Origin of the sequence: Enterobacter cloacae complex sp. P43RS, from assembly GCF_014930585.1 — a bacterium.
Classification (GTDB): Bacteria; Pseudomonadota; Gammaproteobacteria; order Enterobacterales; family Enterobacteriaceae; genus Enterobacter; species Enterobacter bugandensis.
In genome coordinates, this window is sequence record NZ_JADBRJ010000014.1 from 1 (window position 1) to 81,159 (window position 81,159).

Sequence of the window (81,159 nt, forward strand, 5' to 3'; positions counted from 1 at the left end):
TTCAGTCGGTTAGAATACCTGCCTGTCACGCAGGGGGTCGCGGGTTCGAGTCCCGTCCGTTCCGCCACTTATTAAGACATTAAGCCTGCCAGTAATGGCAGGCTTAATGGCAAAAAACTTTAGGGGCGTAGCTCAGTTGGTAGAGCACCGGTCTCCAAAACCGGGTGTCGCGAGTTCGAGTCTCTCCGCCCCTGCCATATAGAATCCTTTGCTTCGGCAAAGGATTTTTTTTTGCCTGAAACCCGGTAAAATTTCAGCATTCTTAAATGCAGCCAGCGTCCCTGCTGGCCTCAGCATCAATCCATTACATTGATTTTTAATAGATCTTTTATTTGCGATTGCTTGTCGCTATTTTGCAGCCAAATCGCATACAGCGGCCGCGAAAGGGTGGTGGAATCCACCACGGTATGCAGTCCAGGCTTGGTATCTGCCCAACGGACTGGTAACCAGGTGCAACCCTTCAGCAAGGGAAGTTGCTGACAGGCAATCTCGGCAGAACTGGTTGTTAACTGTGGAACATCATCAGGTGCGATCAATCCCGTCTCATGTTGCTGAAAATCAGGTCCCCACTCCAGCCGCAAATAGGTCAGGTCTGCTTTCATCTTTGAGGGTTCAGAAGCATAAAGAGCCAGACCGAACTGTCCAACAATCTGGCTGCTAAATTCGTCCATCTTGGGGGCTTCTGTAGTGATCAGCAGATCCAACTGACGCTCATGAAGTTGCTTAACCAGCGACTGACGTTGCGCAATTCTGGCTTCAAATTGTAAATGGCCATGGGAGTGATATAGCCGGGTAAGCCACTGACTGAGCATGCATTCCCACAGAGATGCGCTGGCCCCTATCGAGAACTCGTTGTGCCTCGACGTATGCGCAACCTCTTTGCGCGCTGCCTGCCAGGTATTCATCAATGTCTCCGCATACGGAAGCAGTTTTTCACCGGCAGGCGTGAGGCGGATATTGTTGCGATGGCGGGTAAAAAGATTCACACCCAGTTGATTTTCCAGCTGTCGAATACGAAAACTGACTGCTGACTGCGTCAGGTAAAGGGCTTCAGCGGCTCGCCCGAAGTGACGCGTTCTACTCACTTCAAGGAAAGTTTTTAGCAATTCCGTATCCACATCTTTCTCCGCAAAATAATTTGTCGTTATGATTTAAATGTTTTGTTTTACACTCTGTCAAGCGTAACTAATACTCCGCGCCATAAATAGCTCGGCCAAAGAATTAGGAGCGTGTAGGATGGCGGAAAGCTTTACGACGACTAATCGTTTTTTCGACAATAAACATTATCCGCGCGGGTTCTCTCGTCACGGCGATTTCACCATCAAAGAGGCGCAGCTGCTTGAGCGTCATGGTTATGCCTTTAACGAGCTGGATCTGGGTAAACGTGAGCCTGCAACTGAAGATGAAAAGCAGTTTGTCTCAGTGTGCCGTGGTGAGCGTGAGCCGCAGTCTGAAGCAGAACGTGTATGGATCAAGTACATGGCTCGCATTAAGCGTCCAAAACGTTTCCATACGCTGTCTGGCGGTAAACCGCAGATGGAAGGTGCAGAAGACTACACCGAGTCTGACGACTAATAAAAAAGGGGCTACGGCCCCTTTTTTTATGCCAGTAACTTTTGCAGATGCAAAAGCAAACGATCGATCGCCCGATAGCTCAGCGCTTCCTGCAAGTGTTTCCTCGCAATATCAGTACAGCCCTCCACGTCCGCAATGGTTCTGGCTACTTTTAACAAGCGCTGCCACGCACGTATGGAAAGCCCAAAGCGCGTCAACGTCTCCTCCAGCCAAGCCGCATCTTCAACGTTAAGAGAACAAAACTGTCGGATCCCTGCATTATCCAGTCGTGCATTCAGCCTGTTTTGACGGGCATACTGTCTCGCCTGTGCCGCGATAACCCGCTCGCGAACATGCGCGGAGCTTTCACCCAGTCTATCCGTCTGCCTGAGCAGGCCCGGCGGCGGAAGGGGGATTTCAAGTGATAAATCGAAACGGTCAAGAAACGGGCCAGACAGCTTTCCCAGATAGCGCAGCGTCTGCTCTGGCGTACAGCGGTTATGGTTGCCCTGATAATGCCCCGTCGGACTGGGGTTCATCGCCGCCACGAGCTGAAAACGGGCGGGATAGCTTAATTTGGCTCGCGTGCGTGAAATATGTATCTCACCGGATTCAATGGGCTCCCTCAGCGCATCCAGCACGCGGCGCTCAAACTCAGGCAACTCATCGAGAAACAGAATGCCATTGTGTGCCAGCGAGATCTCACCCGGCCCCGGAATAGACCCACCACCGACCATTGCCGTCAGTGACGCGCTATGATGCGGCGAACGAAAGGGACGTCGACGCCACTGTTTGTGCAACGACGTCGAACCGATCAGGCTATAGATGGCGGCGCTTTCCAGCGCTTCATGGTTATTAAGCGGCGGGAGCAATCCGCTTAGCCTGCTTGCCAGCATGGTTTTGCCCGTACCCGGCGGGCCAATCAGCAGGAGATTGTGACCACCCGCTGCCGTAATCTCCAGCGCCCGTTTCCCTTGTTCCTGTCCCATGATCTCGCTGAGGTCTTCTGGCGCATCCGCTATAGCCTCGTCGCACTCTTCCGGCTCGGACAGTTCGTGGCGGCCTTCCAGCCAGGCGCACACTTCCTGAAGATGCCCGGCGATGAGACATCCCTTTTCTGCAATAAGACTCACTTCTGATGCGTTTTCATTGGCAACAACGATTTGCCGCCCTGCACGTATGGCTTCCAGCGCTCCCGATATCGCACCGGGAACGCCTCTCAGTGCGCCTGTGAGCGCGAGTTCACCCACGAACTCATACGAGCCTAGCCTGGTCGTATTAAGCTGCTCAGAAGCCGCGAGAAGCGCAATTGCGATAGGTAAATCGTATCGCCCACCCTCTTTGGGCAGGTCGGCGGGAGCAAGGTTGATGGTGATCTTCTTTGCGGGGAAGGTATAACCGCTGTTTATTATTGCGCTACGAACGCGGTCCCTGGCCTCTTTAACCGTGGTTTCAGGTAACCCGACAAGCGTGAGTCCGGGCAGCCCATTACTCAAATGAACCTCTACGGAAATAAGCGGAGCCTTTACCCCGAGAGCCGCTCGCGTATAAACAACTGACAGTGACATTTGTACTACCTCCTGGTCTGACTATGCCAGTGCCTGTTTTCTCTGTTTAGCGTCTTTTTACGTATTTACGCCGCCTGTTCAGAGATTTTCAGGGAGCATTGAAACCATTGCATCACCGTGGAAGCACACTCGCAAAATGTAAAAAGGCGCGCTTTAACGGTTAGATCTGCAATAAAAAATGAAAAATATTCACTTCCAAATTTCCTCATATAAAACAATGCGTTCATGAAATTTGGTTCGCTTGCTAACCAAATCCTTCATAAATAAATCTTGTGTTTGATTTAAAAACTGTGATAACTCTTTAGGTATTCCTTCGAACAAGATGCAAAAAGAACTGAAAATGACAGCCCTTCTACGAGTGATTAGCCTGGTCGTGATTAGCGTGGTGGTGATTATTATCCCACCGTGCGGGGCTGCACTTGGACGAGGAAAGGCTTAGAAATCAAGCCTTAACGAACTAAGACCCCCGCACCGAAAGGTCCGGGGGTTTTTTTATGACTAAAAAACTTAAATGAGGAGCAGAGAATGACGACTAGCACAAAATTCTGTTTCTCCAGATTTATGACGGGGAACTAACTATGAATGGGGCACAATGGGTAGTACATGCGTTGCGCGCGCAGGGAGTCGAAACCGTATTCGGTTATCCGGGTGGCGCAATTATGCCGATTTACGATGCACTGTATGACGGCGGCGTGGAACACCTCTTGTGCCGGCACGAGCAGGGCGCAGCGATGGCAGCCATTGGTTATGCCCGCGCGACCGGTAAAACCGGTGTGTGCATGGCGACCTCAGGTCCGGGTGCAACGAACCTGATCACCGGCCTGGCTGACGCGCTGCTCGATTCTGTTCCTGTCGTGGCGATTACCGGTCAGGTGGCCTCTCCGTTCATCGGCACCGATGCCTTCCAGGAAGTAGACGTCCTCGGCTTATCGCTGGCCTGCACCAAGCACAGCTTCCTCGTTCAGTCCCTCGAAGAGCTGCCGCGCGTGATGGCCGAAGCGTTCGAGGTTGCCAGTTCTGGCCGTCCTGGCCCGGTTCTGGTGGATATCCCGAAAGATATCCAGGTTGCACTTGGCGATCTGGAGCCGCATTTCTCCACCGTGAAAAGCGACGATGCGTTTCCGCATGCAGAGGTTGAAGAGGCGCGTCAGATGATGGCGCAGGCGAAGCAGCCGATGCTGTACGTCGGCGGCGGGGTAGGTATGGCGCAGGCTGTTCCGGCGCTTCGCGCGTTCCTTGCAACCACGCAAATGCCCGCCACCTGCACCTTGAAAGGTCTGGGTGCGGTAGACGCGGACTACCCGTACTACCTCGGCATGCTGGGAATGCACGGCACTAAAGCGGCAAACCTGGCGGTGCAGGAGTGCGACTTGCTTATCGTCGCAGGCGCCCGTTTCGATGACCGCGTCACCGGCAAGCTGAATACCTTCGCGCCAAATGCCAAAGTGATCCATATGGATATCGACCCGGCGGAGATGAACAAACTGCGTCAGGCGCACGTGGCGTTGCAGGGCGATCTTAACGCGCTGTTACCGGCGCTGGAGCAGCCGCTGGATATCAACGCATGGCGTCAGCACACCGCAGACATGCGCGCTGAGCATGCCTGGCGTTACGATCACCCAGGCGATGCCATCTATGCGCCGCTGCTGTTGAAGCAGTTGTCCGACCGTAAACCCGCCGACAGCGTGGTGACGACGGATGTGGGCCAGCATCAGATGTGGTCAGCCCAGCATATGACCTACACCCGCCCGGAGAACTTCATCACCTCCAGCGGCTTAGGCACGATGGGCTTTGGCCTGCCGGCAGCCGTAGGCGCACAGGTGGCTCGCCCGAACGATACCGTGATCTGTATCTCCGGTGACGGCTCCTTCATGATGAACGTTCAGGAGCTCGGCACCGTGAAGCGCAAGCAGTTACCGCTGAAGATCGTGTTGCTCGATAACCAGCGTTTAGGGATGGTTCGCCAGTGGCAGCAGCTGTTCTTCCAGGAGCGTTACAGCGAGACAACCCTGACCGATAACCCCGATTTCCTCACCCTGGCCAGCGCCTTCGGCATTCCTGGCCAGCACATCACCCGTAAAGACCAGGTTGAAGCGGCACTCGACACCATGCTGTCAAGCGAAGGGCCATACCTGCTTCATGTCTCAATCGACGAGCTTGAGAACGTCTGGCCGTTGGTACCGCCAGGTGCCAGTAACTCACAAATGCTGGAGAAATTATCATGATGCAACATCAGGTCGCCGTGCAGGCTCGCTTCAACCCGGAAACGTTAGAACGCGTATTGCGCGTGGTTCGCCACCGTGGTTTTCAGATTTGCTCTATGAATATGGAAACGGCTACCGACGCCCAGAACATCAGTATCGAATTAACCGTTGCCAGCCCGCGGCCGGTCGACTTACTGTTTAGTCAGTTATCAAAGCTGGTAGACGTTGCCCATGTTGCCATCTGCCAGAGCACAACCACATCACAACAAATCCGCGCTTGAGCGTGACAGGACGAAAAAATGACGACAAAAAAAGCTGATTACATTTGGTTCAATGGTGAGATGGTTCGCTGGGAAGACGCGAAAGTTCACGTGATGTCCCACGCGCTGCACTACGGTACCTCCGTGTTTGAAGGCATCCGTTGCTACGATTCTCACAAAGGGCCAGTGGTGTTCCGCCATCGCGAACACATGCAGCGTCTGCATGACTCAGCCAAAATTTATCGTTTCCCGGTCTCTCAAAGCGTTGATGAGCTGATGGAAGCCTGCCGCGAAGTGATTCGCCAGAACAAACTGACCAGCGCCTATATTCGTCCGCTGGTCTTCGTGGGTGACGTGGGCATGGGCGTGAACCCGCCGGCCGGTTACAACACCGATGTGATCATTGCTGCGTTCCCGTGGGGCGCCTACCTGGGCGCAGAAGCACTGGATCAGGGGATCGACGCAATGGTTTCTTCCTGGAACCGCGTGGCGCCAAACACCATCCCGACCGCCGCTAAAGCGGGCGGTAACTACCTCTCCTCACTGCTGGTCGGCAGCGAAGCGCGCCGCCACGGCTATCAGGAAGGCATCGCCCTCGACGTGAACGGCTACATCTCAGAAGGCGCGGGCGAAAACCTGTTTGAAGTAAAAGACGGCATTCTGTTTACTCCGCCGTTCACCTCTTCCGCGCTGCCGGGCATCACCCGTGATGCGATCATCAAGCTGGCGAAAGATCTGGGTATCGAAGTGCGCGAGCAGGTGCTGTCCCGCGAATCCCTCTACCTGGCAGACGAAGTGTTCATGTCCGGTACCGCGGCTGAAATCACGCCGGTTCGCAGCGTCGACGGTATCCAGGTGGGCGAAGGCCGCTGTGGCCCGGTCACCAAGCGCATTCAGCAAGCGTTCTTTGGCCTCTTCACCGGCGAAACAGAAGACAAATACGGCTGGTTGGATCAGGTTAATCACTAAATATAAATGTGGGACGGCACGCACCGTCCCATTAAATAGTCAGACGGGAGTCAATAAAGCATGCCTAAGTATCGTTCAGCCACCACCACCCACGGCCGTAACATGGCGGGTGCCCGCGCATTGTGGCGCGCCACCGGAATGACCGACGCCGATTTCGGCAAGCCGATTATCGCCGTGGTGAACTCCTTCACCCAGTTTGTACCGGGCCACGTGCATCTGCGCGATCTCGGTAAGCTGGTTGCCGAGCAAATCGAAGCCTCCGGCGGCGTGGCGAAAGAGTTCAACACCATTGCGGTGGATGACGGTATCGCAATGGGCCACGGGGGAATGCTCTATTCACTGCCGTCGCGCGAGCTGATCGCCGACTCGGTGGAGTATATGGTCAACGCCCACTGCGCCGATGCGATGGTCTGTATCTCCAACTGCGACAAAATCACCCCGGGGATGCTGATGGCCTCCCTGCGCCTGAACATTCCGGTGATCTTCGTCTCCGGCGGTCCGATGGAGGCGGGTAAAACCAAGCTCTCCGACAAAATCATCAAGCTCGACCTGGTCGATGCGATGATCCAGGGCGCAGACCCGAAAGTCTCTGACGAGCAGAGCGATCAGGTGGAACGCTCCGCGTGCCCGACCTGCGGCTCTTGTTCCGGCATGTTCACGGCCAACTCCATGAACTGCCTGACCGAAGCGCTGGGCCTTTCCCAGCCGGGTAACGGCTCGCTGCTGGCGACCCACGCCGACCGTAAGCAGCTGTTCCTCAACGCCGGTAAACGTATCGTTGAGCTGACCAAACGCTACTACGAGCAGGACGATGCCAGCGCGCTGCCGCGCAATATCGCCAGTAAAGCGGCGTTCGAAAACGCCATGACGCTGGATATCGCCATGGGCGGCTCCACTAACACCGTTCTGCACCTGCTGGCCGCCGCGCAGGAAGCCGAAATCGACTTCACCATGAGCGACATCGACAAGCTCTCCCGCAAAGTGCCGCAGCTGTGTAAAGTCGCGCCGAGTACCCAGAAGTACCACATGGAAGACGTGCACCGTGCGGGTGGCGTCATCGGTATCCTGGGCGAGCTGGATCGCGCCGGGCTGCTGAACCGCGACGTCAAAAACGTCCTCGGCCTGACGCTGCCGGAATCGCTGGAACAGTACGACGTGATGCTGACCAAAGACGACGCGGTGAAAAAGATGTTCCGCGCCGGCCCTGCAGGTATTCGCACCACCCAGGCGTTCTCGCAGGATTGCCGCTGGGACACGCTGGATGACGACCGTGCTGAAGGCTGCATCCGCTCGCTGGAGCACGCCTACAGCAAAGACGGCGGTCTGGCGGTGCTGTACGGTAACTTTGCAGAAAACGGCTGCATCGTGAAAACCGCAGGCGTGGACGACAGTATCCTGAAATTCACCGGTCCGGCGAAAGTGTACGAAAGCCAGGACGAGGCGGTAGATGCCATTCTCGGCGGCAAAGTGGTGGAAGGCGACGTGGTTGTCATTCGCTACGAAGGGCCGAAAGGCGGTCCGGGCATGCAGGAGATGCTCTACCCGACCACCTTCCTGAAATCGATGGGCCTCGGTAAAGCCTGCGCGCTGATCACCGACGGGCGTTTCTCCGGCGGCACGTCTGGTCTCTCCATCGGCCACGTCTCCCCGGAAGCGGCAAGCGGCGGCAACATCGCGATCATCGAAGATGGCGATCTGATTGAAATCGACATTCCGAATCGCGGCATTCAGCTCAAGCTGAGCGACCAGGAGATTGCGGCCCGTCGTGAAGCGCAGGAAGCCCGCGGTGACAAAGCCTGGACGCCGAAAGATCGCCAGCGCGAAGTCTCCTTCGCCCTGCGCGCCTATGCGAGCCTTGCAACCAGTGCAGATAAAGGCGCGGTGCGCGATAAATCTAAACTTGGGGGCTAATGATGGCCGAGTCACAACCCTTATCCGCCGCCCCTGAGGGGGCGGAATACCTGAGAGCGGTGCTACGCGCGCCGGTCTATGAAGCCGTGCAGGTCACGCCCCTGCAAAAAATGGAAAAACTCTCCTCGCGCCTCGACAACGTCATTCTGGTGAAGCGCGAAGACCGCCAGCCGGTGCACAGCTTTAAGCTGCGCGGTGCCTACGCGATGATGGCCGGGCTGACGGATGAGCAGAAAGCGCGCGGCGTCATTACCGCGTCGGCGGGCAACCATGCGCAGGGCGTGGCGTTCTCGTCTGCTCGTTTGGGTCTGAAAGCGCTGATCGTGATGCCGGTTGCCACCGCGGATATCAAAGTCGACGCGGTGCGCGGTTTTGGCGGAGAAGTGCTGCTCCACGGCGCGAACTTTGACGAAGCCAAAGCCAAAGCGATCGAGCTGGCGCAGCAGCAGGGCTTCACCTGGGTGCCGCCGTTCGATCACCCGATGGTGATTGCCGGGCAGGGCACGCTGGCGCTTGAGCTGTTGCAGCAGGATGCCCATCTCGACCGCGTCTTCGTCCCAGTGGGGGGCGGCGGGCTGGCGGCAGGCGTGGCGGTGCTGATTAAACAGCTGATGCCGCAGATTAAAGTCATCGCCGTTGAGGCGGAAGACTCTGCCTGCCTGAAGGCGGCGCTGGACGCCGGTCATCCGGTAGACCTGCCGCGCGTTGGGCTGTTTGCCGAGGGCGTGGCGGTGAAGCGCATTGGCGATGAAACGTTCCGCCTGTGCCAGGAGTATCTGGACGATATCGTCACCGTCGACAGCGACGCCATCTGCGCGGCAATGAAAGATCTGTTCGAAGATGTACGTGCGGTGGCGGAGCCGTCCGGCGCGCTGGCGCTGGCGGGGATGAAAAAATACATCGCCCAGCACAACATTCGCGGCGAACGTCTGGCGCACGTGCTCTCTGGTGCGAACGTGAACTTCCACGGTCTGCGCTACGTTTCCGAGCGCTGCGAGCTGGGTGAGCAGCGTGAAGCGCTGCTGGCGGTGACCATCCCGGAAGAGAAGGGCAGCTTCCTCAAGTTCTGCCAGCTGCTGGGCGGTCGTTCGGTAACGGAGTTCAACTACCGCTTTGCCGATGCGAAAGATGCCTGCATTTTTGTCGGCGTGCGTCTGAGCCGTGGCGTAGAGGAGCGTAAAGAGATCCTCAGCCTGCTGCATGAAGGCGGCTACAGTGTGGTCGATCTGTCCGACGATGAAATGGCTAAGCTGCATGTGCGTTACATGGTTGGCGGTCGTCCCTCAAAGCCGCTCCAGGAACGCCTGTTCAGCTTCGAGTTTCCGGAATCACCGGGCGCGTTGCTCAAGTTCTTGCACACGCTGGGCACGCACTGGAACATCTCTCTGTTCCACTACCGTAGCCACGGCACCGACTACGGCCGCGTGCTGGCGGCGTTCGAACTGGGCGAGCACGAGCCGGATTTCGAAACGCGGCTGAACGAGCTGGGCTATGAGTGCCACGACGAAACCCATAACCCGGCGTTCAGGTTCTTTCTGGCTGGCTAGTGGTTCGGCAATATCGTCCAGAACGCATCAATAAGCGGCTCATGCAGCCGCTTTTTTTGTGCGCACACGCCTAGCTCAAACGGCGTCTTCTCGTCGCTGCGCTCCAGAATCATCACGCGATTACGCACCGGTTCCGGGCTGTTTTCCAGCACCACTTCCGGCAGCAGCGCCACGCCGCAGCCGAGCGCCACCATCGACACCATCGCCTCATGACCGCTAACGGTGGCGTAAATCGACGGATTGCTGATTTTCTGACGGCGGAACCACAGCTCGATGCGGCGGCGCACCGGCCCCTGATCGGCCATGATAAACGGTACCGTGGACCAGTCCGGTTTTTCTACCGATACCTGATTACGCACCGGGCAGGGCAGGGCCGGGGCAATCAGCACCACCGCCAGATTCTCCAGCATCGAGAACGCCACCGCGCCCGGCAGGGTTTCGGGTTTTCCGGCAATGGCCAGATCCGCTTCGCCGGTCACCACTTTTTCCATTGCGTCGGCGGCGTCGCCGGTGGTGAGCTTAATTTCAACCGACGGATGCGCTGCGCGGAAGCGGTCGAGAATGGGGGGCAGATGGCTGTAGGCGGCGGTCACGGAGCAAAAAATATGCAGCTCACCGGAGAGTGATGGCCCCTGCTGATCAATAGAGTGCCGCAGCTGCTGGTACTGTAACAGCGTCTGCTGGGCAAAAATGCGCAGCTCTTCGCCCGCTTCCGTGAGGGTGACGGTGCGGTTATCGCGCACGAAAAGCGGCTGGCCGAGGTCTTCCTCAAGGCGCTGGATCTGGCGCGAAAGCGTGGACGGGCTGACGTGCATCGCCCGGGCGCTGCGGCCAAAGTGACGGCTTTCCGCCAGGTGCAGGAACATTTTTAGATCGCGTAAATCCACCGATTCCACTCCCTCTTTTTACATTGCAAAAATTGCAATGTGACGTTGTGAATATATCAATTTCCGCAATAAATTTCCTGTTGTAATGTGGGTACATTCTCGCTGAAACGCGAACCGAACAATAAGACACACAACATCACGAGGTATCACCCATGGCTAACTACTTTAATACACTGAACTTGCGCCAGCAGCTGGCGCAGCTGGGCAAATGCCGCTTCATGGCGCGCGATGAATTTGCCGATGGCGCAAGCTACCTTCAGGGTAAAAAAGTGGTCATCGTCGGCTGTGGCGCACAGGGCCTGAACCAGGGCCTGAACATGCGTGACTCCGGTCTGGATATCTCTTACGCCCTGCGTAAAGAAGCGATTGCCGAGAAGCGCGCTTCATGGCGTAAAGCGACTGAAAACGGCTTCAAAGTGGGTACCTATGAAGAGCTGATCCCGCAGGCGGACCTGGTCGTTAACCTGACGCCGGACAAGCAGCACTCTGACGTGGTGCGTTCCGTACAGCCGCTGATGAAAGACGGCGCCGCGCTGGGTTACTCCCACGGCTTCAACATCGTTGAAGTGGGCGAGCAGATCCGTAAAGACATCACCGTAGTGATGGTGGCGCCGAAGTGCCCTGGTACCGAAGTGCGTGAAGAGTACAAGCGTGGCTTCGGCGTGCCGACGCTTATCGCAGTTCACCCGGAAAACGATCCGAAAGGCGAAGGCATGGCGATTGCCAAAGCCTGGGCTGCGGCGACCGGCGGTCACCGCGCTGGCGTGCTGGAATCTTCCTTCGTTGCGGAAGTGAAATCTGACCTGATGGGCGAGCAGACCATTCTGTGTGGCATGCTGCAGGCGGGTTCTCTGCTTTGCTTCGACAAGCTGGTGGAAGAAGGTACCGACCCGGCATACGCAGAAAAACTGATTCAGTTCGGCTGGGAAACCATCACCGAAGCGCTGAAGCAGGGCGGCATTACGCTGATGATGGACCGCCTGTCCAACCCGGCAAAACTGCGTGCTTACGCGTTGTCTGAACAGCTGAAAACCATTATGGCGCCGCTGTTCCAGAAACATATGGACGACATCATCTCCGGCGAATTCTCTTCCGGCATGATGGCGGACTGGGCCAACGACGACAAGAAACTGCTGACCTGGCGTGAAGAGACCGGTAAAACCGCGTTCGAAACCGCGCCGCAGTATGAAGGTAAAATCGGCGAGCAGGAGTACTTCGATAAAGGCGTACTGATGATTGCGATGGTGAAAGCAGGCGTTGAGCTGGCGTTCGAAACCATGGTGGATTCCGGCATCATTGAAGAGTCGGCGTACTACGAATCTCTGCACGAGCTGCCGCTGATCGCGAACACCATCGCCCGTAAGCGTCTGTACGAAATGAACGTGGTTATCTCTGATACCGCAGAATACGGTAACTATCTGTTCTCTTACGCCTGCGTACCGCTGCTGAAAGAGTTCATGACCACACTGCAGACGGGCGATCTGGGCAAAGCGATTGCGGAAGGTGCCGTGGATAACGCGCAGCTGCGCGACGTAAACGAAGCGATTCGCAGCCACCAGATCGAGAAAGTGGGCCACAAACTGCGTGGCTACATGACCGATATGAAACGTATTGCTGTAGCAGGTTAACAACCTTGTCGGGTGGCGCTTCGCTTACCCGACCTACAAAAACGTAAGATGTAGGCCGGGTAAGGCGCAGCCGCCACCCGGCTTTTTTATTTGCGATACAGCACTTTAATAATGTGATAACCGAACTGAGTATGCAGCGGACCGGTTGGCTCCAGCACCGGGCAGGAGAAGACCACTTTATCGAACGCCGGAACCATCTGGCCCTGACGGAATTCGCCTAAATCGCCGCCACGCTTGCCGGACGGGCAAATAGAGTGCTTCTTCGCCAGCTTGCCGAAGTCGGCGCCGTTTTTGATTTGCTCCAGAAGATCCAGAGCCAGTTTCTCTTCTTTAACAAGAATATGCAGTGCTGCTGCTGTTTTTGCCATGATCGTGCCTTGAGTGGTATGGATTAGGCTCGCTATACTACCACGCTGTTATTCTCCCCTCCTGACTTTCATTGAGCGATCATTTATGCGTTTAAATCCCGGACAACAACAAGCCGTCGAATTTGTAACCGGACCGTGTCTGGTGCTGGCGGGCGCAGGATCCGGTAAAACGCGCGTCATCACCAATAAGATTGCGCACCTGATCCGCGGCTGCGGCTATCAGGCCCGCCACATTGCGGCGGTTACCTTTACCAACAAAGCGGCGCGCGAGATGAAAGAGCGTGTTGGCCAGACGCTGGGGCGCAAAGAGGCGCGCGGGCTGATGATCTCTACCTTCCACACGCTGGGGCTGGATATCATTAAACGTGAATACGCCGCGCTGGGGATGAAATCCAACTTTTCGCTGTTCGATGACACCGACCAGGTGGCGTTGCTCAAAGAGCTCACCGAGGGGCTGATCGAGGATGATAAGGTGTTGTTGCAGCAGCTGATCTCAACGATCTCGAACTGGAAAAACGATCTGATGACCCCGGCCCAGGCCGCGGCGATCGCCAAAGGCGAACGGGATCGCATCTTTGCCCACTGCTACGGTCTGTACGATGCGCACATGAAAGCGTGCAACGTGCTGGACTTCGACGACCTCATCCTGCTGCCGACGCTGCTGCTGCAGCGGAACGAAGAGGTTCGCGAGCGCTGGCAGAACAAAATCCGTTACCTGCTGGTGGATGAGTATCAGGACACCAACACCAGCCAGTACGAGCTGGTGAAGCTGCTGGTGGGACAGCGCGCGCGTTTCACCGTGGTAGGCGATGATGACCAGTCAATTTACTCCTGGCGCGGCGCGCGTCCGCAAAACCTGGTGCTGCTGAGCAAAGATTTTCCGGCGCTGCAGGTGATTAAGCTGGAGCAGAACTACCGCTCCTCCGGGCGCATCCTGAAGGCGGCAAACATCCTGATTGCCAATAACCCGCACGTGTTTGAAAAGCGTCTTTTCTCCGAGCTGGGCTACGGAACGGAGCTGAAAGTGCTCAGCGCCAACAACGAAGAGCATGAGGCGGAGCGCGTGACGGGCGAACTGATCGCCCACCACTTCGTCAATAAAACCGAATACAAGGATTACGCGATCCTCTATCGCGGCAATCACCAGTCGCGCGTCTTTGAAAAGATGCTGATGCAGAATCGCATTCCGTACAAAATTTCCGGCGGCACTTCGTTCTTCTCGCGGCCAGAAATTAAAGATCTGCTGGCCTATCTGCGCGTGCTCACGAACCCGGATGACGACAGCGCGTTTCTGCGCATCGTGAATACACCAAAGCGCGAGATTGGTCCGGCGACGCTGCAAAAGCTGGGCGAATGGGCGATGACCCGCAATAAGAGCCTGTTTACCGCCAGCTTTGATATGGGGCTGAGCCAGACGCTGACGGGGCGCGGGTATGATAATTTAACCCGCTTCACCCACTGGCTGGGTGAAGTGCAGCGCCTGGCTGAGCGCGAGCCCGTGGCGGCGGTACGCGATCTGATCCACGGCATTGACTACGAATCCTGGCTGTACGAAACCTCTGCCAGCCCGAAAGCGGCAGAAATGCGTATGAAAAACGTTAACCAGCTTTTTAGCTGGATGACCGAAATGCTGGAAGGCTCTGAGATAGATGAGCCGATGACGTTAACGCAGGTGGTCACCCGCTTTACCCTGCGCGACATGATGGAGCGCGGCGAGAGCGAAGAAGAGGCCGACCAGGTTCAGCTGATGACGCTGCATGCGTCAAAAGGGCTGGAGTTCCCGTATGTGTATCTGGTCGGTATGGAAGAAGGTTTATTGCCGCACCAGAGCAGCATTGATGAAGATAATGTCGACGAGGAGCGCCGTCTGGCCTACGTGGGGATCACCCGCGCGCAAAAGGAGCTGACGTTCACGCTCTGTAAAGAGCGCCGTCAGTACGGTGAACTCGTGCGTCCGGAACCCAGCCGTTTCCTGCTGGAACTGCCGCAGGACGATCTGATCTGGGAACAGGAGCGCAAAGTGATTACCGCGGAAGAGCGGATGCACAAAGGGCAGGCTAACGTGGCGAACATTCGCGCCATGTTGGCAAAAGCCAAAGAGAAGGGATAATGATGAGTAGGCCGGGTAAGGCTAAGCCGCCACCCGGCTGTGTTCAGCGTATTACTTCACCTCAAGCACCCAGTGCACATAGCTCTGCCACTGGCACTCCTGCTCGATCATCTCTGCCCCAAGCGGGTGATTCTCAATCCAGTTTTCCGGCAGCGTCAGCGTCAGCTTCTCATCATCGGCTAGCAGATTAATGGCGGGTAACAAATCATCGCGGCGGCGGCTGGCAAACAGAATTGCCAGACGCAGCAGGCGACACAGATGCTCGGCCACGCGCGGCGGTACGGCATTTTGCTGATGCAAAGAGGAGAGATCGACGGCGTTGGTCTGGTTCAGCAGCAGCGTTGCCAGCAGCTTTTTCTGTGCGGGCGTGTAGCCCGGCAAATCCAGGTTGCGCACCAGATACGCTGCGTGAGCAGGTGCCTGCTTAAAATCTATGCTGAGCCCCACCTCGTGCAGCGCACAGGCGCTCAGCAATAAATCGCGGCTCAGATGATCAAGATCCCAGGCGTTAGCGACCTGGTCGGCAAAGCGTGATGCCAGCTGTGATACGCGGCCAGCCTGATCGATATCAACCAGAAAACGACGCTGCACGTTGCGCAGCGTACGGTTGCGGATGTCCTGATCCACCGACAGATGCAGCATCCCGTAGACCAGACCTTCGCGCAGCGCGCCGCCGGCCAGGGTCATACACTGGATATTTAGTTCGGTGAATATGGCGATCAGAATGGCCAGCCCGCTTGGGAAAACCAGGGCACGTTCCAGCGTCAGGCCTTCAATTTCCAGCTCTTCCAGACGTCCGCACTGAATGGCACGCTGTTTAAGCTGCTGAAGTTTGGCAAGCGTAATCCGCTCGTCCATGCCCTGCGCCATCATGATTTCCTGCAGGGCCTGCACGGTACCCGAAGCCCCGACGCAGACTTTCCAGCCGTGATAGCGCAGTTCGTCCATTACCGGGCGTAGCACTGCGCGCGCGGCGTTTTCCGCCTCGTCGAAGTTCTCTTTACCCAGATTCCGGTCAGTAAAGTAACGTTCAAGCCAGGTTACGCAGCCCATCGACAGGCTGAACAGCGACGTCGCCTGCGCGCCGGTGCCGGTTACCAGTTCGGTACTGGCACCGCCGATATCCACCACCAGACGGCGATCGTCACCCCCGGTGGTGTGGGCAACGCCCTGGTAGATCAGGCGTGCTTCTTCTTCACCGCTGATAACCTGAACCGGACACCCCAGAATTTCCTGCGCTTTGGCAATAAAATCTACGGCGTTAACCGCTAGTCTGAGCGTCGCTGTGGCGACAACGGTGATTTGAGCATGCGGGATATCCTGCAGACGCTCAGCAAAGAGCCGCAGGCACTGCCAGCCACGTTCCATGGCTTCAGGCGAGAGGTAATTATCGCTGCTCAGGCCCGCCGCGAGGCGGACCTTGCGCTTAATGCGCGTCAGCGTTTGTATGCTTCCCGCCACCTCACGCACAACCAGCATATGAAAACTATTCGAACCGAGATCAATTGCCGCATAGAGCGAGGTGGAGCTGAGCATAATGTATTAACCTGAACGACGACGATTACGCGGTGCGCCGCCTGAACGACGCGGACCATTGCCGGAGCGCGGGCGGGATAGACGCTTAGGCGGCGGCAGTTCGCTTAACAGCGCTTCCGGATTGTATTTACTCTGCGGAATAGAGTGACCGATGTAGGTCTCAATGGCTGGAAGATTCAGCGCATACTCTTCACACGCAAGGCTAATCGAGTGACCGCTTGCGCCCGCACGACCGGTACGACCGATACGGTGTACGTAGTCTTCGCAGTCGTCTGGCAGATCGTAGTTAAAGACGTGCGTCACGGCCGGAATGTGTAAACCACGTGCCGCCACATCGGTTGCGACCAGAATATCAAGATCGCCACGGGTGAACTCGTCGAGGATCCGAAGGCGTTTTTTCTGCGCCACGTCGCCGGTCAACAGGCCAACACGGTGACCGTCGGCAGCCAGATGGCCCCAGATGTCTTCACAGCGGTGTTTAGTGTTCGCGAAGATAATGGCGCGATCGGGCCACTCTTCTTCAATCAACGTTTGCAGCAGACGCATTTTCTCTTCATTGGAAGGATAGAAGAGCTCCTCTTTAATGCGGTGGCCCGTTTTCTGCTCCGGCTCCACTTCCACATACTCGGCGTTGTTCATCTGCTCGAACGCCAGCTCGCGTACGCGATAAGAAAGGGTGGCAGAGAACAGCATGTTCAGGCGCTGATTTGCCGGCGGCATGCGGCGGAAAAGCCAGCGGATATCTTTAATGAAGCCCAGATCGTACATGCGGTCAGCTTCATCAAGCACCACAACCTGGATGGCGCCGAGGTTGATATGGTTCTGTTTGGCGTAGTCGATAAGACGGCCGGTGGTCCCAATCAGGATATCCACGCCGCTTTCCAGCACTTTCAGCTGCTTATCGTAGCCGTCGCCGCCATAGGCCAGGCCAAGCTTCAGACCAGTAGCCTGTGCCAGGGGTTCAGCGTCTGCATGGATCTGTACCGCCAGTTCTCGCGTCGGGGCCATAATTAGCGCGCGCGGCTGGTTAACTTTGCGGTCTGCAATCGCTGGGTGAGAAAGTAAATAATGGAACGTTGACGTTAAAAACGCCATCGTTTTGCCGGTACCGGTTTGCGCCTGCCCTGCAACATCGCGACCGGCCAGCGTCAGCGGCAGGGCGAGAGCCTGAATGGGCGTGCAGTTATGAAACCCTTTTGTTTCAAGGGCTTCGATCACTTTTGGGTGCAGGGCGAAGTCGGAAAACTTCTGTTCTGTTAAATGTGTTTTGCTCATAGTGTGGTAGAATATCAGCTTACTATTGCTTTACGAAAGCGTATCCGGTGAAATAAAGTCAACCTTTAGTTGGTTAATGCGACATCAACACGTCGTTGGTGGAGACAAAACCAACGTACCAGGCTTATTCCTGTGGAGTTATATATGAGCGATAAAATTATTCACCTGACTGACGACAGTTTTGACACGGACGTACTTAAGGCTGACGGGCTGATCCTCGTCGATTTCTGGGCTGAATGGTGTGGTCCTTGCAAAATGATCGCCCCGATTCTGGATGAGATCGCTGACGAATATCAGGGCAAACTGACGGTTGCCAAGCTGAACATCGACCAGAACCCGGGCACTGCACCGAAATACGGTATCCGTGGCATCCCGACCCTTCTGCTGTTCAAAAACGGCGAAGTGGCGGCGACCAAAGTGGGCGCGCTGTCCAAAGGTCAGCTGAAAGAGTTCCTGGACGCTAACCTGGCGTAAGGTTTCTCCGCTGTGCGTCCAGAGCCCCCGGCTAAATGATGTGGAACTCTGGACGCCCGGCTGAAGTCGTGCTAAGTTAGCTATGACTTCGTTTTAAACATATCTATTGTTTGAATCTTGTTTTACCCGATACTTCCCTTTGTTGACATGAACAATGCGTGAAGTGGCTAAATTCCGGGCTTGTCACTCAATCCGTCTTGTCGTTTCAGTTCTGCGTTCTTTCCCTGTGACCAGACAGCGAACAGACATGAGGTGATGGCCGCTAAACAGGCATGGATGACCCTGCCATACCATTCACAACATTAAGTTCGAGAATCACTCCGAGTTTAAGAACCCACACCATTATGAATCTTACCGAATTAAAGAATACGCCGGTTTCTGAGCTGATCACTCTCGGCGAAAATATGGGACTGGAAAACCAGGCTCGTATGCGCAAGCAGGACATCATTTTCGCCATCCTGAAGCAGCACGCTAAGAGTGGCGAAGATATCTTTGGCGACGGTGTGCTGGAGATATTGCAAGACGGATTTGGTTTCCTCCGCTCTGCAGACAGCTCCTACCTCGCCGGCCCTGACGACATCTACGTATCCCCCAGCCAAATCCGCCGTTTCAACCTCCGCACTGGTGACACCATTTCAGGTAAGATTCGTCCTCCTAAAGAGGGTGAACGCTACTTTGCGCTGTTGAAAGTCAATGAAGTTAACTTCGATAAACCAGAAAACTCGCGTAACAAGATCCTCTTTGAGAACTTAACGCCTCTGCACGCGAACTCTCGCCTGCGCATGGAGCGTGGTAACGGTTCTACCGAAGACTTAACCGCGCGCGTCCTGGATCTGGCATCGCCAATCGGTCGCGGCCAGCGTGGTCTGATTGTGGCCCCGCCAAAAGCGGGTAAAACCATGCTGCTGCAGAACATCGCGCAGAGCATTGCCTACAACCACCCAGACTGCGTGCTGATGGTGCTGCTGATTGACGAACGTCCGGAAGAAGTGACCGAGATGCAGCGTCTGGTTAAAGGTGAAGTGGTTGCTTCTACCTTCGACGAGCCAGCATCTCGCCACGTTCAGGTTGCGGAAATGGTTATCGAGAAGGCGAAACGCCTGGTTGAGCACAAGAAAGACGTGATCATCCTGCTTGACTCCATCACCCGTCTGGCGCGTGCCTACAACACCGTGGTGCCAGCTTCCGGTAAAGTGTTGACCGGTGGTGTGGACGCTAACGCCCTGCACCGTCCAAAACGCTTCTTCGGTGCGGCACGTAACGTGGAAGAGGGCGGTAGCCTGACCATCATCGCAACGGCGCTGATCGATACCGGCTCCAAAATGGACGAGGTTATCTACGAAGAGTTTAAAGGTACAGGTAACATGGAACTGCACCTCTCTCGTAAAATCGCAGAAAAACGCGTCTTCCCGGCTATCGATTACAACCGTTCCGGTACCCGTAAGGAAGAGCTGCTCACCACGCAGGAAGAGCTGCAGAAAATGTGGATCCTGCGCAAAATCATCCATCCAATGGGTGAAATTGACGCGATGGAGTTCCTCATTAACAAACTGGCGATGACCAAAACCAACGACGATTTCTTCGACATGATGAAGCGCTCGTAACGTAAATAAAGCCAGCGAACGCCACGTTTTTACGTGGCGTTTTTCTTTTATGGACTATACGCTAGTATCGCCTACTCCCAATTTTGACCGGTCAGTGCGACAATAAGATAATTCGCACAGTAAAAACATTAATAGCTTGAATAATAAACAAATGGAATTGTAAGAGGTTTGCTTTATAACTTCAGGCGCGGCCCCTTGATGGTTATACTTCCTTGACTAACATTTGTTGAGAACATCCATTGTGAACCTACTTGATACGTTTACTGAACTAACCAGTATTTTCTTGTTTACCACCTGCTTTTTGTTTCTGGCACGTAAGGTTGCAAAATATCTGGGCTTAGTGGATAAACCCAACTTCCGTAAACGTCATCAAGGCATGATCCCTCTGGTCGGTGGCATCTCTGTTTTTGCAGGGATCTGCTTCACTTTTGCTATTGCAGATTACTATATTCCGCATGCCAGGCTTTATCTCATATGCTCAACAGTTCTTGTTGTGATTGGTGCGCTGGACGATAGATACGACATCAGCGTCAAAATCCGCGCTTTCGTTCAGGCAGCTGTCGCTATTGCAATGATGGTGTTTGCTAAGTTGCACCTGAGTAGCCTGGGCTATATTTTCGGGGCCTGGGAGATGGAACTCGGCCCATTCGGCTATTTCCTGACACTTTTTGCCGTGTGGGTGGCGATTAACGCGTTCAACATGGTTGACGGTATTGATGGTTTGCTTGGTGGCCTGTCCTGCGTCTCATTTGCCGCCATTGGTTTCATTTTATGGTTCGATGGGCAATACAGCCTTGCTATGTGGTGTTTCGCCATGATTGCTGCCATCCTGCCTTATATCCTGTTAAATCTCGGCGCATTGGGCCGACGCTATAAAGTCTTCATGGGCGATGCGGGTAGCACGCTTATCGGCTTTACTGTCATTTGGATCTTGCTGGAAACCACTCAGGGCGATGTACATCCCATCAGCCCGGTAACGGCGCTATGGATTATTGCCATCCCCTTAATGGATATGGTTGCGATTATGTATCGTCGCCTGCGTAAAGGAATGAGTCCATTCTCTGCTGACCGTCAACACATTCATCATTTGATCATGCGAGCCGGATTCACTTCCCGGCAGGCATTTGTGCTTATTACGCTGGCGGCTGCTATTCTAGCGGGGATTGGCGTGACGGCGGAATATACGCACTTTGTGCCTGAGTGGGCCATGTTGGTATTGTTCTTGCTAGCATTTTCTCTCTACGGCTACTGCATTAAGCGCGCATGGAAGGTGGCGCGATTCATTAAACGTATTAAGCGCAGGATGCGACGTAACAGTAGCAAAAACACAACATTAACTAAGTAAAACCGGGACTATGATGACTCAACCGTTGGCGGGAGCGAAATCAGTGGTAACAGAGAATGAACTGGACATTCGGGGTTTGTTTCGCGTGTTATGGGCAGGCAAACTTTGGATTGTGGGGATCGCGCTGGGGTTTGCACTGTTAGCGCTAGCCTACACGTTCTTTGCAAAACAGGAGTGGAGCGCCACGGCAATCACGGACAGACCCACGGTTAACATGCTCGGAGGGTACTACTCCCAGCAGCAGTTCCTGCGAAACCTGGATATTAAAGCCAGCCTTGCCACCCCGGATCAGGCTTCCGTTATGGATGAGGCCTACAAAGAGTTTGTGATGCAGCTGGCCTCGTGGGATACGCGCCGCGATTTCTGGTCCCAGACAGATTACTTCAAGCAGCGTCGGGTTGATAACACCAAAGCCGATGCCGCGCTGCTGGACGATCTGATTAACAATATTCAGTTCATGCCAGGCGACGTGCTGCGTAACGTCAACGACAGCGTCAAGCTGATTGCCGAAACCGCGCCGGATGCAAACAACCTGTTGCGCCAGTACGTCGCGTTTGCCAGCCAGCGTGCCGCAAGCCATCTGAATGAAGAGCTTAAAGGCGCCTGGGCAGCCCGCACTATCCAAATGAAGGCGCAGGTCAAACGTCAGGAAGAGGTGGCAAACGCCATTTTTGCGCGCCGCGTGCATAACATTCAGCAGGCGCTGAAAATTGCGGAACAGCACAACATTTCCCGCACTGAGACGGATGTTCCGGCTGATGAATTGCCTGATTCTGAAATGTTCCTTCTTGGTCGCCCAATGCTGCAGGCCCGTCTGGAAAACCTGCAGGCCGTTGGGCCTGATTTTGATCTCGACTACGATCAAAACCGCGCGATGCTTAACACGCTTAATGTCGGTCCCTCCCTGGACCCGCGTTTTCAGACCTATCGTTATTTGAGAACGCCTGAAGAACCTGTAAAACGCGACAGTCCGCGCCGCGCATTCCTGATGATCATGTGGGGGATTGTGGGTGCACTCGTTGGTGCTGGCGTGGCGTTAACGCGTCGTCGTACAAACTAAGAACGCCGTTTACGATGAAGGCTGCGGCCTTCATCGCCTAATCGAAGAGAATCGATGTGAAAGTACTTACCGTATTTGGCACCAGGCCGGAGGCCATTAAGATGGCGCCTCTGGTTCATGCGCTGGCCAGCGATCCTGATATTGAAGCGAAGGTCTGCGTCACGGCCCAGCACCGTGAGATGCTCGATCAGGTCCTAACCCTCTTTTCCATCGTCCCGGATTACGACCTTAATATTATGAAGCCGGGACAGGGATTGACGGAAATAACCTGCCGCATTCTGCAGGATCTCAAGCCGATCCTGGAGTCATTCAAGCCCGACGTCGTGCTGGTGCACGGGGATACCACGACGACGATGGCAACAAGCCTGGCCGCGTTTTACCAGCGTATTCCCGTCGGCCATGTTGAAGCGGGTCTGCGCACCGGCAATCTTTATTCTCCGTGGCCGGAAGAGGCCAACCGTACGCTTACCGGGCATCTGGCGATGTACCATTTTGCGCCAACCGAGAACTCTCGCCAGAACCTGCTGCGTGAAAATGTCGCCGATAACAAGATCTTTGTGACCGGCAATACGGTCATTGACGCGTTGATTTGGGTACGCGACCGCGTGCTGGCAAACAGCGATCTGCAGAAAGAACTCGCTGCCCGCTATCCTTTCCTGAATAACGGCAAAAAAACCATTCTGGTCACTGGCCACCGTCGCGAAAGCTTTGGTCGGGGCTTTGAGCAAATCTGTCACGCGCTGGCTGAAATCGCCGCGCAGAACGACGATGTGCAAATTGTCTATCCGGTACACCTTAACCCTAACGTCAGCGAGCCGGTCAACCGCATCCTGGGCCACGTCGAAAACGTCCTGCTGATTGAACCGCAGGACTACATGCCGTTTGTCTGGCTGATGAACCACGCCTGGCTGATCCTCACCGATTCCGGTGGGATTCAGGAAGAAGCGCCCTCTCTTGGCAAGCCGGTGCTGGTGATGCGTGAAACCACTGAACGTCCGGAAGCGGTTAAAGCCGGGACAGTGCGTCTTGTCGGCACCAACGCACAGCTCATCGTCGAAGAGGTCACGCGGCTGCTACACGACGATGAAGCGTATCAGGCGATGAGCCGGGCCCACAATCCCTACGGAGATGGGCAGGCTTGTGGCCGTATTTTGCAAGCACTTAAACACAATCGGGTATCGCTATGAGTTTTACTACCATCTCTGTCATTGGTCTTGGCTACATTGGCCTGCCTACTGCGGCGGCATTCGCCTCCCGTCAAAAGCAGGTTGTTGGTGTGGATATCAACGCACGTGCGGTAGAAACCATTAATCGTGGCGAAATTCATATTGTGGAGCCCGATCTTGACCGCGTGGTGAAAGAGGCGGTTGATGGCGGCTTCCTGCGCGCCAGCACGACGCCAGTGGAAGCGGATGCCTACCTGATTGCCGTTCCAACGCCATTTAAAGGCGACCACGAGCCCGATATGGTCTACGTCGAGGCGGCGGCAAAATCTATTGCCCCCGTGCTGAAGAAAGGGGCGCTGGTAATTCTGGAGTCGACTTCTCCCGTCGGCGCTACCGAGCAGATGGCGCAGTGGCTGGCCGATGCGCGTCCTGATTTACGCTTCCCGCAGCAGGCCGGTGAGCAGGCGGATATCAACATCGCCTACTGCCCGGAGCGCGTGCTGCCGGGGCAGGTGATGGTCGAACTGATTAAAAACGACCGGGTGATAGGCGGCATGACGCCGGTCTGTTCTGAACGCGCCAGCGCGCTGTACAAGATTTTCCTGGAAGGCGAATGCGTGGTAACCAACTCCCGCACCGCCGAGATGTGCAAGCTGACGGAAAACAGCTTCCGTGACGTTAACATCGCCTTCGCAAACGAACTGTCGCTGATCTGTGCCGATCAGGGGATTAACGTCTGGGAGTTAATCCGCCTGGCGAATCGACATCCGCGCGTCAACATTCTCCAGCCTGGCCCAGGGGTGGGCGGTCACTGTATCGCCGTCGATCCGTGGTTTATCGTGGCGCAGAACCCGGCGCAGGCGCGCCTGATTCGCACCGCGCGTGAAGTCAACGACAGCAAACCTCACTGGGTGCTCAATCAGGTCAAGGCCACGGTAGCGGATTGTCTGGCAGAGAGCGGCAAGCGCGCCAGCGAGCTGAAGATTGCCTGCTTTGGTCTGGCATTTAAACCCAACATTGACGACCTGCGCGAAAGCCCGGCAATGGAAATTGCGGAGATGATTGCCGAATGGCACAAGGGCGAAACGCTGGTGGTCGAGCCAAATATTCATGAACTGCCGGCAAAACTGGCGGGGCACTGCACGCTGACAGCCCTGGATGAGGCGCTGGCGACGGCGGATGTGCTGGTGCTGCTGGTGGATCATAAAGAGTTTAAAGCGACGTCCGGTGATGCAGTGCGTCAGCAGTATGTGGTTGATACGAAAGGCGTCTGGCGTTGAGTGCACTCCACGGCGTGCTGGAATCCCTTGAGTGGGAAAGCGCATTTTTTGCCCGCCCCTCGGCGATAGTCCGCTGGCGCGAGAATGCGCCCGCCCTGCAGGAAGTGGACTTCAGCGCCTGGCAGCGCGTGCAGGCTAAGATCCCGGCGGACCGTGCCGACCTGCTTGACGCGCTCCAGCAACACGGTTTTCAGCTGGTTGAAGGCGAGGTAGACCTTTCCATCACCCTCACCCGGCACGATACGTCCGGCGCGGAAATTGCAACGGAACAGGACATTCCTGTGCTGCGCCAGATGGCGGCCCGGGCGTTTGCGCAAAGCCGCTTTCGCACGCCCTGGTATGCGCCTGACGATAGCGGACGTTTCTATGCCCAGTGGGTAGAGAATGCGGTCAAAGGTACCTTTGACCACGTCTGCCTGATTTTCCGTGCAGCGAACGGCCAGATCCAGGGATTTGTCTCGCTGCGCAAGCTTAACGAGCGCGAGGCGCGTATTGGCTTATTAGCCGGGCGCGGCATGGGGGAGAAACTCATGCAGGCGGCGCTGCACTGGGCGCAGCTGCAGCAGGTTGAGACGCTGCGGGTGGCGACCCAGGTGGGCAACACCGCCGCGCTTAAACGTTATATTGCGAGTGGTGCCAACATCGACGCCACCGCCTACTGGTTATACAGGTGACAAGATGATTCCATTTAACGCACCACCCGTCGTGGGAACCGAGCTCGACTATATGCAGTCTGCCATGGGCAGCGGCAAACTCTGCGGTGACGGCGGTTTTACCCGTCGCTGTCAGCAGTGGATGGAGCAGCGTTTTCGCAGTGCTAAAGTGCTGCTGACCCCGTCCTGCACGGCATCGCTGGAAATGGCGGCCCTGTTGCTGGATATCCAGCCCGGTGATGAAGTGATCATGCCGAGCTATACCTTCGTCTCTACCGCGAATGCATTTGTCCTGCGCGGAGCGAAAATCGTCTTTGTGGATATCCGCCCGGACACCATGAACATTGATGAGATGCTGATTGAAGCGGCGATCACCGACAAAACGCGTGCGATTGTGCCGGTTCACTACGCGGGCGTGGCCTGTGAAATGGACACCATCATGGCAATCGCCAAAAAGCACAACCTGTTTGTGGTAGAAGATGCCGCGCAGGGCGTGATGTCCACCTACAAGGGGCGCGCGCTGGGCACTATCGGCCACATCGGCTGCTTCAGCTTCCACGAAACGAAAAACTACACGGCGGGTGGCGAAGGCGGTGCGACGCTGATTAACGATCGTGCCCTGGTTGAGCGTGCGGAAGTGATCCGTGAAAAAGGCACCAACCGCAGCCAATTCTTCCGCGGTCAGGTTGATAAGTACACCTGGCGCGATATCGGCTCAAGCTATCTGATGGCCGACCTGCAGGCAGCGTACCTGTGGGCACAGCTGGAAGCGGCAGAGCGAATTAATCTCCAGCGCCTGTCCCTGTGGCAAACCTATTATGATGCGCTTGAGCCGCTGGCAAAAGCCGGACGCATTGAACTGCCAACCATTCCGGCCGATTGCGTCCACAACGCCCACATGTTTTATATCAAGCTGCGCGATAACGACGATCGCAGCCAGCTCATCGCCTGGCTGAAAGAAGCCGAAATTATGGCGGTCTTCCACTATATTCCGCTGCACTCCAGCCCGGCGGGCGAAGCGTTTGGGATGTTCGCAGGTGAAGACCGTTACACCACGAAAGAAAGTGAGCGTTTGCTTCGCCTGCCACTGTTCTTCAACCTCGCGCCAGTTAACCAGCGTACGGTGATCAATACCCTTCTGAGCTATTTCGGCTGATATGTCTCTGGCAAAAGCATCGGTGTGGACCGCCGCGTCCACGCTTGTAAAAATTGGTGCCGGACTGCTGGTCGTCAAGCTGCTGGCCGTCTCATTCGGCCCCTCAGGCGTCGGGCTGGCGGGCAACTTCCGCCAGCTTGTTACCGTCCTTGGGGTGCTGGCCGGTGCCGGAATCTTCAACGGCGTAACCAAATACGTTGCTCAGTATCATGATGATGCGGCCCAGCTTCGCAGGGTAGTGGGCACCGCGTCGGCAATGGTCACGGGCTTTTCGACCCTGCTGGCGATTGTTTTTCTGCTGGCCGCGGCGCCCATTAGCCAGGGATTGTTCGGGCACACCCATTATCAGGGGCTGGTGCGTCTGGTCGCGCTGGTCCAGATGGGCATTGCCTGGGCCAACCTGCTGCTGGCGCTGATGAAAGGTTTTCGCGATGCTGCCGGGAACGCGCTTGCGCTCATCCTGGGTAGCGTCATCGGCGTGATTGCCTATTATTTCTGCTACCGCCTGGGTGGCTATGAAGGCGCACTGCTTGGGCTGGCGCTGGTTCCGGCACTGGTTGTTGTGCCTGCGGCGTTCATGCTGATGCGCCAGGGCGTTATCCCTCTGAGCTACCTGAAACCGCAATGGGACAAGGTGCTTGCCAGCCAACTGGGTAAGTTTACCCTGATGGCGCTCATTACTTCCGTCACGCTGCCGGTGGCTTACGTGATGATGCGAAACCTGCTGGCGGCGTATTACAGCTGGGATGAGGTGGGGATCTGGCAGGGCGTAAGCAGTATTTCCGATGCTTACCTCCAGTTTATAACGGCTTCCTTTAGCGTTTATTTGCTGCCAACCTTATCGCGTCTGACGTCCAGGCAGGATATTACCCGCGAAATTTTCCGCTCCCTGCGTTTTGTATTACCCGCAGTGGCGGCGGCCAGTTTGACCGTCTGGTTATTGCGTGATGTCGCCATCTGGCTGCTGTTCTCGGCGAAGTTTACCGCCATGCGCGATCTTTTTTCCTGGCAACTGGTGGGTGATGTGCTGAAAGTGGGTGCTTACGTTTTCGGCTATCTGGTGATTGCGAAAGCCTCGCTGCGGCTGTATATCCTCGCGGAGGTTAGCCAGTTTGCATTGCTGACAGCATTTTCACACTGGCTGATACCCGCGCACGGTGCGCTGGGGGCGGCTCAGGCCTACATGGCAACCTATATCGTTTATTTCGCTGCCTGCTGCGGCGTATTTTTATTGTGGCGTAAACGCGCATGACTGCACTGATTCACATCCTGGGATCGGATATCCCACACCATAACCAGACCGTTTTGCGGTTCTTCAACGACGAGCTGGCATCGGGCAATCCTGATGCGCGCGAGTTTATGGTTGCAGGCCAGGATAATGGCCTGAGCGCGGCGTTTCCGGCGCTGACAATCACCTTCTGGCCGGATAAAGCTACCCTGGCGAAGGCGGTTATTGCCAAAGCCAAAGCGGATCGTGAGCAACGTTTCTTTCTCCACGGGCAGTTCAATACCGGCCTGTGGCTGGCTCTGCTCTGCGGGGGAATTAAACCCTCCCAGTGCAGCTGGCATATCTGGGGAGCCGATCTCTACGAAGTCTCGCGCGGCTGGAAATTCCGTCTTTTCTATCCGCTGCGTCGCATGGCGCAGGGGAGGGTGGGCCGCGTTTTTGCCACCCGTGGCGATCTGAATTATTTTGCGAAGCAGCACCCTAACGTGCGCGGTGAGCTACTCTATTTCCCAACCCGTATGGATCCGGCGCTGAACACCATGGCGAATGACGCGGTTCGCGAAGGCAAGCTGACGGTGCTGGTGGGGAATTCCGGCGACCGCAGTAACGAACATGTCGCCGCGCTCCGGGCGGTACACCAGCAGTTTGGCGACACGGTGAACGTGGTGGTGCCGATGGGTTATCCGGCCAATAACGACGCCTACATTGATGAGGTTCGCCAGCAGGGGCTTGCGTTATTCAGCGAAGAAAATCTGCACATTCTCAGCGAAAAGCTGGAGTTTGATGACTATCTTGCGCTGCTGCGAAAATGCGATCTGGGCTATTTCATCTTTGCTCGCCAGCAGGGGATTGGTACGCTGTGCCTGCTGATTCAGGCGGGTGTACCGTGCGTGCTTAATCGTGAAAACCCGTTCTGGCAGGACATGGCCGAGCAGCATATTCCGGTGTTGTTCACCTCAGACGCGCTGAATGTCGAAGTGGTACGTGAAGCACAACGCCAGCTCACGCTGGTGGATAAAAATAGCATCGACTTTTTCAGCCCGAATTACCTCACGCCGTGGCACCGCGCGCTGCGTATCGCTTCAGGAGACAACGCATGAGTCAGTTGCAGTTTAGCGGCTTACTGGTTGTCTGGCTTCTGAGCACGCTATTTATCGCCACGCTCACCTGGTTTGAGTTCCGCCGGGTGCGCTTCAACTTTAACGTGTTCTTCTCGTTGCTGTTTTTGCTGACCTTCTTTTTCGGCTTCCCGCTGACCAGCATTCTGGTCTTCCGTTTTGACGTGAGCGTCGCGCCGCCGGAAATTCTTCTCCAGGCCCTGCTGGCGGCGACCTGCTTCTATGGTGTTTACTACGTCACCTATAAAACGCGTCTGCGACCAGCGCAGGCCGCTGCCCCGCGTCGGGCGCTCTTTACCATGAACCGGGTGGAGACCCATCTGACGTGGGTGATGCTCATGACCATCGCCCTGGTCAGCGTCGGCATCTTCTTCATGCATAACGGCTTCCTGCTGTTTAAGCTTCACTCCTACAGCCAGATTTTTTCGGCTGAAGTCTCAGGCGTGGCGCTTAAGCGATTCTTCTATTTCTTCATCCCGGCGATGCTGGTGATCTTCTTCCTTCGTCAGGACAGCAAGGCATGGCTGTTCTTCCTGGTCAGTACGGTTGCGTTCGGTATCCTGACCTACATGATCGTGGGCGGTACGCGTGCCAACATTATCATCGCTTTCGCTATCTTCCTGTTCATCGGCATCATCCGCGGCTGGATCTCGCTGTGGATGCTGGTTGCGGCAGGGGTATTTGGCATTGTGGGGATGTTCTGGCTGGCGCTGAAGCGCTACGGGATGAACGTGGCGGGCGACGAGGCGTTTTACACGTTCCTCTACCTGACGCGCGACACCTTCTCGCCGTGGGAAAACCTGGCACTGCTGCTGCAAAACTACGACAAGATTGATTTCCAGGGGCTGGCACCGATTGTTCGCGACTTCTACGTCTTTATCCCTTCCTGGCTATGGCCGGACCGGCCTGGCGTGGTGCTTAACACGGCAAATTACTTTACCTGGGAAGTGCTGAATAACCATTCGGGCCTGGCGATCTCGCCAACCTTGATTGGTTCCCTGGTGGTGATGGGGGGAGGCTGGTTTATCCTGCCGGGCGCGTTTGTCGTAGGGTTGATTATTAAGTGGTTTGACTGGCTTTACGTGCGCGGTAACGAAGAGACCAACCGCTATAAAGCGGCCATTTTGCACAGTTTCTGCTTTGGTGCCATTTTCAATATGATCGTTCTGGCGCGCGAGGGGCTGGACTCGTTCGTTTCGCGCGTGGTGTTCTTCATGGTCGTTTTTGGCATCTGCCTGTTACTGGCCAAACTGTTGTACTGGCTGTTCGACAGCGCAGGGCTTGTGCACAAGCGCGAGCCACAGGGCAGCACAACGCTGTCGCAAGTCTGAGTAGGGAAAGTAATGACTGATAAAACTTCTGCACCGCGCTATGCGCTTCGTGGTTTGCAGCTGATTGGCTGGCGCGACATGCAGCACGCGCTGGATTTTCTGTTCGCCGACGGGCAGATGAAATCCGGTACGCTTGTCGCTATCAATGCGGAAAAGATGCTGGCGGTGGAAGACAATGCCGAAGTCAAAAGCCTGATAGAAGCGGCTGAATTTAAATACGCGGACGGTATCAGCGTGGTCCGCTCTATCCGTAAAAAATATCCTGACGCTAATGTATCTCGCGTGGCGGGTGCCGATCTCTGGGAGCAGCTTATGGCCCGCGCTGGTGCGGAGGGTACGCCGGTGTTCCTGATTGGTGGTAAGCCTGAGGTGCTGGCCGAGACCGAAGAGAAACTGCGTCGTCAATGGAATGTTAATATTGTTGGTAGCCAGAATGGTTACTTCAAGCCTGAAGACCAGCAGGCTTTGTTTGCCCGCGTGCACGACAGCGGGGCAAAAATCGTCACCGTGGCGATGGGGTCCCCGCGCCAGGAGATCCTGATGCGCGACTGCCGTCTGGTCTGCCCGGATGCGCTTTATATGGGCGTCGGCGGCACCTACGATGTCTTTACCGGCCACGTGAAGCGCGCGCCGAAGATTTGGCAAAATATGGGGCTGGAGTGGCTCTACCGCCTGCTCTCCCAACCCACCCGCATTAAACGACAGATTCGACTGCTTCGCTACCTCACCTGGCACTATACCGGTAAAATGTAATCAAAATGTAGCGCGAAATGCTGTTCGCGCTGCAACTCACCTGCAAAGCTGCTGATAATTTGTGCAATGCATTCATTTTTTTAATGCATCGTTTGCCATTTGGCCGATTTTAAGAAACCATTCGCACCGTATTTAAGTACCCCTAAAAAACAATAACCGGTGTTAAGCCGGGAAACAGCAAACACAATCGAGGATCTATGGCAGAGAAACAACCGGAGCTACAGCGTGGGCTGGAAGCTCGTCATATCGAACTGATAGCGCTGGGCGGCACTATCGGCGTTGGCCTGTTTATGGGCTCCGCAAGCACCCTCAAATGGGCAGGCCCTTCCGTATTACTGGCGTATATCATCGCCGGGCTGTTTGTTTTCTTCATCATGCGCTCAATGGGCGAAATGCTCTTTCTGGAGCCGGTGACCGGTTCCTTCGCCGTTTACGCACACCGCTATATGAGCCCGTTCTTCGGCTACCTGACGGCCTGGTCATACTGGTTTATGTGGATGGCGGTGGGCATCTCTGAAATCACCGCCATAGGGGTTTACGTCCAGTTCTGGTTCCCGGACATGGTCCAGTGGATACCTGCACTCATTGCCGTGGGGCTGGTGGCGCTGGCAAACCTGGCCGCCGTGCGCCTTTACGGTGAAATCGAGTTCTGGTTTGCGATGATCAAAGTAACCACCATCATCGTGATGATTGTTATTGGCCTGGGCGTGATTTTCTATGGCTTTGGCAACGGCGGACACGCCATCGGCTTTGGCAACCTGACTGAACACGGCGGCTTCTTCGCCGGCGGCTGGAAGGGCTTCCTGACGGCGCTGTGTATTGTTGTGGCCTCGTATCAGGGCGTGGAGCTGATCGGGATTACCGCCGGGGAAGCGAAAAACCCGCAGGTTACGCTGCGTAGCGCGGTGGGCAAAGTGCTTTGGCGCATCCTGATTTTCTACGTGGGCGCAATCTTCGTTATTGTGACCATCTTCCCGTGGAACGAAATCGGCACGACGGGGAGCCCGTTCGTATTAACCTTTGCGAAGATTGGGATTACAGCAGCAGCGGGCATCATCAACTTTGTGGTCCTGACGGCAGCGCTTTCAGGCTGTAACAGCGGGATGTACAGCTGTGGCCGTATGCTCTACGCACTCTCGAAAAATAACCAGCTGCCTGCGGCAATGAGTAAGGTCTCACGTGCTGGCGTGCCGGTAGCGGGCGTCGCGGTCTCCATTGTCATCCTGCTGATTGGCTCCTGCCTGAATTACATCATCCCTAATCCGCAGCGCGTGTTTGTTTACGTCTACAGCGCCAGCGTGCTGCCGGGCATGGTGCCGTGGTTTGTTATCCTCATCAGCCAGCTGCGTTTTCGCCATGCGCATAAAAAAGCGATCGCCAGCCATCCGTTCCGCTCGATCCTTTTCCCGTATGCGAACTATTTGACGATGGCGTTCCTGATTTGCGTATTAATTGGAATGTACTTTAATGAAGATACCCGCATGTCGCTGTTTGTCGGGCTGATCTTCCTGGCGGCAGTGACGGCTGCGTATAAGCTTTTTGGCCTGGGTCGCCGTGCCACTACGCAGAAAGTGGAGGAATAAGCGGCAAAATGTGCAAACCATAACCAAACGCGCATTTTTTTCAAAAAAGCACTAGACAGCGGGGACGGAGGTACGTAATATCCAGCCCCGCAACGGCGCTAAGCGCCCGTAGCTCAGCTGGATAGAGCGCTGCCCTCCGGAGGCAGAGGTCTCAGGTTCGAATCCTGTCGGGCGCGCCATTTTAGTTCCCGGCGCTAGAGCTGCGGTGGTCTGAGAAGTAGTCAGTACCGCGTGAAAGAATACAGTGGTGGCTATAGCTCAGTTGGTAGAGCCCTGGATTGTGATTCCAGTTGTCGTGGGTTCGAATCCCATTAGCCACCCCATTATTGAAAGAGTTGTGAATTGCGAAGGTGGCGGAATTGGTAGACGCGCTAGCTTCAGGTGTTAGTGTCCTTAGGATGTGGGGGTTCGAGTCCCCCCCCTCGCACCACGACTTTTTAAATGAATTGAACTAAAAATTCAAAAAAGCAGTACATCGGCGAGTAGCGCAGCTTGGTAGCGCAACTGGTTTGGGACCAGTGGGTCGGAGGTTCGAATCCTCTCTCGCCGACCAATTTTGAACCCCGCTTCGGCGGGGTTTTTTGTTTTCTGTAAGTTTTCTTCCCTGTCGTTATCTCCAGAAAGCACCCTGTATCATTGTCGCGATTCAGTGACATGCAAGCCATTGAAAATAAAATAAATAATTATTTTTGGGATTTACTGTCTCTTCCTGGCGACATATTTCTGCTTTTGCCGATACGCTATGAAGCTTCAGAGGCTACTTAACAGCATAATTTCCTTTTATCTTAAAATGTTGCGCCATGTAAAAGTTCTGCGTGTAAATCTGGCACGTAACGTGCAATAATATACGCGTAGATGCTCATTCCATCTCTTATGTTCGCCTTAGTGCCTCATAAACTCAGGAATGACGCAGAGCCATTTACGGTGCTTATCGTCCACTGACAGATGTCGCTTCGGCCTCATCAGACACCATGGACATAACGTTGAGTGAAGCACCAAATATGTTGTCTTACAGACCTGTTTTAACGCCTGCTTTTATAGCAGGCGTTTTTTTATGTCTTATTCCCGATACCCACGCATGATCAGGGCGACCAACAGCAGGGCGGCTGACGAGACCGTATAGAGCGCCAGCACTGAGCCAAGCCCAACAGCCACTATCGCTGTAATGCCGGTGAAAAGCGAGGCGCTGAGCGTTTGCCAGCGCCAGGCTTTACCGCTGGCTGACGCGGTTTGCGTGATATGAAAACTGCTGAGTACGCCAAACGTGCCGGCTGCGAAGAGAACGTTTGAGGCCAGATGCGCGATAAAGATCATCCCCAGCGCACATGCCATCCACCCGGACAACAACGGCAGCATTCCATAAGCGGCAAGAAAAATACCGAGACAAACGATGATTCGCGGCGTGTGGACGGCAAAGCGCGTCAGGCTCTCTTTTTTTAGCAGCATGGGGCCGCAAAGTTGTCCCATGCTCCTTGCGAAAAGCAGAGGCATAGCAAGGCCCGCCGCATCCTGAGGATGTAGCTGCTGCGCCAGGGCCGGAAGTAGCGCCATAGCCGGTGAGCCGACGGCCGCCAGCGCCGGCAAAATGAGCAGGCTGCGCTTTTGCCGAACGGTCAACGTCCGCCAGCTCAGTGGCGCGGGGGCTGCCTCTTCACCGGGGAGAGGTAGCAATGGCGCAGAAAACCGGCGCCCAGCCAGCCACAGCAGCAGCAGCGACCCGAGAAAACTGGCGGCATCAATAGCCAGCAAGGTAAACACGGAGGTCTGCTTGAATAGCACCACGCCGAGTCCAGTACCTAATAACACCTGAGAAGCAAAAATCACATTTTCCAGACAGGTCGCAGCAGGCAGCTCTGTTTCGCTAAGTCCGCGTTTAAAGAGCAATGTCAGCGCGGGCCAGCTCATCCCGCTGAGCAGCGCTTCGGTGGATTGCACGGCGAGTAGCGAGGCAATGCTGTGATAACCCGCACCGAGCAGGGGGAAGAGCAGGGCGAGCAATCCCAGCCCCTCGGTCAGTATCAGCAGGAATACTGGAGAATAGCGCGAGCACAGCTTTTCGCCGATCGCGCTGCCGATGAATCCCGGAACCGTTGCGAAAAGAAAAGCGAGGATGAGCAGGGCGGGCGGGGCCGACCACGCTAACAGTAAACCAAAGACCACGACCTGGGTTAGACCATTTCCCAGCGAAGAAAAGATAAAAGCACAGGCAAGCAGGCGCAGCCAGCGGTGGCAGCGCAGCGCTTCAATAAGCGCATACAAAAGCGAGTTCATGAAGATTTCCTTTCAAAAACGATTTAATCCACGCTGCAGAAAGTGCGCGTGTGTGAAAAAAAGTTAATGAAAAGACATCGTTACATTGGCGGGTTCGTTTGCAGATGTGGGTGTAAAGAATGTAGCAGGAGAAAGGCGATAAAAAAAGGAGGCCGTCTGGCCTCCTTTTTTATTTATTGCGGGTTACCGTTATTTTGCAGCGTCAGCAACAGCCCATCGCGCCGCATGGCGGCCGCCTCTTCTGGCTTATGCTGTTTGTCCAGCGTATCGGCAAGCCACGCGTAGTCAAACGCGTCCGGACGCTGTTTCAGTGCCGCACGGAAGGCCAGGCTCGCCTCTTGCCATTCGCCGTGCTTCATCAGCGACTGGCCCAGGGTACTCCACAGCAGCGGACGGTCACCGACGGTTTTGATCTGCTGGCGCAGCACTTTTTCGACCTGCTCAGGGTTATTGGTTTTCAGGCGCGGGATCACCATGACCAGGCGATCGTCGTACTGGCGCTTCAGGCCGTCGAGAAGGATCTCCTGGGCGGTGTCATGATCGTCACACTCAATAAGATGTTCCGCCATGGCCACCTGCAGGGGGACCTGCTGGCGCGTTTTCCGGCTCTGATTCTTCCACCAGGTTTTCAGGCCTTCGCTGCCCAGGTCGGCGCGCGCCTGATCCATCAGGCCAATCCATGCCAGACGCTGAAGTTCATCACGATGTTCATCATCACCCACCTCGGCCTTCGCCATCGACGGAATGATGTCCAGCAACGAGCCCCACGCTCCGGTACGAATATAGGCCTGCTCCGCAAGGCGCAGGACTTCCGGATGACGCGGTGCGATTTCCAGCAGACGGTCAATGCCGTGGCGCGCCGCGTGGTTCTCATTGCGCGCGAGCTGCAGGCGGACGCGGGTAATTTCCACTGGGATCGGGTCTCCAGACGCCAGTTCTGACGCGCGTTCCAGATGCTGGTTAGCGCGGGCTTCATCACCGCGCTGCTGCGCCGCTTCGGCAGCCAGAAGATAGTTCACCACCGGCTGTTCCGCGTGATCGGCGTTTTTCGACATCAGCTTTTCAACCTGCTGGTAATCGCCTTCGGCCAGCTTTAGCAGCGCCTGTTCCGTTTGCTTACGGGCGCGGCGGCGCTTACGGCCAACGAACCAGCCGCGGGTATGGGCACCGGTGCGGAAAATACGGCGCAGGATCCATTCAACGGCAAGCAGGACCACGACGCCGAGGATCAGAACGATCGCCAGACCCGTTACGCTGGTTTCAATGTTGTAGTTATCGGTCTGGATCAGGACGTATCCCTGATGACCCGCAAGCATCGGGCCCAGGACGATCCCGGCGATCAGCAGGATGAAGAGTAAAAGGACTTTTAGCATCATTACTCTCCCTGTGGCGCGCTTTCAGGCTCTGGTGCCGCCGCTGTGCCGGTCTGCCCGGCCGGAACGCCCGGCTGCGCCAGCAGGTTACGCACGCGCGTCTGCATCAGCTTCTCCAGAATCGGCTGGCTGGCCAGTTTATCCGGCACGTTCATGGTGATGTTCTGCTGGCTCAGCTTGTCGATATCTTCGAGGAAGGCGGTGGTCGTTGCATCATCGGTGTTGTAGTAGGCGCGTACCCACGTCGAGACGTTATCCAGCGCCTGTTTGTACGTTTCTTCCTGATGGCGCGGCACGGCCTGCGCCGCGACCAGCAGGCGGGAACGGATGTTTTCGCGCAGATAGATATCCTGATTCGGCGCTAACAGCGGTACGGCGGTTTCATCGCGACGGCGGATGGTGATGAAGCTGTCCATAAAGTTCTGCCAGCTTTTCTGCAGGTTTATGCGCCATTCGCTCAGGGAGCTGGACAGCTCGGTACCGTCAGAGTCCATCGGGGAGTCGTCGTCATTGTTATCCGCCAGCTGCAGGTTATCTATTTGATTCGAAAGCTGGTTCACCTTGAGGATAATGCCGTCGTAATCTACCTGTGAAACGGCGGAGAGGCTGGCGATATCTTCGGTAATCGCACGGCGCGCGGTAATGAGGCTCGGATCGTTCATGTCGGCCAGGCTCGCATCGGCGCTTTTCAGCAGCGCGGCGGCGGTGGTCACGTCCTGATCGCTCCACAGCTTACGCCCGGCGAGTTTGACGAGGAAATCGGCCTGCGAGAGCAGCCAGGTTTTGGCATCGGTGCCGGAGATCGTGGCGACTTTCTGCTGTACTTCGCCCAGCTGTTTGGTCAGCTCTTCCTGTTTGCTGTTCGCCTCGGCAAGCGCGGCGGCCTGCTGCTTAATCACCGCTTCCAGCTCGGTTTTCTGCGTTTCCTGCGCTTTTTGCAGGGAGGTAAGCTGATTGACCAGCGTATCGCTGGTGGCCGTCTGGTTAGCACTCTGTTGCTTTACCAGACCATACAGGCCGACGCCTGCTGCCAGCGCAATGGCGATGGCAATCGCGCTCAGCGCGAGGCTGGTTTTATTGCTGCCGTTTTTCTTCTCAGCGGTTTTCTCAGTCGTCTCTGGCTGTGGCGTTGTCTCCACAGTCTCCCTGGTCTCTTCAACCACGGCGGAGGATTTTTCGTGTTCCGTCATTATGGCTTCCCATTTGAGAGTTATTGTAATGCGCGCAGCAGCGCATCGTTGTCGGCGTTATCAGCGATCCGAATATCCTGCCAGCCCAGTTCCCGGGCGAGGTTCGCCAGACGCTCACTGACGACCAGAAGTCGACAGCGGAGTAACCAGTTTTCGCGATACCAACGCGGTATCAGCGACCAAAGCTGTTGTAACATTTCACCGCTGGTGACCACCAGCGTATTAACACCGCGCGCGTGCCAGCGCATCGCCTCTTCAGAACCGTCGTAGTGTTTCGCACAGCGCTGGTAGCACTCAACAAACGTGACGTCAGCCCCGCGTTCCCGCAGCGTTTCACCCAGCAGTTCGCGGCCACCGTTGCCGCGCAAAATGAGCGCGCGCTTTCCGGCAATAGTTTGTAATTCAGGTAATTGTAGCAAGACTTCGCTGATTTCCCGATCCAACGGGTAGCGAACGTCTGTTCCACTCACGGTATGTAAGGCCAGCGCGGTGGTTCTGCCGATAGCGAAATAGCGCGGAGCGGTCGGCCAGCGTGTCCCCGCCTGTTGCAGCTGCGCATGGGCAAATTCCACGGCATGCTGCGATAGCGCAAACAGCAGGTCGCCTTCCTGCAGGGTATTCATCTGGTCGGCGAGCGCAGAGAGCTCCCGACCGGGGGAGAATTCAATTAGCGGAAAACTCCAGGCCACCTGCCCCAGTGCGCGCAGACGGCTCACTAACTGCTCTCCTGCGGGAGAAGGGCGGGTGACAAGAATACTCATGCAGGGGGTTCTCCGTTATAGACCTCGGCCAGAATTTCACGTGCGCCGTTATTCAGCAGCTCTTCCGCCAGCGACACGCCAAGCGCTTCGGCATCCTGCGGCTTGCCGCGACGTTCGCCGCGCACCATCTGTGAACCGTCCGGCGCGCCCACCAGCGCACGCAGCCACAGTTCACCGTCTGTTAATTCAGCATAGCTGCCAATCGGCACCTGACACCCGCCTTCGAGGCGAGTATTCATCGCCCGCTCGGCTTTTACGCGGGTTGCGGTCTCGTCATGGTTCAGCGGAGCGAGCAGCTCGCGGGTGCGCGCATCGTCCAGACGGCACTCAATGCCGACGGCGCCCTGTCCGACGGCCGGCAGCGACAGCTCTGGCGGCAACGCCACGCGAATGCGTTCCTCCAGCCCCAGGCGCTTCAGGCCTGCAACGGCAAGAATAATGGCATCGTAATCGCCGTTATCCAGCTTGCCCAGACGCGTGCCAACGTTACCGCGCAGCGAGCGGATGATAAGGTCAGGACGACGCTCCGCCAGCTGACACTGACGGCGTAAACTGGACGTGCCAACCACGCTACCCGCCGGCAGCGCGTCGAGCGAGTCATAGTGGTTCGAGACAAACGCGTCACGCGGATCTTCGCGCTCGCAGATGGTCACCAGCCCCAGCCCTTCCGGGAACTCGACGGGCACGTCTTTCATCGAATGTACGGCGATATCGGCGCGGTTCTCAAGCAATGCCAGTTCCAGCTCTTTGACAAACAGGCCCTTGCCGCCCACTTTCGCCAGCGGCGTATCCAGAATCACGTCACCGCGCGTGACCATCGGCACCAGTTCGACGCGCAATCCACTGTGGCAGGCTTCAAGGCGCTGCTTAACATAATGTGCCTGCCAGAGCGCGAGAGGGCTTTGGCGTGTGGCAATTCTCAAAACATTGTCTAACATGCTTGTTACCGTCATTATCAATCGCTAACCATCCTAACATTGTTGACTCTGGGATGGCAGTTTTACGGTTGATGAAGCGTGAGAGGGACAAGGCGGCGTATTCGTCGCCATAGCCGTATTCAGGAATTTACACGTACAGAACGGTGCTACACTTGTATGTAGCGCATCTTTCTTTACGGTCAACCGGCAAGGTGTTAAATTGATCACGTTTTAGACCATTTTTTCGTCGGTACCACCATAATGACAAGGGCGAAATAAGGGTAACGGTTATCTTTTTGAAATACTGCGGGCTCGCTGTTATTCGTGTTTTGAATAGCTTACGACACCCGGAAACATCAGGCGATACGTCTTGTACCTCTATATTGAGACTCTGAAACAGAGACTGGATGCCATAAATCAACTGCGTGTGGATCGCGCGCTTGCTGCCATGGGCCCTGCTTTCCAGCAGGTATACAGTCTGCTGCCGACATTATTGCACTATCACCACCCGCTGATGCCTGGCTACCTTGATGGTAACGTTCCCCAGGGCATTTGCCTCTTCACGCCTGATGAAACCCAACAGCATTATCTGAACGAGCTGGAACTCTACCGCGGCATGCCGCCTCAGGTTTCTCCGAAAGGTGAACTGCCGATTACCGGCGTTTACTCCATGGGGAGCACCTCATCGGTAGGGCAGAGCTGTTCTTCGGACCTGGATATCTGGGTCTGCCATCAATCCTGGCTCGATAACGAAGAGCGCCAGCTGCTGCAGCGTAAATGCAGCCTGCTGGAAAGCTGGGCGGCCTCGCTTGGCGTGGAAGTGAGCTTCTTCCTGATTGATGAAAACCGTTTCCGCCATAACGAAAGCGGCAGTCTGGGTGGTGAGGACTGCGGCTCGACTCAGCACATCCTGTTGCTGGATGAGTTTTACCGTACTGCCGTTCGCCTGGCCGGGAAGCGTATTCTGTGGAATATGGTCCCGTGCGAAGAAGAAGAGCATTACGACGACTACGTCATGTCGCTTTACGCGCAGGGCGTACTGACGCCAAACGAATGGCTGGACCTGGGCGGCCTCAGCTCCCTGTCCGCCGAAGAGTACTTTGGCGCAAGCCTCTGGCAGCTCTATAAGAGTATTGATTCACCGTACAAAGCGGTGCTGAAAACCCTGCTGCTGGAAGCCTACTCGTGGGAATACCCTACGCCGCGCCTGCTGGCGAAAGATATCAAGCAGCGCCTGCACGATGGCGAAATTGTCTCCTACGGGCTCGACGCCTACTGCATGATGCTGGAGCGCGTTACCGAATACCTGAAAGCCATTGATGACACCACGCGTCTTGACCTGGTGCGTCGATGTTTCTATCTCAAGGTCTGTGAAAAGCTGAGCCGCGAGCGCGCCTGCGTGGGCTGGCGTCGTGAAGTGGTCAGTCAGCTAGTGAAAGAGTGGGGATGGGACGAAGCGCGCCTGTCCATGCTTGATAACCGCGCCAACTGGAAGATCGATCAGGTGCGTGAAGCGCACAACGAACTGCTCGACGCGATGATGCAAAGCTACCGTAACCTGATCCGCTTTGCGCGCCGCAATAACCTTAGCGTTTCCGCCAGCCCGCAGGATATCGGGGTGTTAACCCGTAAGCTGTACGCCGCGTTTGAAGCGCTGCCGGGCAAAGTGACCCTGGTTAACCCGCAGATTTCGCCTGACCTGTCTGAACCAAACCTGACCTTTATCTATGTGCCGCCGGGCCGCGCAAACCGCACCGGGTGGTATCTGTACAACCGTGCGCCAAGCATGGATTCCATCATCAGCCATCAGCCGCTGGAATATAACCGCTATCTGAACAAGCTGGTGGCGTGGGCCTGGTTTAACGGCCTGCTGACCTCGCGCACGCGCCTGTTTATCAAGGGCAATGAGGTTGTCGATTTAGCCAAGCTGCAGGAGATGGTGGCGGATGTCTCGCACCACTTCCCGCTGCGTCTGCCTGCGCCGACGCCAAAAGCGCTCTACAGCCCGTGCGAGATCCGTCACCTGGCAATCATCGTTAACCTGGAGTACGACCCGACGGCGGCCTTCCGCAATCAGGTAGTCCATTTTGACTTCCGCAAGCTGGACGTCTTCAGCTTTGGCGAGCAGCAAAACTGCCTGGTGGGCAGCGTGGACCTGCTTTACCGCAACTCGTGGAACGAAGTGCGCACCCTGCACTTCAACGGCGAGCAGGCGATGATTGAAGCGCTGAAAACCATTCTCGGCAAGATGCACCAGGACGCCGCGCCGCCGGACAGCGTCGAAGTGTTCTGCTACAGCCAGCATCTGCGTGGGTTGATTCGTACCCGCGTGCAGCAGCTGGTCTCTGAATGCATCGAACTGCGCCTCTCCAGCACCCGTCAGGAAACCGGGCGCTTTAAAGCGCTGCGCGTCTCCGGGCAGACGTGGGGCCTGTTCTTCGAGCGTCTGAACGTGTCGGTGCAGAAGCTGGAAAACGCTATCGAGTTCTACGGCGCGATTTCACACAACAAGCTGCACGGCCTGTCGGTTCAAGTGGAAACCAACCACGTCAAGCTGCCGCAGGTGGTGGATGGCTTTGCCAGTGAAGGGATTATTCAGTTCTTCTTTGAAGAGTCGGGCGACGATGCCGGGTTCAACATCTACATTCTGGATGAGACCAACCGCGCCGAGGTGTATCACCACTGTGAAGGCAGCAAAGAGGAGCTGGTGCGCGACGTCAGCCGCTTCTACTCTTCCTCGCATGACCGTTTCACCTACGGTTCCAGCTTTATCAACTTCAACCTGCCGCAGTTCTACCAGATTGTGAACGTGGATGGCCGAGCGCAGGTGATCCCGTTCCGCACGCAGGCGATTACCCCTGCGGCGCCTGCGAATCAGGATACTGCACCGCTATTGCAGCAGTATTTCTCCTGAGGCTTTTCGCCGGGTGGCGCTTACGCTTACCCGGCCTACGGTTCGAGCCGTTGTAGGCCCGGTAAGGCGTAGCCGCTACCGGGCAACAAAACTACCTGAAACGCACTTCCTCGCCCGCCTGCGCGGTCGCCGCCTGTTCCAGCAGATCCCAGAACGTTTCGCCGCTGCGATCGCAAACCCACTCGTCACCCTTCAAATCAAAGTGATAGCCGCCCTGTTTGGCCGCCAGCCACACCTGGTGAAGCGGCTCCTGACGGTTAATAATAATTTTGCTGCCGTTTTCGAAGCTCAGGGTCAGAATGCCACCGTTGATTTCACAATCGATATCGCTGTCGCCGTCCCAGTCGTCGATACGTTCTTCGATGGTCATCCACAGGGTGTCGGCAAGGCGATGGAATTCACTGTCGTTCATGGTTTTGTTCCTGTTTTTCGTGATGGCGGCAGTATAACGCTAAATAATTCCCGTTGCAGGAAAGCGGCAAACTCTTGCTTTTGTGTCTTCTCCTGCGATGATAGAAACAGATTTGAACTTACGGGCAACTTTATAATGAAAAACGCTTTCCGAACGCTTGCCGTTCTCATCACGCTGTTTAGCCTGACCGGCTGCGGACTGAAGGGACCACTCTACTTCCCGCCTGCGGATAAAACCGCGCCGCCGCCGACAAAACCGGTTAACAGCGGCATCGAGTCTTCCACGCCAAAGACTAACGATCGTGGCGATAACGGCGGTCCGACTCAGGTTAACCTCTGACGACAACGTTCTGTACCCGCGCAATGGAGCAAATGATGCAGTTCTCTAAAATGCATGGCCTTGGCAACGATTTTATGGTCGTCGACGCGGTAACGCAGAATGTGTTTTTCTCCCCGGAACTGATCCGCCGCCTGGCGGATCGGCACGTGGGCGTGGGGTTCGATCAGCTGCTGGTGGTTGAGCCGCCCTACGATCCTGACCTCGATTTCCACTACCGTATTTTCAACGCTGACGGCAGTGAGGTTAACCAGTGCGGCAATGGCGCGCGCTGTTTCGCCCGCTTTGTCCGCCTGAAAGGGCTCACCAATAAGCGCGATATCCGCGTCAGTACCGCCAACGGTCGTATGGTGCTCAGCGTTACCGACGATGAACTGGTGCGCGTCAATATGGGCGAGCCTAACTTCGAGCCTTCCGCCGTGCCGTTTCGCGCAAACAAAGCGGAAAAGACCTATATTATGCGGGCGGCCGAGCAGACAGTATTGTGCGGCGTTGTCTCGATGGGTAACCCGCACTGCGTGATTCAGGTGGATGACGTGGAAACTGCGGCGGTCGAAACGCTCGGTCCGGTGCTGGAGAGCCACGAGCGGTTCCCGGAGCGGGCGAACATCGGCTTTATGCAGGTGGTGAAGCGTGAACACATCCGTCTGCGGGTTTACGAGCGCGGCGCGGGCGAAACCCAGGCCTGCGGAAGCGGCGCCTGTGCGGCGGTGGCCGTCGGTATCTCCCAGGGGTTACTGGCAGAAGAGGTCCGCGTGGAATTACCGGGCGGTCGTCTTGATATCGCCTGGAAAGGAGCGGGTCATCCACTGTACATGACTGGCCCGGCGACACATGTTTATGACGGGTTTATCCATCTATGAAACAACCAGGGGAAGAACTGCAGGAAACAGTGACGGAACTGGACGACAGCGCTGTTGTTGATTATCTGCTGAACAATCCTGAGTTTTTTATTCGCAATGCACGCGTCGTCGAACGAATGCGCGTGCCGCATCCGGTTCGCGGGACCGTGTCGCTGGTCGAATGGCACATGGCGCGCTCGCGTAACCACATCAACCAGCTTGAAGAGAACATGACGCTGCTGATGGAGCAGGCTAGCACCAACGAAAGCCTGTTCTATCGCCTTCTGCACCTGCAGGCGCGTCTGGCTTCGGCGCACAGCCTTGAAGAGTTTCTCAGCCGCTTCCACCGCTGGGCGCGCGAGCTGGGGCTGGCGGGCGCAACGATTCGTCTCTTCCCTGACCGCTGGCGCATTGGCGCACCGTCGGGGTTCACCCATCTGGCGCTCAGCCGTCAGGCGTTTGAGCCGCTGCGCATTCAGCGCCTGGGCCATGAGCATCACTATCTGGGGCCGCTGAATGGACCTGAGCTGCTGGTAGTGCTGCCGGAAGCCAAAGCGATTGGCTCGGTGGCGATGTCGCTGATGGGGCGCGATGGCGACCTGGGGGTAATATTATTTACCAGCCGCGACGCGCACCACTATGAGCAGGGGCAAGCCACGCACCTGCTGCAGGAGATCGCCCTGATGCTGCCCGAGCTGCTGGAGCGCTGGATTGAACGCGTATGACGGACGGACTGCTCGCCACTGACGTCACCCGGTTTCTGCGCTATCTGGGCGTTGAACGTCAGCTCAGCCCCATCACGCTGCTCAACTATCAGCGTCAGCTTGATGCCATCATGCAGATTGCCGAAGAAATCGGCCTGAAAAGCTGGCAACAATGTGATGCCGCCACGGTACGCGGGTTCGTCGTGCGTAGCCGTAAAAAAAATCTTAGCCCGGCGAGCCTTGCGCTGCGGCTCTCTGCCCTGCGCAGCTTCTTCGACTGGCTGGTCAGCCAGGGCGGCCTGAAAGCTAACCCGGCAAAAGGGATCGCCACGCCGAAAGCCCCGCGCCATCTGCCGAAAAATATCGACGTCGACGACGTAAACCGCCTGCTGGATATCGATCTAAACGATCCGCTGGCCGTGCGCGACCGCGCGATGCTTGAGGTGATGTACGGCGCGGGCCTGCGTCTCTCCGAACTGGTGAACCTCGACTTAAAGCATCTCGATCTGGAATCCGGCGAAGTGTGGGTGATGGGCAAGGGCAGCAAAGAGCGCCGCCTGCCGATTGGCCGCAACGCCGTCTCCTGGATTGAGCACTGGCTGGATCTGCGCGGCCTGTTTGGCGCGGAAGAGGATGCGCTGTTTTTATCAAAGCTTGGCAAGCGGATCTCCGCGCGTAACGTGCAGAAGCGCTTTGCGGAGTGGGGCATCAAGCAGGGGCTGAACAGCCACGTGCATCCCCACAAGCTGCGCCACTCCTTTGCGACACACATGCTGGAATCGAGCGGCGATCTGCGCGGCGTACAGGAACTGCTTGGCCACGCGAATCTGTCGACCACTCAAATTTATACCCACTTAGACTTCCAACACCTTGCCTCGGTGTATGACGCGGCGCATCCACGCGCCAAACGGGGGAAATAATGCGTTTTTACCGCCCACTCGGTCAGATCTCAGCCCTGACGTTTGACCTTGATGACACCCTTTATGACAACCGCGAGGTGATCCTGCGTACCGAGCAGGAGTCGCTGGCGTTTGTGCAGAACTACCATCCGGCGCTGAAAGCGATGCAGAACAAGGACTTCCAGAAGCTGCGTCAGTCCCTGCGGGAGACCGAGCCGGACATTTACCACGACGTGACCGAATGGCGTCGCCGTGCGGTTGAGCAGGCGATGCTTAACGCGGGTCTGAGCGCACAGGATGCCGCCGTCGGTGCCGAAGCGGCAATGGAAAACTTCGCCAAATGGCGCAGCCGCATCGACGTGCCACAGGAAACCCACGACACGCTGGCGAAGCTTGCCGAAAAGTGGCCGCTGGTGGCCATCACCAACGGCAATGCCCAGCCGGAGCTGTTTGGCCTCAGCGATTATTTTGAATTCGTGCTGCGCGCGGGTCCGCACGGGCGCGCGAAGCCGTTCAGCGACATGTACCATCTGGCAGCGGAGAAGCTTAACCTGCCGCTGGGTGAGATCCTGCACGTGGGCGATGACCTGACCACCGACGTGGCGGGTGCCATCCGCTGTGGCATGCAGGCCTGCTGGATCAAGCCAGAAAATGCGGAGCTGATGACCGCAACAGACAGCCGTCTTCTGCCGCACGTGGAAATTTCGCGGTTGGCATCCCTCACGACGCTGATATAATCATCAATTGTTCTGTATAAATTAACAGGGTTTTGGCGAGTGGAAACATTTGCCTGCCCGACATGACGTGACGGTGCCAATGGACGTTTCTTACCTGCTCGACAGCCTTAATGACAAACAGCGTGACGCGGTTGCCGCCTCGCGCACCAACCTGCTGGTTCTGGCTGGGGCGGGGAGTGGTAAGACACGCGTGCTGGTTCACCGTATCGCCTGGCTGCAGAGCGTGGAAAACTGCTCACCGTACTCGATTATGGCCGTGACGTTTACCAACAAGGCGGCGGCGGAGATGCGTCACCGTATCGCCCAACTGATGGGCACCAGCCAGGGCGGCATGTGGGTTGGCACCTTCCACGGCCTGGCGCACCGTCTGCTGCGCGCGCACCATATGGACGCTAACCTGCCGCAGGATTTCCAGATCCTCGACAGCGAAGATCAGCTCCGCCTGCTGAAGCGCCTGATCAAGGCGATGAACCTCGACGAGAAGCAGTGGCCGCCGCGTCAGGCGATGTGGTACATCAACGGACAGAAAGACGAAGGTCTGCGCCCGCACCACATTCAGAGCTTCGGTAATCCGGTCGAGCAGACCTGGCAGAACGTCTATAAGGCCTATCAGGAAGCGTGCGACCGCGCCGGCCTGGTGGATTTCGCCGAGCTGCTGCTGCGCGCCCACGAGTTGTGGCTGAACAAACCGCATATCCTGCAACACTACCGCGAACGCTTTACCAACATCCTGGTGGACGAATTCCAGGATACCAACAACATCCAGTACGCGTGGATCCGCCTGCTGGCCGGAGATACCGGCAAGGTGATGATCGTGGGCGATGACGACCAGTCGATCTACGGCTGGCGCGGCGCGCAGGTTGAGAACATCCAGCGCTTCCTCAACGATTTCCCCGGCGCGGAAACCATCCGTCTGGAGCAGAACTACCGCTCAACCAGCAACATCCTGAGCGCGGCCAACGCCCTGATTGAGAACAACAACGGGCGTCTGGGCAAAAAGCTGTGGACCGACGGCGTCGACGGCGAACCGATCTCGATTTACTGCGCCTTCAACGAGCTCGACGAAGCCCGCTTCGTGGTGAACCGCATCAAAACCTGGCAGGACAACGGCGGCGCGCTGGAGCAGTGCGCCATTCTCTACCGCAGCAACGCCCAGTCGCGCGTGCTGGAAGAGGCGCTGCTGCAGGTGAGCATGCCGTACCGCATTTACGGCGGCATGCGATTCTTCGAACGTCAGGAGATCAAAGATGCACTCTCGTATCTGCGCCTGATCGCCAACCGCAACGACGACGCGGCGTTTGAGCGCGTGGTGAACACGCCGACCCGCGGGATTGGCGACCGTACGCTGGACGTGGTGCGTCAGGCCTCGCGCGATCGCCAGCTGACGCTGTGGCAGGCGTGCCGCGAGCTGCTGCAGGAAAAAGCCCTCGCCGGACGCGCCGCCAGCGCGCTCCAGCGCTTCCTGGAATTAATTGATGCCCTGGCGCAGGAAACCGCCGACATGCCGCTGCACGTGCAGACCGACCGGGTGATTAAAGACTCCGGGCTGCGTACCATGTACGAGCAGGAAAAAGGCGAAAAGGGGCAGACCCGTATAGAGAACTTAGAGGAACTGGTCACGGCAACGCGCCAGTTCAGCTACAACGAAGAAGACGAAGACCTGATGCCGCTGCAGGCATTCCTCTCTCACGCCGCGCTGGAAGCGGGTGAAGGGCAGGCGGACACCTGGCAGGACGCGGTTCAACTGATGACCCTGCACTCCGCCAAAGGTCTGGAGTTCCCGCAGGTGTTTATCGTCGGCATGGAAGAGGGCATGTTCCCAAGCCAGATGTCGCTGGATGAAGGCGGGCGTCTGGAAGAAGAACGTCGTCTGGCTTACGTGGGCGTGACGCGAGCGATGCAGAAGCTGACGCTAACCTACGCAGAAACCCGCCGCCTGTACGGTAAAGAGGTCTATCACCGTCCGTCGCGCTTTATCGGTGAACTGCCGGAAGAGTGCGTGGAAGAGGTGCGTCTGCGCGCCAGCATCAGCCGTCCGGTTAGCCATCCGCGCATGGGCTCGCCGATCTCTGAAACCGACACCGGCTACAAGCTGGGCCAGCGCGTGCGCCATTCGAAGTTTGGCGAAGGTACCATTGTGAATCTGGAAGGCAGCGGCGAGCACAGCCGCCTGCAGGTCGCGTTCCAGGGGCAGGGGATCAAATGGCTGGTGGCGGCCTACGCGAAGCTGGAAACAGTCTAACATTCAGAAAAATATCATTATTTTGTAATAATCTGCTAGCCTTATACGTTGAAGGTCAATTAATGCCCTTCAGCGTTCCGTTGCGTGTTGACGCCACAGTTATTGCTGGCGTAACATGCGCGCACGATTACGCTAAGAGGACATTCGCCTTGGACACACCCAGTAGATACTGGCTCAATTCCCTGTCATCCAGGAACAACTCCTAAGGCTATCTCCTCATGCTGATGGCCTTAGTGGTTGTCAGCGACTGCATTATTCCCGTCGCGCTGAGTCAGGCTGTTTAATGGTCTGAAACCCAATTTGTTTCTGTGTGCCCACCGAACTGTCCGATATTTTTTGCATTGGGAGTCCCGGTCATGTTGAGCGCATTTCAACTCGAAAATAACCGACTGACTCGGCTTGAAGCCGAAGAGTCACAGCCCCTCATTGATGCCGTATGGGTGGATCTGGTCGAGCCGGACGACGATGAACGCCTTCGCGTACAATCTGAGCTGGGGCAAAGCCTGGCAACCCGCCCGGAACTGGAAGACATCGAAGCCTCCGCGCGTTTTTTTGAAGACGAGGACGGTCTGCATATTCACTCCTTCTTCTTCTTTGAAGATGCGGAAGATCACGCGGGCAACTCCACCGTGGCGTTTACCATTCGCGACGGTCGTCTGTTTACTCTGCGTGAACGCGAACTGCCGGCGTTTCGTCTCTACCGCATGCGCGCCCGCAGCCAGGCGATGGTGGACGGCAACGCTTACGAGCTGCTGCTCGATCTGTTCGAGACTAAAATTGAACAGCTGGCGGACGAAATTGAAAATATCTACAGCGATCTGGAAAAGCTGAGCCGCGTGATCATGGAAGGCCATCAGGGGGATGAGTACGACGAAGCACTTTCGACGCTGGCAGAGCTGGAAGATATCGGCTGGAAGGTGCGCTTGTGTCTGATGGATACCCAGCGCGCGCTGAACTTCCTGGTGCGCAAGGCGCGTCTGCCGGGCGGTCAGCTGGAGCAGGCGCGTGAGATCTTACGCGATATCGAATCTCTGCTGCCGCACAACGAATCTCTGTTCCAGAAGGTGAACTTCCTGATGCAGGCGGCGATGGGCTTTATCAACATCGAGCAGAACCGCATCATCAAGATCTTCTCGGTAGTGTCCGTGGTGTTCCTGCCGCCGACGCTGGTGGCGTCCAGCTACGGGATGAACTTCGAGTTTATGCCGGAGCTGAAGTGGAGCTTTGGCTACCCGGGGGCGATTATCTTTATGATCCTCGCCGGGCTGGCACCGTATCTGTACTTTAAGCGTCGGAACTGGCTGTAAAATCTGGCGGGTGGCGCTGCGCTTACCCGCCCTACAAAACACCTACATTCCTCTGCGGGTTCTGCGCTGGGTATAAATCGCATCGGCGACGAAAATCGCCAGCGCCACCCAGATAAAGGCGAAGGTCACCATCTTATCCGCACCCGGCACTTCGCCGTAAAACACCACCGCCAGCAGGAACATCAGCGTCGGGCCAATGTACTGGAAGAAGCCCAGCGTGGAGAGGCGCAGGCGCGTTGCCGCACCGGTGAAGCACAGCAGCGGAATGGTGGTCACTACGCCCGCCGCCATCAGCATCAGGTTCAGCGACCACGGGTTGCTGCCCATATGGCTGGTGGCGCTGTCGGCGATACCGAACAGATAGATCGCCGCCACCGGCAGCAGCCACAGGGTTTCAAACAGCATCCCGGTTTGCGCTTCCACCGCAATTTTCTTACGTACCAGGCCGTAAAAAGCAAAGCTGAACGCCAGACCGAGGGCGATAACCGGCAGCGAGCCAAACGTCCACAGCTGCACCAGCACGCCGCAGAAGGCGAGAATCACCGCCACCCACTGCATCCGGCGGAAGCGTTCGCCGAGGAAAATCATCCCCAGCACGATATTCACCAGCGGGTTAATGAAGTACCCCAGGCTCGCTTCGAGCATGTGGTGGTTATTCACCGCCCAGATAAACAGCAGCCAGTTGCCGCCGATCAGCACCGCAGAAAGCGCCAGCAGGAAGACCTTTTTAGGGGTTTGCAGCAGCGTTTTAACGCCGGACCACTGACGGCTGAGGCTCATCAGCGCGATCATGAAGAAGAACGACCAGATGACGCGGTGAGTGAGGATCTCGTCGGCCGGAACATAGGCGATAAATTTGAAGTACGCCGGGGCGATACCCCAAATAAAATAAGCGGCAAGGGCGAGTAAAACGCCCTGCCGCGTCTGTTTAGCATCCATCGGGAAAATCCGTTACAAAAAAGTGAATCAATTTTACCCGAATTTGCCGCCTCAACCCACCATATAAGTGGCGGTTGCGCTGGCGATATAAACCTGCTCCTCGTTATGCAGCTCAACGCGGGCAACGGCAACTTTTTTCCCGGCACGCAGCAGGCTGCTGGTGCAGGTAAAGCGGTTTCCGCGCCCCGGGCGAAGATAGTCGACGCGTAAATCAATGGTGCCCATGCGCGCCAGACGCTGGCGGAGTTCATCTTCGTTGATGGTGTCATGGCGCGTCAGCGTACTGCCCACGCAGACCAGGCCTGCCGCCACGTCCAGCGCGGAGGCAATCACCCCGCCGTGCAGAATACTTTGCGCCCAGTTACCCACCATCATCGGCTGGTTGTTGAAACTCAGCTGGGCAAACTCTTTCTCATAACGCTCCAGCTCAAGACCCAGCGCACGGTTAAACGGCATATGGTAAACAAAAATCTCGCCCACGAGTTTTAACACTTCTTCGGCGGTAAGCATGGCTGACATGAGGCATTACATCCTTATTGTTAATGAAATGTTGATTTTATGCTTCAGCAATAAGGAATTCCACTTTCAGAAACGAGGATGCAGCAGTTATCGCAGAAGTCTGTAGAATGTTCGCCTCATAACTATTCAGGTAATTTTACTCTTTGCAGGAGAACACCACCGATGCGGACGTATCTGGCCTGGTTACTGGCGGCGGTTGCGCTGCCCCTCACAGCATATGCGCAGGAAGCGACGATTAAAGAAGTCCATGATAAACCTGCCGTTAAGGGCAGCATTATCGCCAATATGCTGCAGGAGCATGACAATCCGTTCACGCTCTACCCGTATGACACGAACTACGTGATTTATACCCAAACCAGCGATCTCAACAAAGAAGCGATAAGCTCCTATAACTGGTCTGATAATGCGCGTAAGGATGAGGTGAAGTTCCAGCTTAGCCTCGCGTTCCCGTTCTGGCGCGGTATTCTGGGGCCAAACTCGGTGCTCGGCGCGTCTTATACGCAGAAATCCTGGTGGCAGCTCTCCAACAGCGGCGAATCTTCACCGTTCCGTGAAACCAACTATGAGCCGCAGCTTTTCCTCGGCTTCGCAACGGACTATGAATTTGCTGGCTGGACGCTGCGCGACGTCGAAGTGGGCTTTAACCATGATTCTAACGGACGTTCCGATCCAACCTCCCGTAGCTGGAACCGCGCCTATACGCGCCTGATGGCGCAAAACGGTAAATGGATGGTGGAAGTGAAGCCGTGGTATGTGCTCGGCAGCACCGATGACAACCCGGATATCACCAAATATATGGGCTACTACCAGCTCAAGGTCGGCTACCAGCTTGGTGATGCCGTGCTGAGCGCGAAAGGCCAGTACAACTGGAACACCGGCTACGGCGGTGCGGAGCTCGGTCTGAGCTACCCGGTGACGAAGCACGTGCGTCTCTATACCCAGGTGTATAGCGGCTACGGCGAGTCGCTGATCGATTACAACTTCAATCAGACTCGCGTTGGCGTGGGCGTAATGCTGAACGATATTCTCTAAGCTGCTCGAATGTTTTTGCGTTAAACGTTGAAGTTTCTCTCTCAGGCGCTGAAAATAGCGCCTGTTTTATTTTTCGCAAATGGGGTTAACGTGGCGCAGGCGGAAGTATTGAATCAGGAGTCGCTGGCTAAACAGGTTTTGCATGAAACCTTTGGCTACCAGCAGTTCCGCCCGGGCCAGGAAACCATCATTGAAACGGTGCTGGAAGGCCGAGACTGCCTGGTGGTGATGCCGACCGGCGGCGGTAAATCCCTCTGTTATCAGGTGCCCGCGCTGGTGCTTAACGGCCTGACGGTCGTGGTATCGCCTCTCATTTCCCTGATGAAAGACCAGGTTGACCAGCTGCTCGCCAACGGCGTGGCGGCGGCCTGTCTTAACTCGACCCAAACCCGGGAGCAGCAGCAAGAGGTGATGGCCGGGTGCCGCACCGGGCAGATCCGCCTGCTGTATATCGCGCCGGAACGCCTGATGCTGGATAACTTCCTCGACCATCTCGCGCACTGGAACCCGGTCCTGCTGGCGGTGGATGAAGCGCACTGTATCTCCCAGTGGGGACACGATTTCCGCCCGGAATATGCCGCCCTCGGCCAGCTGCGTCAGCGCTTCCCTGAACTGCCGTTTATGGCGCTTACCGCCACGGCGGATGACACCACGCGCCTGGATATCGTTCGCCTGCTGGGGCTGAACGACCCGTATATTCAGGTCAGCAGCTTCGACCGCCCGAACATCCGCTACATGCTGATGGAAAAATTCAAGCCGCTGGACCAGCTCCTGCGCTACGTTCAGGAGCAGCGCGGCAAGTCCGGTATCATCTACTGCAACAGCCGTGCGAAGGTGGAAGACACCGCCGCGCGTCTGCAAAATCGCGGCTTTAGCGCCGCCGCATATCACGCCGGGCTGGAGAACCACATCCGCGCCGACGTGCAGGAGAAATTCCAGCGCGACGACCTGCAAATCGTGGTCGCGACGGTGGCGTTCGGGATGGGCATCAACAAGCCGAACGTGCGCTTTGTGGTGCATTTCGACATTCCGCGCAATATCGAATCCTACTATCAGGAGACCGGCCGCGCCGGGCGTGACGGCCTGCCTGCGGAAGCGATGCTGTTTTACGATCCGGCCGATATGGCGTGGCTGCGCCGTTGTCTGGAAGAGAAGCCGCAGGGACAACTCCAGGACATCGAGCGCCACAAGCTCAACGCGATGGGTGCCTTCGCTGAAGCGCAAACCTGCCGCCGTCTGGTGCTGCTCAACTACTTTGGTGAAGGGCGACAGGAGCCGTGCGGCAACTGCGATATCTGCCTGGATCCGCCAAAGCAGTACGATGGCCTGATGGACGCGCGCAAAGCGCTCTCGACCATTTACCGCGTGAATCAACGCTTCGGGATGGGCTACGTGGTGGAAGTACTGCGCGGTGCCAATAACCAGCGTATCCGCGACATGGGCCACGACAAGCTGCCGGTTTACGGCATCGGTAAAGACCAGAGCCACGAGCACTGGGTCAGCATTATTCGTCAGCTGATCCACCTCGGCTTTGCCACACAGAACATTGCCCAGCACTCCGCGCTACAGCTGACCGAAGCAGCGCGTCCGGTGCTGCGCGGTGATGTTGAGCTCAAGCTCGCCGTGCCGCGCGTGGTTGCCCTCAAGCCGCGCGTGATGCAGAAATCCTACGGCGGTAACTATGACCGCAAGCTGTTTGCCAAGCTTCGCAAGCTGCGTAAAGCTATCGCTGACGAAGAGAACATCCCGCCATACGTGGTGTTCAACGACGCGACGCTGATTGAGATGGCGGAACAGATGCCGCTCAGCGCCAGCGAGATGCTCAGCGTCAACGGCGTGGGGACGCGCAAGCTGGAGCGCTTTGGTAAAGAGTTTATGGCGCTTATCCGCTCTCACGCCGATGGTGATGATGAGGAGTAGTCAGACGGGCGAAAAAGTGCCAGGATGATGACTCACTGAATTATTTCCCCGCGAGCTAATTATGTTAATGCTATTTCTCACCGTGGCGTTAGTGCACATCGTTGCGCTGATGAGCCCTGGACCAGACTTTTTCTTCGTGTCGCAAACTGCCGTCAGCCGCTCCCGCAAAGAGGCGATGATGGGCGTGCTCGGTATTACCATGGGCGTTATGGTCTGGGCGGCGGTCGCGCTGCTCGGTCTGAACCTGATCCTGGCGAAGATGGCGTGGCTGCATAACATCATTATGGTTGGCGGCGGGCTGTACCTGTGCTGGATGGGCTACCAGATGCTGCGCGGGGCGCTGAAGAAAGAAGAGAAAAAACCGGAAGAGCCAAAGGTAGAGCTGGCAACGGGCGGCCGCAGCTTTGTAAAAGGGCTCCTGACTAACCTGGCAAACCCGAAAGCGATTATCTATTTCGGATCCGTGTTCTCGCTGTTTGTGGGTGACAGCGTCGGCGCAGGCGCGCGCTGGGGGATCTTCCTGCTGATCGTTGTTGAGACGTTCGCCTGGTTCACTATTGTTGCCAGCCTGTTCGCCTTACCGGCGATGCGCCGCGGCTATCAGCGCATCGCGAAGTGGATCGACGGCTTTGCCGGCGCGCTGTTCGCCGGCTTCGGCATTCATCTCATCATTTCTCGCTAAGCATGACGCGCTGACGCAAGCAGCGCGCCAACCAGCATAAACAGCGAACCAAAGACTTTATTCAGGGCCTTCATCTGCTTAGGCCCTTTGATCCACGCCGCTATCCGCTGCGCCAGCGTCGCGTAACCAATCATGACGATGATATCGACGATGATGGTTGTCGCGCCCAGCACCACATACTGCATCACCTGGGGCTGATGTGGCACGATAAACTGTGGGAACAGGGCGGCGAGGAACACGATGCTTTTCGGGTTCGTCAGGTTCACGAACACCGCGCGCTTAAACAGATGGCCGCGCGTTTGCGTCCTGGAGAGCGTATTCAGGTCAATCGAGCCTGCCGCGCGCCACTGCTGGATACCGAGCCAAATCAGATACGCCGCACCGGCCCACTTCAGCACTTCAAACGCCAGCACCGAACGAGAGAACAGCGTCCCCAGACCAATCCCCACCAGCACAATATGAATGCCGAGCCCGGTCTGTAAACCGGCAATGGACGCCGCCGCACCGCGATAGCCGTGGTTGATGGAGGTGGTCATAGTGTTAATGGCGCCAGAGCCGGGTGAAAGGCTAAGGATGATTGATGTCAGCAGGTAGGCGAACCACCACTCGAAGGTCATTTGAAGCTCCCGAACCGTCTATTTTTATGCCACAATACGCTATTGTTGAGTCATTTTGTGACCAGTGACGAAAAAAAACGATATTCCCTGGATTACGTGAGTGGAAACCCAATGTTTCAGCAGAAAAAGGACTGGGAAACACGAGAAAACGCGTTTGCTGCTTTCTCAATGGGGCCGCTGACCGATTTCTGGCGGCAGCGTGAGGAAGACGAGTTTACGGGCGTCGGTGGCATCCCGGTGCGCTTCGTTCGCTTCCGCAATGAAAAAAATGACCGGGTGATCGTGGTCTGCCCCGGGCGTATCGAAAGCTACGTTAAATATGCCGAACTGGCCTACGACCTGGTCAACATGGGGTTTGACGTGCTGATCATCGACCACCGTGGACAGGGGCTGTCAGGGCGCATGCTGCCGGATACGCACCGCGGGCATGTGGATCACTTCAGCGATTATGTCGACGATTTTGCCGCGTTCTGGCAGCAGGAAGTTCAGCCCGGCCCCTGGCGCAAGCGGTACATCCTTGCGCACTCCATGGGCGGCGCCATTTCGACGCTGTTTTTGCAGCGGTATGAGCACCAGTGCGACGCCATTGCGCTCACCGCGCCGATGTACGGTATTGTCATTCGTTTTCCCGACTGGATGGTGCGTCATCTTCTCGACTGGGCTGAGGGCCATCAGCGCATTCGTGAAGGCTATGCCATCGGAACCGGACGCTGGCGCGCATTGCCGTTCGCCATCAACGTCTTAACCCACAGTCGGCAGCGCTATCGCCGCAACCTGCGCTTTTATGCCGATGAACCGCGCTTGCGCGTCGGCGGCCCGACCTGGCACTGGGTGCGTGAGGGTATTCTGGCCGGTGAGCAGGTGCTGGCAGGCGTAGGCGATGATGACACGCCGACGCTTCTGATTCAGGCGGAAGAAGAGCGTGTGGTGGATAACCGCATGCATGACCGCTATTGTGAATTGCGCGCTGCCGCCGGTCACCCTTGTGAAGGGGGTAAACCGCTGGTCATCAACGGCGCGTACCATGAGATCCTTTTTGAAAAGGACGCTATGCGCTCAGTCGCGCTTAACGCCATCGTCGAGTTTTTCGACCGGCATAACTGATTTTCTATTGAGGTTAAATTTTCCTATGTACCAGGTTGTTGCATCTGATTTAGATGGCACGCTGCTTTCCCCCGACCACACCCTGTCGCCTTATGCGAAAGAGACCTTAAAGCTTCTGACCGCCCGTGGCGTGAACTTTGTGTTCGCTACCGGCCGCCACCACGTGGACGTGGGGCAGATCCGCGATAATCTGGAGATCAAGTCGTACATGATCACCTCCAACGGTGCGCGCGTGCATGATACCGACGGCAACCTGATCTTCACCCATAACCTGGATCGCGATATTGCCGCCGATCTCTTCGGCGTGGTGCATAACAATCCGGCTATCGTCACCAACGTATACCGTGACGACGAATGGTTCATGAACCGCCACCGCCCGGATGAAATGCGTTTCTTCAAGGAAGCGGTATTCAACTACTCCCTGTATGAGCCGGGCCTGCTGGATCCAGAGGGGATCAGCAAGGTGTTCTTTACCTGCGACAGCCACGAAGAGCTGCTGCCGCTTGAGCAGGCGATCAACGCCCGCTGGGGCGATCGCGTCAACGTGAGCTTCTCCACCCTGACCTGTCTGGAAGTGATGGCGGGCGGCGTTTCTAAAGGTCACGCGCTCGAAGCGGTTGCGAAACGTCTGGGCTTCGCGCTTAAAGACTGTATCGCCTTTGGCGACGGCATGAACGACGCCGAGATGCTCTCTATGGCGGGCAAAGGCTGCATCATGGAAAACGCGCACCAGCGCCTGAAGGATCTGCATCCGGAGCTGGAAGTCATCGGCACCAACGCAGACAACGCGGTACCGAAATACCTGCGCAAACTGTTCCTTGAATAATCTTCATTCGGTTGTTTATTGTTCAGTTGTCAACTAAAGAGTTCGCTACAATGCCTGTCCTTCTTTCTGAGAGACAAGCATTGTGGCGCTACTCATTATCACCACTATCCTGTGGGCCTTCTCCTTTAGCCTGATTGGCGAATACCTTGCCGGTTCGGTCGACAGTTACTTCTCGGTGCTGATGCGCGTGGGGCTGGCGGCGCTGGTGTTCCTGCCGTTCCTGCGCACGCGCGGGCAATCGCTGAAAACCATTCTGCTGTACATGCTGGTGGGGGCGATGCAGCTTGGCATCATGTATCTGTTCAGCTTCCGGGCTTACGTCTACCTGTCCGTCTCCGAATTCCTGCTTTTTACCGTGCTGACGCCGCTCTATATCACGCTGATTTACGATCTGCTCAGCAGGCGCCGCCTGCGCTGGGGATATCTGCTAAGCGCCGCGCTGGCGGTTATTGGCGCGGCGATCATTCGCTACGACAAAGTGAGCGATCACTTCTGGACAGGGCTGATGTTCGTCCAGCTTGCCAACATCAGCTTTGCCATTGGTATGGTGGGCTATAAGCGCCTGATGGAAACCCGCCCGATGCCGCAGCACAACGCGTTTGCGTGGTTCTATATGGGCGCGGCGATCGTCGCGGTGGCGGCGTGGTTTATGCTCGGCAACCCGCAAAAGCTGCCGACCACCACCGTGCAGTGGAGCGTTCTGGTCTGGCTGGGCGTGGTGGCGTCGGGGCTGGGGTACTTTATGTGGAACTACGGCGCTACGCAGGTAGACGCCGGTACGCTGGGGATCATGAACAACGTGCACGTCCCGGCGGGGCTGCTGGTGAACCTCGCCATCTGGCAGGAACAGCCGCACTGGCCGAGCTTCCTTATTGGGGGGGCGGTGATCCTGGCTTCACTGTGGGTCCATCGCCGCTGGGTCGCTCCGCGCTCCGCACAAACGGAAGATGGTCGCACGCGTGGTTCCGCGCTGAGCGAATAAACGCCTCCGTAACCGGCTGACGCTGCTCGCCATCGCGCACGGCGGCGTACAGCCGGCTCCACAGTCCTTCCCCCAGGGTTTTGGTGACCACCAGACCCTGGCGTTCAAAGCTCTCCACCACCCAGTGCGGCAGCGCCGCGATACCCATGCTGGCCGCCACCATTTGGATCAGCAGCAGGGTGTTATCCACGCTTTTCAGCTGCGGGCTGATGCCTGCCGGCTGCAGGAAATGACGCCAGATATCCAGGCGGCTGCGCTGAACCGGGTAAATCAGCAGCGTTTCTGTCGCCAGATCTTCCGGCGTAATGCGCGTTTTGGCCGCCAGCGGATGGTCCGGCGCCAGCACCAGACGCACCTCAAAATCAAACATCGGCGAATAGTGCAGGCCGCTCCGCGGCAGGATGTCGGACGTCATCACCAGATCCAGCTCGCCCTGCTGGAGCGAGGGCTGCGGGTCGAACGTCACGCCGGATTTAAAGTCCATCTCCACCTGCGGCCACTTCTGGCGAAAGTTCTCAAGCGCGGGGGTCAGCCACTGAATACAGCTGTGGCACTCAATGGCGATCCGCAGTTTGGTCTGCTGCGGCTCGTTACACGCCTGCAGCGCGCTGGCGATCTGCGGCAGTACCTGATTCGCCAGTTGAAGAAGAATTTCACCCTGCGGCGTAAAGCGCAAAGGCTGGCTCTTACGCACAAAAAGACGAAATCCGAGGCGTTGTTCCAGATCGCTGAACTGGTGAGAAAGGGCGGACTGGGTCTGGTGCAGCGTGGCCGCCGCCGCCGCGAGCGAACCGCAGTTCCGCAACGCTTGTAGCGTTTTCAGGTGTTTAATCTCGATCATGAAAGTCCTTCACTCCGCCATGAACATTTTGCGCTTGAGGAATATACAGTACCTGCCAATTATAGATGTGTAAACATCTGGACGTCTAAATAACAAATTTCACAAGGGGCATACCATGACAATCCGCACTCACACTCTCGGTTTTCCTCGCGTTGGCCTGCGTCGCGAGCTGAAAAAAGCGCAAGAAAGCTACTGGGCGGGCAACGCCACCCGTGAAGAACTCCTGGCGGTGGGGCGGGAGCTGCGCGCCCGTCACTGGGATCAGCAAAAACAGGCGGGTATTGACCTGCTGCCTGTGGGCGATTTCGCCTGGTACGACCATGTTCTGACGACCAGCCTGCTGCTGGGCAACGTGCCGGCTCGTCATCAGAACAAAGATGGATCGGTGGATATCGACACCCTGTTCCGCATCGGCCGTGGCCGCGCGCCAACGGGTGAGCCAGCGGCAGCGGCGGAAATGACCAAGTGGTTTAACACCAACTATCACTATATGGTGCCGGAATTCGTCAAAGGTCAGCAGTTTACGCTGACCTGGACGCAGCTTCTGGACGAAGTGGATGAAGCGCTGGCGCTGGGCCACCAGGTGAAGCCCGTATTGCTGGGGCCGGTAACATACCTGTGGCTGGGTAAAGTGAAGGGCGAACAATTTGACCGCCTCAGCCTGCTGAACGATATTCTGCCGGTCTATAAGCAGGTGCTGATTGAGCTGGGCAAGCGCGGCATTCAGTGGGTGCAAATCGACGAACCCGCGCTGGTGCTGGAGCTACCGCAGGAGTGGCTCGATGCCTTCAAAGCGGCGTATGACGCGCTCACCGGCCAGGTGAAGCTGCTGCTGACCACCTATTTCGAGGGCGTGACGCCGAACCTCGACACTATCACCGCGCTGCCGGTTCAGGGCCTGCACGTTGACCTGGTTCACGGTAAGGACGATGTCTCAGAGCTGCACAAGCGCCTGCCTGAGGAGTGGTTGCTCTCCGCCGGTCTGGTCAACGGCCGTAACGTCTGGCGCGCCGATCTGACCGAGAAATACACCCAAATTAAAGACATCGTCGGCAAACGCGAGCTATGGGTGGCATCATCCTGCTCGCTGCTGCACAGCCCGATCGATCTGAGCGTGGAGACCCGCCTGGACGCGGAGGTGAAAAGCTGGTTTGCCTTCGCCCTGCAAAAATGTGAAGAGCTGGCACTGCTGCGCGACGCGCTCAACAGCGGCGACACGGCGGCGATTACCGACTGGAGCGCACCGATTCAGGCGCGTCGTCACTCGGCTCGCGTGCACAACCCGGCGGTAGAAAAACGTCTGGCGGCCATCACCGCCCGGGACAGCCAGCGTCAGAGCCCGTATGAGGTACGTGCCGAAGCCCAGCGCGCCCGCTTCAATCTTCCCGCGTGGCCGACCACGACCATCGGTTCATTCCCGCAAACTACCGAGATCCGCGGCCTGCGTCTGGACTTCAAAAAGGGCAATCTGGACGCGAATCATTACCGCACCGGCATTGCGGAACACATCAAGCAGGCGATTATCGAGCAGGAACGCCTCGGGCTGGACGTGCTGGTGCACGGTGAAGCCGAGCGTAACGACATGGTGGAATATTTCGGTGAGCACCTGGACGGCTTCGTCTTTATCCAGAACGGCTGGGTGCAGAGCTACGGCTCCCGCTGCGTGAAGCCGCCGGTGGTCATTGGCGACGTCAGCCGCCCGGAACCGATCACGGTGGAGTGGGCGAAGTACGCCCAGTCCCTGACCGACAAGCCGGTAAAAGGCATGCTGACCGGCCCGGTGACCATTCTCTGCTGGTCGTTCCCGCGCGAAGACGTGACCCGTGAAACCATCGCCAAACAGATCGCCCTGGCGCTGCGTGATGAAGTGGCGGATCTGGAGGCGGCGGGGGTTGGCATCATCCAGATTGACGAACCGGCGCTGCGCGAAGGTTTGCCGCTGCGCCGCAGCGACTGGGATGCTTACCTGCAGTGGGGCGTGGAAGCGTTCCGCATCAACGCCGCAGTGGCGAAGGACGACACCCAGATCCACACCCATATGTGTTACTGCGAATTTAACGACATCATGGATTCGATTGCCGCGCTGGATGCAGACGTGATCACCATCGAGACCTCGCGTTCAGACATGGAGCTGCTGGAGTCGTTTGAAGAGTTCGACTACCCGAACGAAATTGGGCCGGGCGTATATGACATTCACTCCCCGAACGTGCCGAGCGTAGAGTGGATTGAAGCGCTGCTGAGGAAAGCTGCCCAGCGTATCCCGGCAGAACGCCTGTGGGTAAACCCGGACTGCGGCCTGAAAACCCGCGGCTGGCCGGAGACGCGTGCGGCGCTCGCCAACATGGTGAAGGCGGCGCAGAACTTACGTCAGGCTTGATGACGCGCAGGCCCGGTAAGGCGCAGCCGCCACCGGGCTTTTTTTATGCTTTCTTCCCGCCGTACTGGCTAAACCATGCCAGCATTCTCTGCCAGCCATCTTTAGCGGACTCCGCGTGATAGCTCGGACGATAATCGGCATTAAACGCGTGTCCGGCATCGGGATACACCACGATTTCGGCCTTCGCGTTCGCCGCCCGCAGCGCGTGGCGCATCGTCTCGACGGTATCAAGCGGAATGCCGGTATCCTGGCCGCCATACAGCCCTAACACCGGGGCATTGAGATCGGTAGCGATATCAACCGGATGCTTCGGTGAGTTCAGCGTCTTTTCGCCCACCAGTTTGCCGTACCAGGCAACGGCGGCTTTCAGCTGCGGGTTATGCGCGGCATACAGCCAGCTAATGCGTCCACCCCAGCAGAAACCGGTGACCATTAAGCGGTGCGGGTCGCCGCCGTTGCGCGCCGCCCAGCTGGCGACGTGGTCTAGGTCTGCCAGCACCTGCGCGTCCGGCACTTTGCTGACCAGGTTGCTGAAGAGCGTCGGGATATCACTGTAGTCATTCGGATCGCCCTGACGGAAGTAGAGCTCTGGCGCAACGGCCAGATAACCCTCCAGCGCCAGGCGGCGGCAGAGGTCGCGAATATGTTCGTGAACGCCGAAAATCTCCTGAACCACAATCACGATGGGCAGCGGGCCGTCTGCTGACTTTGGCCGCGCGTGATATGCAGGCATATTTTCCCCCTGAGAGGGGATGGAGGTCTCGCCTGCCGTAATGGCCTCTTCTGAGGTTGAGACGATGGTTGAAGCATGCGGAGCCGCAGCAGGTGCAAATCCGGTTTTTTCAGTCATGGCATTCTCCGTACCAATGAGTTAGCGCAAAGGTAAATATAGACACCAGGTTAACAACTCACAGTGCCTTAAACGGTCTATCTTTTGTGCAGCACCCGACGATATAACTTGTTAATGTGATGTGAATCACTTTTTGATGGAAATTCAATGCAATCATTTTCATTCATGGTGAGATGCGTCACGAAATTATGCTTACCGCTTCTGTAAAGTACCGTTTTACTTCTTCTGACTAACCGACCCACAGAGGAGTCACCTATGTCTAAGTCTGATGTTTTTCATCTCGGCCTCACTAAAAACGATTTACAAGGGGCTACGCTCGCTATCGTCCCTGGCGACCCAGAGCGTGTGGAAAAGATCGCCGCGCTGATGGATAAGCCGGTCAAGCTGGCTGCCCATCGTGAATTCACCACCTGGCGCGCAGAGCTGGATGGCAAAGCGGTGATTGTGTGCTCTACCGGTATCGGTGGCCCGTCTACCTCTATTGCCGTGGAAGAGCTGGCGCAGCTGGGCATTCGTACTTTCCTGCGTATCGGCACCACCGGCGCGATTCAGCCGCACATTAACGTCGGCGACGTGCTGGTGACGACCGCATCCGTGCGTCTGGACGGCGCAAGCCTGCACTTTGCACCGATGGAATTCCCGGCAGTGGCTGACTTCGAGTGCACCACCGCGCTGGTTGAAGCGGCGAAATCCGTGGGCGCAACCACTCATGTGGGCGTAACTGCCTCTTCTGATACCTTCTATCCGGGCCAGGAGCGTTACGACACCTTCTCAGGCCGCGTAGTGAGCCGCTTCAAAGGCTCAATGGAAGAGTGGCAATCCATGGGCGTGATGAACTACGAGATGGAATCCGCAACGCTGCTGACCATGTGCGCAAGCCAGGGTCTGCGTGCCGGTATGGTGGCGGGTGTTATCGTCAACCGTACCCAGCAGGAGATCCCGAACGCCGAAACCATGAAGCAGACCGAAAGTCACGCGGTGAAAATCGTGGTTGAAGCGGCTCGCCGCCTGATCTAGTCCTCCTCTCTGAGATAAAAGGCCGACGCGTTCGGCCTTTATTTTTTGCGTAGCGCCTCGCAGGAAAACCCTTTCAAACTGGACGTTTATACAGCACAATCTTATTTTGTGCGGGTAATACGTTGATGCAGGGGGCATTGTGGATATCTCAATCCTTATTTATGCGGTAATTGCGCTGGCGGGCGTGGCGATAGGCTGGCTGATATCCAGCTATCAGCATGCACAGCAGAAGGCCGAGCAACTGGCTGAACGCGAAGAGATCGTCGCCGATTTAAGCGCCGCAAAACAGCAGCTTGCCCTAAGCGACCACTGGCGCGACGAGTGTGAACTGCTCAATAACGAACTGCGTAACCTGCGTGATATCAACACCTCGCTGGAGGCCGATCTCCGCGAAGTGACTACCCGCCTTGAATCCACCCAGCTGCATGCCGAAGACAAAATCCGCCAGATGATCAACAGCGAGCAGCGCCTCAGCGAGCAGTTCGAGAACCTCGCCAACCGTATTTTCGAGCACAGCAACCGCCGCGTTGATGAGCAAAATCGCCAGAGCCTGAACAGCCTGCTGACGCCGCTGCGCGAACAGCTGGACGGCTTTCGCCGTCAGGTACAGGACAGCTTTGGTCAGGAAGCCCGCGAACGCCACACGCTGGCGCATGAGATCCGCAATCTTCAACAGCTGAATGCCCAGATGGCGCAGGAGGCGGTCAACCTGACGCGGGCGCTGAAAGGCGATAACAAAACCCAGGGTAACTGGGGGGAAGTGGTGCTCACCCGCGTGCTGGAGGCCTCTGGCCTGCGGGAAGGGTATGAATACGAAACGCAGGTGAGTATCGAAAACGATGCCCGCTCGCGAATGCAGCCGGATGTGATTGTGCGTCTGCCGCAGGGCAAAGATGTGGTCATTGACGCCAAAATGACGCTGGTGGCCTATGAGCGCTACTTCAACGCTGAAGATGACTGTACGCGCGAATCGGCGCTGCAGGAGCACATTGCCTCCGTGCGTAACCATATTCGCCTGCTGGGCAGAAAAGATTATCAGCAGCTGCCGGGGCTGCGCTCGCTGGACTACGTGCTGATGTTTATCCCGGTCGAACCCGCGTTTTTGCTGGCGCTCGACAGACAGCCCGAACTGATCACCGAAGCGCTGAAAAATAACATTATGCTGGTCAGCCCCACCACGCTGCTGGTGGCCTTACGCACCATTGCGAACCTGTGGCGCTACGAACACCAGAGCCGTAACGCCCAGCAGATTGCCGACCGCGCCAGCAAGCTGTACGACAAAATGCGCCTCTTCGTGGACGATATGTCCTCCGTCGGGCAAAGCCTGGATCGTGCGCAGGATAACTACCGCCAGGCGATGAAAAAGCTCTCCTCCGGGCGTGGCAACCTGCTGGCGCAGGCTGAAGCATTCCGCAGCCTGGGAGTGGAGGTTAAACGCGAGATTAATCCGGAATTGGTCGAACAGGCGACAGCCCAGGACGAAGAGTTCCGGCTGCGTGAGGGCGGGGATGAACAAAATACCCCCAACCAGGACAACGATTTAGCGGCGGATTTATCGCCAGACGAGCAGCCTGCGCGTTTCTTTCGCGGTGGTTGAATCGTAGGGCAATTGCGCCCAATCTGTTACACTTCACGAACATTTGACTGATTAGCAGGCTCTGAAATGGTTGACGATTCACAAGACACGACGCACTTTGGCTTTCAGACTGTAGCCAAAGCGCAGAAAGCTGACATGGTGGCCCACGTATTTCATTCCGTGGCGGCGAAGTACGATGTGATGAATGACTTGATGTCGTTCGGCATTCATCGCTTGTGGAAGCGTTTCACCATCGACTGCAGCGGTGTGCGTCGTGGACAAACGGTTCTCGATCTGGCTGGCGGTACGGGCGATCTGACGGCGAAATTCTCCCGTCTGGTGGGCGAAACCGGTCGCGTTGTACTGGCTGATATTAATGACTCCATGCTTAAAATGGGACGCGAAAAGCTGCGTAACATCGGCGTGGTGGGTAATGTGGAATACGTGCAGGCCAACGCCGAAGCGCTGCCGTTCCCGGACAATACTTTTGACTGCATCACGATTTCCTTCGGTCTGCGTAACGTCACCGATAAAGAAAAAGCACTGCGTTCCATGTACCGCGTGCTGAAGCCGGGTGGACGCCTGCTGGTGCTCGAGTTCTCTAAACCGATTATCGACCCGCTGAGCAAAGCCTACGACGCATATTCCTTCCACGTGCTGCCGCGTATTGGCGAACTGGTGGCAAACGACGCGGAAAGCTATCGCTATCTTGCGGAATCAATTCGCATGCATCCGGATCAGGACACCTTAAAAGCCATGATGCAGGATGCGGAATTTGAGAACGTTGAGTACTTCAACATGACGGCGGGTGTCGTCGCGCTGCATCGCGGTTACAAATTCTGAGTGGAGGTGTCCCGTGCCCTTTAAACCCTTAGTCACTGCAGGCATCGAGAATGTGCTGAATGCCTTCCTGTATCGCGCTCCGGCGCTGAAAGCCGCACGTCAGCGGCTAAACGGGAAGGTACTGCGCATTGTGTTAAAAGAGTTCTCGACGCCGCTCGTGCTGGTTTTCAGCGAACGTCAGCTTGACGTTCTGGGTGAGTGGGAAGGTGAAGCTGATTGCTCGGTCATTACCCATATGAGCGTGCTGCCAAAACTGCGCGATCGCCAGCAATTAACGGCGCTTATCCGCAGCGGTGAGCTGGAAGTGGAAGGCGATATCCAGGTCGTGCAGAACTTCGTTGCGCTCAGCGATCTGGCTGAGTTTGACCTGGCAGAGCTGCTGGCGCCTTTTATTGGCGACATCGCCGCTGAAGGGATCGGGAAAGTTATTCATGGCGGCACGGCGTTCCTGCGCAAAAATCTGCAACGCCAACAGCGTTATGCCGCAGAAGTGCTGACCGAAGAGTGGCGCATGGCGCCCGGGCCGCTGGAAGTTGCGTGGTTCGCAGAAGAGACGGCCGCGGTTGAACGTGCGGTTGATGCCCTAAGCAAACGGCTGGAAAAACTGGAGGGCAAATGACGCCTGGTGAAATTCGGCGCCTCTATTTTATCATCCACACCTTTTTGAGTTACGGGCTCGACGAGCTCATCCCCAAAATGCGTATCACGCTGCCGCTCAGGATCTGGCGGCGGACGCTGTTCTGGATGCCAAATCGCCATAAAGGTCAGCCGCTGGGTGAACGCCTGCGTCTGGCGCTGCAGGAGCTCGGCCCGGTATGGATTAAGTTCGGACAGATGCTCTCAACTCGCCGCGATCTCTTCCCGCCGCACATTGCCGATGAACTGGCGATGCTGCAGGACCGTGTCGCCCCGTTTGACGGGGTGAGAGCGAAGAAACAGATCGAGGAGGCGATGGGTAACCTTCCCGTTGAAACCTGGTTTGACGATTTCGAAATAGAACCGCTGGCGTCGGCTTCTATCGCTCAGGTGCACACTGCGCGTCTGAAAGAGAACGGCAAAGAGGTGGTGATCAAGGTGATCCGCCCGGATATCCTGCCGATTATCAAAGCCGACATGAAGCTAATTTATCGTCTGGCGCGCTGGGTTCCGCGTCTGCTGCCGGACGGCCGTCGACTGCGCCCGATGGAAGTGGTGCGGGAATATGAAAAAACGCTGATTGATGAGCTTAATCTGCTGCGTGAATCGGCAAACGCCATTCAGCTGCGCCGCAATTTTGAAAACAGCCCGATGCTCTACGTGCCTGAAGTCTATTCTGACTATTGCAGCCAGAACATGATGGTCATGGAGCGCATCTACGGTATTCCGGTTTCGGATGTGGTGGCCCTGGAGAAGCAGGGAACGAACATGAAGCTGCTGGCCGAACGTGGCGTGCAGGTCTTCTTTACCCAGGTATTCCGCGACAGTTTTTTCCATGCGGACATGCATCCGGGCAATATCTTCGTGAGCTATGAGCATCCTGAGGATCCGAAATACATCGGTATCGACTGCGGAATTGTGGGCTCGCTGAATAAAGAAGATAAACGTTATCTGGCTGAGAACTTCATCGCCTTCTTCAACCGCGACTACCGTAAGGTGGCCGAGCTGCATGTGGATTCCGGCTGGGTTCCGCCAGATACCAACGTCGAAGAGTTCGAGTTTGCTATCCGTACCGTTTGCGAACCGATTTTTGAAAAACCGCTGGCAGAGATCTCTTTTGGACACGTGCTGTTAAACCTGTTCAATACGGCCCGCCGCTTTAATATGGAAGTTCAGCCTCAGTTAGTTTTACTTCAGAAAACATTACTTTACGTTGAGGGTGTAGGTCGACAACTCTATCCTCAGTTAGACTTGTGGAAGACGGCTAAACCTTTCCTGGAATCCTGGATTAAGGATCAGGTTGGCCTTCCAGCGCTGGTGCGTTCGCTGAAAGAGAAAGGACCGTTCTGGATCGAAAAAATGCCTGAAATTCCTGAACTGGTTTACGACAGTTTGCGTCAGAGCAAGAACCTTCAGCACAGCATGGATAAAATCGCCCGCGAGCTTCAGTCCAGCCGTGTGCGCCAGGGACAGTCACGCTACCTCTTTGGCATTGGCGCAACGCTGCTGCTGAGCGGTACGCTGCTGCTGATCAACCGTCCTGACTGGCAGATGATGCCCGCCTGGCTGATGGCTGGCGGGATTGTTGTCTGGCTTGCAGGATGGAGAAAAACGCGCTGAGTTTGCATCGCCATCGACAGGTCGCATACGTATAATGCGACCTGACCAATTAATCATCTATCCCTGAGGAATATGTATGGGTGGTATCAGTATCTGGCAATTAGTCATTATTGCCGTCATCGTTGTGCTGCTGTTTGGCACCAAAAAGCTCGGTTCTATTGGTTCCGATCTGGGCGCGTCTATCAAAGGCTTCAAGAAAGCAATGAGCGATGATGAGAGCAAGCAGGATAAAACCAGCCAGGACGCTGACTTTACTGCTAAATCCATCTCCGATAAGCAGGAAGATGCCAAAAAGGAAGACGCTAAACGCCACGATAAAGAGCAGGTGTAAGTCGTGTTCGACATTGGTTTTAGTGAGCTGCTGCTGGTCTTTGTGATTGGTCTGATCGTGCTGGGACCGCAGCGTCTGCCGGTAGCGGTGAAAACCGTCGTGGGCTGGGTTCGAGCGCTAAGATCGCTGGCTTCGACCGTTCAGAACGAGCTGGCGCAGGAACTTAAGCTGCAGGAATTTCAGGAAAGCCTGAAAAAGGTTGAGAAGGCGAGCATGGATAACCTGACGCCGGAACTGAAAGCCTCAATGGATGAGCTGCGCGAAGCGGCGGAATCCATGAAGCGCTCTTACAGCGTTAACGATCCTGAAAAAGCGAGCGATGAAGCGAACACTATTCATAACCCGGTGGTGAAGGACAGCGAAGCGCAGCGTGAGGGCGTGACGCCAGCGAGTGCGGAGCACCAGGCCGCAGCGCCTGAACAAACGCCGCAGGAAACTGAACTGAAAAAACAGGCGCAGCCGGAAGAGCCGGTGGTAAAAGCGGCTGAAGCGAAACCCGCCGCGCCCGTTTCCGAATCATCCCCCTCGTCGAGTGATAAAGCGTAACTATGGCAGTAGATGATACTCAACCGCTTATTGCGCACCTTATTGAGCTGCGTAAGCGCCTGTTAAACTGCATTATTGCGGTATTCCTCATATTCCTGTGCCTGGTCTATTTCGCCAACGATATTTATCAGGTGGTTTCTGCGCCGCTGATCAAGCAGATGCCGCTGGGGGCAACGATGATTGCAACAGACGTTGCATCACCGTTTTTCACCCCGATTAAGCTAACCTTCTGGGTGTCGTTGATTGCGTCTGCACCCGTCATCCTTTATCAGGTATGGGCATTTGTGGCGCCAGCACTGTACAGGCACGAACGTAAACTGGTGATCCCGCTGCTGGTCTCCAGTTCGCTGCTGTTCTATATCGGCATGGCGTTTGCCTACTTCGTTGTCTTCCCGCTGGCCTTTGGCTTCCTGACGCATACCGCGCCGGAAGGGGTTCAGGTATCGACGGATATCGCCAGCTACCTCAGCTTTGTGATGGCGCTGTTTATGGCGTTCGGTGTGGCATTTGAAGTGCCGGTGGCCATTGTGCTGCTCTGCTGGGTTGGGGTAACCACCCCTGATGACCTGCGTAAGAAGCGTCCCTATATTCTGGTGGGCGCCTTCGTAGTCGGCATGCTGCTGACGCCGCCGGACGTCTTCTCACAAACGCTGCTGGCAATACCGATGTACTGCCTGTTTGAGGTTGGCGTATTCTTCTCGCGTTTCTACGTGGGAAAAGGACGCCGGTCGGACGATGAAGACGATGCGTCCGAAAAGACCACTGAAGAGTAAAACCAGCCGCCCGTCAGGGCGGTTGTTCTATGGGGAATCGCATGTTTGATATCGGACTCAACCTGACCAGCTCGCAGTTTGCGAAAGATCGTGACGAGGTGGTTGCGCGTGCTTTTGAGGCTGGCGTAAAAGGGCTGCTCCTGACCGGGACCAACCTGCATGAGAGCGAGCAGGCGCTGCTGTTGGCGCAACGCTATCAACACTGCTGGTCAACCGCCGGCGTCCACCCTCATGACAGCAGTCAGTGGACGGCGGAGAGCGTAGAAACCCTGCGCACGCTGGCAAAAACGGCAGAGGTGGTGGCTATTGGCGAGTGCGGGCTCGATTTTAACCGCAACTTCTCCACGCCTGAAGAACAGGAAAAGGCGTTCACTGCCCAGCTTGCGCTGGCGGCAGAGCTTGAAATGCCCGTCTTTATGCACTGTCGCGACGCGCATGAACGTTTTCTCGCACTGCTGGACCCGTGGCTGGATAAACTGCCCGGCGCAGTGCTCCACTGCTTCACCGGGTCTCGCCAGGAAGCGCTGGATTGCCTGAACCGCGGTTTGTATCTGGGGATCACCGGTTGGGTGTGTGATGAGCGCCGCGGGCTTGAGCTTCGCGAGCTGCTGCCGATAATCCCGGCAGACCGTTTGCTTCTTGAAACCGATGCGCCATACCTGCTGCCGCGAGATATGAAGCCCAAACCGGCATCGCGGCGAAACGAGCCCGCCTTGCTGGGGCACATTGTTGAGCGCGTAGCGCACTGGCGCGGAGAGGATCCGCACTGGCTTTCCGCGCAGACGGATGACAACGTGCGTCGCCTGTTCGGGATAAACGTTTAAACTTTGCGGAAGTCGGTGTTTTTCACGCTCTGCAGCACCTGCTTGTTCAGCAGATTGAGCAACAGCATGGAGCGCGCTTCACCGTCCGGCTCGGCGAAAATCGCCTGCAGGCCTTCGAATGCGCCTTCGGTAATGACGACGCTATCACCCGCGTAAGGGGTTTCCGGGTCGGTGATCCCTTCAGGCTGTTGATAAACAGACAGCTGATGAATGACGGTCGACGGAACGATTGCCGGGTGGGCACCAAAACGAACGAAGTGGCTGACGCCGCGCGTTGCGCTGATGGTAGTGGTGTGGATCACCTCAGGGTCGAACTCCACGAACAGATAGTTCGGGAATAAAGGCTCACTGACGGTTGTGCGCTTCCCGCGCTGCATTTTTTCAAGCGTGATCACGGGTGTCAGACAATTTACAGACTGACGTTCAAGATGTTCCTGCGCGCGCTGAAGTTGCCCGCGTTTGCAATACAGTAAATACCAGGCCTGCATAATCACTCTTTCCCTTAGTTCGGGGCGCAAGCATATCAAAACCCTGGAGGGATCGCTAAGTTGATTATAATGGGGGAAATTCGAACACAGCGGATAAGTTCACGCTAATTTAACAAAATTACAGCATCAAGCAGGCTTACGCCGTATAATGAAGCGCTTACAGAGAGGCCATGACTAACTGCATGAAATACCACGATCTCCGCGACTTCCTGACGCTGCTGGAAAAGCAGGGTGAACTGAAACGCATTACACTTCCTGTTGATCCTTATCTGGAAATGACAGAAATTGCTGACCGCACCCTGCGTGCCGGTGGCCCTGCATTACTGTTTGAAAATCCAAAAGGTTACTCAATGCCGGTGCTGTGCAACCTGTTTGGCACCCCGCGTCGTGTCGCGCTGGGAATGGGGCAGGAAGACGTTACCGCCCTGCGTGAAGTGGGGAAACTGCTGGCATTTCTGAAAGAGCCTGAGCCACCGAAAGGTTTCCGCGATCTGTTCGATAAGCTGCCGCAGTTTAAGCATGTGCTGAACATGCCCACCAAACGCCTGCGCGGCGCGCCGTGTCAGCAGAAAGTGCTGGAAGGCGATGCGGTGGATCTCACCAAAATCCCTATCATGCAGTGCTGGCCTGAAGATGCTGCGCCGCTGATCACCTGGGGCCTCACCGTGACGCGCGGACCGCATAAAGAGCGGCAAAACCTCGGTATTTATCGCCAGCAGCTGATTGGCAAGAATAAGCTCATCATGCGCTGGCTGTCGCACCGCGGCGGCGCGCTGGATTTCCAGGAGTGGTGTGCTGCACATCCGGGTGAACGGTTCCCGGTGTCTGTCGCGTTAGGTGCCGATCCGGCCACCATTCTGGGGGCGGTCACGCCCGTACCGGATACGCTCTCTGAATATGCGTTTGCTGGCCTGCTGCGCGGGACTAAAACCGAGGTCGTGAAGTGTATCTCCAACGATCTCGAAGTGCCGGCCAGCGCCGAAATTGTGCTGGAAGGTTACATTGAGCAGGGTGAAATGGCGCCAGAAGGCCCATACGGCGACCACACCGGCTATTACAACGAAGTGGATAACTTCCCGGTGTTTACCGTCACGCATGTTACTCAGCGTGAAGATGCGATTTATCACTCCACCTATACTGGCCGCCCACCGGATGAACCGGCGGTGCTCGGCGTGGCGCTGAACGAAGTATTTGTGCCGATCCTGCAAAAGCAGTTTCCGGAAATCGTTGATTTTTATCTGCCGCCTGAAGGATGCTCGTATCGCATGGCGGTGGTCACGATGAAGAAGCAGTATCCCGGACATGCTAAACGCGTGATGATGGGCGTATGGTCTTTCCTGCGCCAGTTTATGTATACCAAATTTGTTATTGTCTGCGATGATGACGTTAACGCCCGTGACTGGAACGACGTTATCTGGGCGATAACCACGCGAATGGATCCTGCGCGTGATACGGTGTTAGTCGAAAATACGCCGATAGATTATCTGGATTTTGCCTCGCCGGTTTCCGGTCTTGGCTCAAAGATGGGACTGGATGCCACAAATAAATGGCCTGGCGAAACCGACCGTGAATGGGGTCGCCCGATCAAAAAAGATCCTGCTGTGACCGCGCGAATTGACGCGATCTGGGACGAACTGGCCATAATGAATAACGGTAAACCCTGAGCTGACCGTTAAGCCCTATAGACTTCCCGACAGAGAGAGCGAATGACAACCTTAAGCTGTAAAGTGACGTCGGTAGATGCTATTACCGACACCGTATATCGCGTCCGTTTGGTTCCTGAAGCGGCATTCTCATTCCGTGCCGGCCAGTACCTGATGGTGGTGATGGATGAGCGTGATAAGCGTCCTTTCTCTATGGCCTCTACGCCAGCAGAGCAGGAATTTATTGAGCTGCATATTGGTGCGTCTGAGCTTAACCTGTACGCGATGGCCGTGATGGACCGCATCCTGAAAGAGCGTGAGATTGTGGTCGACATTCCTCACGGCGACGCGTGGTTGCGTGATGACGAAGACCGTCCGCTGATTCTGATCGCGGGCGGTACGGGCTTCTCCTATGTGCGCTCTATTCTGTTGACCGCGCTGGCGCGTAATCCAGACCGTGACATCACCATCTACTGGGGCGGCCGTGAAGAGAAGCACCTGTACGACCTGTCTGAACTGGAAGCGCTGAGCGTTAACCATCCTAACCTGCGCATTGAGCCAGTGGTCGAGCAGCCGGAAGAGGGCTGGCGTGGACGTAGCGGGACGGTGCTGACGGCGGTACTGCAGGATCACGGCACGCTGGCGGGACATGATATCTACATTGCAGGCCGTTTCGAGATGGCGAAAATTGCGCGCGACCTGTTCTGTAACGAACGCGATGCGCGTGAAGATCGCCTGTTTGGCGATGCGTTTGCCTTCATTTAAATAAAAAACCCGCCCCTGACAGGCGGGAAGAACGGCAACTAAACTGTCTCTCTTCGCCAATGACGCCATAACTGCGTTGGCTGCGCTCGGTCACCCGAATCACTTACTAATGTAAGCTCATCGGGATTCGCTCGCTTGCCGCCTTGTTCTGACGTCATTGGCTTTGAGATACTTTTCCTTACTTACACTCTCTCAAACACCGTCGCGATACCCTGACCCAGGCCGATACACATCGTTGCCAGACCAAACTGGGCATCTTTGCGTTCCATCAGGTTAATCAGCGTCGTGCTGATACGCGCCCCGGAACAGCCCAGCGGGTGGCCGAGGGCGATCGCGCCGCCGTTGAGGTTAATCTTCTCGTCGATCTGCTCCATCAGCCCCAGATCTTTAATGCACGGCAGGATCTGCGCGGCAAACGCTTCGTTCATCTCGAACAGATCGATATCGCTGGCAGTTAAGCCCGCTTTTTTCAGCGCCAGCTTCGAGGCCGGAACCGGGCCGTAACCCATGATTGAAGGATCGCAGCCCACCACCGCCATCGAACGCACGCGAGCGCGTGGCGTCAGGCCCAATTCGCGGGCGCGGCTTTCGCTCATCACCAGCATCGCGGCGGCACCGTCGGACAGCGCCGACGACGTCCCTGCTGTTACCGTACCGGTGACCGGATCAAATGCCGGACGTAGGGTAGAAAGCGCTTCGACCGTCGTTTCCGGGCGAATGACTTCGTCGTAGCTGAACTGCTTCAGTACGCCGTCTGCATCGTGGCCCCCGGTCGGGATGATCTCATTCTTGAAGGCTCCGGACTGCGTGGCGGCCCAGGCGCGGGCGTGAGAGCGCGCGGCAAAAGCATCCTGCATTTCACGACTGATACCGTGCAGGCGGGAGAGCATCTCGGCGGTAAGGCCCATCATGCCTGCGGCTTTCGCCACGTTGCGGCTCATGCCCGGATGGAAATCGACCCCGTGGCTCATCGGCACATGGCCCATGTGTTCAACGCCGCCGACCAGACAGGCCTGCGCATCGCCGGTCATGATCATGCGCGCCGCGTCGTGCAGGGCCTGCATCGACGAACCACACAGGCGGTTGACGGTAACGGCCGGAACCGAATGCGGGATCTCCGCCAGCAGCGACGCGTTGCGGGCGATGTTGAAGCCCTGCTCCAGCGTTTGCTGCACGCAGCCCCAGTAGATATCGTCGAGCGCTGCTGGGTCCAGCGCCGGGTTACGTGCCAGCAGGCTACGCATCAGGTGCGCGGAGAGGTCTTCCGCGCGCACGTTACGGAACGCACCGCCTTTTGAACGGCCCATCGGGGTGCGAATCGCATCAACAATGACAACCTTTTCCATTGTGACTCCTTAAGCCGTTTTCAGCGCGCCAACCGGACGGGCTGGCTCAACTGCTGGATAGTAGGGTTCGTTATGGCGCGCTTTGTTACGCAGCCCTTCCGGCACTTCATAAAGCGGGCCGAGGTGCTGATACTGCTGCGCCATATCGAGATAGCGGGCGCTGCCGAGCGTATCCAGCCAGCGGAACGCGCCGCCGTGGAACGGAGGGAAGCCCAGGCCATATACCAACGCCATATCCGCTTCTGCCGGGCTGGCGATAATGCCTTCTTCCAGGCAACGGACCACTTCGTTGATCATCGGAATCATCATGCGGGCAATAATTTCGTCGTCGGTGAAGTCGCGTTTCGGCTGGCATACGTCGGCCAGCAGGCCATCCACCGCCGCATCTTCTTCTTTCTTCGGTTTGCCTTTGCTGTCTTCTTTATAACGCCAGAAGCCCAGGCCGTTTTTCTGTCCGAAGCGGTTGGCGTCAAAGAGGGCGTCAATGGCATCGCGATAATCTTTCTGCATGCGCTGCGGGAAGCCCGCCGCCATGACGGCCTGCGCGTGGTGGGCGGTATCAATGCCGACGACGTCCAGCAGATACGCCGGGCCCATCGGCCAGCCGAACTGTTTTTCCATTACTTTGTCGATTTTGCGGAAGTCCGCGCCGTCGCGCAGCAGCTGGCTGAAGCCGGCGAAGTACGGGAACAGCACGCGGTTCACAAAGAAACCTGGGCAGTCATTAACGACGATCGGCGTTTTACCCATCTTGCTTGCCCACGCCACGACTTTAGCGATGGTTTCGTCAGAGGTTTTTTCTCCACGGATCACTTCGACCAGTGGCATACGGTGTACCGGGTTGAAGAAGTGCATTCCGCAGAAGTTTTCCGGACGCTTCAGCACGCTCGCCAGTTCGCTGATGGGGATGGTGGAGGTGTTTGAGGCCAGGACGGCGTCCGGGCGAACCTTGTCTTCCGTTTCCGCCAGCACCGCTTTTTTGACTTTCGGGTTCTCAACGACCGCTTCAACCACCACGTCCACACGGTCGAAACCGCTGTATTCCAGCACAGGCTGGATGGTTGAGATCACGCCTGCGAGCTTCAGCCCGTCAATTTTTCCGCGCTCAAGCTGTTTATTCAGCAGCTTGGCGGCTTCGGTCATGCCCAGCGTCAGAGATTTCTCGTTGATGTCTTTCATCACTACCGGCACGCCTTTCCAGGCCGACTGGTAAGCGATGCCGCCGCCCATAATACCGGCGCCGAGTACCGCCGCGTGTTTTGGCGTCTCAACGTTTTTGGTCAGCTGTTTGGCTTTGCCTTTCACGAACTGATCGTTGAGGAAGATGCCAACCAGCGCGCGGGCTTCATTGGTGTGCGCCAGCGGAACAAAGCTCTGGTTTTCCAGTTTCAGGGCTTCGTCGCGGCCAAAGCGGGCTGCCGCTTCAATGGTTTTCACCGCCGTGATTGGCGCCGGGTAGTGTTTACCCGCCGTCTGCATCACCACGCCTTTGGCGATGGTGAAGCTCATGGTGGCTTCAATCTTGCTGAGCTTTAACGGCTCCAGCTTCGGCTGACGTTTGGCTTTCCAGTTCAAATCGCCGTTAATCGCCTGGCGCAGAATGGCGAGTGCACCTTCAACCAGCTTCTCTGGTTTCACGACGCCGTCGACCAGGCCGATTTTCTGCGCCTGTTCTGCACCCACGTCTTTACCAGCGGCAATGATTTCCAGGGCGCTGTCGGCGCCCAGCATGCGCGGCATACGCACGGAACCGCCAAAGCCCGGCATGATGCCCAGCTTGGTTTCCGGCAGGCCGATACGCAGGTCCGGCGTCGCCAGACGGTAGTCGGTCGCCAGCACGCACTCGCAGCCGCCACCCAGTGCGTAGCCGTTCACGGCAGAGATCGTTGGAACAGGCAGATCTTCCAGACGATTAAAGACGCTGTTGGCAAAGTGCAGCCACTGGCTCAGCTGTTCTTCCGGAACCTGGAACAGCGAAAGAAATTCGGTGATATCGGCACCGACAATAAAGGCCGCTTTGTTCGAACGCAGCAGCAGCCCTTTTAATTCAGATTGCTTTTCAAGTACTTCCAGCGCCTGGCCAAGACTGGCCACCGTCGCGGTATCAAGCTTATTCACTGAGCCGGGGGCATCGAACACCAGTTCGGCAATGCCATCTTCCAGCCAGTTGAGGTACAGGGTGTCGCCTTTGTAAAGCATGTCAGTCTCCTGAATCCAGCAAGTGGATCTGGTCATACCAGATGAGACGGAGTGTGGAATTTATGTTAATAAAATGCAAATTACTCATTAAGAAATTGCTGCGTTGATCACGGTCGGTGGAAATCACGCAGCCGGAGTGAGGTGTGCTAAGATGCGATGACTTGAGGTCAAAAAAACGAAAGGAAGAATGATGGACTCACTGGCTTCGCTTTATAAAAATCATATCGTTACCCTACAGGAACGTACCCGCGATGTACTGGCCCGCTTCAAGCTGGATGCTCTTCTGATCCACTCCGGCGAGCTGATGAATACTTTTCTTGATGACCACGCCTATCCGTTTAAGGTTAACCCGCAGTTTAAAGCCTGGGTGCCGGTGACACAGGTTCCGAATTGCTGGCTGCTGGTGGACGGCGTGAACAAGCCGAAACTGTGGTTCTACCTGCCGGTTGATTACTGGCACAACGTCGAACCGCTGCCGACCTCTTTCTGGACCGAAGAAATTGAGGTGATCGCCCTGCCAAAAGCGGACGGCATTGGCAGCCAGCTGCCAGCGGCGCGCGGCAACATCGGCTACATTGGCCCTGTACCTGAACGTGCGCTCGGTCTGGATATTCCGGCAGACAAACTCAATCCGAAAGGCGTGCTGGATTACCTGCACTATTACCGCGCGTATAAAACCGACTATGAACTCTACTGCATGCGTGAAGCGCAAAAAACGGCGGTGAATGGCCACCGCGCCGCGCACGAAGCGTTCCAGTCAGGCATGAGCGAGTTCGACATCAACCTGGCCTACCTGACCGCAACCGGTCATCGTGACACCGACGTACCGTACAGCAACATCGTCGCGCTGAATGAGCATGCGTCTGTTCTCCACTACACCAAACTGGATCATCAGGTTCCGTCTGAGATGCGCAGCTTCCTGCTGGACGCAGGCGCAGAGTACAACGGCTATGCGGCCGATCTGACCCGCACCTGGGCGGCGAATGCGGATACCGATTTTGCGCAGCTTATTAAGGACGTCAACGACGAACAGCTGGCGCTGATTGGCACCATGAAGGCCGGAACCAGCTACGTGGATTACCACATCCAGTTCCATCAGCGCATTGCTAAACTGCTGCGTAAGCATCAGATTGTGAAAGACATGAGCGAAGAGGCGATGGTCGAAAACGACCTGACTGGACCATTCATGCCGCACGGCATCGGCCACCCGCTGGGCCTGCAGGTTCACGACGTTGCGGGCTTCATGCAGGATGATACCGGCACGCACCTGGCGGCACCGTCTAAATATCCTTACCTGCGCTGCACCCGTATTCTTGAGCCGCGCATGGTATTGACCATCGAGCCGGGGATCTACTTTATTGAATCCCTGCTGGCGCCGTGGCGTGAAGGGCAGTTCAGCAAGCACTTCAACTGGGAAAAAATCGACGCGCTGAAACCGTTTGGCGGCATTCGTATCGAAGATAACGTGGTGGTTCACGAGAACGGTATCGAGAATATGACGCGAGACCTGAAGCTGGCCTGATGGAAAGCTGGCTGATACCGGCTGAACCGGTCACCTTTGTTGAGGAAATCAAGAAAAGCCGCTTTATTACGCTGCTGGCGCACACCGACGGCGTAGAGGCGGCGAAAGCGTTTGTCGAGTCCGTTCGCGCGGAGCACCCTGACGCACGTCACCACTGCGTGGCGTGGGTGGCAGGGCCACCGGACGATTCGCAACAGCTCGGTTTTTCAGACGACGGTGAACCGGCGGGCACAGCCGGTAAACCCATGCTCTCCCAGCTGATGGGCAGCGGCGTGGGTGAAATTACCGCCGTGGTGGTGCGCTACTACGGCGGCATCCTGTTAGGTACGGGTGGGCTGGTAAAAGCGTATGGCGGCGGCGTTCAGCAGGCACTGAATATCCTGACGACCACCCGCAAAACGCCGCTCACCGAATATACTTTATTGTGCGATTACGCTCAGCTATCGGGCATTGAAACACTGCTCAAACAATTTAACGGCGTGATTGCGCACAGTGATTACCAGGCAATGGTGCAATTACGCGTGGCGCTTCCTCAGGCAGAACTGGCTGCTTTTTCAGCAAAACTGGCTGATTTCAGTCGCGGTTCGTTGCAATTGCTGCCGATTGAAGAATAATCCCCACCTCACTTTTTGAATACCAAAGGAAGCGGCAGAGATGCATTTTCGTGCCATAACCCGAATCGTTGGACTGCTGGTCATACTCTTTTCGGGGACGATGATTCTCCCTGGACTGGTGGCGCTTATCTACCGGGACGGCGCGGGGCGGGCTTTTACCCAGACCTTCTTTGTCGCGCTGGCGATCGGCTCGCTGCTGTGGTGGCCGAACCGTCGTCAGAAAGGTGAACTGAAATCTCGTGAAGGCTTTCTGATTGTGGTCCTGTTCTGGACGGTGCTGGGAAGCGTCGGTTCGCTGCCCTTTATCTTCTCTGAGCAGCCTAACCTCAGCATCACGGATGCCTTTTTTGAATCGTTTTCCGGTTTAACGACCACTGGTGCGACGACGCTGGTGGGGCTGGATTCGTTACCCCACGCTATTCTCTTTTATCGCCAGATGCTGCAGTGGTTCGGGGGGATGGGGATCATCGTCCTGGCGGTGGCCATCCTGCCGATTCTGGGCGTCGGGGGGATGCAGCTGTACAGGGCTGAAATGCCGGGGCCGTTGAAAGACAACAAGATGCGTCCGCGTATTGCCGAGACGGCGAAAACCCTGTGGTTGATTTATGTTTTGCTGACGGTAGCCTGCGCGCTGGCGCTGTGGTTTGCCGGGATGCCTGCCTTCGATGCTATCGGGCACAGCTTTGCGACAATTGCCATTGGCGGGTTCTCCACTCACGATGCCAGCGTGGGGTACTTCGACAGCCCAACGATTAACACCATCATTGCGATTTTCCTGCTGATCTCTGGCTGTAACTACGGCCTGCACTTCTCTTTACTGAGCGGACGTAGCCTGAAGGTGTACTGGCGCGATCCTGAGTTCCGCATGTTCATTGGCGTCCAGCTTACCCTGGTCGTCATCTGCACCCTGGTGCTGTGGTTCCATGATGTTTACAACTCGGCGCTGACCACGCTCAATCAGGCGTTTTTCCAGGTGGTGTCGATGGCGACGACCGCCGGGTTTACCACGGACAGCATCGCGCGCTGGCCGCTGTTCCTGCCGGTACTTCTGTTGTGCTCCGCGTTTATCGGCGGCTGCGCCGGGTCGACGGGCGGTGGTCTGAAGGTGATTCGTATTCTGCTGCTGTTCAAGCAGGGGAACCGTGAGCTGAAGCGTCTGGTCCACCCGAATGCGGTTTACAGCATTAAGCTGGGGAACCGCGCGCTGCCGGAACGTATCCTCGAAGCGGTGTGGGGGTTCTTCTCGGCGTATGCGCTGGTCTTTATCGTCAGCATGCTGGCGATCATCGCGACGGGAGTGGATGATTTCTCCGCTTTTGCGTCCGTCGTCGCAACACTAAACAACCTCGGGCCTGGCCTGGGGGTTGTGGCGGATAACTTTGCCAGCATGAACCCGGTTGCGAAATGGATCCTTATTGCCAATATGCTGTTTGGTCGTCTTGAGGTCTTTACGCTGCTGGTGCTGTTCACCCCAACATTCTGGCGCGAATAAGGAGCCGTTGATGAAAACACTGATTCTTTTCTCTACGCGAGACGGACAAACGCGTGAGATTGCCGCGTATCTGGCGTCGGAATTAAAAGAGCTGGGCATTTACTCGGATGTGGTGAACCTGAATCGCGCGGAGGAGATTGCCTGGCAGGAGTACGATCGCGTGGTGATTGGCGCCTCCATTCGTTACGGACACTTCCATCCGGCGCTGGATCGCTTTGTGAAAAAGCATACGGCGGTACTCAACACATTGCCGGGCGCGTTTTACTCGGTCAATCTGGTTGCCCGTAAAGCTGAGAAGCGTACGCCGCAGACCAACAGCTACACGCGCAAGTTTTTGCTCGGCTCGCCGTGGCAGCCAGACCTGTGCGCCGTCTTTGCCGGTGCGCTGCGCTATCCTCGCTACCGCTGGTATGACCGCTTCATGATCCGCCTGATAATGAAGATGACGGGTGGCGAAACCGATACGCGTAAAGAAGTGGTTTATACCGACTGGTCGCAGGTGGCCAGTTTTGCGCGGGAAATTGCCCATTTAGCGGGCGATTCGCGACTTAAATAAGCGTTAAGTTTGAAAAGTGAGCGAACGAAAAGTTTTTTGTATTTTGTGCTTGTCACTTCAGAATAACTCCCTATAATGCGCCTCCACTGACACGGAACAACGGCACACACGCCGCCGGGTCAGCAGAGAAAAGCGAAAATAAACGCTTGACTCTGAAGCGGGAAAGCGTAATATGCACACCCCGCGCCGCAGCGAAAACGAAGCGG

The 81,159-nt window shown here is 56.5% G+C and carries 74 protein-coding genes and 5 tRNA genes; 59 read left to right on the forward strand and 20 right to left on the reverse strand.

Annotated elements, in window-relative coordinates:
* The first annotated feature begins 121 nt into the window (after positions 1 to 121).
* A tRNA-Trp gene (locus IM294_RS19840) sits at positions 122 to 197 on the forward strand.
* 99 nt (positions 198 to 296) lie between these two features.
* Here IM294_RS19840 and hdfR read toward each other — a convergent pair.
* Positions 297 to 1,118 (reverse strand): HTH-type transcriptional regulator HdfR, encoded by an 822-nt coding sequence (gene hdfR / locus IM294_RS19845; RefSeq protein ID WP_028014823.1) that lies wholly within the window; start codon positions 1,116 to 1,118, stop codon positions 297 to 299.
* A gap of 118 nt (positions 1,119 to 1,236) precedes the next feature.
* On the opposite strand from hdfR, the gene IM294_RS19850 reads away from it, so the two are divergent.
* Positions 1,237 to 1,575 (forward strand): DUF413 domain-containing protein, encoded by a 339-nt coding sequence (locus tag IM294_RS19850; RefSeq protein ID WP_008501577.1) that lies wholly within the window; start codon positions 1,237 to 1,239, stop codon positions 1,573 to 1,575.
* Between the two features lie 26 nt (positions 1,576 to 1,601).
* Here IM294_RS19850 and IM294_RS19855 read toward each other — a convergent pair whose 3' ends face one another.
* Positions 1,602 to 3,122 (reverse strand): YifB family Mg chelatase-like AAA ATPase, encoded by a 1,521-nt coding sequence (locus tag IM294_RS19855; RefSeq protein ID WP_126818768.1) that lies wholly within the window; start codon positions 3,120 to 3,122, stop codon positions 1,602 to 1,604.
* A gap of 340 nt (positions 3,123 to 3,462) precedes the next feature.
* Between IM294_RS19855 and ilvL the strand changes: the two genes are divergently transcribed.
* The 7 genes from ilvL to ilvA all read left to right on the forward strand — a co-directional run bounded on the left by ilvL (position 3,463) and on the right by ilvA (position 10,013).
* Positions 3,463 to 3,561: an ilv operon leader peptide gene (gene ilvL, locus IM294_RS19860; protein ID WP_001311244.1), complete on the forward strand. Its 99-nt coding sequence runs from the start codon at positions 3,463 to 3,465 to the stop codon at positions 3,559 to 3,561.
* 86 nt (positions 3,562 to 3,647) lie between these two features.
* Entirely contained in the window at positions 3,648 to 3,698 is a 51-nt protein-coding gene (ilvX, locus tag IM294_RS19865) for a peptide IlvX (RefSeq protein ID WP_166792073.1), read from the forward strand.
* 2 nt (positions 3,699 to 3,700) lie between these two features.
* Positions 3,701 to 5,347 carry an acetolactate synthase 2 catalytic subunit gene (gene ilvG, locus IM294_RS19870; RefSeq protein WP_047366693.1) on the forward strand — a complete coding sequence of 549 codons (1,647 nt, stop codon included), beginning with the start codon at positions 3,701 to 3,703 and terminating at the stop codon, positions 5,345 to 5,347.
* On the forward strand, positions 5,344 to 5,607 hold the full coding sequence (gene ilvM, locus IM294_RS19875) for an acetolactate synthase 2 small subunit (RefSeq protein ID WP_003860184.1): 264 nt from the start codon (positions 5,344 to 5,346) through the stop codon (positions 5,605 to 5,607). The genes ilvG and ilvM overlap by 4 nt, the downstream gene beginning before the upstream one ends.
* An 18-nt stretch (positions 5,608 to 5,625) precedes the next feature.
* Entirely contained in the window at positions 5,626 to 6,555 is a 930-nt protein-coding gene (gene ilvE / locus IM294_RS19880; RefSeq protein ID WP_003860182.1) for a branched-chain-amino-acid transaminase, read from the forward strand.
* A 60-nt stretch (positions 6,556 to 6,615) separates the two neighbouring features.
* The gene (gene ilvD / locus IM294_RS19885) at positions 6,616 to 8,466 is read left to right on the forward strand and encodes a dihydroxy-acid dehydratase (protein WP_047362662.1); all 1,851 of its coding nucleotides are present in this window, start codon (positions 6,616 to 6,618) and stop codon (positions 8,464 to 8,466) included.
* A gap of 2 nt (positions 8,467 to 8,468) precedes the next feature.
* A complete protein-coding gene (gene ilvA, locus IM294_RS19890) occupies positions 8,469 to 10,013 on the forward strand; it encodes a threonine ammonia-lyase, biosynthetic (protein WP_088204713.1) in 1,545 nt (514 codons plus the stop codon).
* Here the strand turns inward: ilvA and ilvY are convergent.
* A complete protein-coding gene (gene ilvY / locus IM294_RS19895; RefSeq protein ID WP_008501572.1) occupies positions 10,010 to 10,900 on the reverse strand; it encodes an HTH-type transcriptional activator IlvY in 891 nt (296 codons plus the stop codon). The two genes, ilvA and ilvY, sit on opposite strands and share 4 nt — an antisense overlap.
* A gap of 152 nt (positions 10,901 to 11,052) precedes the next feature.
* Here ilvY and ilvC point away from each other — a divergent pair, with 152 nt between their 5' ends.
* The gene (gene ilvC / locus IM294_RS19900; protein ID WP_021242831.1) at positions 11,053 to 12,528 is read left to right on the forward strand and encodes a ketol-acid reductoisomerase; all 1,476 of its coding nucleotides are present in this window, start codon (positions 11,053 to 11,055) and stop codon (positions 12,526 to 12,528) included.
* Positions 12,529 to 12,614: 86 nt separating this feature from the next.
* Here the strand turns inward: ilvC and ppiC are convergent, their stop codons facing one another.
* Positions 12,615 to 12,896: a peptidylprolyl isomerase PpiC gene (gene ppiC, locus IM294_RS19905; RefSeq protein WP_004886861.1), complete on the reverse strand. Its 282-nt coding sequence runs from the start codon at positions 12,894 to 12,896 to the stop codon at positions 12,615 to 12,617.
* Between the two features lie 85 nt (positions 12,897 to 12,981).
* Between ppiC and rep the strand changes: the two genes are divergently transcribed.
* Positions 12,982 to 15,006, forward strand: a complete 2,025-nt coding sequence (rep, locus tag IM294_RS19910) for a DNA helicase Rep (RefSeq protein ID WP_028014817.1) — start codon at positions 12,982 to 12,984, stop codon at positions 15,004 to 15,006.
* A gap of 51 nt (positions 15,007 to 15,057) precedes the next feature.
* On the opposite strand, the gene gppA is transcribed toward rep, so the two are convergent.
* Together gppA and rhlB are read right to left on the reverse strand one after the other, a co-directional pair.
* Positions 15,058 to 16,542, reverse strand: a complete 1,485-nt coding sequence (gene gppA / locus IM294_RS19915) for a guanosine-5'-triphosphate,3'-diphosphate diphosphatase (RefSeq protein WP_047366695.1) — start codon at positions 16,540 to 16,542, stop codon at positions 15,058 to 15,060.
* Between the two features lie 6 nt (positions 16,543 to 16,548).
* Positions 16,549 to 17,817 carry an ATP-dependent RNA helicase RhlB gene (gene rhlB, locus IM294_RS19920; RefSeq protein WP_028014815.1) on the reverse strand — a complete coding sequence of 423 codons (1,269 nt, stop codon included), beginning with the start codon at positions 17,815 to 17,817 and terminating at the stop codon, positions 16,549 to 16,551.
* A gap of 144 nt (positions 17,818 to 17,961) precedes the next feature.
* Between rhlB and trxA the strand changes: the two genes are divergently transcribed.
* The 17 genes from trxA to IM294_RS20005 all read left to right on the forward strand — a co-directional run bounded on the left by trxA (position 17,962) and on the right by IM294_RS20005 (position 33,121).
* Entirely contained in the window at positions 17,962 to 18,291 is a 330-nt protein-coding gene (trxA, locus tag IM294_RS19925) for a thioredoxin TrxA (protein WP_006179218.1), read from the forward strand.
* A gap of 344 nt (positions 18,292 to 18,635) precedes the next feature.
* Positions 18,636 to 19,895, forward strand: a complete 1,260-nt coding sequence (rho, locus tag IM294_RS19930) for a transcription termination factor Rho (RefSeq protein WP_008501566.1) — start codon at positions 18,636 to 18,638, stop codon at positions 19,893 to 19,895.
* A 241-nt stretch (positions 19,896 to 20,136) separates the two neighbouring features.
* Positions 20,137 to 21,240 carry a UDP-N-acetylglucosamine--undecaprenyl-phosphate N-acetylglucosaminephosphotransferase gene (wecA, locus tag IM294_RS19935; RefSeq protein ID WP_028014814.1) on the forward strand — a complete coding sequence of 368 codons (1,104 nt, stop codon included), beginning with the start codon at positions 20,137 to 20,139 and terminating at the stop codon, positions 21,238 to 21,240.
* A gap of 13 nt (positions 21,241 to 21,253) precedes the next feature.
* Positions 21,254 to 22,300 (forward strand): ECA polysaccharide chain length modulation protein, encoded by a 1,047-nt coding sequence (gene wzzE / locus IM294_RS19940; RefSeq protein ID WP_028014813.1) that lies wholly within the window; start codon positions 21,254 to 21,256, stop codon positions 22,298 to 22,300.
* A gap of 56 nt (positions 22,301 to 22,356) precedes the next feature.
* Positions 22,357 to 23,487, forward strand: coding sequence for a non-hydrolyzing UDP-N-acetylglucosamine 2-epimerase (gene wecB / locus IM294_RS19945; protein WP_065365838.1), 1,131 nt, complete (start codon positions 22,357 to 22,359; stop codon positions 23,485 to 23,487).
* The gene (wecC, locus tag IM294_RS19950) at positions 23,484 to 24,746 is read left to right on the forward strand and encodes a UDP-N-acetyl-D-mannosamine dehydrogenase (RefSeq protein ID WP_126818769.1); all 1,263 of its coding nucleotides are present in this window, start codon (positions 23,484 to 23,486) and stop codon (positions 24,744 to 24,746) included. Before wecB ends, wecC begins: the two co-directional genes overlap by 4 nt.
* On the forward strand, positions 24,743 to 25,420 hold the full coding sequence (gene rffC, locus IM294_RS19955) for a dTDP-4-amino-4,6-dideoxy-D-galactose acyltransferase (RefSeq protein WP_126818770.1): 678 nt from the start codon (positions 24,743 to 24,745) through the stop codon (positions 25,418 to 25,420). Before wecC ends, rffC begins: the two co-directional genes overlap by 4 nt.
* Positions 25,421 to 25,424: 4 nt before the next feature.
* On the forward strand, positions 25,425 to 26,555 hold the full coding sequence (rffA, locus tag IM294_RS19960) for a dTDP-4-amino-4,6-dideoxygalactose transaminase (RefSeq protein WP_126818771.1): 1,131 nt from the start codon (positions 25,425 to 25,427) through the stop codon (positions 26,553 to 26,555).
* A 1-nt stretch (position 26,556) separates the two neighbouring features.
* Entirely contained in the window at positions 26,557 to 27,807 is a 1,251-nt protein-coding gene (gene wzxE, locus IM294_RS19965; RefSeq protein WP_126818772.1) for a lipid III flippase WzxE, read from the forward strand.
* Positions 27,804 to 28,883, forward strand: coding sequence for a TDP-N-acetylfucosamine:lipid II N-acetylfucosaminyltransferase (locus tag IM294_RS19970; RefSeq protein ID WP_126818773.1), 1,080 nt, complete (start codon positions 27,804 to 27,806; stop codon positions 28,881 to 28,883). The genes wzxE and IM294_RS19970 overlap by 4 nt, the downstream gene beginning before the upstream one ends.
* Positions 28,880 to 30,232: an ECA oligosaccharide polymerase gene (gene wzyE, locus IM294_RS19975; protein WP_028014806.1), complete on the forward strand. Its 1,353-nt coding sequence runs from the start codon at positions 28,880 to 28,882 to the stop codon at positions 30,230 to 30,232. The genes IM294_RS19970 and wzyE overlap by 4 nt, the downstream gene beginning before the upstream one ends.
* Before the next feature lie 12 nt (positions 30,233 to 30,244).
* Entirely contained in the window at positions 30,245 to 30,985 is a 741-nt protein-coding gene (gene wecG, locus IM294_RS19980) for a lipopolysaccharide N-acetylmannosaminouronosyltransferase (RefSeq protein ID WP_028014805.1), read from the forward strand.
* A 197-nt stretch (positions 30,986 to 31,182) separates the two neighbouring features.
* Entirely contained in the window at positions 31,183 to 32,568 is a 1,386-nt protein-coding gene (locus tag IM294_RS19985; RefSeq protein WP_041911824.1) for an amino acid permease, read from the forward strand.
* Between the two features lie 102 nt (positions 32,569 to 32,670).
* Positions 32,671 to 32,747 (forward strand) — tRNA-Arg (locus IM294_RS19990).
* Between the two features lie 68 nt (positions 32,748 to 32,815).
* Positions 32,816 to 32,891, forward strand: a tRNA-His gene (locus IM294_RS19995).
* A gap of 21 nt (positions 32,892 to 32,912) precedes the next feature.
* Positions 32,913 to 32,998, forward strand: a tRNA-Leu gene (locus IM294_RS20000).
* Between the two features lie 46 nt (positions 32,999 to 33,044).
* A tRNA-Pro gene (locus tag IM294_RS20005) sits at positions 33,045 to 33,121 on the forward strand.
* 506 nt (positions 33,122 to 33,627) lie between these two features.
* Here IM294_RS20005 and IM294_RS20010 read toward each other — a convergent pair.
* The 5 genes from IM294_RS20010 to hemC all read right to left on the reverse strand — a co-directional run bounded on the left by IM294_RS20010 (position 33,628) and on the right by hemC (position 39,101).
* Positions 33,628 to 34,839, reverse strand: a complete 1,212-nt coding sequence (locus IM294_RS20010) for an MFS transporter (RefSeq protein ID WP_126818774.1) — start codon at positions 34,837 to 34,839, stop codon at positions 33,628 to 33,630.
* Between the two features lie 173 nt (positions 34,840 to 35,012).
* The gene (gene hemY, locus IM294_RS20015; protein WP_028014802.1) at positions 35,013 to 36,212 is read right to left on the reverse strand and encodes a protoheme IX biogenesis protein HemY; all 1,200 of its coding nucleotides are present in this window, start codon (positions 36,210 to 36,212) and stop codon (positions 35,013 to 35,015) included.
* A gap of 2 nt (positions 36,213 to 36,214) precedes the next feature.
* Entirely contained in the window at positions 36,215 to 37,402 is a 1,188-nt protein-coding gene (gene hemX, locus IM294_RS20020; protein WP_126818775.1) for a uroporphyrinogen-III C-methyltransferase, read from the reverse strand.
* A 20-nt stretch (positions 37,403 to 37,422) separates the two neighbouring features.
* Positions 37,423 to 38,163, reverse strand: coding sequence for a uroporphyrinogen-III synthase (hemD, locus tag IM294_RS20025; protein WP_126818776.1), 741 nt, complete (start codon positions 38,161 to 38,163; stop codon positions 37,423 to 37,425).
* Positions 38,160 to 39,101 carry a hydroxymethylbilane synthase gene (hemC, locus tag IM294_RS20030; RefSeq protein WP_032644935.1) on the reverse strand — a complete coding sequence of 314 codons (942 nt, stop codon included), beginning with the start codon at positions 39,099 to 39,101 and terminating at the stop codon, positions 38,160 to 38,162. Before hemC ends, hemD begins: the two co-directional genes overlap by 4 nt.
* Before the next feature lie 349 nt (positions 39,102 to 39,450).
* On the opposite strand from hemC, the gene cyaA reads away from it, so the two are divergent.
* Positions 39,451 to 41,994 (forward strand): class I adenylate cyclase, encoded by a 2,544-nt coding sequence (gene cyaA / locus IM294_RS20035; RefSeq protein ID WP_028014798.1) that lies wholly within the window; start codon positions 39,451 to 39,453, stop codon positions 41,992 to 41,994.
* 91 nt (positions 41,995 to 42,085) lie between these two features.
* Here the strand turns inward: cyaA and cyaY are convergent, their stop codons facing one another.
* On the reverse strand, positions 42,086 to 42,406 hold the full coding sequence (gene cyaY / locus IM294_RS20040) for an iron donor protein CyaY (protein ID WP_041911829.1): 321 nt from the start codon (positions 42,404 to 42,406) through the stop codon (positions 42,086 to 42,088).
* 135 nt (positions 42,407 to 42,541) lie between these two features.
* Between cyaY and IM294_RS20045 the strand changes: the two genes are divergently transcribed.
* The 8 genes from IM294_RS20045 (at position 42,542) to corA (ending at position 49,473) form a co-directional block, all read left to right on the forward strand.
* Positions 42,542 to 42,745 (forward strand): lipoprotein, encoded by a 204-nt coding sequence (locus IM294_RS20045; RefSeq protein ID WP_041911830.1) that lies wholly within the window; start codon positions 42,542 to 42,544, stop codon positions 42,743 to 42,745.
* Positions 42,746 to 42,780: 35 nt separating this feature from the next.
* Positions 42,781 to 43,605: a diaminopimelate epimerase gene (dapF, locus tag IM294_RS20050; protein WP_041911831.1), complete on the forward strand. Its 825-nt coding sequence runs from the start codon at positions 42,781 to 42,783 to the stop codon at positions 43,603 to 43,605.
* Positions 43,602 to 44,309: a DUF484 domain-containing protein gene (locus IM294_RS20055; RefSeq protein ID WP_028014794.1), complete on the forward strand. Its 708-nt coding sequence runs from the start codon at positions 43,602 to 43,604 to the stop codon at positions 44,307 to 44,309. The genes dapF and IM294_RS20055 overlap by 4 nt, the downstream gene beginning before the upstream one ends.
* Positions 44,306 to 45,208, forward strand: a complete 903-nt coding sequence (xerC, locus tag IM294_RS20060; protein WP_059357714.1) for a tyrosine recombinase XerC — start codon at positions 44,306 to 44,308, stop codon at positions 45,206 to 45,208. The genes IM294_RS20055 and xerC overlap by 4 nt, the downstream gene beginning before the upstream one ends.
* Positions 45,208 to 45,924: a 5-amino-6-(5-phospho-D-ribitylamino)uracil phosphatase YigB gene (yigB, locus tag IM294_RS20065; protein ID WP_028014792.1), complete on the forward strand. Its 717-nt coding sequence runs from the start codon at positions 45,208 to 45,210 to the stop codon at positions 45,922 to 45,924. The genes xerC and yigB overlap by 1 nt, the downstream gene beginning before the upstream one ends.
* Before the next feature lie 79 nt (positions 45,925 to 46,003).
* Positions 46,004 to 48,166, forward strand: coding sequence for a DNA helicase II (gene uvrD, locus IM294_RS20070; RefSeq protein ID WP_045631335.1), 2,163 nt, complete (start codon positions 46,004 to 46,006; stop codon positions 48,164 to 48,166).
* Between the two features lie 149 nt (positions 48,167 to 48,315).
* Positions 48,316 to 48,372, forward strand: a complete 57-nt coding sequence (ysgD, locus tag IM294_RS22130; protein WP_212743980.1) for a YsgD/CorL family protein — start codon at positions 48,316 to 48,318, stop codon at positions 48,370 to 48,372.
* 150 nt (positions 48,373 to 48,522) lie between these two features.
* A complete protein-coding gene (gene corA, locus IM294_RS20075; protein WP_008501540.1) occupies positions 48,523 to 49,473 on the forward strand; it encodes a magnesium/cobalt transporter CorA in 951 nt (316 codons plus the stop codon).
* A 42-nt stretch (positions 49,474 to 49,515) separates the two neighbouring features.
* Here corA and rarD read toward each other — a convergent pair whose 3' ends face one another.
* Positions 49,516 to 50,412, reverse strand: a complete 897-nt coding sequence (gene rarD / locus IM294_RS20080) for an EamA family transporter RarD (RefSeq protein ID WP_041911834.1) — start codon at positions 50,410 to 50,412, stop codon at positions 49,516 to 49,518.
* Between the two features lie 51 nt (positions 50,413 to 50,463).
* Complete coding sequence (yigI, locus tag IM294_RS20085; RefSeq protein WP_126818777.1) at positions 50,464 to 50,931, reverse strand: acyl-CoA thioesterase YigI; 468 nt, start codon at positions 50,929 to 50,931, stop codon at positions 50,464 to 50,466.
* Positions 50,932 to 51,093: 162 nt separating this feature from the next.
* Between yigI and pldA the strand changes: the two genes are divergently transcribed.
* The 3 genes from pldA (at position 51,094) to rhtC (ending at position 54,565) form a co-directional block, all read left to right on the forward strand.
* Complete coding sequence (gene pldA, locus IM294_RS20090; RefSeq protein WP_126818778.1) at positions 51,094 to 51,963, forward strand: phospholipase A; 870 nt, start codon at positions 51,094 to 51,096, stop codon at positions 51,961 to 51,963.
* A gap of 90 nt (positions 51,964 to 52,053) precedes the next feature.
* A complete protein-coding gene (recQ, locus tag IM294_RS20095; protein ID WP_032644788.1) occupies positions 52,054 to 53,883 on the forward strand; it encodes an ATP-dependent DNA helicase RecQ in 1,830 nt (609 codons plus the stop codon).
* 61 nt (positions 53,884 to 53,944) lie between these two features.
* The gene (rhtC, locus tag IM294_RS20100) at positions 53,945 to 54,565 is read left to right on the forward strand and encodes a threonine export protein RhtC (RefSeq protein ID WP_010426287.1); all 621 of its coding nucleotides are present in this window, start codon (positions 53,945 to 53,947) and stop codon (positions 54,563 to 54,565) included.
* Here the strand turns inward: rhtC and rhtB are convergent.
* Positions 54,562 to 55,182, reverse strand: coding sequence for a homoserine/homoserine lactone efflux protein (gene rhtB, locus IM294_RS20105; protein WP_028014786.1), 621 nt, complete (start codon positions 55,180 to 55,182; stop codon positions 54,562 to 54,564). The genes rhtC and rhtB overlap by 4 nt on opposite strands.
* Positions 55,183 to 55,293: 111 nt before the next feature.
* Between rhtB and pldB the strand changes: the two genes are divergently transcribed.
* The 3 genes from pldB to IM294_RS20120 all read left to right on the forward strand — a co-directional run bounded on the left by pldB (position 55,294) and on the right by IM294_RS20120 (position 58,094).
* On the forward strand, positions 55,294 to 56,286 hold the full coding sequence (pldB, locus tag IM294_RS20110) for a lysophospholipase L2 (protein WP_041911835.1): 993 nt from the start codon (positions 55,294 to 55,296) through the stop codon (positions 56,284 to 56,286).
* A gap of 25 nt (positions 56,287 to 56,311) precedes the next feature.
* Positions 56,312 to 57,112 carry a sugar/pyridoxal phosphate phosphatase YigL gene (gene yigL / locus IM294_RS20115; protein ID WP_028014784.1) on the forward strand — a complete coding sequence of 267 codons (801 nt, stop codon included), beginning with the start codon at positions 56,312 to 56,314 and terminating at the stop codon, positions 57,110 to 57,112.
* A gap of 82 nt (positions 57,113 to 57,194) precedes the next feature.
* The gene (locus tag IM294_RS20120) at positions 57,195 to 58,094 is read left to right on the forward strand and encodes a carboxylate/amino acid/amine transporter (RefSeq protein WP_032644934.1); all 900 of its coding nucleotides are present in this window, start codon (positions 57,195 to 57,197) and stop codon (positions 58,092 to 58,094) included.
* Here IM294_RS20120 and metR read toward each other — a convergent pair.
* Positions 57,982 to 58,935 (reverse strand): HTH-type transcriptional regulator MetR, encoded by a 954-nt coding sequence (gene metR, locus IM294_RS20125; protein ID WP_028014783.1) that lies wholly within the window; start codon positions 58,933 to 58,935, stop codon positions 57,982 to 57,984. The two genes, IM294_RS20120 and metR, sit on opposite strands and share 113 nt — an antisense overlap.
* Before the next feature lie 115 nt (positions 58,936 to 59,050).
* On the opposite strand from metR, the gene metE reads away from it, so the two are divergent.
* The gene (gene metE / locus IM294_RS20130) at positions 59,051 to 61,312 is read left to right on the forward strand and encodes a 5-methyltetrahydropteroyltriglutamate--homocysteine S-methyltransferase (protein ID WP_126818779.1); all 2,262 of its coding nucleotides are present in this window, start codon (positions 59,051 to 59,053) and stop codon (positions 61,310 to 61,312) included.
* 43 nt (positions 61,313 to 61,355) lie between these two features.
* Here metE and IM294_RS20135 read toward each other — a convergent pair whose 3' ends face one another.
* Positions 61,356 to 62,162 (reverse strand): dienelactone hydrolase family protein, encoded by an 807-nt coding sequence (locus IM294_RS20135; RefSeq protein WP_047366706.1) that lies wholly within the window; start codon positions 62,160 to 62,162, stop codon positions 61,356 to 61,358.
* A 255-nt stretch (positions 62,163 to 62,417) separates the two neighbouring features.
* Here IM294_RS20135 and udp point away from each other — a divergent pair, with 255 nt between their 5' ends.
* The 9 genes from udp (at position 62,418) to tatD (ending at position 70,328) form a co-directional block, all read left to right on the forward strand.
* Positions 62,418 to 63,179, forward strand: a complete 762-nt coding sequence (gene udp, locus IM294_RS20140) for a uridine phosphorylase (protein ID WP_003860792.1) — start codon at positions 62,418 to 62,420, stop codon at positions 63,177 to 63,179.
* A gap of 139 nt (positions 63,180 to 63,318) precedes the next feature.
* Positions 63,319 to 64,776, forward strand: a complete 1,458-nt coding sequence (rmuC, locus tag IM294_RS20145; protein ID WP_126818780.1) for a DNA recombination protein RmuC — start codon at positions 63,319 to 63,321, stop codon at positions 64,774 to 64,776.
* 66 nt (positions 64,777 to 64,842) lie between these two features.
* Positions 64,843 to 65,598: a bifunctional demethylmenaquinone methyltransferase/2-methoxy-6-polyprenyl-1,4-benzoquinol methylase UbiE gene (gene ubiE / locus IM294_RS20150; protein ID WP_028014779.1), complete on the forward strand. Its 756-nt coding sequence runs from the start codon at positions 64,843 to 64,845 to the stop codon at positions 65,596 to 65,598.
* Between the two features lie 13 nt (positions 65,599 to 65,611).
* Positions 65,612 to 66,217: a ubiquinone biosynthesis protein UbiJ gene (gene ubiJ, locus IM294_RS20155; RefSeq protein ID WP_126818781.1), complete on the forward strand. Its 606-nt coding sequence runs from the start codon at positions 65,612 to 65,614 to the stop codon at positions 66,215 to 66,217.
* Complete coding sequence (gene ubiB / locus IM294_RS20160; RefSeq protein ID WP_126818782.1) at positions 66,214 to 67,854, forward strand: ubiquinone biosynthesis regulatory protein kinase UbiB; 1,641 nt, start codon at positions 66,214 to 66,216, stop codon at positions 67,852 to 67,854. Before ubiJ ends, ubiB begins: the two co-directional genes overlap by 4 nt.
* Positions 67,855 to 67,930: 76 nt before the next feature.
* Positions 67,931 to 68,185, forward strand: coding sequence for a Sec-independent protein translocase subunit TatA (gene tatA / locus IM294_RS20165; RefSeq protein WP_013099238.1), 255 nt, complete (start codon positions 67,931 to 67,933; stop codon positions 68,183 to 68,185).
* A gap of 3 nt (positions 68,186 to 68,188) precedes the next feature.
* Positions 68,189 to 68,731, forward strand: coding sequence for a Sec-independent protein translocase protein TatB (tatB, locus tag IM294_RS20170; RefSeq protein WP_028014776.1), 543 nt, complete (start codon positions 68,189 to 68,191; stop codon positions 68,729 to 68,731).
* Positions 68,732 to 68,733: 2 nt separating this feature from the next.
* Positions 68,734 to 69,504, forward strand: coding sequence for a Sec-independent protein translocase subunit TatC (tatC, locus tag IM294_RS20175; protein WP_126818783.1), 771 nt, complete (start codon positions 68,734 to 68,736; stop codon positions 69,502 to 69,504).
* Between the two features lie 41 nt (positions 69,505 to 69,545).
* Positions 69,546 to 70,328: a 3'-5' ssDNA/RNA exonuclease TatD gene (gene tatD, locus IM294_RS20180; RefSeq protein WP_126818784.1), complete on the forward strand. Its 783-nt coding sequence runs from the start codon at positions 69,546 to 69,548 to the stop codon at positions 70,326 to 70,328.
* Here the strand turns inward: tatD and rfaH are convergent.
* Positions 70,325 to 70,816, reverse strand: a complete 492-nt coding sequence (gene rfaH, locus IM294_RS20185) for a transcription/translation regulatory transformer protein RfaH (protein ID WP_047366709.1) — start codon at positions 70,814 to 70,816, stop codon at positions 70,325 to 70,327. The genes tatD and rfaH overlap by 4 nt on opposite strands.
* A gap of 170 nt (positions 70,817 to 70,986) precedes the next feature.
* On the opposite strand from rfaH, the gene ubiD reads away from it, so the two are divergent.
* Positions 70,987 to 72,480, forward strand: a complete 1,494-nt coding sequence (ubiD, locus tag IM294_RS20190) for a 4-hydroxy-3-polyprenylbenzoate decarboxylase (protein ID WP_185860372.1) — start codon at positions 70,987 to 70,989, stop codon at positions 72,478 to 72,480.
* A 42-nt stretch (positions 72,481 to 72,522) separates the two neighbouring features.
* Complete coding sequence (fre, locus tag IM294_RS20195; protein ID WP_028014772.1) at positions 72,523 to 73,224, forward strand: NAD(P)H-flavin reductase; 702 nt, start codon at positions 72,523 to 72,525, stop codon at positions 73,222 to 73,224.
* 182 nt (positions 73,225 to 73,406) lie between these two features.
* Here the strand turns inward: fre and fadA are convergent, their stop codons facing one another.
* Together fadA and fadB are read right to left on the reverse strand one after the other, a co-directional pair.
* Positions 73,407 to 74,570 (reverse strand): acetyl-CoA C-acyltransferase FadA, encoded by a 1,164-nt coding sequence (gene fadA / locus IM294_RS20200; RefSeq protein ID WP_008501515.1) that lies wholly within the window; start codon positions 74,568 to 74,570, stop codon positions 73,407 to 73,409.
* A gap of 9 nt (positions 74,571 to 74,579) precedes the next feature.
* Complete coding sequence (fadB, locus tag IM294_RS20205) at positions 74,580 to 76,769, reverse strand: fatty acid oxidation complex subunit alpha FadB (RefSeq protein WP_126818785.1); 2,190 nt, start codon at positions 76,767 to 76,769, stop codon at positions 74,580 to 74,582.
* 190 nt (positions 76,770 to 76,959) lie between these two features.
* On the opposite strand from fadB, the gene pepQ reads away from it, so the two are divergent.
* From pepQ to hemG, 4 genes are read left to right on the forward strand one after another with little or no spacing between them, the layout of a single operon-like run.
* Positions 76,960 to 78,291, forward strand: a complete 1,332-nt coding sequence (gene pepQ / locus IM294_RS20210; protein ID WP_028014769.1) for a Xaa-Pro dipeptidase — start codon at positions 76,960 to 76,962, stop codon at positions 78,289 to 78,291.
* On the forward strand, positions 78,291 to 78,905 hold the full coding sequence (locus tag IM294_RS20215; RefSeq protein WP_041911843.1) for an IMPACT family protein: 615 nt from the start codon (positions 78,291 to 78,293) through the stop codon (positions 78,903 to 78,905). The genes pepQ and IM294_RS20215 overlap by 1 nt, the downstream gene beginning before the upstream one ends.
* 40 nt (positions 78,906 to 78,945) lie before the next feature.
* On the forward strand, positions 78,946 to 80,397 hold the full coding sequence (gene trkH / locus IM294_RS20220; protein ID WP_013099227.1) for a Trk system potassium transporter TrkH: 1,452 nt from the start codon (positions 78,946 to 78,948) through the stop codon (positions 80,395 to 80,397).
* A gap of 10 nt (positions 80,398 to 80,407) precedes the next feature.
* Complete coding sequence (gene hemG / locus IM294_RS20225) at positions 80,408 to 80,953, forward strand: menaquinone-dependent protoporphyrinogen IX dehydrogenase (RefSeq protein WP_028014767.1); 546 nt, start codon at positions 80,408 to 80,410, stop codon at positions 80,951 to 80,953.
* The last annotated feature ends 206 nt before the right edge of the window (positions 80,954 to 81,159 follow it).

Bases quoted from the DNA above. Each gene is read 5' to 3' on its own strand.
- IM294_RS19850 (WP_008501577.1), top strand. From the start codon at position 1,237: ATGGCGGAAAGCTTTACGACGACTAATCGTTTTTTCGACAATAAACAT.
- IM294_RS19855 (WP_126818768.1), bottom strand. From the start codon at position 3,122: ATGTCACTGTCAGTTGTTTATACGCGAGCGGCTCTCGGGGTAAAGGCT.
- ilvL (WP_001311244.1), top strand. From the start codon at position 3,463: ATGACAGCCCTTCTACGAGTGATTAGCCTGGTCGTGATTAGCGTGGTG.
- ilvG (WP_047366693.1), top strand. From the start codon at position 3,701: ATGAATGGGGCACAATGGGTAGTACATGCGTTGCGCGCGCAGGGAGTC.
- ilvM (WP_003860184.1), top strand. From the start codon at position 5,344: ATGATGCAACATCAGGTCGCCGTGCAGGCTCGCTTCAACCCGGAAACG.
- ilvE (WP_003860182.1), top strand. From the start codon at position 5,626: ATGACGACAAAAAAAGCTGATTACATTTGGTTCAATGGTGAGATGGTT.
- ilvD (WP_047362662.1), top strand. From the start codon at position 6,616: ATGCCTAAGTATCGTTCAGCCACCACCACCCACGGCCGTAACATGGCG.
- ilvA (WP_088204713.1), top strand. From the start codon at position 8,469: ATGGCCGAGTCACAACCCTTATCCGCCGCCCCTGAGGGGGCGGAATAC.
- ilvC (WP_021242831.1), top strand. From the start codon at position 11,053: ATGGCTAACTACTTTAATACACTGAACTTGCGCCAGCAGCTGGCGCAG.
- ppiC (WP_004886861.1), bottom strand. From the start codon at position 12,896: ATGGCAAAAACAGCAGCAGCACTGCATATTCTTGTTAAAGAAGAGAAA.
- rep (WP_028014817.1), top strand. From the start codon at position 12,982: ATGCGTTTAAATCCCGGACAACAACAAGCCGTCGAATTTGTAACCGGA.
- gppA (WP_047366695.1), bottom strand. From the start codon at position 16,542: ATGCTCAGCTCCACCTCGCTCTATGCGGCAATTGATCTCGGTTCGAAT.
- rhlB (WP_028014815.1), bottom strand. From the start codon at position 17,817: ATGAGCAAAACACATTTAACAGAACAGAAGTTTTCCGACTTCGCCCTG.
- trxA (WP_006179218.1), top strand. From the start codon at position 17,962: ATGAGCGATAAAATTATTCACCTGACTGACGACAGTTTTGACACGGAC.
- rho (WP_008501566.1), top strand. From the start codon at position 18,636: ATGAATCTTACCGAATTAAAGAATACGCCGGTTTCTGAGCTGATCACT.
- wzzE (WP_028014813.1), top strand. From the start codon at position 21,254: ATGACTCAACCGTTGGCGGGAGCGAAATCAGTGGTAACAGAGAATGAA.
- wecC (WP_126818769.1), top strand. From the start codon at position 23,484: ATGAGTTTTACTACCATCTCTGTCATTGGTCTTGGCTACATTGGCCTG.
- rffA (WP_126818771.1), top strand. From the start codon at position 25,425: ATGATTCCATTTAACGCACCACCCGTCGTGGGAACCGAGCTCGACTAT.
- wzxE (WP_126818772.1), top strand. From the start codon at position 26,557: ATGTCTCTGGCAAAAGCATCGGTGTGGACCGCCGCGTCCACGCTTGTA.
- IM294_RS19970 (WP_126818773.1), top strand. From the start codon at position 27,804: ATGACTGCACTGATTCACATCCTGGGATCGGATATCCCACACCATAAC.
- wzyE (WP_028014806.1), top strand. From the start codon at position 28,880: ATGAGTCAGTTGCAGTTTAGCGGCTTACTGGTTGTCTGGCTTCTGAGC.
- wecG (WP_028014805.1), top strand. From the start codon at position 30,245: ATGACTGATAAAACTTCTGCACCGCGCTATGCGCTTCGTGGTTTGCAG.
- IM294_RS19985 (WP_041911824.1), top strand. From the start codon at position 31,183: ATGGCAGAGAAACAACCGGAGCTACAGCGTGGGCTGGAAGCTCGTCAT.
- IM294_RS20010 (WP_126818774.1), bottom strand. From the start codon at position 34,839: ATGAACTCGCTTTTGTATGCGCTTATTGAAGCGCTGCGCTGCCACCGC.
- hemY (WP_028014802.1), bottom strand. From the start codon at position 36,212: ATGCTAAAAGTCCTTTTACTCTTCATCCTGCTGATCGCCGGGATCGTC.
- hemX (WP_126818775.1), bottom strand. From the start codon at position 37,402: ATGACGGAACACGAAAAATCCTCCGCCGTGGTTGAAGAGACCAGGGAG.
- hemD (WP_126818776.1), bottom strand. From the start codon at position 38,163: ATGAGTATTCTTGTCACCCGCCCTTCTCCCGCAGGAGAGCAGTTAGTG.
- hemC (WP_032644935.1), bottom strand. From the start codon at position 39,101: ATGTTAGACAATGTTTTGAGAATTGCCACACGCCAAAGCCCTCTCGCG.
- cyaY (WP_041911829.1), bottom strand. From the start codon at position 42,406: ATGAACGACAGTGAATTCCATCGCCTTGCCGACACCCTGTGGATGACC.
- IM294_RS20045 (WP_041911830.1), top strand. From the start codon at position 42,542: ATGAAAAACGCTTTCCGAACGCTTGCCGTTCTCATCACGCTGTTTAGC.
- dapF (WP_041911831.1), top strand. From the start codon at position 42,781: ATGCAGTTCTCTAAAATGCATGGCCTTGGCAACGATTTTATGGTCGTC.
- IM294_RS20055 (WP_028014794.1), top strand. From the start codon at position 43,602: ATGAAACAACCAGGGGAAGAACTGCAGGAAACAGTGACGGAACTGGAC.
- xerC (WP_059357714.1), top strand. From the start codon at position 44,306: ATGACGGACGGACTGCTCGCCACTGACGTCACCCGGTTTCTGCGCTAT.
- yigB (WP_028014792.1), top strand. From the start codon at position 45,208: ATGCGTTTTTACCGCCCACTCGGTCAGATCTCAGCCCTGACGTTTGAC.
- uvrD (WP_045631335.1), top strand. From the start codon at position 46,004: ATGGACGTTTCTTACCTGCTCGACAGCCTTAATGACAAACAGCGTGAC.
- corA (WP_008501540.1), top strand. From the start codon at position 48,523: ATGTTGAGCGCATTTCAACTCGAAAATAACCGACTGACTCGGCTTGAA.
- rarD (WP_041911834.1), bottom strand. From the start codon at position 50,412: ATGGATGCTAAACAGACGCGGCAGGGCGTTTTACTCGCCCTTGCCGCT.
- yigI (WP_126818777.1), bottom strand. From the start codon at position 50,931: ATGTCAGCCATGCTTACCGCCGAAGAAGTGTTAAAACTCGTGGGCGAG.
- pldA (WP_126818778.1), top strand. From the start codon at position 51,094: ATGCGGACGTATCTGGCCTGGTTACTGGCGGCGGTTGCGCTGCCCCTC.
- rhtC (WP_010426287.1), top strand. From the start codon at position 53,945: ATGTTAATGCTATTTCTCACCGTGGCGTTAGTGCACATCGTTGCGCTG.
- rhtB (WP_028014786.1), bottom strand. From the start codon at position 55,182: ATGACCTTCGAGTGGTGGTTCGCCTACCTGCTGACATCAATCATCCTT.
- pldB (WP_041911835.1), top strand. From the start codon at position 55,294: ATGTTTCAGCAGAAAAAGGACTGGGAAACACGAGAAAACGCGTTTGCT.
- yigL (WP_028014784.1), top strand. From the start codon at position 56,312: ATGTACCAGGTTGTTGCATCTGATTTAGATGGCACGCTGCTTTCCCCC.
- metR (WP_028014783.1), bottom strand. From the start codon at position 58,935: ATGATCGAGATTAAACACCTGAAAACGCTACAAGCGTTGCGGAACTGC.
- metE (WP_126818779.1), top strand. From the start codon at position 59,051: ATGACAATCCGCACTCACACTCTCGGTTTTCCTCGCGTTGGCCTGCGT.
- IM294_RS20135 (WP_047366706.1), bottom strand. From the start codon at position 62,162: ATGACTGAAAAAACCGGATTTGCACCTGCTGCGGCTCCGCATGCTTCA.
- udp (WP_003860792.1), top strand. From the start codon at position 62,418: ATGTCTAAGTCTGATGTTTTTCATCTCGGCCTCACTAAAAACGATTTA.
- ubiE (WP_028014779.1), top strand. From the start codon at position 64,843: ATGGTTGACGATTCACAAGACACGACGCACTTTGGCTTTCAGACTGTA.
- ubiB (WP_126818782.1), top strand. From the start codon at position 66,214: ATGACGCCTGGTGAAATTCGGCGCCTCTATTTTATCATCCACACCTTT.
- tatA (WP_013099238.1), top strand. From the start codon at position 67,931: ATGGGTGGTATCAGTATCTGGCAATTAGTCATTATTGCCGTCATCGTT.
- tatC (WP_126818783.1), top strand. From the start codon at position 68,734: ATGGCAGTAGATGATACTCAACCGCTTATTGCGCACCTTATTGAGCTG.
- tatD (WP_126818784.1), top strand. From the start codon at position 69,546: ATGTTTGATATCGGACTCAACCTGACCAGCTCGCAGTTTGCGAAAGAT.
- rfaH (WP_047366709.1), bottom strand. From the start codon at position 70,816: ATGCAGGCCTGGTATTTACTGTATTGCAAACGCGGGCAACTTCAGCGC.
- ubiD (WP_185860372.1), top strand. From the start codon at position 70,987: ATGACTAACTGCATGAAATACCACGATCTCCGCGACTTCCTGACGCTG.
- fre (WP_028014772.1), top strand. From the start codon at position 72,523: ATGACAACCTTAAGCTGTAAAGTGACGTCGGTAGATGCTATTACCGAC.
- fadA (WP_008501515.1), bottom strand. From the start codon at position 74,570: ATGGAAAAGGTTGTCATTGTTGATGCGATTCGCACCCCGATGGGCCGT.
- fadB (WP_126818785.1), bottom strand. From the start codon at position 76,769: ATGCTTTACAAAGGCGACACCCTGTACCTCAACTGGCTGGAAGATGGC.
- pepQ (WP_028014769.1), top strand. From the start codon at position 76,960: ATGGACTCACTGGCTTCGCTTTATAAAAATCATATCGTTACCCTACAG.
- IM294_RS20215 (WP_041911843.1), top strand. From the start codon at position 78,291: ATGGAAAGCTGGCTGATACCGGCTGAACCGGTCACCTTTGTTGAGGAA.
- trkH (WP_013099227.1), top strand. From the start codon at position 78,946: ATGCATTTTCGTGCCATAACCCGAATCGTTGGACTGCTGGTCATACTC.
- hemG (WP_028014767.1), top strand. From the start codon at position 80,408: ATGAAAACACTGATTCTTTTCTCTACGCGAGACGGACAAACGCGTGAG.